We start from the raw sequence: 97672 nt of genomic DNA on the forward strand, positions 1-97672 counted from the left end.
AGGAAGACCAAAGGTCGGAGTTCATAAGGGATAAAAAAAAGAATTTAAAAATTTCTATTAGTAAGTTATCTCTAAATGAACGATATAAGAATACACTAGTAATTTCTGTTTATGACAAAAGATTTAATAAATATGATAGTTTTCTATTTTCTTTTACAGAAAGCAACACCCTATCAATTTGTAAAATTTCAACAGTTTTTCTTAATGATAATTTCGGACTAATTATGAGTCCTAAACTTGACTTTCCAGTTCTAAGACTTGAAGCTTATGAATTTCAAAGTGACCTAATAATAGTGAACACTCCAACATATATTGATGTTGGTTTAGTTTTTTTTAGTGATGAAGGACATCTCTGGAAGCTCAATCTAAACTGATCTAACAGTCCCAACAGTCGCCCTCTTATCGCGCAAGTCTTCCAGCGCGGGATTGAGAAGAAGTAGAGACTTGGGCGTGAATAGAGGAAGAAGGAGAATAGGATGAGATTGAATATGAGGGTTTAAGTCAAAAAGACTTAAACCATAAAAAAGGATTCTTTTAGCGAAGGGCTTAAGTGAAGGAGTGACATGGGCGGATAAAAGAAGGAAGGAAAGATGAAGAGCAAAGAAGTGAAATGAAATAGATGTTGAAAAAAGTCCAAGTCGAAAAGACTTGAACTATATACGGCTATCGCTTAAGTGTTTTTCACTTGAGCGTCAAATGACTGAGAACTAAAAAGAAATGAGCAGTAAATACAAATTTCATGACCCAAACAGCCTGTACTTCATCAGTACAGCAGTCGTCCACTGGGCGGATGTATTTACAAGGCGGGAGTATAAGGATATCGTGATCAATAGTTTGAAATATTGCATTGAGCATAAAGGCTTGGTTATCCATAGCTATGTGATCATGACAAATCATATTCATTTAATTATTAGCAGGAAAGAAGATGGTATGTCCTTCTCAGAGATCATGAGGGATTTTAAGAAGTTCACAGCTATGAACTTGATTAAAGCAATCAAAGACAATCCACAAGAGAGTAGAAAGGAATGGTTGTTGGATTTGTTTGCAAAAGCAGGTCAGACTAATGGCAATAATACAATGTATCAGCTGTGGCAGCAGGACAATCACCCGATAGAATTGGAAGGGGATTGGATTGATGAAAAGCTAGCTTATATCCATGATAATCCAGTGAAAGAAGGATGGGTGACAGAGCCTGAATATTATTGGTATTCGAGTGCACGGAATTATGCAGGGTCGGATGCTCCATTAAAAATAGAATCAATATATGATGGAGTTGAGATTTGAGTTTAGAAGCACAAGTGGAAAACACTTGCGCCATACAATAAATAAAAAATTAAGAAATAATACGAGTAAAAGAAAAACCTAATCATGAGAAAGTTACTCACACTAATCACACTTTGTATCACTGTTTCAGTAGGAGCTCAGGTATTACCTTCACCAGATGCCGCCGCTATGATCAAAGGAATTAACTCACCTGTCAACCTTTATAATGGAACAGTATCTGTCAGCATCCCATTATATGAAGCTTCAGCAAATAATGGAGCGAAAGTTCCGGTGGCATTAACATATAACGGAGGCGGGGGAATCCGAGTTGCGGAGGTGGCCGGAGTAGCAGGCCTTGGATGGAACCTTCAGGCTGGAGGCGCAATCACCAGAGTGATGCGAAGTGAACCTGATGATCAAGCCAAATATGCGACCAACCTTAATTATAAGAACGTAAAGGAATATTTGGATAATGATAAAAGTTATGATTTCGAAAAAGACCTTTTCTACTTTTCATATCCCGGAGGAAATGGGAGGTTCGTGTTCTCAGGAGATATTTTTGGAGAGGCTCATGCTTACAGTGATAGCTACAACGACTGTATAGCGAATTGCAATACCATTAATTGTTTTGCAGATTGCGCTGACCTGATGGAATTGGCTTATCAAAGTACCCCTAATTGGTATTCAGAAAGTATAATAACATTGCCCTCCTCAGATTTGAATATCAAGTTTTACTACAATGGTAAATTGAATTCGTATTTTGTAATCACGGATAATTTTGGTACCAAATATTACTTTGGTCAGACCAGTAGCTCACGAGAAGTAACCACCACCAACGTTAAAGACAATAAGGATAATAAGGAATATAAAGATGAGAATGAGCGAAAATTTATTTCCACCTGGAAACTCAATCGAATCGAATATGCCAACCAGCCTCCGAGTGAGGATATCCGGTTTACGTATGTTTCAAGCACTATTACCGATGAGCAGGAAAATACGGTTGTACCTTTAGTTGAAAAGAATTTTTATTATCAGTGTATGAAAAACTGTACCTCCGATAGCGATTGCAATGAATGTGAGGTCTTTAATAATTTTACAGGGAGCGAACCTAATAATCCTAACGTAGGATACTGTCATTATGTTGATTGCTCTGGAATGCTTCCGGGTGCCATAGCGACAGCATTCCATCACATATTCAAGAATGTAACCAGCACCTTTAAGTCGACGATTACAACTAAATACCTAACCGCTATTCGTTTTCCAAAGGGCAGGATTGACCTGTTGTATAACGACTATCGAAACGATCTTTCAAACGGTAAGAGTTTAAAGAGAGTCAACCTGGTTGATCACAAGGGTAGGCTGGTGAGCAGTACCGAATTGTATACTACTTATTTTAGTTCATATAATTCATACTTTAAGGGAGGAAAAAACACCTCTTGCTACACAGAAAAATGTAAACGTTTAAAACTCGAATCGATCATAAAGGACGGTGCTTTGTTGTATGAATTTGATTATTCGAATGGCAAGCATGATCCAAGTGCTTCTTTTGATCCCTTTGAGTTACCTCCAAGAGATTCATATTATACGGATCATTGGGGATACTATAATGGAGGTACGCATCAGGGCGAACTGTATGTATGGCATCCTAAGAATGGTAATGTAGCAGGCATGGAGAAATATGCTACGAATGCAGCAAAAGCGAATATCTTGACCAAGATCACCTTTCCAACGGGAGGATATCGAACATTTTCTTACCAAAAGCATGATATTCACGGAGGTATCAGAATCGACCGGATAAGGGATTTTGATTCAGATGGGGTTAAAGTATCTGATGTCAATTACGATTACTTCAATGAAAATACTTCTCCGGAAGTATCTTACGTAGAAGACGCCATAATCAAGAAGAAGCAAGATGGAAATGAGTATAGAGGAGATCCGTACCCTCATTTATTCAGTAACTCTAAAACATTCACTTTTGATTTAAATGGTCCAACCAATGGATATGGACGAGTAGAAGAGATTAATGAACTTACAAATGCAAAGACAGTACACTATTTTAAAGACCTGGATGACAGGCCTCAGGTTTACGCAACTAAAACACTATATGGAATAGATACTGAGCATAAATCTGCCGGCTATGATCATTCGGTGACTTTTGATATTTATGCTTTTCCATATGTAACGAATACGCTGGAGTTTTTTGATAGGGGGGTTGAAAAGATGACTATTGCTTATGATGAAAGTGGAAAGAAAATAAAGGAAGTTGAAAATTTTTACAGACATGAAGAAGGGTTTGACTTTTCCATTACCAATAGAAGCCTTCATATGCGAAATTGGGATCAGGATGTAAACTGGCTTGGAAAGCAAACCAGTATGCTTTATAAATACATTGTATCTGAGTATCAGATTAAGTCTAGAAATGTTTTTTTAGATCGCTCGGTCAGCAGGGAATATGACGATAACGAATTGTTAATTGCTGAATACACCACCAGTTATGAATATTCAGGTTCGTATCAATCACTACCAGTGAAGGTGACAACAGAGAAAACAGCAGGTGCCGGACCCGCCTATAATTCGTTCAGAAAAACCTATTATCCCTTCTCTATTACCTCCGCTCACAGCTGGTATTCGGGTAATCGAGATCTTCTAACCGATTTAAAAAACATTCATGCTATTGCCACACCTGTGGCCGAATTGCAAGAAGTAGATCTTCCTGATGATGGGAAATCATGGTTAACATCAGGAATGTCATATACTACCTTTCAGGATGTCAATAACATGATCTTACCAAGGGAACGTCATTCTTTGATGTTGGATAGGCCAAAGGATTTGAACATCAATACGCAAGGAGTTTTTGAAAAAACCTCTGAGGTGATTTACAATGATCAAGGGCTTGTAGCTTCTAAAATTGGACATGATGGTATTATTACAGCGTATACTTACGATGAGGCTGGTTATGTAGATACTGTCATGGTCGATCCTGGTGTGGAGTCTATGAAGCGGATGACTACCTACACTTATTATCCTTTAATTGGACTTAAGTCCGTAACAAGCCCCAATGGAAGGAAGGTGACATATACCTATGATGACCGCAACCGATTACTTATGACCAAAGATGATGAGGGTAATATTCTAAAAAGGTATCGCTACAATTATGCAGGAGAGCACAACAGCTTAAATGCTTATTTGTCTGTATCTGATGGGTATAACAGAACCTGTTCCGTGTTGAATTTCACAGTCACAGGAGCCAACGATTCATACGGAAAGTCCAAATACACCTGGAATTTTGGAGATGCTGGCAATAGTGAAACGTGTGGTGGCAAGTTAGACCTTGAAGGAGAACCAATAGAAGGTGGAATCACGCCATCAGAGACAACCTCAGGAAATTCATCTTCATTCGAGTCCTTCAGTAATCACGCCACTCATGTGTTTACTGAACCAGGCGACTATACAGTCACGGTGCGTGTATTCAATCCGGAGGTAGGCAAGGAAAAGGTACTGACCAGACAGATTTCTATTTATGATCTTTATGCAAATGCGAAAATTAACGGGACGGACAAAGTTGAATATTGCACCAGTTCTGGTGGCGGTACCGGTTTTGAGGATGCTTATGCAACTGGTGGGGTCGAGCAACAAGAAATAGCGACATTAGATGGAGATGGTGGCTCAGGAGACTATCCTAATACATACTTCAGAGTAGGTTTTGAAAATCAGGGGGCAAGGTGTCAGGATTCAGGCTACAGCTATGGAGCATTATTCTATAGGGATCACAATACTGGAAGTTGGAAAAGCTTTGGAGAAAATGGAGTAGGTTCCTTACCGGAAGATGCCTTCTATTATTCTTCCAGTCCTTACAACATAGACATCAAAGGCGAAATTTCTGATAATTGTTCCAATTTTAATAAAACCGCCTACCATACACTCACAGTAAATCCATGCAATTATGGTTCTGGTGGTACTGGTGGCGGTGGCACAGGCGGTGGTGGAACCGGAGGTGGAGACGGTGGGCCTATATTGCCGGATGATCCAGATGGAGATACTACAGTCGAACTTACAGATGGTAATTGATGAACGAATGTAAGAAGCAGTGGAGAAGTATGTTGTAGGGATCATCATCGTTTTACTTTCAACTTTCAATTTATCTGCCCAGATCAAATTCGATGTGAACGTCTCTGACAAGCACCTTAGGAAAGTGGAGCGATCCAAGGATGCTCGTTCCAAACTGAAGGCATACAAAAAAGCGTATTCCAAGGATAGTATAAAGGCTGCAAAAAAGGCTTGGAGAACGTTCAAGCGAAACAACAAAGACAGTCTCAAAGCGGCTGGCAAATGGAAGGAAGTAAAGGCCCATCAGAAGGAGCTGATATTGGGCGATTGCCAACTCAAAGAGCCTAAGAAACTTGTCGTTGACTATACCAACTTCGAGCCTCCAAAAGACTCGGTTGATTGGGCCTTGCAGGAGCTTTCGAGGCGTGGGGAGTTTGAGCAGGTGCAAAAAATCTATGAAGCGTACGGGCAATACGATTCGGCCTACCTGGATCAGTTTCATCCAGACTCGATGAAGATCGATGAGCATACCCTGACCGAGCGATTTGAAATGAAAGAGCGTCTCAAGCCGTATATTCCTGAAGAAATGCGGCATGAAAGTGATTTCAAGGTAGCCGAACAAATGAAACACGGTGCAGTAGATGAGTTTGGTAATATCAAACACATCGACCGATCCGGTGTTACCGAATTCTTTAAGAATATCTCACCGGAAGAATTCACCAAATCTCAGCTGTCTCTGAATGCAGCTAAAGAAAAATATGCAGTGATTCCGGACTTGAGTAAGGAAGATGAGGGGATCAAACGAAAATCGCTGAAAGGCTCTCCACTAAAAGAAAAGATCTTTTTAAATGGGAATGTAACTATCCAATCCACGGCTCCTGTCATCCTGGATATGAACATCCAGCTAGGATACAAATGGAACAAATTGCTTTCCACCGGTCTGGGACTGATGCTTCGCGAGCAGTTGAACAATAGGGATTCTACGTCCCTGACAGGTGATGCGCATGGGTTTAGCCTCTTTGCCAATTATGATATTGCTAAGGGATTTTTTCTTTACTCCGAGTATCAGCTGGTGAAGAACAAGTCCTTGTTTCAGGAATCAGTGCTTCCTTCCAGCTGGCAATATGCCGCTTTGGCGGGTGTGGGCAGACGTTTCAACATCTCCAGAAAGGTTAGCCTGAGTGTTTCTATTCTCTATGATTTCAATTATAAAAACAACACCCTTAATCAGCGTCCGCTGACACCCAGGATTGGGTATCAGATGTACTTTTAGTAGGCTAGCTTCAAAAGTATCTAAAACCATCATTCTCATCTCCTTATTGTCAACTTTGAGCTGGAATGCATGAGCAGATTCGATGATCATGTATAATAATGACCTGAATGCGCGTCCTTGGGTATTTAGGCTGGGGGTAAGGTTTACCAAAGAATCATGGTAAGGTCACCGAATTGATTTATCGCGAATAAGAAAGTAGCCTATTAAAAGACTTTCACTAAATTGTAATAGAGATTTGTTTCACCTCCTACATAAGCAAGCCAAATGAATAACCCCGAACTCAGAGAGCGACTTTTTACTGAAGGCATCATGACTTTTGGTAGTCTTGATGAATTTGAAAAATGGCTTGATACGCAAGTGAGGGAACTTAATTATAAGAAACCCAAAGATCTGCTGGATACGGATGCGAATACGCAGCGGGTGATTGATTTGCTAAGTAAGATGCGGGAGAGTTCATAGGCTATTTACTAAAATACCCTTTCCACTTCTCCACCAATGCATCAGACGCATCATATAACGGTGGTTTTACCGTTCGTTTACAAATACCAATAGCTTCTAAACCTGCTTTTAGCGAGCTGGGGTTACCTTCCTCAGCCAATAGTGTATACACTACTTTCAAGTCATCATTTAGCTTGCTTGCAGTGATATAATCACCATTTAATGTCGTATTGACCATGGTGGTGTATTCCGATGGCATCAGGTTGCCAATCACCGATATCACACCTTCGCCACCCATTTTGATGATATCATAAGCCAGGCCATCGTCCCCGGAAAGTAACATAAATCCATCAGGTCTGTTGGCTGCAATCTCTTTACATTGATCCAGGTCACCGGAAGCCTCTTTCATCGCTATAATGTTTGGATGTTTCGCCAGTTCCAATGTGGTGGCTGCCTTCATGTTGGAGGCTGTTCTGGACGGTACATTGTACAGAATGATGGGGTGGGGGAATTCATCCGCCAGCATAGTATAGTGTCGTATGATTCCTTGCTGAGAAGGTTTGTTGTAGTAAGGGCTGGCAGAAAGGATACCTGCTAGCTCATAGCCTTTCAGGTCTTTTGATTTCTCAATCAGGTCAAAGGTGTTGTTGCCACCCAGGCCAAAAACGACCGGCTTGCTGCCCTTCAAATGATCCAGAACAAACTGCAGGATCTCCAGCTTCTCCTTCCATGAGAAAACGGGTGATTCACCAGTAGTTCCCTGCACGACGATGTAGTCAGCTTTACCATCTACAATATAGTTCAGTAGTTTCCCCAGTGAAGGATAATCAACGGTATAATCTGCCTTCATGGGTGTGGCCAATGCCACACCGGTTCCTCTCAGTTCTGCTTTCATTGTAAGCAAAGGTAAGGAGGAGAGTAGATAGTTTTTATCTCTTCATTGAAAGTATTCCCGTTCGTGTGAGGATATTGCCCTTAGCAAAGGAGGGTGTGTAGGGAGAGTGGGTTTGGAGTGGGTTGTGTTCACTAACAACCCCTTAATCAGGTTGTTGGGTTGAGTTCCTTTAAATCATCTTCAGATACCTCACCATGCTGGCAATCGCTTTGGGTTTGTTGTCATCCATTTTGAGGGATAGCTGTAGCAATTCGTTGTATTGCTCCGTTTCAAAGCCCACCTTGCAGACAGCCTTGCTTAGTGCCAGTACGTATTTATAGTTGGGGTTTTCTGAGGTGTCTAGCGAAAGGAGGAAATCGAAGGGTTGTTTGATGAAGAAATCGAGGTGGTCTTTTTTCACTGTGCCGGTGGGGGATATGTCCTTCTTGCAGAAGACCAGCTTATCCTCAGCTGGTTTATCCGAAAAGCCCATTTTGGCTATGTCCTTTCCATCATTTTTAAGCAGCTCTTCCAGCTTATCAATGGATTCGGGTTTGAACTCACTGGTGTTGTAGAGCACACCAATTCGTGATGATTCAGCATACGTGCAATGTTCCTTATCGGCAACCGTCGGCTTGCCTTTGTGCTTAAGGAAGAGGTTTTTAATCATGCGTGTAAAAGTTCTCTAAATGAAGACTCGTCCAGGATGGTTATACCCAACGAATCTGCTTTTTCCTTTTTGGCGGGTCCCATGTTGGCACCTGCCACCAGGTAGTTGGTTTTAGAAGAAATGCTGCTGGCAACCTTTCCTCCGTGTTGCTTGATCAGGTTTTTCAACTCATCTCTCCCGAATGTTTCAAAAACACCTGATACGACAAATGTAAGACCTTTCAGTTGATCACCAACTCCTTCCTGCTGCTCGATTTCAAAGGATAACCCGGCTTCTTTTAATCGCTGAATCATCGCTTTACTTTCATCATCCCGGAAATAATCCACCACACTCTCTGCAATCCGCTCTCCAATCTCATGTACTCCTACAATTTCATCAAAGGATGCATTCATTAGACGATCGATCGACTCAAAATGTTGAGCCAGCTTTTCGGCAACTGTCTTACCAACATACCTGATTCCGAGTCCAAAAAGTACACGTTCAAACGGAATCTCCTTCGACTTTTGAATGGACTCGATGATGTTGTTGGCAGACTTTTCTTTGATCGATCGTTTGGTGGTTTCACCTGTTTCCTCATCCACCTCTTCAAACTGCAGGTTGTTGATGTCGTCAAACGTAAGTGCGTAAAGACCACTGAGGTCGTTGATCAGTCCCTTACTTAAAAATCCTGCGATGGTTCTGGGTCCGAGGGATTCTATATCCATTGCATTACGGCTAATGAAATGCTCGATGCGTCCTTGAACTTGAGGCGGACAGCTTGTCTTATTCGGACAGTAATGTTGGGCTTCTCCTTCTTTCCTGATAAGGTCAGTACTACATTCAGGACACCTCTGGATGTAGCTGATCTTTTCAACATCGGGCAAGCGGCTTTTCAGGTTGACACTGGTGATCTTCGGGATGATTTCTCCGCCTTTTTCCACGTTCACACTATCACCGATCCGAACATCCAGCCGTTCAATTTCGTTGGCGTTATGCAGGGAGGCTCGCTTTACAGTGGTGCCTGCAAGCAGTACCGGTTCCAGCTCTGCTACCGGCGTAATGGCTCCCGTTCGGCCTACCTGGTATGTGATGTTATTGAGCTTAGTTACGGCAGATTCTGCTTTAAACTTGTAGGAGATTGCCCAACGTGGGTTCTTGGCGGTGAATCCCAGCTCAGACTGCTGAGCGATGCTATTGACCTTGATCACGATCCCGTCAGTTTCTACTTCCAGTTTGTGTCGTTCCTGATCCCAGTGATTGATATATTCAAAAACCTCATCAATGGTGGTACATTTCTTATACGTCTGTGACACATTGAAGCCACATGTCTCAAGAAACTTCAAGGATGCTTCGTGGGTATCGAACGTATTTGCATCGTCCAGGTAGGAGTAGAGGTAGCAGTCCAGCTTACGGTCGGCTACAGTTTTCGAGTCCTGCATCTTCAGAGACCCGGAGGTGGTATTCCTTGCGTTTGCATAGAGAGTGAGGGCACTTTTGCCTTCTGCTTCGCGTTGCTCGTTCTCCTTTTTTACGTTTTCGTTTAGCTCAATAAACTGTTGTTTAGGCATAAACACCTCGCCGCGCACTTCAAAGGATGTCGGGTTTCCTTTGCCCCGGATCTTTAGCGGGATCGATCGAATGGTTTTTACATTGGTGGTGATATCATCACCTTTGGTGCCATCGCCTCGAGTGATGCCTTGCGTGAGAATACTGTTTTCATACCGCAGACTGATGGCTACCCCGTCAAACTTGAGTTCGCAGATGTATTCGTAATCATCCGTGCCAAGTCCTCTTTTCACCCTGCCATCAAAATCTTCCAGTTCTTCTTTAGAGTAGGTATTACCTAAAGACAGCATCGGGTACCTGTGCTCCACCGTTTCGAATTCTTTGGTGATGTCTCCGCCCACCCGGCTGGTGGGTGAGTGAGACAGCTTTAGCTCAGGAAAGTCTTGTTCCAGCTTTTCAAGCTCTTTCAGCTTCTGATCAAATTCATAATCGGATATCTCCGGTTTTGCTTCCTGATAATAGAGGTAATTGTGGTGGTTTAACTCCTCTGTGAGTGCTTCAATTTTCTTTTTGGCTTCCTCTGCTTTCATCGAAAACAAATCTATTTCATTCGTTTAGATTATCTATGATTTTTCGTTGTTCAAGAGTATTTACACTTCTATTTTGGAAATCAGATCAGCAAATAATTGGAAAGGAGAGAACATATATTATCGGCAGCATACGCCCATTTTTCAACCAAAGGATACCATGGAACTACACTGATCGATATTGCTAACTCACTCAAAATGAGTAATAAAACTATATATTTCAGATTTCGATATAAAAAGGAGCTGTTTGCAAACTCTGAAATCCTTTTTGTTTGACAAGCCATACAACTATCCTCAGGTGAAACTTGAGAAGGAGTTCCATGTATTTTTGTGCAAACAATTGAGGAGCTTTTTCAGTGGGCTGCTCTCGAAAGAAGGAACCATTCAGTTTGATGAACTTTTTGACCAACGTGCTCATTTAGTTAAGGCTTATGCCTGATTGAAAACTATCTTTGCCTCATGCCTAATTTCAAGGACCACCTGAGTTCTCTATCTATTTTTTCAAAAGTCTCTGGAGCTGCACAATCAATTGGAGTTGATGTGTATGTAGTTGGAGGGTATGTTCGTGACTTAATTCTTAAGCGCCCTTCTAAAGATGTAGATTTTGTGTGCATGGGTAGCGGAATAGCATTGGCGAAAGCTGTTACTCAATCGCTTGGCGAGGATGCCAGTTTATCGACCTTTAAAAGTTTTGGTACTGCAGCTATTCATCATAATGGCTTTGAGTATGAGTTTGTGGGTGCCCGAAAAGAGTCCTATCGAAGCGACTCGAGAAATCCTATAGTGGAAGACGGCACACTGGAAGATGACCAGAACCGTAGGGATTTTTCCATCAATGCAATGGCCATCAGCCTGAATGAAGCTAACTATGGTGAACTCCTTGACCCATTTAATGGGATGGAGGATCTTCGAAATATGCTAATTAGAACACCCTTGGAGCCGGGCATTACATTTTCTGACGATCCATTGAGAATGCTTAGAGCCATCCGGTTTGCGACTCAGCTGCAATTTGATATAGAACCAGACACTTTTCAGGGGATCATTGATCATGTAGATCGTATTTCAATTATATCACAGGAACGAATCACGGATGAACTGAACAAAATAATACTGACTAAAAAGCCCTCATACGGATTTCAACTACTGTTTCACAGTGGGTTGCTAAAGTTGATTTTCCCAGAAATGGCAAATCTTCAGGGTGTTGAGAAAATCAACGGGAAGGGACATAAAGACAACTTCTATCATACCATCCAGGTATTGGATAATATCTGTGAAATGACAGATGATTTATGGCTGAGATGGGCAGCTATCCTGCATGATATTGCTAAACCGGCTACTCAAAGGTTCAATGAGAAGGTAGGCTGGACATTTCACGGACATGAAGATTTGGGTGCTAAATGGGTTCCAAAAATCTTTAAGAAACTGAAACTTCCACTGGATGATCGGATGAAGTATGTGCAGAAGCTTGTTCGACTTCACCTGAGACCCATTGCTCTGGTAAATGATCGTGTTACTGACTCTGCTGTTCGAAGAATGGTCTTTGAAGCAGGAGAGGATGTGGGTGATTTAATGACATTATGTAAAGCAGACGTTACCTCAAAAAATCCAGAGCGAGTAAAAAAATACAGAGGTAATTTCAAGAAGGTAGAGAACAAGATTCGTGAGGTAGAGGATAGAGATCGCATCATGAACTTTCATCCGCCGGTATCAGGGGAACAAATTATTGAAGTGTTTGACATCAAACCATCCAAAGTGATCGGCGATATCAAGAACGAAATCAAAGATGCTATCCTGGATGGAAGAATTAAAAATGATGAGAAAGAGGCTTTTGATTTAATGTTAAAAATTGGTAAAAAACACGGGCTTACAGCCAAGGATAAATACATTTCAGGCTCCAACGACAAATAACTATGTTTGCACGCTGTTAGATTAATAATGAATATGAAAAAAATACTTTTTTTACTTGGTGTTATAACAATTGGATTCGCAAATGCTCAGAGCCAGGAGATGGCTCCAGGTGATTCTATTCCGTGGGAACTTAGAAAGCAGTCTTTTATATACAATACTGCAAAGATGTTTAACGACCCGGTAGTAGCCAGAACTGCTCTGTACAGCTTATTAGCGGAGAACCCTGGTAATGTGGCGCTCTATGATTCGCTGGCGTTGCTTTATCTTCAGTACAATCAGAATGCCTCTGCAGCATTGGTCGCACAGCAAGCATTAAAGATTAATCCTCAGGATCAGTTTGCAATGGAAGTTGCTGGAACAGGGTTTGACAATTTAGGTGCTAAAGACCGAGCTTTAAATAACTATGAGAAACTTTATCTGGCTAATGGCGATATCAATACGCTGTATAAGGTTGCCTTTCTACAGTTTGAACTTGACAGGTATGCCGAATCAAACACTTCACTGGATATTATTATCGGTGATCCACAATCAGATGAGCGTTCGATCAGATTTCCAACAACAGATAAAAGAGGTCAGGACGTGAAATTAAAAGTGGCAGCTCACAGAGTAAAAGCAATGATCCTAGAAGATAAAGGAGACATTGAGGGAGCTAAAGCAAAATATCTGGAAGTACTTGAAATGCATCCTGGATTTCAAATTGTGCAGCAGCAGCTTAGAGAGATGACAAAACCTAAAACAGACGGGGAGTAAGTTCTTACTCCTCTGCTTTGTTTTTTAAGGATTCCAGCCAGTTTAGAAGCTCATCGTATACTTTCTGGTGTGTTTGTGTCAACACCACCATCGTGCCTTGAAAGGAAGCACTTACAGTAGCTATAGTTTGTTGTTCGTCCGACTCTAGTGACCAAACATAAATGCGTTTAACCATTCTGGCCTTGCTGGTCCAGGAGAATGTATGCGGCTTTTTGAAGGCTTGTATTTGTGAGGTTCCGTGTGCGCGCCCTTGTACCCATTGGAAGGTAGCGCCCTCAACAACCTCACCATCGACAGTCACTTTCTTTACATCACTTATCCAGTTGGGCCAGTCTTTTAAGTTCACAAGAATATCCCACACTTTATTGATGTCTGCATTGATGATGGTGGAATGAGAGTCTTTAATACTGGCGTTCTCATTAATCTGACCTTTCTGAGCAAGTGCGTTGAGCTTTTTCATTTAAGGATTATTCTGGGCTTATGTAGCTAAGTTATTCAACTTCCGAAATTTCATTGTCATTTTTCTTATCCTTATTTATCAGGCCGGATGTCATTACAAGGCTTGTAACAATAATTACAAAAAGCAGAATACCGGATTTGAAGTCTTCAAATTCAAATTCCTCTGGAATAGAGTAAAATAAAAGCAATGTAATAAGACCTCTTGGTCCAATTGTGATAGCCCGTCTAAGGTTTGCATGCTTGTAAGGTAAAAAGGATATAAACCTGCTGATATAAATGACAGCTATTATTGCTGCACTTATGATGGCAACCCTAATATCCAATAATGTTGACAATGCAATCGAAAATCCGAAAATGACAAAAAAGAATGTCCTTACTACAAATGCCGACTCAATGGTAATCATGAGGAATGTTTCCCGGATACTTTCAATGGCCAACGGGCGAAGATATTTTTTAAGCCTGCCTACAAAAAACAATTTGTAATTGTTAAGGATAAGCCCAAATACCAAAATAATGAGGAGAGAAGAGAGGTGCATAAGTTTCCCGATGCTAAATAGAAGGAAAAGAACACCAATCATCAGGAACAGTTTGACCTTCGTCTCCATGTTTTGGAAAATGTAGATTAGTACGTATGAGAGGATAACTGAAGTAACAATGGTGATCACCAAACTGAAAGTAAAATCGCCCAAGACAATTACATTACTTGTTGGCTGTGCCAATTCTATCAAAAAGTAAAAGATCATAATTCCCAGAATATCTGAGAAGGTGCTCTCATAGATATGAAATTCTTCGTCCTCCTCTCCAAGATTCACAACAGATGGGATAACGATTGCGCTGCTGATAATTGATAAAGGTGTAGCATAAACAAGCGCAGTGGACCATTCCATATTCTTAAACGAAAATATGAGAATTGCTGCAATGCCAAACATACAGATTAGTAACCCTGCCAAAGCAATTACGAAGGACTTGGTAATAAGCCTGAATTTCTCCTGTGCGATCTTCAGCTCAAGAGCAGCCTCCAATACGATCAGGATCAATCCAAGAGTGCCAAGAACTTCCAGTATTTTGATTCTATTGAAAATATCAAGTATGGTTTCTTTTTCTACACCAAGAAGGCCAATAAACTCTCTGCCTACGACACCCAGAAAAATCAGTAGTAAAACAGATGGAATATTGGATTTCTCAGAGATGCGGTTAAATAGATACGAGAGGATGATAATTATTGAAGAAGCGATGATGATGTAGTACTCCATTTCTTGTAATTAGGTGACTAAATTAACAATTCAATTCTTGTGAATGGAAATAGGAACTAAATGATTCACTAAGAAGTTAAATTTGCTAATCATATTTTTTAAGGCATGGAAAAAGCTACATTTGGATCAGGTTGTTTTTGGTGTACTGAAGCAATGTTTCAGAGGCTAAAAGGGGTTCATAATGTGAAATCAGGATACGCTGGTGGATCCACAAAAAATCCTACTTACAAAGAAGTCTGCTCTGGGAAAACTGGACACGCAGAGGTGATACAGTTCGAATATGATTCCAGTGTAATTTCATATGATGAGTTGCTTGAAGTTTTTTGGAAGACGCACGATCCTACCACATTAAACAGGCAGGGAAATGATGTTGGTACGCAATACCGATCTGTGGTTTTTTATCATAATGAAAGACAGAAGGAATTGGCTGAAGCTTATAAATTAAAGCTCAATGAATCAAACATCTGGCCAAGTCCAATAGTCACTGAAATTGCTCCATTAAATGCCTTTTACCCAGCTGAGGTAGATCATGATAATTACTATAATGAAAATAGCAATCAGCCTTACTGTGCCTTTGTAGTAGCTCCTAAGGTGGAAAAGTTTAAAAAAGTATTCTCAGAGAAGCTATCTTAGTTATAATGCTTACTGAGATGATGCACATGCAGCCGTATTTTGTCAACTCGTGATGTGACATGATGCACGTACTTGAAAAGTTCAGTTTCTAATAAGTAAACCTGACCATCATAAGAATTGTAGCCTACGTCGTTAGCAGTTACCTCAGCATTTTTTTCAATTTCACGCATCGCTTTGCATTCATCACTCATAAAGGAGATAAAACTTTGCGTATCGTACTCCTCTTCAAATTTCTTGATGTCTTTTAGTGTCTTTTTTATTTCTTTGTCACTAGTTGTTCGGGAGAGCTTCAGTAATACATCATAAAGGACTGAGTCATAATGGTGGATTTCATTCAAAAGAGTAAGTATTCTATCCCTATATTGCTCATCCAGGCACAACTGCTGCAATCCTTCGTAAGATGAGAGTTTGTCAGCCTCAAGATCCCAATCGTAAGTAATCTGATCTATCTTTTCATCTAAGCGCTCCTCTTCCTGGGCAAACCCACATATCGCAAACAATAAAAAGGCGCTAAAAAAAATGGTTTTCATAATTTTATGCTCTAGATAACCGGTTAAATCAAAATTCGATCCAAAAAGATTGAATGACGCTAAGATATGTATTAGTCGCTATTCGATTTCTACGTATAAAGCCGGATTTTTGGATTGCTGTTTAATCATACCTAATTATTACTACGATGAATAAAACATTATATTTTTTATTTGTACTATTCGCTTGTTCTATGTCAGGCCAACATACTTCAGAGGTGATTAGTGCCGAGAAATTAATTGAATTAAGAGCCGAAGGAGTAAAAGTTATTGACATACGAACCAAGAGAGAATATGACCTGGGACATATTCCTGGGGTCATTCATGTAGATTTTTTAGAAGATGGGTTTTTGGAGAGAATGAAAAATGAGGGTACCTCAGTGCCTATTATCATCCATTGTGCCAGTGGAGGAAGAAGTGCAAAAGCCGCTAAAATGTTAAAAGAAGCTGGTTTTGAGCGCGTTTATGATTACTCAGGTGGTTTTAAAGAGTGGTCCTCGAAAGGTTTTGAAATAGAGAAGTAGTGAGATGTCCATCAGGTAAACGAGCGTTCGATAGTGTAGCTTTGGCTGAGGAAGCTCTCATTCAGCATCACATCAGGAATGATTATAAAAAGGGTGAGGGACCAATTAATGTTTACGAATGTAGGGAGTGTGGAAACTGGCACTTTACATCCAAAGGCATTAAGCATGAGCTATTTAATGATCAGGAAATCTTAAAAAGAATTGAGTCAGAGAGAAGAGCGTTTCTTTGGGAGCAAAGACTTAGATAAAAAAGAACCGCTCCGTTGGGCCGAAGCGGTCCGGATCCAACGTATTTATTATGAGAAGATTAATAATTAGTGATGAATCCTGACGCAAATAGAACGAATTTTATTGAAATAGTTATATTATTTTACATTAACGGTTAATAAATATTATCTAAACATGAATCAAGATCAAGTTATTCAACGACTTAAAGAGGGGAATGAGCGATTCGTTTCCAATAAAATGAACGGTGAACTACAGAATGATGACAGACGGTCAGAATTGGTAGGAGGCCAGTCTCCATGGGCGATTGTACTCAGCTGTGCTGATAGTCGTGTTGTTCCAGAATTGGCTTTTGATACGGGACTTGGCGAGCTGTTCGTGCTTCGGGTAGCAGGAAATATTGCTAATACAGATACAATAGCAAGTATTGAATATGCTGTTGCACACCTGGGAACAGAGGTAATAGTGGTTATGGGACATGAAAGCTGTGGAGCTGTAGGAGCTGCTCTTGCAGGTGGAGACAATGGATACAACCTGAATCACCTTTTAGCTCAAATTGAACCAGCCAAGGCACAAGCTGGTAGCGATGATGTGAATACAGTGGTGAAAAAGAATGCTGAATTATCAGCCAAAGATTTATACGACAGGTCATCAATTATTAAGGGTGCTGTTGATGGTGGTAAACTAAAAATTGTTTCTGCTTTTTATAATTTGGGAAGCGGAAAGGTTGATTTATTGTAAAAAAAGCACAATAATAACATGAAGTCCACTCTGAAAGGGGTGGACTTTTTTAGTTCTCACCTTGTCTTAGCTGATTGAGGTCTCTTACCAGTGAGTTAATTCGCTGCATATCACCTATTAAGTCGTCGAGATGGGTTCTTTCTACATCCACTTTCGCCTTTACCTGAAAGCTTGAACTGATTTCTTTCTCTACAATAAGAATTGTATCAATGGTTTTTGAAAGCTGCTTAATCAGGTTCTTGGTGTGATAGAGACGTTGATAGAAGTCGGTAAGCATTCGGTTATGCTTTACATAATAATCAAGTGGGGGCGCTTTATCATTAATGCTTGCTAAAAGCAATTCAAAATCACCTGTCGATTGTTTATCAATTTGCTCAAGCTTAGGCAAGTAGACATCATTAATATATGCTTTCAATGCGGTGAGGGATTCGATTAACAATGACTCTGAGGAAAGAACATGTGACTGTACTTTCTTTTTTTTCGTTGGGGTCATCTGATTGACCTTGCTTGGCAAGATTCCACTCACAACTCCACCTAGCCCAAAAAGTCCTCCGATGGTTTCTGTAGTTCCTTTCAAGGCCCTGTAGATATTGAAACCATTAGGTATGAGTAAATAATACTCTTGAATGTACTCGTCCATATCCTTAAGGTGACGAGCTATTTCTTCTGGTACCTGCATTGATTCCTCATAAGCATTTACCGATTTAATTATGGTCGCGATGCGTAATGAGTCCGATCGGTGAAGTGAACTTTCCAGGTTTCTGGCTTCTAAATCCAGGTTAGCTACACGAACATTTAACTCTCTGTAGAATCTAGGATAGGTAGCCACTGCCTCAAAGTAGTTGTGAGACATTTTCAGCTGACTTTTACTTAAAGGGGCACATGAAGCAAAGAATAGACAGACAACAATCAGAATGCGCAAATATTTCATGCGTTAAAGCTCATCATAATATTGAAAAAATGCGATTGTAGTAAGAAAACTTTCAAGTAGACTGGCGTTGTTTTATCTTTGAATTTCAATTAAACCAAAGCATCAAGAAGTTATCTTCTTACCTAAAGACCAAAAAAGCGCATTTAATAAATCCGAACGCCTCCGAAAAGAAAGGAGTGGTCTGTGATACTGGATATAGCAATTTTTGCTATCTACATTGTTTTGGTTTTCCTTGTAGGTCTCTACTTCTACAGAAAGAATAAAACCAGTGATGATTATTATGTAGCCGGGAGGAATGTATCTAGCTGGCATATTGGACTTTCCGTTGTAGCTACAGATGTAGGGGGAGGTTTTTCCATAGGATTAGGCGGGCTAGGATTTACCATGGGCCTTTCAGGTTCCTGGCTTCTATTCACAGGCTTAATCGGAGCGTGGATGGCAGCCGTTCTTTTGATTCCAAAAGTCTATCAGCTGCCAGGTATTCAGAAAATGACCACCCTACCTCAGATATTTGAGCATTTTTATGGAAAGCAGGTAGCAATTTTAGCAGGTATTATCACTACCGTGGGGTATTTAGGCTTCACTAGTTCGCAAATCATTGCCGGCGCAAAGCTGGCGACCGGAACATTTGAGGGCTTTTCTTTCAATCATGCCGTGCTTTTAATGGGGATCGTCGCAGTAGGTTACACCATTCTTGGCGGACTCAAAGCAGTAATCTACACCGATACGGTTCAATGGATTATACTGATGGCTGGTTTACTTTTTGCAGGGATTCCGTTTGCGTACGATGCAATAGGAGGATGGTCGGCTGTAAATTCGATCGTGAACAAAGATTACCTCACATTGACAAACCTTACGTGGAAAGATTTAGTTAATTGGGCAATCACGATAATACCTATATGGTTTGTGGGAATGACACTATACCAGCGGATTTTTGCAAGCCGTGGTGAAAAGCAAGCCAAGAAGGCTTGGTTCATCGCAGGTTTGTTTGAATGGCCGCTCATGGCTTTCTTAGGTGTGATTTTGGGGCTTTTTGGTCGGGTAGCTTATGAGCAGGGAATCTTTGAAGTTGTAGGCTATGCAGCATCTGCTGATATGGATTCTGAGCTAGGTTTACCTGTGTTGTTGCGAACGGTATTGCCTCATGGGTTGATGGGGTTGGTTTTAGCCGCCTATTTCTCAGCGGTCATGTCCACGGCGGATAGTTGCCTAATGGCATCTTCCGGTTCGTTTTTAACCGATATCCTTCGATTCAAGGACAAGGGACTGGAGGAGATGGACCGTAAGTCATTAAGATCCTCTCAGGGAGCAACATTGGTATTGGGTGTAATTGCATTAGTCATTGCACTGTCGCTGGAAAATGTGCTGGAGGCGATGTTATTTTCATATGCCTTCATGGTCTCCGGTTTGTTCGTACCGATCATCGGTGCTTTTTACTGGAAGAAAGCAACAAAATTAGGTGCATTTGTTGCCATGCTTTTGGGTGGATTAGTTACAACTACGCTTACATTATTGGAAATTCAATGGTTTGGACTTGATCCGAACCTTTATGGAATAATTAGTGCCGCAATTGTGTTTATTGGTATAGGATTAGTAAAAAACAACATAGAAAAATGAATATAACTTTTAAGAAATATTTTCCTGCCCAGACTGTGGGCCTTTATGAAAAAGAGGAAGTTGTCAGCTTCCTGCATCGTTATTTAGATGAGTTTGGTGATCCCAAAGAGGATATCAGAAAATGTATTGAATATGCGTTAAATGCAGGCAAGCACCCTGGAGGGCTGATTTTGACAGCCTGGGATGGCGATACGATGGTGGGAGCTACAATTATCAATAAAACAGGAATGGCAGGATACATACCCGAAAACATCCTGGTTTACATTGCTACACACTCAGACTATAGAGGAAAAGGGATAGGTGGCCAGCTGATAGAGCGAGCGTTTAAGGAAACAGAAGGTGATATAGCTCTTCATGTGGAGCCTGAAAACCCTGCCAAACACCTGTATGAGAAATTAGGATTTACGAATAAATACCTTGAAATGCGATGGAAGAGACCGCAATAAACGATCTCATAGCTTTTAGAAAAGAGCTGCATCAGCATCCGGAAGTATCACAAAAAGAAATAGAAACACAGAGACGAATCATTCATTTTCTGAATGAGTCAGGGATAGAAGGTAAACCGATTGGTGGGACTGGTGTGTTTGTGATATTCGATAGTGGGAGAGAAGGGAAGACCATAATGCTTCGTTCCGATCATGATGCATTACCTATTCAGGAGATTAATGATTTTGAACATAAATCATTGATCGATGGGGTTTCTCATAAGTGTGGACATGATGGACATACCGCTATTATGTGCGGTGTTGCAAAGTACTTCAAAGAAAACCCGATCCCTACAGGGAAGTTGATACTGATGTTTCAACCAGCAGAAGAAAACGGAGAAGGAGCTAAGGCAGTCCTTGCGGATAATCAGTTTGATTTTGAGCCTGACCTGGTTTTTGCGTTGCACAATCTGCCAGGCTATCCATTACATCAGGTGGTGATAAAGGATAAGAATTTTACCACTGCAGCTAAGAGTATCATTATCAAGCTTTCCGGGAAAACCTCTCATGCTGCAGAGCCTGAGTTAGGTATTAACCCCGCAAAGGCAATTGCGGAACTAGTTGATATGTTTGAGGAAGAAAGCCAACCGGATTTAAACCGCGATGATTTTGCACTGGGATCCCCTGTTCATATTAATATGGGTGAAAAATCCTATGGTATCACTGCCGGGTATGGCGAAGTTCACTATACACTCAGAACATGGAATGGACGTATGATGAAAGATTTTGCGGATAGGGTTGTACGAAAAACAGAAGACATTGCTAAAACTCACCAATTGAAGCTGGACATTAGTTGGACCGAAGAATTTGACTCCAACAACAATCATCCTGCACCCATGAAGGTGATACGTGAGGCAATCGAAGCAAATAAATATAATTCCTTTGAACGCGAAAGACCGTTTAAGTGGGGGGAGGATTTTGGGCTTTTTACGCAGAAGTTTCCTGGTGCCATGTTTGGGATAGGTTCAGGGAAAGATTGTCCAGCACTACACAATCCGGATTATGATTTCCCTGACGAGATCATTGATACAGGAATAAATATGTTCACCACTATTGTTGATAAAGCGATTAATGGATAGTACTTCATACATTGAGCTAAGCAAGGAGGCTTACGAAAACAACCTTCAATTCCTTCGATTACTAATTAAAGAGGGAACAAGAATTTCCTCTGTGGTGAAGGGAAATGCTTATGGTCATGGGATAGCTGACTTTGTGCCGATGGCTGAAGAAATGGGAATTGATCATTTCTCGGTTTATAGTGCTGATGAGGCTGCAGAAGTATTTAAGGCCATTAAAAAAGATAGTACCGAGTTGATGATCATGGGCCATATAGCAAATGAGGATTTGAAATGGGCCATATCGAATGAAATTTCATTTTTCGTTTTCGAGTTTGACCGTGTAAGAGCAGCTGCTGAAACAGCGCAAATTTTGAACAAGAAAGCACGTATTCACATCGAGCTGGAAACGGGCATGAATCGGACAGGGTTTGACGAAGAAGAGGTCAATAGGCTCATTCCAGTCTTACTGGAGTATGAAGATAATCTGATCATTGAGGGGATATGCACCCATTATGCCGGGGCTGAGAGTATCGCAAATTATTTGCGCGTGCAGGATCAGAAGAAAAACTTCAATCAATTGGCTCAATTGTTGGTTGATAATGGTATCGAACCTAAAACCCGTCATACCTGTTGTTCAGCTGCTTCTATTCGACTTCCAGAAATGCATGAAGATATGGTACGAATTGGAATTCTTCAGTATGGTTTTTGGCCAAGTAGGGAGATATTCATTGAATACCTGAAAGGAAAGAAGGATAAAGTAGAGCCCTTAAGGCGGCTGATTACTTGGAAAAGCTCCATTATGAGTGTTAAGCACATAGAAATGGGAGAATTCGTAGGGTATGGCACTACCTATCTGGCTCAACGTGACATGAAGATTGCCACAGTACCGATTGGCTATTCACATGGTTTCAGCAGATCACTAAGCAATACAGGTCGTGTTTTGATTAATGGATTCCGTGTTCCGGTCATCGGCATGGTGAATATGAACAATCTTGCAGTAGATGTATCGGAAATTGATGAAATAAGAAAAGGAGACGAAGTAACTTTAATTGGTAAAAGTGGGGATGTAGAAATAAGTGTAGCATCGTTTGGAGAACTTAGTGATCAGTTGAATTATGAATTGTTGACACGATTACCAACTAAAATCCCACGAATAATCAAAGACTAATGGCATACATTGAATTATATAAGGATAAGCTAAAGAAGAACTACCAGTTTCTGGACGAACTTTTTAAAGAGAATGACATTGAATGGGCTGTTGTCTCAAAGCTGCTCTGTGGCAATGAAAAATACTTAAAGGAGGTCATTGATCTTGGCGCAAAAGAGATTTGTGATTCCAGAATTAGTAATCTGGAGGCCATTAAAAAAATTGATCCAAGCGTTCAGACGGTTTACATAAAACCACCTGCAAAGCGTAGTATTCCACGCCTTGTGAAGTATGCTGATGCAAGCTTCAACACGGAATACAAAACCATTAAATGGATTTCAGATGAAGCGGTGAAACAAAACAAGAAGCATAAGGTCATCATTATGATCGAGCTGGGAGATTTGAGAGAGGGTGTGATGGGAGATCATCTGATGGATTTTTATGAATCTGTTTTTAATCTTCCAAACATCGAAGTAACAGGAATTGGAGCAAATCTCAACTGTTTGTATGGGGTGATGCCATCTGAAGATAAACTTGTACAACTATCTCTATATGAGCAACTTATTGAGGCTAAGTTCAATAGAAAAATCCCATGGGTTACTGGAGGGACTTCTGTTGTGATTCCATTGCTCTTCAGAAAGCAGGTACCTGACGGAATTAATCATTTTAGAATCGGTGAAACCTTGTTTTTTGGACTTGATTTATTCACCCAGAAGGTGGTTCCGGGAATGGAAGGCGATGTGTTCAAACTTCATTCAGAGATAATTGAGATTACCGAAAAGCCTAAGATTCCAATTGGCTATATGGAAGCTAATCCATCCGGGGAGACTTTCGAAATCAATGAAGATGATTATGGCAAAACATCCTACAGAGCTATCCTTGATATTGGACTCTTAGACGTTTCAGAGGACTTTCTGATTCCTGATGATGATTCTATAGAGATAACGGGTGCCAGCTCGGATATGTTGATTGTAGATTTGGGTGAATCGAGTGAGAAATACAAGGTAGGGGATCTGGTATCTTTCAAATTGAAGTACATGGGAGCGTTGGGAATTTTCAATTCAGATTATATAGAAAAAAGGGTAGTCTGAAAATACATCGATACTTCCTACTTTTGCGCTAAACCTAATCGAAATGTCTGCAGATTTTCAGCGAAAAAAATTGGGATACTTCTTCCGTATCCTGGACCTTAATAGCAACGGATGCCTCCAAATGGATGATTTCACTGAAATGGTGGAAAAGGTTCGTGTGACATTGGGGTATGAACCAGGGAGCAAAGAGCATAAACGGATTACTGATAAAGCTGTTAAACTTTTTAATACGTTGGTAAAGGATATTAAGCCGGCTAGTTTCAATCAGGTTACTGAAAACGAATGGGTTGAATTCTTTCTGAAAGAGGTTATACACTCAGGTGATGAAGATTCACTAGATGACTACAAGGAATTGATCTTCAACTTCATGTTTGACTTCTTTGATAAGAACAGGGACGGATTTATTTCAAAAAAGGAATACGAAGACTTCTACGACATTTTTGGGATCGATCGGTCTTACTGTGATAAGGCTTTCCTTCTTTTAGACAATACTCAGAACAACAAACTCTCACGATACGACCTGATGAATGCCGTTGAGGATTTTTTTACCTCTAGTGATCCAACATTGCCAGGCAACTGGATTTTTGGTAACTGGGAATCTGAGCCCCATGCGGAGCTGTAAGTTTATAGCTTATCTAAAAGATTTTCATCCACCAGGTTAGGTAATGTCACTTTCAATTCAGGAGTGCGTTCCATTTCTCTTTTGATAGCGAATATTGCCTCATCATTTCGGGCCCAGCTTCTTCTTGCGATTCCATTATTCACATCATAGAAAAGCATGGATTTCAACCTTCTGTCCGCTTCTTCGGTTCCATCCAGGAGCATGCCAAAGCCCCCGTTGATTACTTCACCCCAGCCAACTCCACCACCGTTGTGAATTGATACCCAGGTTGCTCCGCGGAAACTGTCTCCAATTACATTCTGTATAGCCATATCAGCCGTGTATCGGCTACCATCATAGATGTTGCTCGTTTCTCTATAAGGTGAATCAGTGCCACTTACGTCATGGTGATCTCTGCCTAAAACAATAGGAGCAGAGATGTCTCCCTTTTTGATTGCGTCATTAAAAGCTTCCGCAATTTTTGATCGTCCTTCTGCATCTGCGTATAGGATTCTTGCCTGAGACCCAACCACGAGTCGGTTACTTTCTGCCTCTTCAATCCACCGGATGTTGTCTTGCATTTGCTGTTGAACCTCAGCAGGAGAGTTTGACTTGATTTCTCTCATTACTTTAAGTGCAATCTGATCTGATTTTCTTAGATCTTCTGCTTTGCCTGAAGTGCACACCCATCGGAACGGACCGAATCCGTAATCAAAGCACATCGGGCCGAGGATGTCTTGAACATAAGATGGATACTTAAAATCAATTCCATTTTCAGCCATAACATCGCCACCAGCTCTAGATGCTTCCAGTAAGAATGCATTGCCATAGTCAAAGAAGTATGTGCCTCTTGCTGCATGTTTATTTACCGATGAAGCATGTCTTCTAAGCGATTCTTGCACTTTTTCCTTGAATTTAGAGGGGTTGTTACGGATCAGGTCATTGGATTCATCAAAACTTAATCCCACCGGATAGTAACCGCCCGACCATGGATTGTGAAGAGACGTCTGATCTGAACCCAACTCAACGGTAATTTCTTCATCATAAAATCGTTCCCAGACATCCACCACATTCCCAACAAATGCGACGGAAACGACTTCCTCCTTTTCCTTTGCTTCTTTGACCCTAGCGACTAGTGAGGCAATATCTTCAATGATTTCATCGACCCATCCCTGCTCATGACGCTTGTGAGCTGCACTCGGATTCACTTCGGCACAAACTGTGATACAACCTGCGATGTTTCCAGCCTTCGGTTGAGCACCACTCATTCCTCCAAGCCCGGCGGTCAGAAAGATTTTTCCTGCAGGTGATACACCCGACCCCAGTTTCTTGCGGAAGGCGTTCATCACGGTAATAGTGGTACCATGAACAATCCCTTGTGGTCCAATGTACATGTAGGACCCAGCGGTCATTTGGCCATATTGTGTTACTCCCAGCGCATTGAATCGTTCCCAGTCATCGGGTTGTGAATAGTTAGGGATCATCATGCCATTAGTAACAACCACTCTTGGAGCATCTTTATGTGAGGGGAAGAGGCCCATCGGATGTCCGGAATACATATGGAGGGTTTGCTCATCTGACATGGTGGCGAGATACTGCATGGTAAGGAGGTATTGAGCCCAGTTTTGGAAAACGGCACCATTTCCGCCATAAGTGATCAGTTCTTCAGGGTGTTGAGCTACAGCTGGATCCAGGTTATTCTGGATCATCAACATGATGGCAGCTGCTTGCCTGGATTTGGCAGGGTATTCCTCGATTGGGCGAGCATACATGTCGTATTCAGGCATAAAACGATACATGTAGATTCTACCAAAATCATTTAGCTCTTCAGCAAATTCAGGAGCTAACTCTGCGTGCCACTCTTTAGGGAAGTACCGAAGAGCGTTTTTTATGGCCAGCTTCTTATCCTCAGCTGTAAGAATATCCTTTCGTTTTGGAGCCCGATTAACACCTTCTTTCAATGATTTTTTAACCGGAAGCTTTTCAGGAATGCCTTGTAATATTTGTTCTTGAAATGTCATATCTAATTTCTTTTAACCGCTAAGTGGACTGAGGTTATTACGGAGTTCTCAGAGGGATCTCTGATTTCACTGCTGTAAATAATTAAAAACTATCAAAGTCACTACTAAAGTCTGTATCCAACGAGATTCCCTCTGCATCAGCCGTTTCCCATGCAACTCTGACTAGCTCTTTATTCTTTACCATCTCAATAGCAGTCTCCATCACTTCATTCATTACACTATCTTCAGTGATATGATCAATTTTGCTTCGTACATGTTCGTGAATTGCGGCCATGATTTTGCTCGACTTTAATGGTCGATGAAAATCTAATGCTTGTGCCGCACAGAATATTTCAACACCAATGATCTTTTCAACATTTTCAACAACGCGCAATGTTTTACGGCCAGCAATGGAGCCCATGCTTACATGATCTTCCTGCCCTAATGAAGTGGGGATGCTATCAGCACTCGCCGGGAAGCACAAGCCTTTGTTTTCACTGGCAAGCGCAGCAGTAGTGTATTGTGGAATCATAAATCCGGAGTTGGTCCCGGTTTCCTTTAATAGCAGCTTCGGTACACCCGGTGTATCGCCCTCTAGCGATAAATAAATTCTTCGATCTGATATGTTACCGACTTCTGCGGCAGCCAGACAAGCATAATCAATAGGAAGGGCCATTGGCTGACCATGAAAGTTTCCACCACTGATGGTATGATCCCTATTGAAGACAATCGGGTTATCTGTCACAGAGTTGATTTCTACTTCCAGCATTTCTTTCACGTGCAGCCAGGCATTGCGTGATGCTCCATGTACCTGGGGCATGCATCGAAGTGAATATGGATCCTGAACTCGAGCACAGTTAGCATGAGAATGAACAACTTCTGATCCATCTAAGAGTTTGCTGATGAATGCCGCCACATGTCTTGTGCCCTTGTATGCCCGAACTTCATGCAACTCTGGCGAGAATGGCTTAACGGAAGCGAGTAATCCTTCCACCATCATCGCACCGGAGATATCAGCATGTGCTAGTACATTTTGAAGCCTCTCCACGATGGAAACTGCGTGAGCAGCAATGAACTGAGTACCATTGATCAATCCTAAGCCTTCTTTTGCTCCAAGCTGGATAGGTGCCAGATTAGCTTTCTGCATCCATTCACCTGTTTGTAAAAACTGCCCCTCAACTTTTACCTTGCCCAGTCCAATAAGCGGAAGAAAAAGGTGGGAGAGAGGAGCCAGGTCTCCAGAAGCACCTACCGATCCCTGTTCAGGAACGAGTGGAATGATATCATTATCTATATGATAAATGATTCGATCTATGGTTTCTTCCCGAACACCGGAAAACCCTTTGGCTAAAGCATGAACCTTAAGAATCATCATCAGTTTGGCAAGCTCATCTTTGATTGGATCGCCCAAACCTACGGCGTGACTCATGAGTAGGTTTTTCTGTAAAGTGCTGGTTTCTTCTTTAGAAATTTGTGTTGTGCAAAGGGGGCCAAAACCTGTATTGATACCATATACGGCCTTATCGCCATTTGCAATGGCTTTTACCTCATCAGCACTTTGCTGGATTTTTTTTCGCGTATTTTCTGTTAGAATTCCTTTCGTAATTCCCCTGGAAATAGATAAAGCAATCCCTGCAGTTAGGTGATCCTCTCCGTATTGAAAAACTGAAGTTTCTCTAGCCATATATAAAGATTGTTATGGCAACAAAATTAAGAATTGGTGATAGACTAATTTCTCTTTTCCGGAAATTCCTTTGTAGAGGTATTCCTAAAATTTTTTCATTAGTAGAATACCCTATTTCAGGCTGAAGTGATCCAATGTCATTATTCAGCACATACGATAAATCCAATTGAAACTGGATGGATTAGTATTGAAGAGATAAGATAATTATTAAATAAGCGGAAAACTCATTAAAAAACCGGATGGCTACTAACCCACCCGGCGTGTTAAACCTATATCCTAATGCATTGGGCACTTGTATGAAGAAGTTCTCAACCAATAGGATATATAAAAAAACGCCAAATTAAGAATATGGTTTTGAGTTTTTTTTCAAAAGCCGTATAATATTAGATTAAATCTAAAAGTATGTCGCCTGTGCTACACGAAAGGTATTGGCATGTGCTTCGATAATATCTCTGATATCCTCTGAGTATCCACCTCCCATGGATGCAACCATAGGGAGGTTATTTTTCTTTGCAGCTTCAATCACCAGCTGATCTCTTTCCTTACACCCTTCAGTGGTTAAACCCAATCGACCTAGTTTGTCTGTTTCTAAGATATCAACACCGGATTGGTAAAAGATAAAATCAGGTTCCACTTTATCTAGTAACATGTTAAGGTTTCTATCCAGGCTAGATAAGTAGGTTTTATCACCTGTGCCATCTTTTAGAGGGATATCTAAATCAGACTGCTCTTTTTGCAATGGATAATTATGTTCTCCATGCATACTGAAAGTGAATACCCGAGACTCATTTTTAAAAATTTCTGCTGTTCCATTACCCTGGTGCACGTCCAGATCTACCACTAAAATTTGCTTTGCTTTTTGGTGATCTAGTAGGTATTTGGAGGCAATTGCAATATCATTTAATAAGCAGAAACCTTCAGCTCTATCAGAAAAAGCATGATGCGTGCCACCTGCAATGTTCATTGCTATACCGTACTGTAGTGCATACTCAGCACACTGAATGGTGCCAGCATTTATAGTGATTTCTCTTTTTACGAGTTGTTCTGTTATTGGAAAACCACTTCGTCGTTCCTCCTGTCTAGTAAAATCCACTTTCTGAAGCTTAGCCCAGTATGTTGGCTTATGTACGGATATTATTTCGCTTTCCGTAAGCTGCCTTGGTTCAAAAATATTTTGCTCTTCAATGGTTCCCTCATGCAGTAACTGACTCGGTAATAAGTCATACTTCTCCATAGGGAAACGATGACCTGCAGGAAGTGGATGTTTGTATATAGACGACCAGGCTATTTTGAGCATGAACTGATAACCTTATTTAAAGTGACTATGTTTCGGAAATGTTATTGGCTTAAATACTCAAATTAATACTTTCAATTGAACGAGGTAAGTCTACTGCCAAATTATTAATATTTTAATATTAAATATGACTTAATCAATGAATCGAAAATAGTTTGAACCTTCAGTCAAATATAGCTTTATACTGTTATTGATGTTATCTAAAGACAACCTAACAATTATATCTACATCAAGGAAGAATGTCCATTCTTCTCAGCATTATTTGAATTATAAATACATAAAACAATATGGCTAAATGTTTCGCATTGATGGGGTGGAGTCTTCCCGTTATAGAAAGTATGCAAAAGACCGGAAAACCGTTTGTAGTCGTTTCTTTCCCTGATTTCGAACCTTATGCTAAAGAACATAATATTCCTTTTGTTCCTTATCAATTAAATGAATGGAGTGACACCTCTAATTCACTGGACTTGCACGAAAAGTTGAAAGCATATGATGTGGATGTGGCAGTTCCTCTGTTTGAAGAAACAGTGGAGTGGGCCGGAGCACTCAATTCGATCTATCGTGATGATCCAAGAGTGCTAAACAGGGCGTTTTTGTTCAGAAATAAAGCGATGATGAAACGTAAAGCACTGATTGGAGGATTGCGCGTTGGTTTATTTGAAGAGGTGCATAATAAAGAAGGTGTAAAAGCTTTCATGAAGCGTTTAAATGAAGCTAACCTGCAGTTAGATGGAGAAGAGGATAGCTGGGTTCATATTAAACCGTTTGCATCTGCTGGCACGGTAGGTCATCGCCTGCTGAAATCAATGGACCAAGTAGATGAAGAATGTGAGGATAGTGATTTTCCATGTCTAGCAGAAAGTCACCTTCCTGGCCGGGAGTTTTCTTGCGAAGCGTTCGTTCATGGGGGTGAAATTAAATTTTTAAACATCACTGAGTATGTGAAACTAGGGTATTCGAACTTTATACCTGAGGGGCATTATCTTGAATCGAAAAGAGACTTGATTCACAAGCACGTACAAAAACTTGTAGACATATTTGGCATTGAGTATGGAATGGTGCATCCTGAATGGTTCCTCACTGAAAATGATGAGTTGAATTTTGGTGAAACAGCATGCAGAATTCCAGGCGGTCATATCCTCGAACTATGTGGTAAATCTTATGAGTTTGATGCTCTTGCAGCTTTTGTGCAGATTCATGATCCAAGTCTGACTGAAGAAGAATTAGCAGAGATATTGCCGGACCCTGATGAAAAACCGAAAAACTATCATGGTAATGTGATGATCTATCCACACAAGAAGCAGTTTTCGAAGCTAGAGATTCCGGAAGAACTTAATAACGAACCTTACTTTGTGGATCACACGTTGGTGCCTCCTTTGAGTACGCAAAAGATCATCGATGACCGTGAAGGGTTTGGGAACCACTTTGGAACGATCAACTTTAAAGGAGAGGATCCGGACCGTATGACAGAACTATTAAAATATTATCAAAAAGTAGATTTCTACGTTTAAAAAGAGGTTAGAGCCCACATTAATGGAAATTGCCGAAAACAAACTTTTTCAAAACTTTGAAAATAGTTTTGAAGATTTCAAAACGGCTTCAGAGCTAACCAAAAAAGACAAGGCTGCTAAACTGGCCAGCCAGATAGACATTCTTGCTTTATCACGTGATGGATTAACTTATCTATGTGAGAAGAGCGCAGAATTAGATCGTCTTGGTTTTTTTTCCGGGACTTCATGGGATAATCCAAAAAAGCTGATCCCAACATTGGTAAGAGGGACTTTACAAGCTGGTCATCCTACCTCCAGTTTTGAATTATTATCTGAGCTAAGAATTCTGGGAATTGCCAATGGAGTTCCTTCTGACAAAATCACACGGGAAGAGGCTAAATCGCTTCTTGAGGAAATTCTTGTGCACAATATGGAATTTGCCTTAAACGACCTATCCGAGGAAACCAGGTCGATTATGAGTGATCGTGAAATAAAAAAGGCTACAAACCTCTTCGGATATTTAATGTCAGAAATCAGCCTGGAGGGGATATATGAAAAACTATCGGAGGAAATAGAAATAATCTGTAGTCAGCGTCCCGTTGAGACCAGAAAGGCTCGAGAATTGATTAGACTCATAGATCAGCGATTTGATACTTCCGGCAAGTCAGAAATTGACGTTTCCACAAGTAAGTTTATCAATGCCATACAGGCCCCCACAAAGAATTGCAAAGCGCATTCATCAATAAATGACTATCGGTCATTTATCAAGCATGCTGATGAGCGATCTTTAAAGCTGGAAGCTAAAGAAATGGGGCTGTCAATGGGAGAGACCGGGCTGGTAAGTGAGTATCACGCCATACTGTTATTGTATTTGGTCGATCACTTTCCTGATTTAGTTCCCTCATTGCTATTCCTAAATGAAAGAGGGAAAGCAGAATGGCAAAAATTTCAGGAACTAATAACATCGCTCATTAAGGAGGTGATTTCTCCGGAAAATTATCAATGCATCTATGGGCTTAGTTGGTTATTAGGACGGAATTTGTTGTCGAGAAGACCTGTGCGTGCTGGTTTTGAAAATTTAAGAAGAGCTAAAATAAACCCACAGGTTGAAAAGCGAATTCTAAAATCAATCGAGAAACCTCATCCTTCAGTGACTGCTCTGCAGTATCTCTTAGGAGGAACGCTAAAGGTTCTAGGTCAGCCGTTAGGAATTGGTCAGGGGAATAACCCAACATGTCAGTCTGCACGAGGAATCAGTATGTGGAGCCAACATGCGCCGGCTAAGCTTATTGACATGATTATCACAGTCGCAACTCAGAATAACCTGATTATGCGATTTGAGAACCATGACCTGGAATCAATCAAGCTTGGTAAAGGGCTGGTAGAAAAGCTTGATTATAATCTGGACGTTGTTTCAGCGATCCTTGTACCACATTTGGATCGTATTTACAACGAGATGATGCGTAGGTCTATGGGGCGAACCGACGATCCTCACAAATGGGTAAATCCCGCGATGTATGGCCACTGGATTCCTGTTGGATTTGCCTCGTGTTACGATTATCTCACAAACTCTATACTCGATTATACAGGCTTTATTCGCATTTTCTATGCGGCTTTCCATCCCCAATTTAATGACGGTCGTGAGGTTGTTTATCCAATACCTATTGGCATATTCATTACGAGTAATCACGGAGATATGCTAGGTTTTCATGCAGTCTCGTTACTTCGCGTCGATCAGGATCCATCCGGTTTGTTTAGGGCGTATTTTCTCAATCCAAACAATGAAGGACGTCAGGACTGGGGCCAAGACATCAAACCATCTGTTCATGGAAACGGAGAGAAACCAGGTGAGTCATCTTTACCATTTCATGAATTTGCAGCCCGTATATATGCATTTCATTACAATCAATTGGAGGCCAATGCCCATTTACATCTGGTAGATGAAAACGAAATCAGCAAAGTAAGGAAGCTGGCAGAGGAAAGTTGGGGAAAATCATATATCTGGAATGAACAAACCAAACTATGGTAAGACACTCATCACGTATCGAGCTTAGTCAATCATCGTTGACTGGTAATATCAATTTCATCAGGAAGAAAGTTGGAAAAGATATAAGAATATCGTCTGTTGTGAAAGCTAACGCCTACGGTCATGGAATCCATCAATTTGTGAAAATGGCAGAGAAAGCTGGTGTTAATCACTTTGCAACCGCGTCTGCTTTCGAGGCTGAAGAGGTGCTGGAAGCCAAATCTAAAAATAGTGATGTGATGATCATGGGTATCCTTTATGATGAAGATATTCCATGGGCCATCGAGCATGGCATTGAATTTTACGTTTTTAACTATGAGCGGCTGCCTAAGGTACTCAATGTTGCAAAAGAGATTGGTAAACAAGCAAAGGTTCATTTGGAGGTAGAAACCGGAGCAAACCGTACAGGCCTTCCGGAAAAGGAGTTTTTGGATAGTTTATCCTTTGTAAAAAAGCACAAAAGACACATCGCGTTTAATGGCCTCTGTACGCATTTTGGTGGAGCCGAAAGCTTATCTAATCAGTTCAAAATTGATCGGCAGCATAAGAAGTACAAGGAGTTTTTAAGGGTATGTAAGAAAAAGAGCTTCATGCCAGAGATCAGACATATAGCCTGTTCTGCTGCTGCTTTAGCATATCCTGATACGGTATATGATATGGTCAGAATAGGAGTAGCGCAATATGGATTTTGGCCAAGTCCCGACATTTATTTCATGCATTTGCAAGAGACAGGAAAAACATCAAATAGCTCATTGAAGCGCTTGTTTACCTGGAAAACGGATGTAATGGACATTCGTGACGTTTCAGCAGGAGAGTTCATTGGGTATGGGACAGCCTATCAGGCAACCCAGGATATGAAAGTGGCAGTGATGCCATTGGGCTATTCAAATGGCTATCCTCGAGCTCAGTCTAATAGGGGGCATGTGCTTATTAAAGGAAAGAAAGCTCCGATTGTTGGACTTATTAATATGAACCTCTTTATGGTAGATATTTCTCACATTGAGGGAGTAGATGTAGGTGATGAAGTTGTTTTGGTAGGAAGACAAAAAAATAACACAATAAACATCAGTTCTTTTACCCAGGTGACCCAACTACTGAATAATGAAATGTTGAGCAGACTGCCAGCTGCAATACCCAGAAAAATTGTGAAATGAGAAGGTTTAGCAAAGAAGAGAAGAAGTTGTTAAAATCCTTAATTAAATCTGAAAAGGAATCTTTCGGATTAATGGATTTCATCGAGTTTAACTTTCCAGGTGGAAGGTTCGAAATCAGCACTTTTCAGCAAGCCATTAGTCTGCAGGTTTTGGACGAGGAACTGCCCCGGGTGATGAATCAGCTTGTGAATAGGCTAAATCTTATCAAGCAATTGGAGAAAGCAGGCTTCTTAAGCCTATGGACCCAGCTACCCATTAAAGACAACACACAATCGTGTGGAACTGCGTCCGACTCTGCGAAGACTGTATTTGTGCCAGACATCAGTATTGCTTCAGAGCTTTTAAAATATGGTAATTACCAGATGAGCTTTCACAGTTCATTGGTTGAATGGTCAAAAAGAAATTTCAGAATAAATACGATACCTACAGGGCTCAAATACACCATATATGCTTTGCTGATTGCGTTTGGAGTAGATCTCCTTTATCAATTTCAAATCATCGGGAAAAACATTCAATCCGATCAACGAACAATTGTTGATAACCACAAGGAAGTGCTTGAAAATCAAAAGCTCAATAAACAGATCATAGATTCGATACAGTCTCAAGGCAATGACTTGGTTTATTTGACGAATCGAATCTCTACGAATACAGAAAACATGAAAGATGTAGAGTTGTTAATAGACCAACAATGGACATCAATCAATAGCATTCAAGCCCAAATTAATTCATTGGAGGACCAGTTGATTGCTAACAATAAACTGATAAGCAAAACAGATAGTCTTATTAATCTAACCATTGAAAATGAGTAAATCTCAAGACACTATCGTCATTAAATATGGTGGAAATGCCATGGTCAATGAATCGCTCAAGCAATCCATTTTAAGCAAGATTGCTTCACTTCATCAAGACCGTCATCGAATCGTTCTGGTACACGGAGGTGGACCGTTTATCAATGCGATTCTGGATAAGGTTCAAATTCAGTCTGAATTTGTAGATGGTCATAGAAAGACCACACCAGAGGCAATGAAGTACATCGAGATGGCTCTGAAAGGTGAGGTGAATACAAGTCTTGTTGGTCGGATGAATGCCTTAGGAGCCAAAGCTGTGGGGCTTTCAGGCAAAGATGGTGGAATGATTACAACGAAAAAACGGTTTCATTATGAAGGAGGGAGACAAATTGATCTCGGACAGGTGGCTGATGTTGCATCGGTTCAGCCAGAAATTTTAATTGACCTGCTAGACAAAAATTACATCCCTATTGTCGCTTGTGTTTCTGCAGATAAGCATGGGGTTTCCTTCAATATCAATGCAGACATGATGGCAGGTGCGATTGCCGGAGCATTGAATGCTGATTACCTGGTTTTGACTGATGTGGATGGAATCAGAAAAGAAAAAGATGACCCTACATCGCTTATTCCTGAAATATCAATTGGTCAGATTCCTGAAATGATGAAAAGCGTAATTGTTGGAGGTATGATACCCAAAATTGAGTCATGTCAAATAGCCATTGAGGCCGGATCAAAAAGAGCGAGAATCATAAACGGTACAAAACCTGAGCAATTAATTGAGGCAATAAACACAACGAATCAGATAGGTACTACGATCACAAAATAATTATGAGTTTAAGTACGGAGGAGTTACATCGATTAGATAAAGAATATTATTTACCAACCTTTAAAAGGTACCCGCTGGCTTTCAAAAAGGGAAAAGGATCCAGGTTGTGGGACATGGAAGGCATTGAATACATTGATGCACTGGCCGGGATCGCTGTGAATAATGTAGGTCACGCCCATCCCAAAGTAGTCAAGGCCATTCAGAACCAAGCAGAAAACCTTATCCATATATCTAATTTCTACCTTTCAGAACCACAAATGGTTCTCGCTAAGAAACTTGCGGATCTTTCGGGTTTAAAGCGTGTGTTTTTTGGAAATAGTGGTGCAGAGGCGGCAGAAGGCGCAATCAAAATCGCCCGGAAATATGCCAGCAAGAATGGAAGAGGAGGAACGATCATCAGTATGAAAAATGCCTTCCATGGAAGGACAATGGCGACCCTGGCTGCAACAGGTAAAAAAGCTATGATGAATGGATTTGATCCAATTCCTGAGGGTTTTTGCCACATTCCTTTTAATGATATCAACCTGGTGAAGGAAAAAGTAAATCAGGATACGGCCGCAATCATGCTGGAACCCATTCAGGGAGAAGGTGGGATCATTCCGGCTGAAAGGGATTTTCTAAAGGAGCTACGAAACTTTTGTGATGAAGAAGGTATCGCTTTGGTTTTTGATGAAGTGCAGTGTGGAATCGGCCGTACAGGCAAAATGTTTGCATTTGAGCATTATGGAGTAAAACCAGACATAATGACCCTTGCTAAGGGACTTGGTGGCGGCTTCCCAATTGGGGCGGTTTTGGCAAGCGAAAAAGTAGGTGGAGCCATCGATTGGGGTGATCATGGAACAACCTTTGGAGGTAACCCATTGGGATGTGCAGCCGCATTAGCAACCTTGGAGGCTATAGAGGAAGAAAATTTGATGGACGCTGCAACCGAAAATGGTCAATGGTTTAGGGAAAAGGTCATAAAAGCCTCTACAGAATATCCTGAAATCGAAGGAATACGTGGAGAAGGGTTAATGCTGGGAGTTGTGCTTTCTGTGGAGTCTAAGCCGATTGTTGCCACCATGATGAAACACAAGGTATTGGCAAATGCAACAGCAGAAAATGTGGTTCGGATAGTGCCACCTTTGAACATTTCACGGGAGGATCTTCAAGTAGTTTTTGATATACTATTAAAATCAATCGAGGAGAACAGAAAATGAGTAAGTATAAAGTTGGAATAGTAGGAGCCACAGGATACACTGGGTCTGAGCTGGTGCGTATTCTCATCCATCATCCATCAGTTGAGATTTCAGTCATTACAGCTGATTCAAGGAAGGGGGAGCGATTTGTTGATGTTCACCCACAGTTTCAGGGCATTTTCGATGCACCTCTTGTGGGAATTGACGAAATCCAAAAGCATGATTTAGATATTGTATTTCTCGCCTTACCACATGGGGTATCCATGGATTTTGTTAAAGATCACCTGGATGAGGATTTCAAAATTATTGACCTCTCCGGGGATTTCAGACTATCCTCTCCTGATGTATATGAAGCCTGGTACAAGAATGACCATAAATTCCCTAAGGGATTTGAGTCTGCTGTGTTTGGTCTTCCTGAGCTCTTCCGTTCAGCCATCCGTTCAGCCAAGTTGGTGGCTAATCCGGGGTGTTTTCCTACCTCAGCAATTTTAGCGTTGGCACCTCTTTTGAAAGAAGGACTCGTTGATAAAAAACATTTAATTGTCGATTCTAAAACAGGAGTGACCGGTGCAGGAAATAAAGCAAAACCTAATACTCATTTTCCTGTTGTCAATGACAATTTCACAGCATATGGAGTAAAAAAGCATCGTCATACGATAGAAATTCAGGAAGTGATCAATGCTTATTCTGGAGAAGATTCCTCCGTACTTTTTACACCTCATTTGTTACCGGTGGACAGAGGCATTCTCTCTACCACCTACTCAAAACCAACACAAGAGGTCTCTGAAGAATTAATCCATAAAATTTTCAAAGAATACTATGATGATGAGCCGTTTGTACGACTTGTTAGTCAGTTGCCATCACTGAAACAGGTGAGGGGAACTAACCTTGCAGATTTGTTTGTGACATTTGATGAACGCACGAATACAATTATCACTGTATCTGTCATAGATAATCTGGTTAAAGGAGCAGCAGGTCAGGCTGTTCAAAATATGAATTTGATGCTGGGACTGAATGAAGATGAGGGTCTGGCAATTGTTCCATTACAACCTTAAAATGTCTTTCAATTATTGATATGATCAGAAACATTACTAACGTTAGAGGTATCAAGTGCTGGGGTGCACATACCGGAGTAAAATCCATGCGACGGGATCTTGCTATCATGTATTCCGAAGTTCCTGCTAAAGTCTCTGCTACTTTCACCCAGAATTTAGTTTGTGCTGCACCTGTGAAGCTTTCACAAAAACACCTCAAAGAAACCGGTGGCATTGCGAGAGCCATTGTCGTTAATTCAGGAAATGCGAATGCAGTGACAGGAAAGCAAGGTGAGGAAGGAGCCCTTGCAATGGCCAAAGCGACCGCAGAAGAGCTCAATATAGATGTAAATCAGGTGCTGGTTTCATCTACAGGAATTATTGGAAAAGAGTTTCCAACGGATGAGGTGGTACAAGGAATCAAAGAGAATGTCAAAAACCTTTCTGAAAATTCAAGAGCTGGATCATTTGCCGCGAATGCGATTTTGACCACAGATACCTTCGCGAAAGAGGGGTATGTGGAATTCGAAATTGACGGAAATACGATCAATATAGCAGGTATAGCAAAGGGTTCTGGAATGATTCATCCAAATATGGCAACCATGCTGGCCTTTACCTTTACAGATATAAATATTGATCAAAAGCTTTTGGACAAAGCCTTCAAGGAAGCTGTAAATGATTCTTTCAATATGATTACCGTGGATGGGGATACTTCCACTAATGACATGGCTTCCATTATGACGACAGGGTTGGCGGATAACGAGTTAATAACCTCTGCCAGCGACCCGAATTATAAGCTTTTCAAAGACAAGCTGAATGAATTGATGGTCTACCTGGCTAAGCTCATCATCTCTGACGGGGAAGGTGCCTCAAAATTTATTGAATACAGGCTTTCAGGAGCTAAAAATAAGAAAGACGCCAGACATATGGTGAGGGTCGTTTCCGATTCTTCATTGGTAAAGACCGCCATGTTTGGCAGAGACCCTAACTGGGGGAGGGTATTAGCAGCAATGGGCAGATCAGGTGTAAAGTTTAACACTGAGAAAGTGGATTTATACTTGGGTAACGAACAGGAATCGGTGCAAATGCTTGAGCAAGGAAAACCACTTGAATTTGATATGAACCTGGTCAAGCGTATCCTCAAAAAGTCTGAAATTATTATTGAAATGAAGTTGAGAGAAGGAAAAGCTTCAGCCGTTGGATGGGGGACAGACCTATCTACGGACTATGTCATGTTTAATTCAATGTATACAACTTAATCAAGGCCAACGACTTTTGGTTTGCCTACGATCGGACTTTTAAAGAACTGCGGAGCAGATAATGATACTTTAAAGTAAAAAAACTTACCCTCAGTGGGTGCATTGGGGAGAAGGGAAATACGAAATTCGAACGTGTCGAAAACCAAACTTTCATTTCTGATTCGAATGCCTCCGCCCATAGTATAATAGGTCTTTGAATAAGGGTCAAAGTTACGTGTCTCTCTCACATGGCCAACACCCAGGTGACCATAGGTAGCAAATCTGAAACCATAGAAATACCAGGGTTGAAAAACAACATATTCAGAGGTAAGCGTAAAGAGTCTGTTTCCGGATATCTGATTACCCTCAATTGAGCTAATTCGATTTTCTCCTTGCAAGGATTGTGCAATGGGGATGGAAAGATCATCCCCATTGAAGTAGTGGAAACGAGTGAATATCCTCGAGTAGGCAGCACCAAGATCGAAAAGGGGAGTAAAGTGTCTCCCATCAAGCTGAAATACCCGATTGGTTTTCTTATTGTTCATTTGAAAATACCCCGATTCCAGATTAACAAGAAAGTATCCGGCTCTCTTATTGTAGGTAGAGTAGATGGTGCGGATTCCACGGTAATCCCGTTCACCAAACTCAGTCCAGTCTCGTCCAAAAATCACCGAGTAAATAAATCCTACAGGTACATCTTCAGTAATATTAAATGAAAGTATATTTCTGGTTTTCAGGAAGTTAACTTTACTATAGGAAAGTGCCCCCACGAGGAAGTGGTGATCATGATAAATGGTGTTGCTATCGGTCTGGACAGTAGGTCTTTCTGAGAAGTTATCATGCTGTAACCGGACAGCACCACTTATATTTTTCCTGTTTCCAAGTAAAAATGAACGAGCCCCCCAAAGGTCATAGCTCTTCCGGTCGATTTGAAAATCTTCTTCGTAAATGGAATCTGCAAATACAAGGTTTGTAATTGGTTCTACATGCTCGATGGTGGCTTCACCGTAATATTTTGTTTCCGGGGAAATGAAATTTCGTTCAAAAGTCAGTCCCTTGCTTTTGCCAAGATAGTTATCAGAAAAATAGACCGTGCCATCAATGAATGTGTTCTCAATATTTCTTACTGTATAATGCGCATCATATCCATGCATTGGTAACTCTTCGCCATGCCGTAAATACCCTACACCGAACTCATTACCCGTACCAAGAATGTTTTGATTGGTAAAACCTAATCTAAGTGCATCGTTATTGTCTAGAGATGCGTCTACAGACCAGGGAAATCGATCTTTGACGATGACGGTTGCTTCTACTGTATTAAGGTCACGCGGGTTAACCTTCAATATGATTTTGGAATCCTCAATGTATTTCAGCGAGCGTATGATTCGCTCTGTATCAGCTATTTCGTATGCATTCACTTGATCGCCTATTTCGAAAAGCAGATGTTTGAAGATAACCTCTTTTTTGGTGTCCTTGTGGAGCTTGTTACTTAGCTTTCCAATACTGGACCTTGCTTTAAGCGTGGTGTCGTTGACAGACCCTCCAAACAAATCGACCGGAATGTATTTGATGGATGTAATGGTTTTTCCTTCAAAGGCTTCAAAATAAGATTCACTTCGTACCGGATCTCTGTTCTTGACTCCATTTTCTGGTGGTTTGTTGGTAATCAAAAGATTGTATAGCTCTTTGGTGATTTTATTTCTTTGTGCTACGGAATAAACCGAATCATAAAACCCATCTGACAACACATATTTGTTGTCATAAACTTGATACTCTGTGCCTTTTGGTAGCAAAATGGTCGTATCATTCCTGGCAACAACCAATGAGTCGGCCACAACCAGAATCTGGTTTTGCTTTAAGTGTATAGTGGCATTTTTTTGTGCAAATGCATATGGAGCGTAGCTGCACAATAACCCAATCAAAATTCCTCTTACTTTCCTTACCACTTACATTCTGAATTTCAACTGACAAGTATATAAAGGCAATTGTTAATAGTGATCAATAATTAAAGTTTGATGGTAAAAAGACAAGTTGTGCAACTAAAAGGGGCGCTAGTTTACAATAATCTCCTCACATACTTTGGTCACTGTGGAGCAGCCATGCACCTCTGCCTCTACACATACTACGTAATCACCAGGATTGAATTGATATTCCAGGCGATCATCTCCATCAGCCATTTCTTCTTCAAAAAAGATCAGGTCCTGGTTTTGATAAATAGCCCATGAATATTCAATCTCATCCTGCTTTTCAAAAGTTGCCGTGAATTCATAGGTGTCTGCTGTAATTTCTTCAATAATGAATGATAGAGTAGGACAAGGGTCTACAACCTCCAGTATCTCACAGTATTGTGTCCCTGCAAAACAGTCGAATGCTTCTGATTGTGCTTTCATACAGATTTCATAGGTGCCTGGCTCAAAGGTTCGATCTAGTATAAAATCACCATTCACCCCTATACCATCTTCTTCTATTTTGACTCCATCCACGTACCAACCAAATTGCTCCAGTTGATCTATTTCGGGAAAATCAGCTTCAAAAACATATCGGGTATCACCGGCCCAGTCAGTTGTGAAAAACAAGCTTGGACACGTTTTGCACATGTCAAATATTTCGTATAGTTCAAAGTCATTGGAAAGAGGGAAAATCTGATTCTTTGAGTAGCTGTAAACCTCGAGTGGGTAAACGAATATGGGTTGTTTGTCGAATCCCTGCCGGGCTTCAAAGTCAAAATAATCCTGAAGTGTATCGATTGGAACAGTACCGCTATCCAAGGCGATCATCTCAATCGGATACACAAAATCAAAGCACTGTGTGAAGTATTTGTCAAACTCATCACGAAGCGTGGCAAGTTCACACTCTTCTAGTAATTCAAGTAGATCAGATTCGTTGTTGATTATTTTTATTACATCTCCTTTAGTTGCCATAATAGGAAACGCAACAGCATTAACATGTAACCCGGCATTCATGTTGTTAGCAACTTCAGAAAGTCCCTGAAAACTTTCTACAGTGATGGTGAGATCGTTGTTATAGCGAAATTCAACAGGGTAGAATAGCTCGATACAACTTTGATTAGTAGTGAGGTTTGATTTTTCAACCGCTCTTAGCATTGAAATGATGGCGGTGCTTTCTGAGAATTGAGTAGTGTCTGGTTCAACAGGAAAATCTATTTCATCATCATTAATACACCCATTCAAAAGCAGGATCAGACTCAAAAGACCGATTTGAAAAAGGCCTTTTATCACAATCCAAAAAATCAACTGCTTATTCACGGGTTTACTCACTGATGACTTCAAAATTAAGTGGTTAAATAGTAAAAAAAGAAACCGCCCGGTTTCCCGGGCAGGTTTCCAATCGACTAACCTGAAAAATTATGGAAGCGAGTAAATGTTACAAACTTGAGCTTCCGTACAACCTCCGTCTTGTATCAGACAGATTTCATATTCCACGCCTTCTTCAAACGACCAGCTAAACTGGTGATCGTCCTGACTGCCGGCTTCACGAACTTCTGATCCCTGAAAGTCATCATTGATGTACACTTTCCAGATGTATGTTACATCATCACGTCCATCAAAATCAGCAGTAAACGTATAGGTGTCCGTTCCAGTATTTAGGTCAGCAGTGTAGGATAGGTCCTTACATTCTTCACCTTCGATCACAATTTCTTCACAGTACTCAATGTCGTCACAGCCTTCCTGGCTTAGTACCAGGCAAATGTTGTATGTGCCAGGGTTAAACTGCCAGATCAGCTTATGATCTGTGTCAACACTATCCGGGTGTTCACGCTCTACTAAATCATCATTTACATACCAGTCATAAGCAACATGTTCCTTACCTTCAAAACTTGCAAAGAAGTAATAGGTGTATGGGTTGTCTTCCTCTGCTACAAATGATACTTCTTGAGGACAAAACTGATCTACTACAATCTCTTTGCAATATTCAACTGCTCCACAATCATCGCTTTCCGCTTTGATACATATTGTATGAGTGCCGGCCGCAAAGTCCCATTCCAGATAATTGGTACGGTCATCATTGAGTGGTTCTTCTTTTACCATGTCACCGTTCACATACCAGGTATATTCAATATTATCTCTGCCATCAAACTCAGCAAAAAATTTGTACTCATAGTCACTTTGCTTGTCTGAGGAAAAGGCTAATCCAATACATTCTTCTTTGTTTGGATCTTCTATGACAAATTCTACACATCCCTCAATTCGCTGATCACACGATTCTGATTCTGCGTTAATACATACTTTGTATTCTCCCGGCTCAAACTGCAAATCAAATGCAGTAGTATCAAGCTCGCCCGAATCAAATGATTCAATGAGCTGCCCATTGACGAAGAGATCAAAAGCTATGTCTTCTAAACCTGTTGCAAATACATGAGCGGTCATGTTTGCACTATCAATTTCAACGTCCAGATTTACACCAGGACAGGGATTTTCATCTGAATTACACGCGCTCATTAACAAGGCGGTAAGAATTACTGTGGCAATGCCATACGATTTTAATAATCTCATGGTTTTTTCGTTTTTAGTTTCAACTTTTTTGTAACAGGGAGTTTCCCTTGTTTGTGGTTGAAACGTGGCGCACCCTTGGAGACCCTACCCCCTGAACAAAAAATAGGTAAGGTTGAGAGGTTTGAGATCATAGAAAAAACGGATAGTTTTAAAATCAATAATGTCCGAACAAAAAGATTCTTTATGTGACGAGGCACAGTTTGATGCCTTTTATGGTGAACATGCTAGATCACTGCGAAATTTCATTTATTACAAGTTTGGGGATGCTGAGCAGTCAGACGATGTGGTGCAGGAATCATTTATCCGGTTGTGGAAAAATTGTGCCAAGGTCACGATGGAAACTGCTAAAGGCTTTCTCTATAAGATAGCTATAAATCTGAGCACCTCTCTCAAGAGGTCCGAAAAAGTACGATTGAATTATAGACAGCAAGTGGTAAAACCGGAAACCAACCAGGAGTCGCCCGAGTATGTAATGCTGGAAAAGGAATTTATGGATAAGCTGTCTGAAGCTATCTCTTCATTACCGGATAAGCAGCGAGAAGTATTTCTGATGAATAGAGTGGAAAAGAAGACGTATAAAGAGATCGCTGAATTATCGGGAGTATCTGTGAAAGCTATTGAAAAATCAATGCATAAGGCGCTGTTGAAGCTCCGTGCAAAAATTGGTGATGTGTAGGGGTAGGGTAAATAAACAGTTGATGCGTTAGTGAATTAGGAGAAAATATTATGAGCAGCAATTTTAATGATGATCGATTCTTAGCCAGGTGGCTCAATAATGAGCTAACCTCTGAAGAGCTATCTGAATTCCAGAATAGCGATGACTATGCTGTATATAAGAAGATCATAGCTGGAAGCGAGAATATTGAATCACCTACATTCGATGACCATGCACTTTTATCACGCATAAGGTCACAACAAAGTGGAAAACTGATTATTACGAAGCGAAAGGTAAACTACCTGCGATATGCAGCAGCAGCTGTATTACTACTAGCGATGAGCTTTGTTTTTTATACCATGCTTGTACCTGATATTACAACTATCAAGACGCAGATTGGTGAGAAGCGGACCATCAATTTACCCGATGGTTCAGAGGTGGTCTTAAATGCTAACTCCTCGTTGGCTTATTCGGAAGATGATTGGAAAGAAAACATCCGAACTGTGAAGCTTGTAGGGGAGGCGTTATTTAAAGTTCAGAAGGGAAATACATTCACAGTTCAGTCGAATACAGGTTTAGTTACCGTGCTGGGCACTCAGTTTACCGTTCGCGATGTAGCTGATTTTTATGAAGTTAAATGCTTTGAAGGCAGTGTAGAAGTAGTAAGTGGGGAAGAGCAGGAGATTCTTAAACCTAAGCGATCTGTAAGGAGGGTAGGGAATAAACGCATGTTACTTCGATCAATAAAGGGATCTTCTCCGGAATGGTTGATAGGAAAAACAACTTTTGAAAGTGTTCCGGTGAGCCAGGTGCTTGCTGCGCTGAAAAATCAATATGATATCCGTATTGAAAGTGGAGGTCTTGATCAAGGTTTGATCTACTCAGGTACATTTCCACACGATGATTTGGAACTAGCTGTAAAGGTCGTTTTTACTTCTTTGGATATAGATTACGAACTTAAGGACGGCAATGTAGTAGTTGTTGCTGCAAAGTAAGTATATGAAGCACTACCGATCGCTAATCATTCTGTGGTTGCTTTCCAGTGCTGTGTGGGCACAGGAGGACACGATTACGTCCGGCAGTCTAAAGGACTATCTCTCATTTATTTCTGAACAATATGATGTGGAATTCTCCTATTTGGATCATGTTATTGTAGATAAATCGGTCCAATTTGATTCCACAAAGGAGAAGTCTTTGTCAGAATTGTTGGTAAATCTTCAGAATGTAACACGTCTTCGTTTTGAGCAAGTCAAAGAGGGATACATTGTGGTGAGGCCTTACACCTCTTCAGAAATGGTTCGATTATGCGGGTTTATCACAGATCACTCCAACCAACCACTGATCGGGGCTACTGTTAGCTATTCTGCAAATGATGGAGTATTTACAGATGAAAATGGGTACTTCCAATTTGACTCAATTCCCTATGGTGCAAGGTTGACCATCCGCTCCATCGGTTTTCTTACCAAATCCCTGAATGTAAAAGATCTCTCTTTCGAGACTTGTAACAAGTTTAAAATGGGAGAATCTGTGAGTGTGCTGAAGGAGGTTGTGATCAGTGACTATCTGGCAGCCGGCATTCATAAAAATCGAAATAATGTAACAATCAATCCGGATGAGCTGAAGACACTCTCAGGTCTGGTGGAGCCGGATATCCTTCAAAGTATCCAGCAATCTCCGGGAGTAAATAGCCCATATGAAACCGCAGCTGGCATTCATGTGAGGGGAGGTCTTCCGGACCAGAATCTTGTGCTTTGGAATGGCATCAAAACATACAATCAAGGGCATTTCTTTGGGATGATTTCTGCCTTTAACCCATACATTACTGATAAGGTTCGATTCATTAAAAGCGGTACCAGTGCGAGGTATGGGGATCGTGTTTCTTCAGTCATAGATATTTCAACCGGGCAAAATCTGGTGAATGAAATCTCCGGGGGGGCGGGAACCAATATGCTCTATGCCGATGGGTTTCTGAATGTTCCGGTCATTCAGAATAGGTTGTCACTCCAATTTTCTGCCCGACGATCTTTTACAGATTTTCTTGAAACATTCACCTATAACCAGATGGCTGACAGGGTGTTTCAAAACACCAAGATCAGCGAGAGTCTGTCTAACGATAGTCAATCCAGTAATCGCTTCTTTTTCAATGACTTTACGTCAAAGTTGCTCTGGAAGGTAGATGGTCATAACAAATTGTCAATCAATACTTTATACAATCGAAATGATCTGAATTTTCGATCTGAAAACGAAGACACCAATCAGTCCTTCAACGATAAGCTTTTGAATGCCAACGAAGGGTTTGCTGTTGATTGGAGGCATGAGAGTAAGGGTCATTTTGGCTTCAATGTAGATGCTAATTATGCGAAGTATATACTCAGATACGAATTCATTGTGGATGATGCTGATACCACCTCCGGGTCGTCTAAAAAGAATCTGGTAAAAGAGTTTGGGACTCGTCTTAACGGCAACTACCAATGGAGTGACGAGCATCATATCCACTTTGGATATCATTTCTCTAACAACCGTACACAATATGCATACGAGACTTCAGGAAGTTCTTTCAATCTCATTTTAGATGCAGACAACACAACAATCAATACGCATTCCTTTTTTGCGGAATATGAATACGAAGGGTCCAACATCTATGTCTATCCTGGGGTCAGAGTAAATTACTATCGTGAGTTGGGAGAGACATTTGTTGAACCTCGACTTTATGTCGAAAAGCCGATATCAGACCATGTGGCTGTCTCAGCCTCAGGGGAATACCGCACGCAGATTGCCAGTCAGATTAAAGAATCCGTAGTTAGTGATCTTTCATTGGAGAATAAGGTATGGGCACTTGCTTCCAACGATAGGTTTCCTGTAATCCGAAGCTATCAGTTTACGTTTGGGTCTACTTATGAAAAAATGGGATGGCTGATTGACCTGGAAGGGTACCGCAAACAGTTAATGGATGTGACTACCCTGACTTTTGGTTATCTGAATTCCCGGGATAATCAGTTCAGGAGAGGGGATAGCAAGGTATTTGGAAGTGACCTCTTCATTAAAAAACAATGGATCAACTATGAAGCATGGGCCAGCTATTCATACGTTCGAACGGAGAATACGTTTACTGGACTAAACAATGACGAATCCTTCCCTGGGAGTTGGAGCATTGAACATACTGTAAGGCTTACAAACAATTACAATTTGGGCAAATGGAATTTTTCGTTGGGATGGATGTGGCATTCAGGCAAGTCTTATACGGAGGTAATTGAGGAAAACTCCAATGGACCTGTTTCGATCGTGTATGGAGAACTCAATGCGAATAATTTGCCTTTTTATCATCGGCTGGATGGTTCTGTGCTTTATGAATTTTCCTCGCGAAAAAATGAGCGTATCCGCTATCGCCTTGGCCTATCAGTCATAAATCTGTATAACCGAAGAAATTTATTAAACAGAGAATTCCGAACGACTCCCTCGTTAAATAATGAGTTGATAGATACGAAGGTATACTCGCTGGGTATCACACCCAATCTCGTTTTTCGAGTCTTTTTTTAGTTAAAGCGGCCAGTTTCGAACCAGCATGACAATTCCACAAATAACCATCATCCATATAACCAGTAATCGAAATTGTTTGCTTTTCATTTTCTTTAAATAACCCTTACCGATGATGGTTCCCAAAGTAGCACCAAGGCCAAGCGTTATTCCAAGAATCCAATTCTCAGCACTCAGCAGGCCAAAAAATGTATAACTGCCGATCTGAGCGACTCCCTGGAAAAAGGTGTTGGCTGTCTTTGTAGCAATAAGCGCTTCTTTATCCAACCCGGCATTGAGATAAAAGGGATTTAAAACCGGACCCAAAGCACCTATCATGGTGCCCAAACAAGATACGATTAGACCCAGAGGAATAAAATACCATTCCTTGAAAGAGAAGGAGCGCTTAATTTTTCCTAACCGAAATTGAAAGATGGTGCTGATGAGAAATAAACCAACGAAAACCTGAAGAAATGAAAGGTTTGCTTGCTTGAAAAACCAGGATCCTACCCAAGCGCCTGTGATTGCTGCCGGAGCATAAAAAAGACAAAGCCTCCAGTGTATATGCTTCCAAAAGATTATCAATCGAGCGGGCCTGCCAAGGAAGGTGCCAAGGTTCAGCACTGGTGCAGTACTGCCTACACCTATGTACCAGTTTAGGAAGGGAACCAGTACAAGAGCTCCACCGCCACCGGAAACAGTTGATAAAACAAAAGCAAGCGTGCCTGCTACAAATAAGCCTATGAGAATTACAAAATCAACATCAGGAAGCCATTCCAGTAGCGCACCCATATCTAATAAGCCTGATCAACATTTTGTTTATTCGAAATCATCTTTTGAAATCAGCTTGTGTTCAAATAGCGCAGACATCACTAGCTCAGTCATCTCACTCTTGAAACTAAACTCGCCTCTGATATCTGAAACATAGGCTTTTAGTCTCATTTTAAGGTACGATTTTCGGTCTTTCACTTCATTGAAAAAAAGGACAGTAATCGGTTTGTTTAAATACACTTGTTTCGCCACCTGTGCAGCCTGAATAGCAATGGTTCTAACTTTCATGGTGTCTACATCAACAGGCAAGTAAATCTCTGCGACTACCTGACAGTTGGCCTCTCCAGCATTACTGTTGGAAACTGAACTATTCATGATTTCACTGTTTGGGATGGAAACCAGGGAATCATCCGGTGTGACGATCCTTGTGGATCTCAAACCAATATTGACCACTTCACCGTAAAAATCACCGACTTCTATTTTGTCCCCAACCACAAAAGGACGATCAAAGAGAATAACGATACCACCAAAAATATTCTTTAAAATATCCTGTGCAGCAAATCCGACTGCCACACCAATGGATGCACTCAATGTGACAATAGCAGCGGCTGGTGGACGAAAAATGCCAGCTATGATTATGGTAATGAGAATAACCCATGAAAGGATTCTAATAATTGGTACAAATCCCTTTAATGTGATCCGATACGTTGTACTCCGCTCTGCAATCAATTCCAGAATTTTGGTGATAATTCGAATCACAAAATATCCGATAACCAGAAAGATGATCGACCATATGATCTTCGAAACAGAAAAAATCTCCGAAAGGTTAGGAGCGTCTTCTTTGACCTGCTTTAATCCATTTCCCTTAGCAACGTTGGCAAGAGAGTCGATCTGTTGGCATACACCTGCTAGCGAAAGAAACAGTCCATAAATGATTAAACTGATCTTTTTCATTACAATAGGTTTTTGGATTTTAGTAAAGTGATTACGCTACGATAAATCAGCGGATTAACCATATAATTATCGTGTTTTTTGAGTAAAATACCGTCTTCATATAAGCTAGCTAAAATCATGTGACTGCTGTGCTTTTGCATTCTGGCAAGGTTAGCAAATTGATCCACTTTCAGTCCATCATGTAATACAAGCAGGTGGAGAGAGGTGATTTTATCCATAGAAAGTGCATTCAAAAAGGTGAAATCAGGTTTCTTGAATTGACTGATTACGATACTTTCACTGGTAACCTCTTCGGTAGAAAGCAACCAAAACATTAATGCCATGCTAATATTACTTGAGGAAAATTCAATCAGACTTTTAAAAAACTCCTTTCTTAGTAGTTCTTGTTGGTCTCGTTCATTCAACTTGTTGAATTTTTTTGATTGCAAATGGGATTCAGAGGGTTTAAAGCTCAGCTTATACCCACTTATCCTGTTTCTTTTTTGAATGAGCTCTTCGATTTCTCCTTCGGAGGGTTCTCTTAATTTTATTTCGAACCTAAAAGCCTCATCGAATTGAATGGTTTTTTTAAAATACCCCCAACTATACAAGTTGCAGGTCACCACCCAAAGGATATTCTTTGAAGTATTTTGGATAAGCTTGGAGAGATCTATGAGGCTATCAAAACCTCCGATTTTGCGGAAATACATTCCCTGCAAGTCTTCTATGATAATGACCTTTTTAACGCCTTCATTTAATTTATCTGATATCATTTCTAAACTCACCGGTTCATCAGGTGAAACATCAACGATTTCTGCCAAGAACCTATACAGGGATTGGGTCCCGTCTGAAGAACGTGCTGAAAATCGATTGCACCGATAATTAAAAATACCCATTTGTTCGAAGTGGTTAACGAAGGAGGTGAGTCCACTCCACTTTTCTCCAACAATAGCAATAGATGCACGTTTGTCATTAGCCCAATATTGATAAGCCTCCTTTAATTCCTCAAGCTCTTTTTCTCTCCCAACGTACAATTCTTTATCTGTTACTGGAGTTATTTGATAAAGGTTTCTGTAAATGATCGGTAATGATCGGACCACATTTTCCGTGTCAATCAGAAAGTTTGAAACCTCTATGTTTACATCTTCCTCATTATCCAGGGATAGGGACCTGGTGATCTTATCCTTGATGTGAATGATGATGCCAAGCTTATCTTTAAGGTAAGCTTTTAATAATTGATATTTCGTAAGGATTTTGGCTCGTACTTCCTCCTTGTATTCTTCCGTGGATTGAATCGCTTTGGCTCGTACAATCCGCATCCGTATTTCTCGAACATTTTCTGTCTTGGTTAAGTCTTCCAAAGAATCGATGAAGTTTTCTACTGCTTGGACCACTTGTTCATTTGCATATTCAATGGCCTGTCTGATAGCATTGCGTACGTCATCAACTCGTGCGGCTGATCGCTCCATACTTTCTCTGGCAATGCTTTTTGCTGATTGGATATCGTTATTAAGCTCCCCTTCGTCCAATGCGGTGGATAAACCATAGATGATCATATGATCCAAATCCTGGGCGGTTAGCAGGTTTTCATTCAGTTTGCCTACCAACTCTGCCTTTACAGCATTCAGTTTGTCGCTCAACGCTGGAGCGGTTTCGAATGCAATGAGATCATAAGGAGAGATGTCAGTAATATCTTCAGAGTCTATTGGTGAAAGGTAATCTGTAACCGCTTTGGTGATCTTACGCTCCTTCGTTAATTGTTCCATGTGGCTTTTGGTACTGGCCTCCAACCTGGAAATACCATTGATCAGACTCTTGTTACTAAGTTTTTCTAAGAGAGAGGGGATCAGTTCCTTATCCAGTGACTTTTGAGAAACATAAATTTGCTTTTTTAATATGCTCGGTAAGTTGTCTTCGTTCCGCTCTATCAAATTTAACGTTTCATTGATAAGCTTTTCTATAGCATCTAGTTCATTGCCAACATATTCAGAGATATTCAAGGACTGGGTGTCAAGATAAGTTTTTAAATCAGATTTCGACTGAAACATTAACGTTTGGAGGGTTAAGTCAGATCGCCACGATTCTAGAAAAACATTGAATGTATTGACCCACCCCTCATCAGCCTCCCTCCAGCTTTTATCGAGTTCCTTGAATCGCTTTTCTACTTTTATGCTCTGATATCGGGAGGTCAATAATTCTATCGTGCCAGCTTTATCCAGGGCTTGATCTAGTTCTGCAAATGCCAGATTTAAATCGTCCTTCATTTGCTTTTTAAACGATCGCTTAAGGGATGAAAGGTCCTTTTTTAACTGAGAGGAAGTTTTATCTGAAATGCTGGTGGCATCCGATAAGTTTGACTCTTTCTGATAAAGGTCAATACATGCTTGCATGATCGCCTTATTGAAAGGCTCCAGAATGTATTGAAGCTTGGGGATAAATTGATTGATAAGGTGTTCTCGAATAGCCCCATGAACTGGTACGTGATGCTTCCAATAGGTCGATTTTTTTCCCATTAATCGCTTCGGAAGCTGGGAAAATGACCAGAATAACCATTTAAAGGGCTTGGCAATTTTCAAAACAATCCCATCACCCGGTTGAATTTTAAATCTTTCAGGTTTTTGCTGGAGGTGCTGTGATGTGGGAAGCTGCTCTAACTCTTCATAAAAACTCACTAAGAATGCATCAGCTAGCGAACTAAAGCTTTCCGGTTCATAGGTCTCCCATAACTCTTCTGTGAAAGCTAGCAGCTCCTGTTTGCACTTTATTATATCATCTGGGTTATCTGATTGCTTACTGTTGAGTAATGCAATTTTTTCCTCTAGTTCTTGGAATTCAATGAGTTCTCGCTTGAATAATCGATCAAAGGTCGAAAATAGTTTATTCAATACCAGCTTCTCATAAACTTCCTTAAAGGCGTTCAATTTTTTGTACATGAGGTTAGATTCAATGTCATGAAGATAAGAATGATTCAGAACTTTTCGTGATGTTAAGACTGTGTTATTGGTAAAAAGTCACTATCCAAACAGTTGAATTTGCATGATTCCAGCAGTTCAAATTGAATCCAAAGAGTGGCTAATTGAATTCCGGAATCCAACAACTTCCGGTTTAGCTAGTTGAATGGCTACACTAATCTGTTGATCATGAATTATTTAGAAATTATCCTGAAGCTGATTGTAGGTTTGAGCATCCTGAATGTTTGGCTGGTAAGAGCCAGGAATACTACACCCTTTAGAGGTGGGTCTGCATCCAATATCAAAGAAGAATTTGAGGTCTATGGTTTACCGTCGTGGTTTATGGTTGCAGTAGGAACAATCAAAGTATTGTTGTCTATTGGGTTGATCGCATCGATTTGGTATCCAAGCCTTGAAATGATTGCTTCTCTTGGGATCGCATTGCTAATGGCAGGAGCAGTCTCTATGCACATCAAAGTAGGAGATCCTATAAAAAAAGCTTTGCCTGCTTCATTGTTTCTGGTTTTATCAGTAATCATTTATTTAATATAATTGGAAAGGTAAAAGCCGTAAAACAAATATCCGTTTATAATCATGAATAAGAAGGAGGGAAGGGATTCTTCTATGCCATCTTTAATGTTTAAGCGTACGGCAAACCCCAATAGCATCAGTAAGCTTAATCCTACGGTTCCAATCATTCCAAGAAAGGGGAGGCGGAATCCAATCAAAATACCAATGCTTCCGAGTAATTGAAGAACGCCAGTCAGTATCCGCTGCTGATTGGTCAGTCCAAATCGCTTGAATTCGAGGTGCATTTTTCTGGAAAAAAGGCAACTAAGGCCATAATAGAAAAAGGCCAGTGATGTGAAAGAAGCTAACACAAAGTTGAAACTCATAGTATCTCAACATGTGATTAAATAGATGGTTTTAATTTTCTAAGACTCAACTGTCGTATTGCTCCTTTCCTTGAGATAATGTTTCATTCTTGCGTGCATGGCGTCACCAAAGAGACTGATGCCCGCATTAAAAACGATCAGGGCGCCTGTGCCATACCAAATCCATTCATTGCCTGCGTTTTCTGCATGTTTGATGAAAGCAGCCTCTATTGCAAAACATAAACCTGCTCCCGTTAATATGACGCTAACAGGTCCCAAGATCATCCATTTTTGAAAGTGTGTCATACCTTAATGTTTTTAAGAGTTAATCATTAAACACAGCCATTGTTTGAAATGCATAGATGATTTTCCCTTTTCTCATTAGTTTTATCGCATGGCCGATTCTAACCAACCTATCATCCCTAAGTGGCTTTCTGAACTTCAGCAACGAAGCTGGGAGCCGGAAATACTCTTGTCCGGTATCGTGCTTTATGGAATGTTTAAAGTACCTGACCTATTAGACGATTTTCTGGTTTACTTCAAGCTCAACATTTTTGGTAACTCGCAGGATATTGATAATCTGGTAGCATTATCCAAGATGGGTATCTACTGGCTGATTTCTGGGTTGATCCTCCACTTAGTCTGCCGCGGAATCTGGATAGGAATGGTCGGGTTAAGCTACACGTTTCCCGATGGCATTAGAAACGAAAGATTGAGGTACAAAGGGAAGTTCGAAGAGAAAGTGAAAAAAGCACCCTCTTTTGAGCAGATTGTGATCCGTCTTGAAAAAATTAGCAGCTCGCTTTTCAGCATTTCATTCATGCTATTCATGAGTTTGATTGGGGGCTATTTTTACTTCCTGATCCTTGTCATTATACCTTTTACTATCCTTTATGTTTCGTTCGACTTAGGCTTCTCTGGACCTTTGTTTGATACGTTTCAGATATACGTATTAGTGATCGTTGGTATTGCATTGATTGCCCTACTAGACTTTTTGAGCCTTGGGTACCTGAGAAGGTTTGGTTGGTTTGTTAAAGTGTACTGGCCAATACATCGTGTGATCAGCACACTTACACTTTCACGGTTCTACAGACCCATCTATTACGGGGTGGTTTCTAACTTCAATAAATGGGTGTTTTTTGTCTTTCTGTTAGTATTTACCATAGTGAGTATTTTTGGTGCCGGTACGATTACAGACACTACATACCCGGGAGATTCTTATTCAAACCTTGAACTTTGGGGAAGTGATCAAGGGTATACGGCATTCAGCGGCTATTACGATGATCAAAACCAGGATGTTTTTTCGTATCGGGCTCACATTCCTTCTGATATTATCACAGGTGATGTATTAAGACTTTTTGTGGTTGCAAACATTTCTTCTGAGGACAATATGCTGGAATTCATGCCACTAGATTCATTGAAAGAAGTGTATCCTGATACCACCAATGCGGCTTTGGAGTTAATGATTATAAAAGGCTTTTATGACATTGAGATCGATGATAAACCTGTAAATATTGACAGGTGGTTTTATCACTATAAGACCCAAACTAAGCAAAGGGGGTATTTAACTTACATTGACATTAGTGATTTGAGCGAAGGAAGTCATCACATTGAAGTGCAGGGTCCTAAAGATCAATATAACCGCCCTTTTGCTCACATTCCTTTTTATCGTGATGTTACATTGGATCCTTTGGTCAAACCTGCCACTACTGAAGAAAAGAATAGTGATGCTGACTTTCAGCCCAAACCTTTTGGCATACGGGAATAAAAAAAGCAAGATCGGGGATGACCTTGCCTTATAATCATAGTATTAAATGTTTATCACGCTTTTGAAGCTTTTGATAACGGTATTGTCACATCTTTTTTAAGATACTGCATGGAAATATATGAAAAGAGAAATCCTGATGCCATCGCTTCGATGAAGAGAACCATGCCAGCAGTTAATGGGTTTAAAAATTCCTTTTGCGGATTGTCAGCAACAATTGCAGCTAAAAAAATTGGATCAAAATAAATATAAAAACCGACAAACACGGCAAACGTTGCTGCGGTGACCAATCCCGTAAAAAATCCTGCAGCAATACCTGTTAGGTAATTAAATTCTAATTTAAATGTGCGGTCTCTAAATCTTTTGATCGATAAAAAAACACCGGCAAACATGATCACCGCGTTGAATGTTCTTAATTCAGTAACCTCCGCCAGCCCTAAAATCTTCATTAAAAAAAAGAACGCAATTAGTCCTGCGGTTGTCTTGAGACCATACTTAATAACATGTATTTCTTCCTTTCCCATGAGATTTTAACAATGAAGAGCATTTATAGTTTTGAAAATATCTGATTTTACCAATGTGCGCCTACAAAATGGAAGACGCTGTTTTTTAGTTGACATCTGTCAACTTGCTATTCATATCCCGTAGTGCCTGGTCCAGTTCAACTGCAGATTTCTGTAAGTTTTCATTAATAAAATCCAGGTTTTTGGTGTCGCCAGGTTCATATAAATCTACAAGCCCTAGGATTCGGGCGAGAGGTGCCCTTACAATATGCGAGTGAGTGGAAAGATAATCCTTGAGTTGTTGGTTTTTTTGTTTGAGTTCTTCTGTTCGCTTCTGGACTAGTGCTTCCAGGTTATTGTTCATGGCGATGATCTCCTCATTAGCCCACCTTAATTCCTCTGCTTGTAGCTCTATTTGCTGATTGAGCTTGTGGAGAGCATCATTAGCTTTTCTTTTACGGCTAAAATTCTGATAGATGAGGTAAGTAAGCAAGATCATCACCCCCAAGCCAGCTATTAGCGTATTCCTGGTCCATATGGCATTCGTCAATATCTTCTCATTTTCAAGCGCTATTTTGCGCCGCTCCATCTCTTCCTGCATGCGTTGTTGCTCAAACGCATCTTGTGCTTCTTTAAATGCAATCCGTCTGGTCACATCCATATTGATCAATGAATCATTCAGCGCCTTATATGTTTGAAAAAAACCAAGGGATTTTTTATATTGATTAGATTCTTCATAAAGTTCAGCCAGATTTTTAGCTGCATCTCTTTTCTCTGCCCTTAGGCCAGCTTCATTAGCCTCCTTGTATGCCTGGTTAAAATAGTACTCCGCTTTTGCAGATTTATTCAGTTTTCGATACATCTTGCCCAGGTCAATGTAGGTGAGGCTAAGCACATATTGATCCCTGAATTGTCTTGCTAATTTTTCTGTGAATAGCAGGTATTTGAAAGCAGAATCTGGTTCATTTAGCTGCATATATACACTACCTATATTGTAAGTTGCATAGAAAGCATTATCTGGTCGGTGTAAATCATTGGCGCGGGTGAGAGATCTTCTCAAATAGTTGAGAGCCAAATCATAGTTTTCTTTCTGCTTGTGAATGTACCCTATGTTATTTAACAAAACCCCTTCTCTGGAAATGTTATTAAGTTCTAAATATAGCTGCGCCGATTGTTCATAATAGGATAATGCCTGCTCCGTATCACCTATGAAATTGTAGACCCTACCGATATTATTAAATACTTTAGCCTGACGGTTCTTTTCGTTTAATTGTTTATAGATTTTTAAAGCATGTAAGAATTCCTGAAGGGCAGTGTAATACTCTCCAAGTGAGGTGTGGCCGATTCCTCGATTTAGAACAGCATCGGCCTCTCCAAGTGGATAGCTCATCGAGCGGGATAGTTGCTCAGCCTGGTCAGATAGTAGGATAGTACTGTCGGGGTTACTGTTTCTTAAAGTATAACCCAATTCATTCATTGCCTCAATTTTCCGAATCATGTCCGGAGATGTTTTAATGACATTAATCAGGTCACTCATATTATCTTGCATTGCAGATAAAGCAGTTGCATAAAAATATAAAGTGAGCGATATGATATCTCTTGTTTTCAGCAAGTTAAAGAAGACGATTGATCAATAAATTAACAAAAAATGAAGACGCGAGCAATTTGAAAAACAATTAATCGGAGCGGGTGAGGGTCAGGTATTCATCCATCGCCACCATTTACCAAGCAAGGTTTTAGGCTCTTTTTTACTCGTTACGGGTAGCGGTTCCTGGGTTGGTTCTTGCTTTAATTTAACCACCTCTTTCTTTTGCTTGAGGTTTTCGGCTTTCCTGAGTTTTTCCCTATAGTGTTTAGCCTTAAGTTCCTTTAAACGACGGGCTTCCTGTTCTTTACGTCGTTTTTCCTGGCGAGCCTCGTAGGCCTCTTGCTTTCGCTTGGCTTTTAGTCTTCGTTTTTCCCTTTCTTCCTCACTTAACTGTGGCCGTCGGTTTCGCTCTGGTTTTTTCTTTTGGTCCTCCTGCTCAGCCTTTTTCTTAGGTTCAGGTAATTCTACCTTACCTAATACCTTTAAACCGGGAAGCTCTTTTTTAGGAGCTTTGATGAGCTTTACTTTTTCTAAATCAGCATTTGATTCTTCGTTTTCCAATAATTCAAGCAGCTTATCAGTTTGAATTACCTCATCATCCTTTGGTCTGAGTTGCTCCTGTGTTTCTTCTTCAAAAGTCACAGATGTTTCATGTACCTTATTCGGTTCTGAAGGGGCGGCCAGTTCTCCGTCAACGGAGGCAATATCTTGCTCGGGACTCATTGGTTCGGTAGATGATTCATCCCGATATTGCTCTGGCTCTTTTTCTTCTATTTGTTTCTGTGGTTTCACCACCGGATCATCTGGATATAGATCGAAGTGCTTGAAGATTTGTGTTTCAATCGTATCGTACAGCTTGGCATTGGCATGAAATTTCTCTCCCGTTTCTTCTCTCAGGTAATCAATGATTTCCTGCACGGGAATGTCATATTTGCGAGCTAGCTGTCCGAGTCTCATTGAAATGTCTGTTTCTGTCGCAAAACTAAAATTTATCCCCATGTGCAACATGTTAAAAATCAATTAATTGTTGTACTTTAATTACATGAAGCCGCTAACCTGTATCTCCATTGATGATAATCCACTCTTCTCACGAAAATTAGAGGCTTTTACAGAAGGGCTTGATTGGATTTCCATCATTGATTCATACGATAATCCCATTCAGGGAGCTACTGCCATCGTAAATCAAAACCCGGATGTGGTTTTACTGGATATAGAGATGCCATTCGTGGACGGAGAATATCTGGTGGATTGGATCAAGCCCAGACTGGAAGCCATGGAAAAACAACCACGAATCATTGTTATATCCTCTGTTTCAGAACCACCGGAGGAGCTGATTGCAAACACTGCAGGCTTTATCAACAAGTCTTCGGTATCTGACCCTGAAACACTTGAAGCTAACCTTAGGGAGATTTTAGGTTGATTTAACGGGTAAATTTATCGTGAAAGTGGTACCGTTACTTTTTTCACTAGTTACTTCCAGCTTACCTTTGTTCAGTTTGGTAAACTCATTCACCAGCTGAAGCCCTAATCCAATTCCCTTTTCACCTTTGGTGCCATAGGTGCTAGACTTCTCAGTGAGAATGAACAGGTTATCGATTTGCTCCTGATTCATCCCTACACCTGAGTCTTGTACACTTACAGAAACTAGCTCTCCTTTCGGTTTGGCTGTAATATTAATGGTCCCGTTTTCAGGAGTAAACTTCAGTGCATTGTGGATCAGGTTACGAAAGATCGTTACGGTGCTGTTCAAGTCTACATAGGCAGTGATTTTTGGGTCAATGGTGGCTTTCAACGTTATGCCCTTGCTTTTGGCGATTGGTTCAAAGATGCCAAGCAAATCAGTGATCATCGTTTCAATGGACACAGCCTCCGGTTTGTATGGTATCTGACTAAGTTCTGAAGAAGCCCAGTTAAGCAGGTTATCCAGCAGTTTGGAAAGGTGATCGGTTGCCTGATCTACTTCATGCATCATCTTCTCCAGTTCTTCATATTTGGCTTGCTGTAGGTAGAGCGAGATGATCTGACTTATGCCCTGAAAGGAACTTACAGGTCCTCTCAAATCATGCGAGATGATGGCGAAAAACCGGTCTTTCAACCTTTTCTGTGCCTTGATCTCCCGGAGGTAAATTTTCAGCGTGTCATTTTCCCGTAAAGTCTCCGCATTCTCCCTCAATTGCAGAATGTGCTTGATCGTCTTAACCATCGTGATCTCCAGGTCCTTAAAGTCGATGGGTTTGGTGATGAAATCAAAGGCGCCCAGGTTCATAGCTGTACGGATGTTTTCCATATCACCATAGGCCGAAACAATAACTGTCTTCAGGAAGTAGTTTCTTTCATTCAATTTAGATAACAAGGTGAGGCCATCCATCTCAGGCATATTGATATCAGTGAGCACCAGGTCAACTTCAAAATCTTCGAGTACATCGAGGGCATGTCGTCCGTTTTCCGCAAAGTAGAATTCATATTCCTTATTGCGGATGTTCTTGCGAAACTTTTGCTTGACCAGTGCTTCTAAATCCGGCTCGTCATCTACTACCAAAATTTTGGTCATACGTTAAGGGATTTAATTTTTTCTTTCAGCAGACTGAAGTCTAGCGGTTTGGTGAGAAAATCATTGGCACCTAGCTTCTGAGCAGCATTCTTATTGTCCTCATCGCCATAGGCAGAGATCATCATAACCACTGGAGGTGGGGGAGTGGATGACTTTTGAATTTTATCCAATAGCTCCAATCCACTCATGCCCGGCATATTGATGTCTGACAGTATGAGTTTGTCTCGAAAACCATCAGATTCCAAATAGGCAAGTGCCTCTTCACCGGAACTCACAAATTTCATTTCCAGTTCATTGGTTTTGATTTCTTTTCTAAAACGTTGTTGAAACAAAGGTTCAACATCCAGTTCATCGTCTACTACTAAAATCTTCATGGTGGCTAGTTGGTTATAGGTAATTTAAATATAAATGACGTTCCTTTGCCTTCTTCACTTTCGACTTCTAGTGTTCCCCCGTGTCCCTTCGTGATAATCTCATAACTCATACTCAAACCTAGTCCAGTGCCCTCACCGGCAGGCTTGGTGGTGAAAAAGGGTTGGAATATTTTATCCCGTACATGATCCGGAATTCCTGGTCCATTGTCGGAGACAGTGATTTGAATACCCCCGGCACCTGAAGGGGTGTCGTCCCACATGGTTTTTACAGTAACTTGAGGTTGGTAATCAAATTCCCCTTGAGGGGGTTGGATGATGAGTTCACGACTCCTCTCTGAAACCGCCTGAAAAGCATTATTGATCAAATTCAGCAAGACTCTTCCAATATCCTGAGGTATCACATTGATCTTGGGTATCGAGGGGTCTAAATCTGTCTTAAACTCTGCGTTAAAGGACTTGTCTTTGGCCCGTAAGCCATGGTAAGCGAGACGCAAGTACTCATCTGCTAACTGATTGATATCAGTAAACTCCTTTTCACCATTGCCACTGCGGGAATGCTGAAGCATGCTTTTCACAATCTCTTCAGCTCGTTTGCCATGATAGGCAATCTTCGTTTCATTACCGAGAAGATCATTGAGGTTAGCCTGAACTTCCTCCTGGTCATTTTTAGCAACTGCATCCTTCAATTCCTCAATGAGCTCTTTATTGAGCTCAGAGAAATTATTGACAAAGTTGAGGGGGTTCTGAATCTCATGCGCGATCCCGGCAGTCAGCTCTCCAAGGGAGGCCATTTTCTCCGCATGGATCAGCTGGGCTTGTGTATTTTGAAGGTCTTGATAGGCTTTTTCTATTTTCTGTGCTTGTGTTAACTGCTGATCTTTTATACGTTCATGTTCTTTTCGGATGGTGCGGTTTTTTTGATACCTGTGTATCAGAAATATTCCACCAGAGAAGACAATGAAGTAGACCAAATAAGCGGCATTAGTTGCCCAAAAAGGAGGTAAAATGGTTATAGCAATAAAGTCACCTTTCTCATTCCAAATGCCATCGGCATTGGAACCTTTTACATGAAAAGTATATTTGCCGGGAGATAGGTTTGTGTATGAAGCGCTTCTTGTAAAAGAAGGGATGCTCCATTCCTTATCATATCCTTTCAGTTTCCATGAATATTGATTGTCTTCCGGTCGCAGATAATGCAGCGCCACAAAGTTGAAGGACAAATCTTTTTGCCAGTGTGATAGGGTTATTTCGTCTGTGTAATCAACCGCGTTAGTAAATATTTCACCATCTGGTGCAGCGTACACACTATCCATGATGGACATGGCAGTGATCCAGACCCTGGGAGGGGTGGTGTTCTTTTCAAACAATTTTTTGGGATCTATTCGATTGAGTCCATTCAATCCACCTATCCAAATTTCATCGGTGCTGCTTTTGAATGTGTTAAAGTTCCTATTTGGTTTTTGTAATCCGTGCGTCTCAGTAAAATTTGTAAAGGTTTCTGTTTTTGGATTAAAAATGGAAAGTCCCCGATAGGTTGGATAATATAAATTACCATACAGATCTTTTTCAATCTCCTGGAATAATGATAAGTAATCATTATGAAGTAGGCCCTCTTCCTCACCATACGTTTTAATAGCACCTGATTCTGGATTGACACGCATTAAGCCACCACCACTATAGGTGGCAGCCCAAAAATTATTGTGCTCATCAACCGTCCAGCCAGAAAATGAACCTTGACTAACCCTGATAAATGCACCGTCTTTGAATTTGTGCAAACCTCCGTCTGTTCCAATCCAAATTTGGTTGAGCTTGTCTTCTGCTATGAATCCAATTTCATTACTTATCAGTGATTTGTCATCATTTGCAATTCTTTTAAAGATAGTGATGCTGTCTGTGGGATTTATGACAATAAGCCCATGATCGTTATCTCCGAAATCCCCTAACCAGGTATTACCCTTGGTATCATGTAATATACAGATAGCACTAAAGGATGTGTCAATCCTATTTGAGTAATCTTCTATGATAGCACCATTGTAATCAAGTACAAATATTCCTGATGAAGTAGTAACCCAAATCTTGTCATCATTTAACGATATCTGGATTACTGACTTATTAGTTAAGAACGTTTCGAAAGATTTTGTAACGGGATCAAATCTACCAATGCCACAGTCCTTATCTATCGTGCCAATCGCGAACCAGAAATTTCCGGAATGATCAACTATTTCATTCCAAAGGAAGGATTGTGCCATTGGCAATTGGTAAGTAGTGAAATCATTTGTTGTGGGATTGAACTTTGAAAGTCCACTTAAAATGGAAGAAATCCATATGTTGTTCTGATGGTCCTCGATAATGAAATTAATGGTATCGGACGGGAGTTGATTTTCTGTTTTGCCTCCGTTGTATAGTTGTATCCGTCTAACCACCTCTTTATACAAATTTGGCCGGGTACCCAACCATTTAATGCCGGAAAAGTCTTTCACGAAGGTCTGAAATATAGTGTAATTAGTTTCAATGTAGGGATTGCTATCCATGTTGAATTGGTTATTGAAGAATGTGAAAGAACCGGTCTCATAAATGTATTGTGCATAAGAGTTCTGTTTAAATCCCTCTACCGGGTGACTAATGATGAAGTAGATACCTAAAGAGTCCTGATAGAGCGGAATAATCGCAATGGCATTACGTTCTTCGTTTGGGTTGTTAAAGATGTTTTGACCATACTCATAGAATTCGGTTTGACCGGATTCTAGATCAATTCGAGTTAGGTTGTTTCCTGAGCTGTACCAAATATTTTCCCTGAAGTCAAAAAAATACCTAAATGACTTGGTAATTGAAGTGTCTGATTTTACATCATAGGACCTAACCACCTGATTACTTTCAGGGTCTATTAAAAAAACCTGCTGATAATTACCTGTGGCTAACAAGCCATTAAATGATCTGATCCCGTAGATTTTTTCCTTCCTGCCCAGCCCGGGTATGGTGTCTCCGGATTTCATAATTGGGTCGAATGCATTCGATTCAGGATTGAACTTCTTTAATTCATAATCTCTTCGATTGAATAGCCAGATGGAGCTATCATTCACGTTTTCTGCAAAAGATAGATTCAGCAAATAATCATTTATACGAAATGTATATTGTCTTTCCGGATAATGGTGAAACTGATTGGTTTTCTGATTATATCGACAGATAACTCCGGAATCAAGCTCATTGGAGTAGCTGTAAAACCAGACATTCTTATTTAAGTCTTCAATCAATACAGAATTTTCAGGGAAAGGAATTTTTGATGAGTCCGGGTGGTAGAGGAAATTTGTAAATGCTCGATTGACTGGGTCATATACAGAAAGTCCTGAATTTTTTAAAACCCCACTTAACCATAGCTTTCCATCTTTCGTTTTTATTGCAGTTATGTTTCCCACTTGCAGGTCGTCTTTATGATTTACGCCATATACTTCAAAGTCATAGCCATCAAATTTCACAAGTCCATTTTGAGTAGCTATCCACATGAAGCCTTGATCATCTTGAATGATGCTCTGCACATACTCCTCGGGCAATCCTTCTTTTACCCCATATTCTTTAAAAGGAATTTGATTTTTTTGACAGAAAGCGGTCAGTGAGATAAAATAGAGAACCCAGGTAAGTTGGTGGAGCATGGTTGGTGATAGATTGGTTGCATAAGCTACTACATTTTGACGTTATTTGCTAGGTAAGACTGCCTTGCATGGATTAAATTATGCTAAAGGGAGCTTTATGATGAAAGAAGATCCTTTTCCTTTTTCACTTTCCATCTCAATGGTGCCGCCATGTCCCGTCGTGATTATTTCATGACTCATTGACAAACCCAGCCCCGTTCCTTGTCCGTTTGGTTTCGTTGTGAAAAAGGGCTGAAAGATTTTACCACGGACTTGATCCGGGATCCCAATGCCATTGTCGGTGACGGTGATTTGGATGGTTTCCGCAAGTTTTTTGGTAGCGACTATGACAAGTGGAATGTCACGCTGAGGCTCTCGAAGTGTGACTTGATTTGCCTCCTCGTCTAACCCTTCGACAAGCTCAGGATGACTCGGATTTTGAGAAACCGCCTGAAAAGCATTGTTGATCAGGTTGAGCAATACCCGCCCAATATCCTGCGGGATTACATTGATCTTGGGTAGGGAAGGGTCTAAGTCTGCTTTAAAGTCCGCATTGAAAGACTTGTCCTTCGCACGCAAGCCATGATAGGCGAGACGCAGGTATTCATCAGCTAACTGGTTGATATCAGTAAGCTCCTTTTCTCCATTGCCACTGCGTGAGTGCTGAAGCATGCTCTTTACGATTTCTTCTGCACGCCTTCCGTGATGATTTATTTTGGATTCATTTGCTTTTAGATCATTGTAAACGGCTTCTATTTCTGCTTGATCATTTGTACTGATTGCTTTCTTCAGATCATCCAATAATTCATTATTCAGATCTGAGAAATTATTGACGAAGTTTAGTGGGTTTTGAATCTCATGTGCAATACCTGCAGTAAGCTCACCCAGAGATGCCATCTTTTCAGAGTGGATGAGTTGATTTTGAGTGGACTTCAGATCTTCCAAGGACTGATTGAGTGCTGACGTTCTTTCGTTTACTTGTTGCTCGAGTAGAATATTCTGATTTGCCAGAATCTCCCTCTTTTCTTCATTGGCTTTAATCACCTTCTGACTTTTCTCATAGACCTCTTTAAGTGTCTCGTTTAATCTTACAGACACATAGCCAATAAGAAACAGCGGCAACACAAGGTTTGCCAAGCTAATAATTGGCTTATCATACTCATTGTAAAAGTCAAGCAGGTATTTGTGTATACTGATATATTGCAAGGTGGCGAGGGTGGAAGCAATCACTCCGGTCACAACCATCCATTGTGCTCCTGTGATGGATTTCCAATGCTTATATAGCAAATTTCCATAATAGGCCAGCATTGCTGTAAAAGCAATGCCAAAAGGGACAGAGATGGAAAAAAGATGAGCAGGTGTATTGGATATCAATAGCGTGATGAAAATGACTACAGACCATTTAGATATACGCTTGAGTAACATCCATTCCAGAATGAATAAACCAAAAATGGTTGTAATGGCCTGCAGGTTAATCAACAAAAGGAACCGTATCTTTTCTGTGAAGTAACCGATATCAAAGAATGAATTGAAATATATAGCAACGGAGGTAAGCATAACAAAGGTGACCAGCCAGGCAATTAGCCTGAATATTTTTTGATCTTTATTTAAGAAATACAAATACCAGAATAGCAAGCAGAGCAGGGTGCTAAAACCAATGCTTAGTGTCCCAAAAATGTAGGCCGTTTTGACCGATCGATCCAGATAATTCAAATATCCGGGCCCGGTTATGGCAATAAAATTTTTGAGATTTGCAGGCTTTAATCGCAGCTCGCGTTGTTGCAGAAGTGATTCATAGTCTACAAAGTGAATGGCCAGAAGGTATTCTCTATTTGCTTGGAGAGCTACAGGAATCGGCTTCTTCAATATGGGATTATAAGCCTCATAGGGATTGCCTGTATCTCCGAATGAATGAAATAACTTACCATCTATGTAGATGTCAGTAGCTGCCCAAAGATCTCTGCCAATTGCAAGGGGCATTCCATCAAACGAATCGTCTAGTTTGATTTTAATTCTGAACCATCCCTCTAGTCTTCCAGTAGCATCTTCCATTTCAGCAGTAAGCTGCACAGGTTTGAATGTTTGCCAGCTTGATACATCTATATTTGGTCGAGACCATTCATGGTTATTTCCCTGTTTAAATATCCATCCGTCTAAAGTTGCCAAAGACAATCGTTGATGGGATTTAAACATCGAGGTATCCAACTTTACCACTTGTTTCTGAGCCAATAATGGCTGACAGAAGTTCAGAAACAGAGCCAATAATATCAGGAATAATCTATGATGCATGGATTGGCAGTCGTATGGTAAATGTTGTTCCCTTGCCAACCACGCTATCAAGCGCAATTGTGCCACCGTGTCCTTTAGAAATGATGTCATGGCTGAGCGATAAGCCAAGTCCAGTACCTGTTCCGGTTGCTTTGGTAGTAAAAAATGGCTGGAATATTTTGTCTTTGATTTTGTCAGGAATGCCGGCACCATTGTCTTTGACCTGAATTTTGATGTGGTCCTCTTCCTTTTGGGTGACAACCTCTACTGTGGGCTTGTACGATGGATCTTTCTTACTTTGTTCCGCAGTTGCATGAAAGGCATTGTTAATCAGGTTTAAAAAAACCCTTCCAATGTCCTGAGAGAGCACTTCAATTTTCGGAAGGTTCTCATCAAGAGTGCACTTAAATTCGGCATTGAACGACTTGTCCTTTGCTCGTAGACCATGGTAGGAGAGGCGAAGAAATTCATCTGCTAAAACATTGATGTCCGTAAGCTCTTTCTTGCCATCACCTCCTCTGGAGTGCTGAAGCATGCCTTTGACAATACCTTCTGCTCGTTTTCCATGATGGATGATTTTCTCTTCATTCTCCTTTAGATCCTTCAGTATTTCAGCGGCCTCCTTAGCATCACCCGATTTTAGTGCTTCTTCTAGCTCTTCAATTAATTCAGCATTTAGGTCTGAAAAGTTGTTCACGAAATTTAGCGGATTCTGAATTTCATGGGCGATCCCTGCGGTTAGCTCACCCAAAGATGCCATTTTCTCCGCATGGATCAATTGGCTTTGTGTAGAGCGAAGTTCCCCCAAAGCATCTTCGGCCATTCGCTTGGCTTTTTCCAACTGCACAAAATCTTCGTATCGGGTGTAAGCGATGGAAAACGTATCTGCAACATCTTGTAATAAATCCAGATTGTTCTCATTCAGAAACTCCTCTGTTCCTATGTATAGCATCCCTTGCTTGAAGGGAACAAACTGTAGACATAGTCTTTCAGGTGGGGCGGAGGAATGTTGGTACATATTGGGGCTCTCCACCAACCCTTGCTTCGCTAGCCCCACAGACCATTCAATGAATTCTTCTTTGCTCCACTCTTCCCGGAATATCTCTTGCCGGATCCAGTGATTACTGGCTGATTGTGTAATCTCACTATTATCAAAATCCAAGGTTAGTACCGCTATCGACTCACCGAGGGGGGTTGAAAGGTACATGTTAATCTTGCGGGCCTGTTCATCCATAATAAAAACCCCACACCTGAAAAATGAGATTCCAAGTGCACTTAGCTCCATCCAAATAAAAGGAGTCAGTTTTTCCAAATCATTTTGAGTTCTCATCGAGGAAATTTCCGCACGAATACGGTCTAATGAAGCTTGTTTACGTGCTTCTTTTGCTTGCTCAGCGGCTTTTTGCAGATCGTCAAAACGCTGATAGGCCAGATCAAACGTTCGAGCCATTTTGATGACGATTAGCTCTGTGTCCTCATCGGGTTCCGTCATCATGTCGAGGGTGAGTAAGCCGCTGGAAAAGCTACCAAAGGGGTTCCATTGTGTTTTGAGCTTGTTGTTTTCAATCGCTCTTTTCAGACTTTGATAATTCTCTTCATCTACCAATTTCCATTCTTCCAGCTCCTTTTTGTTTTTCTCCAGGTCGTACTCTATTACAAAGTATTCTTCGCCTTGCTTCCACTTGCGCCAGAATTCCCCCAGCATGTTGAAATCCCGTGGATCATAAGTGGATTTATGATCACGGGTATAGCCCATATTGCCGGGATCGGAGATGTCCCACATGGTCACAATGTCATTTTCATCAATCAGAATAAATGCAGCACCCGTGATGCCTTCAATGCCAAGCACCGTGATCTCTTTGATGAGCGTCTGTGTTACTTTGACCAGGTCACTGGGTTTATGCATGGCCATGGCTTCAGATCGTACACGCTCCACTGCTGCTTCAATCTGTGCTTCACGTGCCTGATGTTCCGCTTGTTTCAGGTCTTCAAAGCGCCTGTATGCCAAGTCAAATGCACTGGCAAACCTTCTCAGCGTTTCAATTCCTTCTTTTGGTGGCTCAGGGATGTTGCCCGGCAAACTGTAACCAATTTCACCATGCGTGGTACGGGCCATGATAAAGGTGAGCCCACCAAGATTTCGTACGTCTTCCAGACTGGGGGCATTCGGATCCAGCCGCTCGAAATCACCCATAGAAATCATCTTATCGACATATGTCACTGCTGTGTCGGCATCCATGGGGAAGACTAACGTAGGCTCTTGTCCTTTTTCCCATTTGTCTACCAGTGGGATGTCACCATGGATATGTCGGGGTAGTTTCATCACCATGCCAATGCGCGCACCATCACCGGCGGTCATGGCTTTTTCGTATCTATCAGGCAGCCACCTCATGTGCCAGAAGTAATGCGCTTCGTGTCCCAGTGCTACAAATTCTTTTCGCATAGTCACCACGATATCCTGAAGATCTTTTGATTCCTTCATGGCAGTGGCCTGGGCTCTGATGCGTTCTAATGCAGCCTCAACCTGAGCTTCCAGGGTTTGCTCTTCAGCTTTTTTAAGATCCAGGAAGCGGTTGTATGATTGCTCAAAAACCTTCCCAATTCTCAGCAAAATATCGATTTGCTCTTTGGAGTAGAATAGTCCTTTGTAATTGGATATAACCAGAAAAATATTTGACATGAGCGTAAAGGTTCTGGCATGTGGACGTTTTGCCATTTGATCCCAGATATCTTGATCAATAAATCTTAGGTTGTCACATTTGGCGATGTGCCTAATCCACTTTTCATGTTGCTTCGGAGTTAAACAATCCTCAAAAAAATCAAGGTTTTTCGCTTGAGCCTGCTCGTACCGGTCAAATACGGGATGTTTGATTCGGGGCACTTCGATAAAAACCGCTTCTTTCCAACCGCTCATTGAAATCCAAAAGCGATAGGACTCCTTCTGATTCAGCTGGCCAAAACTTACACTTCCATACTTAAAACCCAATGCGGTTAATTGTTCAGACATCACCTTGATAACATCTAAAAGCCCTTCACTGCTTTGCATGGCCATTGACGCTGCTCTGACTCGTTCTAATGCTGCCTCTACTTCGAGCTCTCTTTCGAGAGCTTCTATTTTGGTTAATAAAACCTGATCTTTTTTTGAGGAAACGTTCGACTTTGGTGCTTTGGGTGAAGGCATACTGTTGGCGGAACACAAGGTTCTTTTTTAGGATTAGCTAGGCAGTGTAAACCCTTAATTTACCAGAGTTTAAGGAATGAAACAAGTGCATGATTTACTCTGAATCAAATCAAAGAATATATTGGCGGCAAACAAGCTATTAAAATTAACTGATAAACTAAGATGTTTTCAGTAGGATGAGTCATCTTGAGTTTATCGAAGGATCGGGCTAAGCAGAGGGTTGTTACCAACTCACCCCGGCCCCCCTCTATTATTAGAGAGGGGCGTGGTTCGCCGTTACGGCGATCGGGAGGTGTTAATAATCAATTGTAGTAGGCTTAATCAAACCTCTACAACCCCAAACCTCCACTTATCACAAAATCCATTCTACCTTCTATACGGATGAGTATATTTATCATCTTGATTTAAACCTAACCCTTATACTAATGAAGAGATTACAACTTATTCCAGTGTTACTATTCGCATTTGTTTCGTATGCTCAGGAAAGCATTGATGCGGAAGCCATTGAAAAAATTAAAAAAGAAGGGCTTGAAAACTCACAAGTAGAGCAAATTGCCTTTGAACTGATAGATAAAGCTGGGCCAAGACTTTCCAATTCTCCTGGATACGATCGGGCTGCTTCCTATGCGATCAATCAGCTAACTGAGTGGGGTTTGGAAAACGCGCAGAAGGAGGCCTGGGGCGAGTTTGGTCGCGGATGGGAAGTTAATAAAAGCTACATCGCGATGACCAAACCATATTATATGCCATTCATTGCAGTACCGGAAGCATGGACAGAAAGTACAGATGGTGAAGTTTCAGGTGAAGTACTTTTCGTAGAGATTAATAATGAAGAAGATTTTGAGAAGTACAGGGGAAAGTTAAAAGGGGCGATTGTAGCATTTAAGCCAAGAGGAGATCAGTCACCCACTTTTGAGGCTGATGCGTTACGATATACTGAAGAAGACCTGGATGAAATGACTGAGCCGCGTACAGAAAGAAGGCAATGGACAGAAGATGAAATAGCTGCCTTTCGTAAGCGAAGGGCTTTTGGCACCACATTGAATACATTTCTTAAAGATGAAGGGGTTGCATTGATTATTAAAGGAGTGAGGGGCAGACACGGTACACTTTTTACCAGCAGCCCGAGGAGCTACGATAAAGATACACCAGCGGGTGTTTGTGAATTGGAGACAGCTCCGGAGCACGTCAATCTTATGGCGCGTCTTGTTGAGAATGGAGTATCAGTAGAAGTGGAAGCAGAGGTAAAAACTACGTTTAAAACGGACGATCTTACAGGATATAATGTAGTGGCAGAGATACCCGGTTCTGATCCTGATTTAAAGGATGAAATAGTAATGTTAGGTGGACATTTAGATTCCTGGCATGGTGGTACAGGGGCTACCGATAATGGAGCAGGATGCATCGTGATGATGGAAGCAGTTCGTATTCTTCAAGAAGCTGGTCTTCAACCAAAACGAACGGTACGCATTGCCTTATGGGGTGGGGAGGAACAAGGAATTTTTGGGTCTCGCAACTATGTGAAAAACCACTTTGGTGATGCTGAAACGATGGCGCTAAAACCAGAACACAGCAAAATATCCGCTTATTATAACATCGACAATGGTACAGGAAGAATCCGGGGCATCTATTTGCAGGGCAATGAAGAAGTAGGTCCCATTTTCAAGGATTGGTTTGGCTCATATGATGACATCATGGAAAATACCACCATTACGGTAAGAAATACCGGAGGAACGGACCATTTAGGGTTTGATGCAATCGGCATACCAGGTTTTCAATTTATTCAGGATCCGGTGGAGTATTGGTCTCGGACTCACCATACCAATATGGATACGTACGAGCGCCTGGTGATCGATGATTTGAAACAGATTGCAACCATCGTTGCTGGATTTGTATACAACACAGCCATGCGAGATGAGATGCTGCCGAGGGAGGAGTTGGAGGTGGTAGAGTCGGATTAGTAGCTTTTACTTTTTGTAGCCCTACTTAAGTGCTAATCTTTGAAAATGATTCTTACATTCAGGTGTGAGGTGAGGATAGACCTTAACTAAGTGTGGGTGCGTCTGATTTAAGTGCCCACCAAACATATCATTCCCAACAACAGGCTCATGATGTTTACTTCATTGAATAATCTCGATGGCCACATCATCTAACCACACAGTTCCTGGGTCCCTGAGGTAGACTCCATAAGTAATACTTGCCGCCTCCTCAGGAACTTTTGTCTCTACTTCATAAATACTCCAATCAGAAGTTTCTATTCTTATACTATCCAGGCTGTCAAATATGGGAGGTAATCCCTGATGAGCACTTTCCAGTACATCCGGATCAATGGAGAGCCGGAGAAAGGCAAAGCCTGGAGCTTGTACGTCCGATCGGCATGCTGCTTTTATGCGAATTGTTTTGCCTATGTATGGTGAAGCATCAATCCTCTGTGTTAGGTTGGGGGTGATCTCACCGTACGAAAGGCCCGCAGGCCGATGAACCATGGCTGCATTGTTCCCGCGGTAAGGGTTTCGGTCTGTGACTAATAACTTTACACCCAGGCGTTGAAATTTAGACCATACCAACCATCCTTCAGGTAATTCACCCGCAGGGTTGTCCTCAAAATCCAAATTAGCTGGAGTTTTTAATTTTTTGTCCAGCATCCAGATGTTATCATAATCAGCATCGTTGATAGCGTTTACAGCAGCGGTTGAGTCCAGGTAAACAAGTACATCATAAGCCTCTGCCGGTACATATGACCAAAAATAGTCTTCGGGCTTCATTTCATTGTATCCGCCTCCAGAATGTCTGGTTGACCGCTTCGTATAAAACCAATCGCGGATTGGACCTGTTTGTGGTAACTGCTGCATATCTACCATGGCTAGGGAATGTTTAGCTGAAGCTAAGGCGTGCTCCAAGGTGCCTGTTGGTGCCTGACCAACGGTAAAGGTGTGCATGCCCCTGGATGGCATATTTGCATCAATGGCATTAAAAGATCCTTTATTAAAAAACAGTCCAAATATTTTTAACTGGTCGCCATACCTTTTTCTAAGGTAATAACCATGCATATTGGTTTCACCCTTTGGGGCAGCATTTGATACATGGCAATTATGCGCCCAGACAATAGCTTTTGATGTCGCTCCTTCCCGGTCGAGGCTCCATTTGATATTTTCAGCCTGACCCATCTCCCTCAGATCCAGGAAATTTTCACCTTCATTGAAACATGCATCGATCCAAATTTCAACCTGCCTCGCATGTTGGCGTGCCCATGCCCATTGCCTTTCGCTTGTTAAGGAAATGTATTTTTGCTTGTTTTTTTGGAACGCTTTCATGACGCGCTTTATCTCCAATAAGCTCGCCTGATCATATTCTTCAGGGATAAAAGGTCTTCGGCCCAACCCAATGGGATCGGAAAACTGGATTTCCAGGATGGACAACTCGGGTTTAATGGATAGCCATAGCTCAGGATCTACTTCTCTTAAGTATTCTAACATGACTCGTGCTGCCCGCTCGGGATCCTGGATATCAAAACCGTAAAATTTGACTTTTCTCTCATGATTTGAATCTGCATTATAGGCTCGCATCCACTCAAGCAAGGCAAGGATTTCTTTTGTATCCCAGGTCCAAAAATAAATGCCGGCCAGGGCCTTTATTGGGTCTCCAATACCATCGATCACGTATCGATTTATATCATAGGCCTCACCAAAGGGACATTCAAGAGCAAAGATGTTGAAGCCATGCTCCTTAACCAGGTATTCAATAATTCGGTGTTTGAGTTGGAATACTTCCCGATTGCCATGGGTAGGCTCCCCCAAAGAAACGATCCGCGAATCACCAATCATTTTCGATAATGGTTCAAGATCTTCAAATCCGCTACCGGGGAGTACCGTTTTGAGGGGAATGGCATGATCGGCGATCCAATGGTTTACTTTCTTTTCGGTAGAATCCTCTACGCAAGAGGTTAAAAGTAGAAGAAGCAAGCAAAAGGTTTTTTTTAAGGGTTTCATGTATTGCAGTGTATATGCTTCATGAAATCCAATTATGGGGGTACTGGTCATTCCATGAGCTTCATTTCGGTGTTAAGCGGAATAAGATAGGCATAATAGCTACCAGTTGAAAATCTTATTGCCGGGATGTGATTGGATCAAGCCTCACGGAGAGGGGATGCGCAAATAGGATGTAGCTTTTTTTCAGTTATCAGAGGTAATTAACCAGTGAGCATTACTTCCCGATACAAAACTTAGAAAAGATGTTCTCCAGCAGATCATCGGTCGTTACCTCTCCGGTGATCTCACCGAGATGGAAGAGGGCAGATCGTATGTCTTGAGCCACCAGGTCATTACTCATTTGCATGTTGATACCTTCAATCACCCGGTTGAGTGCCTCATTGGTTTGCTGCAAGCTCTGAAGGTGTCGGGCGTTGGTAACTATCACATCGCTGGAGCTTTTAGTTTCCTGAACAAACTCCTTCAGTCGAACTTTCAGGTCGTCTAAATGGGTCTTGCTTTTTGCAGAGATAAACACCGGGCTTTCTTCTGCAATCGCATCCATCAGCTCCTGCTGTGCTTCGTCTTCCTTATTGCCAACGACAAGGTATGGTACCTCTGACTGTTTTAGGCCCTTTAATTGCTCTTCAATATCATGAATGGTATCGTTCGCCAGATCAATCATATAGATCACCAGGCTGGCTTGTTTCATCTTCTCCAGCGTACGTCTCACACCTATGCTTTCCACCTGATCTTCCGTTTCTCTAATACCCGCAGTGTCAATGAAGCGGAACGCAATTCCATCAATGTAAATTTGATCTTCAATGAAGTCTCTTGTGGTGCCAGCCACATCAGAAACGATTGCTTTTTCTTCGTTGAGCAACGCATTCAATAGGGTGGACTTTCCTGCATTTGGTTTTCCTGCGATAACTGTGGGGATACCGTTTTTAATGGCATTTCCGTATTCAAAGCTGGCGATCAGCGATTGGATCAGGGTTTGGATCTTATCGATAAGGTCTATCAATCCCTGCCGGTCGGCAAACTCCACATCTTCCTCTGCAAAGTCCAATTCCAGTTCAATCATAGAGGCAAAGTGTACCAGCTGTTCGCGTAAGTTCTTGATCTCATCACTGAAACCACCCCGCATCTGCTTCATGGCCGTCTGTTGCATGCTGGCATTCTCAGATGCTATTAGGTCAGCTACTGCCTCTGCCTGTGCCAGATCAAAGCGACCATTTAAAAATGCTTTCTGTGTGAACTCTCCGGGTTTTGCAAGTCGGGCGCCTTTCTTCACCAGTAGGTTCAGGATCTTTTGTAGGATGTATTGCGAGCCGTGGCTGGAGATCTCAATCACATCTTCTTTGGTGTAGGAGTGAGGCCCTTTGAAGATCGATACAAGCACCTCATCGATAATGGTGTTTTCATCATCTCGTATGGTTCCCAAGTGGATGGTATGAGAGGCAACTTTGGTCAAGTCTTTTCCTCGAAATAGCCCGTTTACTATCTCAATGGTATCGGATCCGGATACGCGTATAATACCCAAAGCACCTTGTCCGGGAGGGGTGGCTAACGCTGTAATGGTGTCATTGATGTGAGACATGGGTGCAAAAGTATAGGAGAAATGGAGATGTTTTTCTTTACTTTCTTCCTTAATGAAGAAAGTGTCTATCACTGCATCATCTATCCCTCTCTAAGCTAGAGAGGGGCTGAGGTGAGTTTGTAATTCAGGAGGCTCTTCATTTTACCTTGATGCAAAAACGAATCGGAACGGCTTTCCGCCAAAAGATCATGTCAAATCGAAGATTCACGAGGGATAGGAGGGTATGGTGTGTGTATGTAAAATCAATCCAAATGACTTGTTCTATAAGATTCCCAAGTCTCGCTTGTTCCTCGCTCGCAAGGGAATAGGGGGTAGTTCATGGTTTAAACTGTAGAAAAAGCCCTCAAAGGCAACATTGCTGTTCTTAACACTTACGCGAATTCTGTATCCTTCGATTCTACAATTATGATAGTTTTACTCATTTCATTTGCAAATAGGAAATAAATAATTATATATTTGTTTTGTAAATAGGAAATAAATAGGACTAATATGAAACTCGGAGCTTTTGAGGAATTGGTATTATTGGCAGTAGGGGTGCTCGGTGAAGATGCCTATGGCGTTACCATCAAGGAGATCCTGAAAGAGAAAACCAAGAAGAATCCAAGTATTGGAGCATTGCATTCAGCATTGTATCGCTTGGAGGAGAAAGGTTATTTAGAGGCTTCTGAAGGAGGAGCTACCAGCGAGCGGGGAGGGAGGCGGAAGAAATACTATCGTCTTACTAATCATGGAATAAAAGTATTGGAAGAAGCGAACGAGCTGCGGATGGCCTTCTCAAGAGAAGTGCCGGGACTAAATCTGAATACCAGCTCATGAGCACACAACCCAATCCACCAAAGCTTGCCGGAAAGATCCTTCAATGGTTTTGTTCGGAAGAGGTATTAGAGTTTCTTCAGGGAGACCTGGAAGAACTGTATTACCTCCGGTTAAAGCGGAATGGAAGATTCAAAGCTGCCCTTCATTATTTTCTGGATGTATTCAGTGCAGTACGTCCATTTGCATTCAAACAATCAAGGTCAAACTCAAATATTGCTATGTTAAAAAACTTCTACTTCACTTCAGTAAGGAATTTCGCAAGGAATAAGCGCTATTTCCTTACCAATCTCACAGGACTAACCATCGGTCTAACCAGTTTTGTGCTTATTGCCTTCTATATTATAAATGAGCTCAGTTACGATCGTTTTCATACAAAGTATGAACAGATCTATCGGGTGAGTAACGTCGCGGTGATAAATGGCAAGCAGAACAGGGAAGCACCTGCAAGTGCACCACTAGCTGCAGTGGCGTTGAATGATTATGCCGCTGTTAAAAGTGCGGTGAGAATCGTTCAAAGTGATCCAGTCTTGCTGGAAGAAGGTGATCGTAAATTCATAGAAGATGGTCTTTTTTATGTAGACCCTTCCTTTTTTGAGCTTTTCGATTTCAACTTAATCGATGGAAAGTCGAAGGAGGTCTTTAAGCATCCTCGATCACTTGTTCTTACTACATCTTATGCTGAAAAATTCTTTGGAGACCAGCGAGCGGTAGGCAAGCAAATCCAGCTTGATACAGATTCGTCATTCTATATCATTACTGGAATAGTCGCAGACCCGCCTCCCAATTCACACATTCAGTTTGATATGTTGGCTTCCCTTAATTCACTTCCTGATGTAGACAAAGGCAATAACTGGATTGGAAATGGAGCACACACGTATTTATTGCTTAATGAAGCAACTGATGTCAAAGATTTGGAAGAAAGCATGCGTGACATCTTTTACAATCATATGGCTCCTCAGATTGAATACTATACAGGGCAAACCATCGGTGAGTGGGAGGCTTCCGGAAACTGGGTAGGGTATGAGCTCATGTCGATGAAAGACATTCATCTTAAATCCGATTTCACAAAGGAGCTAACACCTATTGGAAACCTATCCTACCTATACATTTATGCCGTCATTGGTTTCATCATTCTCTTTATTGCCATCTTCAACTATGTGAACATGGCTACTGCACAATCAGCTACTCGAGCTAGAGAGGTAGGCATTCGAAAGGTGATGGGCTCCAGCTGGTCACTGCTGGTAAAGCAGTTTATCTTTGAATCTGTTCTATTAGCACTTTCAGCCGGGATATTAGCAGCCTTTCTATCCTATACACTACAGCCATCATTTGAATGGATGTTACAAAAAGAATTGGCATTCGGCATCCTCTCCAGTTTTTGGGGACCTATAGCGCTTATCATCTTTGCCACACTTGTAGGAATTCTGTCTGGTAGTTATCCAGCATTTGTACTTTCCAGATTTCATCCGATTTGGGCCATGAAGAACACCTTGTCACCAGTAGGTACCTCAGGTTGGCTTAGAAATGGGCTCGTGGTAATCCAGTTTGCTGCTTCCATTGTGATCATTATAGTAACACTGGTTGTTTACAATCAGATCGATTACATGCTTACCAAGAATCTGGGCTTTGATAAAGAGCAGGTAATGGTGATTAGACGTCCGGATGCCCTACAGAATCATCTGGAGACGTTTGAAAATGAATTGATTGCAATGAGCAATGTCCAGCAGGTGTCACACACCAAAACCCTGCCTGGAAAGGGGTATGATATTCGATCATATCGCCCTAAGGATAAAGGTGAAACGTTTTTGTTTCCAAATAATCTGGTAGATCAGAACTATCATCAGGTGATGAATATTGAAATGGTTGCTGGACGTTTCTTTTCTGAGGAACATAAACAGACAGACGTCCATGCAGTGGTAATCAATGAAGCAGCAGCGAAGGCTTTAGGATATGATGATCCTGTAGGCCAGAAGCTCACTTCTCCATGGCATATGGATGAGTTAATAACGATCATTGGTGTAGTAAAAGACTATTATGTTGAATCATTGCACCAGCCCATTATGCCGATATCACTAGAGCTTCTCACTGATGATGCCCCGCAGTATATCAGCGTTCGGTTGAAAAGTGATCAGGATGTAAGAAAGACCATCGAGCAAATCGATGTGTTGTGGGCTGGCTATACGAATGATCATCCATTTCAGTACTTCTTTATGGATGAGGAATACGAAAAACTGTATCAAAACGAGGCAGCCACGGCACAGATCTTTCTGGTTTTGGCATCATTATCAATTCTCATTGCATGCTTAGGATTGGTTGGTCTCATCTCATTCAATATCTCAACCCGTAGAAAGGAGGTGGGTATTCGTAAAGTGTTGGGAGCCAATACAACTACACTAGTCTGGTTACTGTCTAACAGCATGGTGCGTACCACGCTTATAGGAACATTGATTTCATGGCCTGTGGCATACGTTGCTACCGATTACTGGCTTCAGAATTTCGCTGAACGGACAACAATTAATGCGTGGAGTTTCGTTCTGGCCACCGTGATTGTTTTTTTAATTGGTGGATTAGCTATCAGCTTTCAGACGATTAGAGCTTCACTTACCAACCCGGTGGAGAGTTTGAAGCAGGAGTGATTATCAGTCACTAATGTCATGCTCTTTGATACAGGCTTTTAAAATATATTTTTAATTTAAGTGTAACCATTTGGTTTCTTTTTAGTATACTTGTAACCGAAAGGTTTCATATTATGCGACGAGATGTATTTCAGGCGGTAGCAGATCCAACCCGGAGAGGGATATTAGATATCCTTTCTGAACAACCACAAAATGTAAATGAGTTGGCAGATAATTTTCAAATGAGCAGGCCAGCTGTTTCAAAACATTTGAGAATACTCAAAGAATGTGGATTAGTGTCTACTAAGAAGAAGGGCAGGGAGCGCTATTGTCATGCCAACCTTGACAAACTAGGAGAGATCGCATTGTGGGTGCATCAGTATCGTCGATTCTGGAATACACGCCTGGATAAACTGGAAGCCTTGCTAAAAGAAGAAGACAACAAATAACTAATTACTACCATGGATAAATACGGAAAACTAATCGAAGATCACACCTTACAATTTGAGCGATTGCTGCCAGGCCCCATCGATCGGGTATGGGAATACCTCACCGATGGAGATAAAAGAGCCCTATGGTTTGCTGGTGGACCCATGGATACGGTAGCAGGCGGGAAGGTGGAATATCAATTCAATCATGACCTCTTGTCGCCTGAAGAAGAAGAGATTCCTGAAAAGTACAAAGATCTGGAGGGAGGGATGACTTCTATTGCTGACGTTCTCACCTATGATAAACCACGCTTACTCGTGATTGGCTGGGAAGGGGGTGAAGTTACTTTCAAACTAGAAGAACTGGGAGGTCAGGTTAAACTCACCTTGACACACTCAAACCTAAAAACAGATCGAGATGCACGAATTGGGACATTCGCGGGATGGCACACCCATTTGGATATTCTGACCGACCGTTTAAGTGAGAAGAACCCTAAAGCCTTTTGGAAGGCTCATTCAGCTATGGAAGAAGAGTATGAGAAGAGGGTAGATTCTTAGCACATGAATAGAATGAGATTGCTTGCCGTACCTCCCCGCAATGGCGTAAATAAAATTATAACGTCATCGAGAGTATAGCGAAGCGATCTCGTAATCAGATGCAAATTCTCTACTGAGTCTTCCTTGAAGCAGAATAAAACCAAATTCCAAACACCAGCAAGAATCCGCCTGCGATAGCTATTGCAACAGATGATTCAATCAGGAATATGATTAAAGCAGCAGATGCTATCAATCGCACGTATTCGATTGGGATCCAATTTCTTCTATTCTCCATAAGGATACCCATCTGAGCAATGGACCATATGATGAATCCAGCCATAGCCAGTTTTATCTCTAAAGAAAAGTTGGATTGAGTGAATAGAAATAAAGAAGTAAAACCAAGGACCAGTATGAACTGAACGAACACATATCGGATCATGGGCATGTGCGGATGCACGTCAAACTTCCGATAGGTTTTCTTGTCCACCTCTGGTGCTATCTGGTAGCCACCTAATTCAATTGGCTGCCAACCGGGTTTGTAGAAGAGCACTTTAATCTTATTCAAGAAGCCTGGAGTTGCTTTCACCTGGTTAGTCATATCTACGATAGGAAGGATATTGGCCCAAACCGGATTCCAGGTATTTGTAGGCTTAGTCACTCCATAGGTTGGCTTTTCTTCTTCTTGTTGAAAGGTACCAAACATGCGATCCCAGATCATCAATGTTCCGGCATGATTCTTATCTATGTATTTGGGGTTTCTTCCATGATGTACGCGATGGTGCGAAGGGGTATTAAAAACGTACTCAAACCACCTCGGAAGCTTGTCAATAGCCTCAGTATGAATCCAGAATTGATAAATAAGGTTTATTCCTTTTACTGTAAGAAATGCATAAGTATTAAAACCAAGTAGCGCCAGTGGTAAGTAGAAAACCATGGCAAATGCACCTCCAAAAGAAGCCTGTCGAAGTGCTACAGATAAGTTGTAATCCTCACTTTGATGATGGACTACATGGGCCGTATTCCATAGAAAATTGATCTCATGACTGGCGCGATGAAACCAATAATACATTAAATCCACTAACAGAAACAACAGAATATAACTCCACCAGACATTAGGGATGGAAGCTAACGACCAATACTCGTATACGTACTGATACATGGCTATCGACAACACACCCCAGAGCGCATTTGTTACCTGAGAGGAAATTCCACAGCTGATGTTAGAAATTGCATCATTTGTTCGATATACTTTCACCTTTTTTACCAGCTGGTAGATAAGCTCAAGCCCGATGAGGGTGAAGTAGAGAGGGATGGAAAGAATAACCGGGTTGAAGTCCATATCCAAAATTAATGATATGGCATAACAATTCTTTCCTGCGCTGCTTAGATTTGCGGTTATGATAAAAGCGATCAAAGTTCTCAATCGAATCTCAGTTCTATTATTTGCAGCGATTTTCCTTTTGGTCTATGCCTACCTCCCTATATCTGTTGATTTGGGAATAGAAGGAATAAATCAGCTTCACAAGCAGAACTTCTTCTATTATTTTTTCGGCGCTTTTATGATCATCAATATCCTGCTTAGAGTGACCACCAATCTTGGAACAAGAAGCTTGAGTGAAGAACTATCTTCTTGGATCAGGTCCATTGTTTTTATCGTCAATTTCTACCTAACCACCATGGTAGGATTCATAGGTGTTCTTAATAATACGAATCACATCAACCCAGAGAGCTACGCATATTTATCTTATCTGGGACCAACTCTTTTAGTGATTTGGGTAATTGGCTTGATTTTTTTGTTAATAACAAATAAGTAGCAAGATACTCAATATCAGCTTATTAAATTGACTTATTTCAAGTAAGACTACCTGATAATGTTAGGTTGTTACGTGTAAGTATTGGATTTTTATAATTACTTTGGATTAGTGAATATTAAATCATATTTAACGATTTTACTGCATGGCTGAAGCGATTTATACTGAGGATAGCATCAAATCACTGGATTGGAAGGAACACATCCGACTGAGACCTGGGATGTATATAGGTAAGCTGGGTGACGGAAGTTCACCGGATGACGGCATCTATGTATTGGTGAAGGAGATCATCGATAATAGTATTGATGAGCATATGATGGGGCATGGTCGAACCATTGAAGTGAAGGTGACCGATCATCGGGTAGCGGTACGTGATTACGGAAGAGGAATACCGCTTGGCAAAGTGGTTGATTGTGTGAGTAAGATCAACACCGGAGGTAAGTACGATTCCGGAGCATTTCAGAAATCAGTTGGATTGAATGGTGTGGGTACCAAAGCTGTAAACGCCTTGTCCAATTACTTCAAGGTACAGAGTTATCGGGATGGTGAAACCAAGGTTGCGGAATTCGAAAGAGGAGAGGTCACAAACGACTCGAAGGTTCAGAAAGCTGAAGGTCGCAATGGTACACAAATCATATTTGAACCGGACGATACTGTATTCAAAAATTACCATTTCATTCCGGAGTACCTGGACAATTTGATGTGGAACTACGCCTATCTAAACTCCGGGTTGACCATCGTTCTGAATGGTAAAAAATACCACTCAGAAAATGGACTGAAAGACTTGCTCACCAGGAAGGCTGATGTTGAAAACATTCGTTATCCGATCATCCATTTGAAAGGCGAAGACATTGAGGTGGCGCTCACCCATGCCAATCAATACGGAGAAGAATATTACTCGTTCGTCAACGGACAATACACCACTCAGGGAGGTACACACTTAGCAGCTTTCAGAGAGGCCATTGTTAAAACCGTCAGAGAATTTTATGGAAAGACGTTTGATGCTTCAGATGTGCGATCTGCCATTATTGGAGCCATAGCTGTAAGGGTGCAGGAGCCGGTCTTTGAAAGCCAGACCAAGACGAAGCTTGGTTCACAAAGTGTTGGGCCAGATGGACCTACCATGCGGACATTTGTCAATGATTTTGTTAAAACCGAATTAGATAACTTCTTACATCGTAATTCGGATACTGCAGATGCACTATTGAAACGTATCCAGCAATCTGAGCGGGAGCGTAAAGAGATTGCAGGAATCAAGAAGTTGGCCAACGAACGAGCCAAGAAGGCAAACCTGCACAATAAGAAACTACGAGACTGCAGAATCCACTTCAACGATAAGAAAGGCGATGATACCATCAAGGATGAAACCATGATCTTCATCACAGAGGGGGATTCCGCCAGTGGATCCATTACCAAATCACGGAATGTCCAAACACAGGCAGTGTTTTCGCTGCGTGGTAAGCCGTTCAACTGCTTTGGTCATACCAAGAAGGTGGTGTACGAAAATGAGGAATTTAACCTGCTTCAGCATGCATTGAATATAGAGGATGGCTTGGAAGGGTTACGCTATCGTAAGATTGTAATCGCCACGGATGCCGATGTGGATGGCATGCACATTCGATTGTTGCTATTGACTTACTTCCTGCAGTTTTTCCCTGAGCTGGTAAGAAACAATCACATTTTCATTCTGGATACACCATTGTTCCGTGTAAGGAATAAGAAAGAAACGATCTACTGCTATTCAGAAGAGGAGCGAAGAAATGCCATTGCGAAGCTTGGAAGCAAACCAGAGATAACCCGTTTCAAGGGATTAGGGGAGATCAGCCCTGGTGAGTTTGCCGCCTTTATTGGCGATGATATTCGATTAGATCCGGTGATACTTCAAAAGGACACCAGTATTCATGATTTACTGACCTTCTACATGGGTAAGAATACTCCTGATCGTCAGCAGTTCATCATAGACAAGCTAAGGGTAGAGAAAGATCTGATTGCTGAAGTGGAGAAAGATGTGGAAGCTGCCTGATGGAACGGTCTAAGTCACTAACAACACGTGCTTTCCTTATCTACAAGATTACAATAGTAGGTTTCCTGTGCTTGTTCTTTGGGTTTTATGTAATTACACATATTCAAAGAGGAGGATGGTTTGGGTATATAATCGGTTTTGGATACCCAATTTTTCTAATGGCTTACTGGTATCCGTCCTTCCTGAAACGTATGAGATCTATGAAGGAAGTTGCCTATGATTCAGAAAATCTATATGTGAAAGAGGGTGACTATGAGATCCAAATTCCATATCACCTTGTGAAGGATGTTGAAATAGTAAGTCTGGACGGTCTATACAAATTTAAACTTTACCATCATGACCAGTTTGGAGATGAGGTAGTATGCAAACCATCTATTTGGTATCCTTTTAATTATAAACGGATAGACGCTGAGTTGAACCGAATACGCTCATATGTGCGAAAGGCGCATCGTGAGTATAAAGAACAAATTGGGTCAGATTGTTCATTACCAAGTAATTGATTGTAATAATTATGCAAAAAATGATTTTTTGTAAAAAAAATACAATAAATTAGATCTTGCGTTATGGAAGCAAAAAAGCGATTCATATTAATGGCGGATGTAGTAGATAGTCATGAAAAGGACGGAAAGTTACTCATGGCTGACTTTCAGATGCTTGTGAGCTATACGAATAAGATCTACAGTGAATCGATAGAGTCGCCACTAACCATAACACTTGGGGATGAATTTCAGGGGATTGTTGCCTCTGCTACGGTTGGTATAGACATCATTTTGGCGATGGAGGAGTACATTTTGGAAGAAGAATTTGACTTCAAGTTGAGGTATGTACTTTATGAGGGTCTGGTGGAAACGCCCGTCAATCCGGATAAAGCCTATGAGATGCTGGGATCAGGATTGACCAACGCTCGTAAAAGGCTTAATGAAATGAAGAAGGACACTGCTCGCTTTTATGTTTCTACCAAATCATCCACAGTGATCAATAAGATGATGAAAGTAACTCAGCATTTCATTGATAGCTGGCACCCAAAAGACCGCAGTACCGTATCAGGATTTTTGCAGGGACATGATTATAAAGCATTGGCTAAGATTCATCAGAAAGACGAATCAACCTTATGGCGGAGAAGAAAAAGTTTAGCCATTGATGAATACCTAATGTGCAAAGATTTACTCCATCATCTGATTAATGGATAAGCACATAATCCATATCGCTATTTATGTGGTAGGAGAGCTTGGTGCTCTGCTGACCTTCTTTCTGATTACGAAGATGTTTCGGCGAAACCTCACGCTGAGTAGCGTATTGCGAGGAGCACTGGAACGGGCTTTTTTATTCATCATTTTGCTTGCGGATTTACCTCAGGGATTGGCTTTCTTTGGAGCGTTAAAAATCGCCACTCGCTTGAAGGACGATGATAAGATATCAAACGACTATTTCCTAACTGGGAATTTAGTATCAGTTTTAATAGTAATTGGTTATTACCTAACAAGTCAATATTGTTTCTAAATGGGAGAAGAACACGAAAACGAGGAAGAGATTCATGATGTAATTCCAATTTCCGGAATGTATGAAAACTGGTTCCTGGATTATGCTTCATACGTAATCCTGGAACGAGCAGTGCCGGCCATCAATGATGGTTTGAAGCCGGTACAACGGAGGATTCTACATGCCATGAAGGAGATGGATGATGGACGATACAATAAGGTCGCGAACATCATCGGTAGTGCTATGCAGTATCACCCACATGGAGATGCATCCATTGGAGACGCCATTGTGAACCTGGGGCAGAAAGATCTACTCATTGACACGCAGGGAAACTGGGGTGACGTACGCACGGGTGATTCTGCTGCTGCGCCTCGATACATCGAGGCTCGCCTTTCAAAGTTTGCCTTGGAGGTACTTTTCAATCCACAAACTACCGAATGGCAGCTTTCCTACGATGGACGTAAAAAAGAGCCGGTTACCTTCCCAGTCAAATTTCCTTTACTGCTTGCTCAGGGAGTAGAAGGGATTGCTGTTGGATTGTCTACCAAGATGCTTCCTCACAACTTCTGTGAGATCCTGGAAGGGTGCATTGCCACACTGAAAGGCAAGAAAGTCAAATTACTTCCTGATTTTCAGACTGGAGGTAAGATTGATGTTACAGACTACAATGATGGAAAGCGTGGGGGCAAAGTTCGCGTACGAGCCACCATCGAGGAAAGAGATAGCAAGACACTTGTAATCAAAGACATTCCGTACGGAACTACCACCACTTCGCTCATTGAATCGATAGTTAAGGCGAACGACAAGGGCAAGATCAAAGTGAAGCAGGTAATTGATAACACTGCAAAGGATATTGAGATCCTGGTGAATCTTGCTCCGGGCACTTCTCCTGATATCACCATGGATGCCCTATATGCATTCACTGATTGTGAGGTGTCCATCTCACCTAATGCCTGCGTGATCATTAATGACAAGCCTCATTTCATTGGTATCAGTGAAATTCTGAAGCAATCGGTAGATCAGACAGTTGACTTGTTGCGACAAGAATTGGAGATTGAGAAGGCTGAATTGAAAGAAAAGATATTCTTCAGTGATCTTTTGAAGATTTTCATCAATGAGGGGATGTACAAAAATCCGGAATATGAAAACTCAGGCGATTTGCAGAAGTGCTATGAGGTTCTTAACACTCTGTTTACACCATTCTTTGATCAGTTCTATCGTGAGATTACCAATGAGGACTACAAGAAGCTTATTGATAAGCCGCTGAGTAGCATAACCCGATTTGATACCAGCAAGGTAGAAGCTCAGATCCGGGAGTTACAAGAGAAGATCGAAAAGGTAGATTACAGCCTGGATAACCTCACTGAATTTGCAATTGAGTATTATCAGAACTTGCTGGATAAATACGGTAAGGGGCGTGAGCGTAAGACAGAAATCACCAACTTCGATACGATTAATGTAACAGTGGTAGCTGCAAACAACGCCAAGTTGTACGTAAATCGTAAGGATGGTTTCATTGGGTATGGATTGAAGAAGGATGAGTTTGTTTGCGATTGCTCAGATATCGATGATATTATTTCCTTCACCAAGGATGGCAAGTGTGTGGTGACCAAAATCCAGGACAAGGTCTTTGTGGGTAAAGACATCCTGTATACAGGCGTTTTTAAGAAGAATGACGAGCGTATGGTCTACAACATGGCCTATGTGGATAGCAAGTCAGGAAACACCTATGTGAAGCGATTCCAGGTGCTATCTGTAACGAGGGATCGTGAATATGATCTGACCAAGAAGAACAAAGGCTCCAAGGTGCATTACTTCACGGCCAATCCTAATGGTGAGGCGGAGATCGTAACAGTGTCATTGACTCAGGCAAGTAAAGCTAGAAAGAAGGTATTTGATTTTGATTTTGCTGAGCTTGAGATCAAAGGAAGGGGTGCCGGAGGTAATATCCTTACCAAATACCCTGTGAGAAAGATTGTACTGAAGGAGGAAGGAAGATCAACATTAGGCGGAGTAGATATCTGGTATGATCCTACGGTAGGAAGATTGAACAGGGAGGAGCGTGGTGAATTGCTGGGCAATTTCATGTCAGAGGATCAAATTGTAGCCTTCTACAAAGACGGCACCTATGAGACCACTTCTTTTGAGTTGACCAACCACTATGACTTTAACAGCCTGATGGGTATTTACAAATTGGATCAGGATGCATCGTTCAATGCCATCCATTACGATGGAGAATCCAAAACCTACTTTGTGAAGCGATTCATTATCGAGACCAATACACCTAACAAGAAGTTCTCGTTTGTAACTGAAGCAAGAAGTTCGAAACTCGTATTTATCTCCAAAGGCATTGATTCGGATGTAGAGGTTACCTACAAGGATGGTCGTAAGCATGAGAAAAAGAAACTGGACCTCATGAATTTAATAGACATTAAAGGGTGGAGAGCGATTGGCAATAAGCTACCTGTTCAGAACGTGATCTCTGTTAGTTTGATTAAAGAGGAGAAGCCAAAGGAAAGCACAATTGACCTTGATGAGATTAAGAACACCATAAAAAGTGAGGTAGAGGAAGAGGAGAATCAGCTTGGCTTGTTTGGCGAAAAGAAAGAGTAATGGACCATCAGCAGGCCATCGATATTCTGAAGGAGTTTGTTTCGGAAAATAAGCAAACACATGTTGAGCGTGTATTAGAAAAACGAACCAGACATATCACGCTGGTCTTTGAGGATATCGATAAGCCACACAATGTGAGCGCGGTGCTGAGAACTGCTGAGTGCATGGGCATTCAGGATTTGCATTTCATTAAAAACAAGAACAGTTATTCGGTAAACCCCGGAATTACGCAGGGTGCAGCTAAGTGGGTGACCTTGCATCACCATACAAAAGCAACTAATAACGTAGATGCTTGCTATGATCATTTAAAGGCGTCAGGCTATCAAATTTATGCCACATCCCTTCACGAGACCTCACGATCGATTGAAGACATAGATCCTTTCAGAAAAACAGCTATTGTTTTTGGTACAGAGGCCGACGGAATTAGTGAAGAGGCAGGGGAAAAGGCGGACGGGTTTGTTCATATACCAATGCAAGGGTTCACCGAAAGCTTTAATCTTTCCGTTAGTGCAGCCATCTGTCTAACTGTTTTAAAAGCTAAGTTGAAAGATTGGCCAACACTGAATGAGAATGAAAAGCTGGTTTTACGCTCAGAGTGGTATCGCAAAATTGTGCGGGAAGCTGATTTGATACTGAAAACGAAAGGAGTGGAAATATGAGAATAACACCGCAAAAACTTCTCCGCCTGGGAATTTGGACATCAATCACACTATTTCTTTTTGTTCTCGGTACCAATATTTGGGTCGTGCAATCCACAAAGAACTTGATTTATGATCCACTGAGAGTACCTAAAAATAAGGTAGCCTTAGTTCTTGGAACAAGTAAAAGAACTTCTGAAGGGAAACCCAATCGATTTTTTATGGAACGAATGGAGACTGCAGCAAGTCTTCATCTGGATAGTAAGATCAAGCACATACTCGTGAGTGGGGACAACCGAACAAGGTATTACAATGAACCAAGAGATATGCTGCATGCATTGGGTGACTTAAATATCCCTGAGGAAGATGTGTCACTGGATTTTGCAGGGCTGAGAACACTGGATTCTGTTATAAGATGTAAAGAAGTGTTTGGACAAAATGAAGTGACAATTGTTACTCAGGAGTTTCATTGCTACCGTTCGTTGTTCATAGCCAGGTATTTTGATATGGATGCAGTAGCAGTTTCTGCTGATGATGGAGGACCGGTTGGGAATACACTGGCTTTAAGGGAAGTGCTGGCACGAACAATCGCCGTACTCGACCTTTACGTATTGCAAAGGAAGCCAAAGTACCTTGGAGAAAAGGTGACGCTCCCAATCACTGATTAAATCATCTCCCCACCCAGTCTCTTAGCTGTTTTAAAGCATCTTCACACTGATCGTGGATGTCGGTGAGGATTTCTTCTGTTGCTTTCTCGGGGTGGTATTGGATATCCTCTAATGTTTCGGCACATGGCAAGGATATCATTTTTGCTGATGGCTTTAGCTGGTGAGCTGATTTTGAGAGCTGGTCCATATTACCACTTGCCAACTCCTCTCTCATTTTACGTACCAGGGATACATAGGTGCTTTCAAATGTTTCTATAAACTCATCTTTGAAGTCTTCGTCATCCTCGCTGAGTACTTCTAAATAGGTGAAATCGATTTTAACCATAGTTTGCTTAATCCTGACTTTAAAACTAACATGTAATCAAAACATCTAGGTAAAAAACATAACCAAATTTTAGTGGGTGTGTCAACAATAGAGGAGAAATAATTTTGTATTTTCGAGCCGAAAATTTGAAATATACAAAAAGGAATGATCCCAGAATTTGAACCACTACGAGAAGACGAGATACAGGTATTACTAAAGGCCCCTGTATATGTAGCAATTTTAATTGCAGGAGCTGATGGTAAAATTGATAAATCAGAGAGAAGAGAGGCTATTGATGTTGCACGAACAAAGCAGAGTAGATCACGTGAGCAATTATCAGCATACTACAAGCTTGTGGGCGAAAAATTTGAGGAAAACTTTAATGTGTTGGTCGATGAACTTCCTTCAGGAACGGAAGCACGAATATCTGCCATTACAACTGAACTGAGAAAGCTGAATTTCATTCTACAAAAAGTGGACAAGAATTTCGCGATCAAACTTATTGCGAGTCTGAAAGACCTTGCTAAGAAGATTGCAGAAGCATCAGGAGGAGTGCTTGGCTATTTATCCGTAAGCTATGAAGAGGCAAGACTAATGGAGTTGAAGATGCTGAAAGAAATAGAATAGTAGCTGCTATTATCAATCAAGAAACCAAACCCTGACTTCTTCAAGATCAGGGTTTTTTTTATTTTACCCTATGCCTAAATCAGGAATAGTCCCTCCGCTTCGATTGTGCTTCTTTATGTGGCTGGTTTTTACGATTGAATTTTATTCAAGAATTGACTTTGGATATTTAGGCATTTATCCCAGAGAGATATCTGGACTTATCGGTGTTGCGATGGCTCCATTACTCCATGGCAACTTCAACCATCTGGCCTCCAATACCATTCCATTACTTGTTTTGGGAGGTAGTTTATACTTTTTCTATCCAAGAATAGCTCCACGGGTATTTCTACATGCCTATTTCTTCACCAATATTCTTGTCTGGATCTTTGGAAGACCTTTTTACCATATCGGAGCAAGTGGACTGATCTACGCATTAGCTTCTTTTCTGGTATTTTTTGGTTTATTCAAACGGAATTTTAAATCTGTAATTATCAGCGCCTTCATGATTTTCTTGTATGGAGGTTTGGCCTATGGACTTTTTAGTTTTGACGAACGTATTTCCTGGGAATCCCATCTCATGGGAGCGGTAGTAGGATTAGCCAGTGCATTCACCTTTTCCAAATCAAAGAGAATCAATTACTAAAAATATTAGTAATTTTAATTCATGAATTATTTAAAAGGTAAGGGTTCGCAGATTAACGTTCCAAATAAGTTTTCAGATTATTTTATCTCAACTGAATCAGCAGAAGGCCTAGATGAAGAATTATTAACTGAAAGACCAAGGACTCAGGTATTTAAAGAGACCCCTAAAAAGATCATTTCTACGAATAAGAGTCCTGACATTGGGTTGTCAGCATCAGTGAATCCCTATCAGGGATGTGAACATGGGTGTGTGTATTGCTATGCAAGGAACTCTCATGAGTATTGGGGTTTTAGTGCAGGATTAGATTTTGAGACAAAAATCATCGTAAAACCGGAAGCACCTAAGTTGTTGGAGCAGGAATTCCTGAAACCGTCATATAAGCCTAAAACAATCATGTTAAGCGGTAATACAGATTGTTATCAGCCCATCGAACGAAAGTTTGAACTGACTCGGAAATTATTGGAGATTTTCAATAAATATCAGCACCCGGTGGGCATCATCACTAAAAATGCTTTGGTGACAAGAGATATTGACATTCTCAGCGAACTTGCCAAAAACAATTTGGTTCAGGTTATTTTTTCAATCACTTCCCTGGATGAAAAACTCCGCCAAAAACTTGAGCCAAGAACTGCAAGTGCTAAAAAGAAGCTCATAGCGATGGAAACGCTAGCTCAAAGTAATATACCAGTTGGTGTGATGAATGCACCCATAATCCCTGGTCTTAATCACCATGAGATTCCCGATATTTTAAGAAACTCAGCCAACGCGGGTGCCAGCTTTGCCAGCTATACAGTTGTAAGGTTAAATGGACAGATTGGAAAGATCTTTTATGATTGGCTCCAAAAGAATTTACCGGATCGGGTGGCAAAGGTATGGCATCAAATTCAGGATTTGCATGGTGGTAATGTAAACGATACAACGTTTGGCAGGCGGATTAAAGGGCATGGGAAGATATCGGGTATAATAAGCAAGCTGTTTGAAGTGAGTAAGCGAAAGTATTTTGGTGAAAAGTGCTTTACGCAGCTTGAAACTTCCCATTTCAGAAGGGGAGGTGCATACAGTTTGTTTTAATAAAAAAGTCCCGACAATACTGCCGGGAACTCTCTCTTCATACTTATCCAGGTTTGGACAGTTTTCTTAGTCACTCAAATGGATGCTCATGAACCATGCGCTACCAGCAAGAGCCAAATCCTTAAGGAAATTGGATGTGGCAGCCTGGCCTCCTTCCATAAATCCGGGAAGATGTATTAGAACAGCAAATAGTGTTAGCATCAACCCTAAAAGCTGGGTGGCCAATTTGGCTTTTTTCCCGATTATAATTGCAACGGCAGCTAATATTAAGGCAACACCTGTTAAGTATACAAATACTACGGGAGCGGGTAAAAAATCAGGCACCATGCCCTGCATTTCATTGGCACCCATTAAGTGAAATATTCCGAACATTGCCATTGGTCCGGCATACATGAGTTTTCCTAAAAATCCTAAGCTTTTCATTTGGTTGAGTTAAAGGTTGAGAAAGATGTTAATCCACCCTGAAGATAGGTTTTTTGATAGCCAATTACAAAACGGAAAACCTTACAAGCTGCGGATCAAAGACTTCAGCTCATTAACAACTTTTGCCGGCATCTGGTACCAAAGCCCATCACCAAAGTTAACGCTTCCATCCTTAGGCTTTTTAGTATGCTTTAATGAATCAAAATCCAGGCTATAAATTGATTTGATTAACTCTCTACCCAAATGCCAGTTCTCCATTGCTTTATTATTTACTTCGAGCTCCCTCTTTGAAAACTCCCAACTCAAATCAAGCTTCTCATTATTAACATGGCATGTTATTATCAGCGGCATTTCTATATTAGCCTGCTCCAGTATGGCTTGTAAAATTTCCTGAAAAATAAGATTGGTGTGAGAAATGTCTCTTGGGAATCCGAGTGCTCGGCCGTTTAAATCAATATGCACATAGATTTCAGCATCGGGATCTGAACTCATGTCAAGTTTGGTTAATCCCTCAATGTCATGTTTCCATTTTTGATTGAGCTTCCCAACCCAGTGAAAATCATCATCTCGAGTAAAACCTTCCGCTCTGAGTTCATCATCAGACACCTTATCTCGATCCAGGTATTCCAAATCCAGCTTTGTGCTCATGTCAGCAATATCAGCAGAAAGAACCGCTGCATAGGCAAAAGGGGGAGGGAGTTGTTGGGTTTGATATGATATGGTGATTTTCATAATGTCGATTCGAAGTGCTCCTGAGTTTTCTTTCTATCAATTTTGTTGTTGGCAGTTTTGAATATCTTTTGATTAAAAAAGACCTCTTTAGGTTGGTGGTATTTCTGCAGGTCGGAAAAATCAAGCGTTTGATAATCCCCTTCAATCAGCAAAACCAGTTTGCTACCAAGTGTATCATCGGGTAAAGAAGCAGCAATAAACGCTTGCTTAATTTGGTTATCTAGACGTGCTTCAATCATTTCCGGATTTATTTTGATCCCTCCGGAGTTGATGACAAAATCCGCTCTACCGAGCCACTTAAAAGTCTTGTCAGATTGAATATCTACAAGATCGTTTGTTTCTAACCATTTGTTGTCGGTTACGTACCCTTTGATTTTTAACGTTCCCTTTTCGGTGATGTCTACCACCACATCCCCAACAGTGGTGAAGACTTCTTCTGAAAGTTTTCTCAGGGCAATGTGGGAAACAGTTTCTGTCATACCATATGTGGAATAGACATTTGTATTTAATGCCGTTTTGTCCACCGGCATTGGAGCTCCACCAATAAGAATATTCTTAAACCTGGTCAGATCATTTTTACTAAGATTTCTGTATTGCATGGGCACCATGGAGGTAAGATCATAGATTCGATCCTTATTCAGGGCACTCATTACATTGGAAGACGGCTCTATTATTGTGAGATCGTGATCGAAAATAAGTGCCCTATATATCACCATGGCACCACCTATATGTGATGGATTAATGCATAGGAGAGAGTTACGTATTTCATTATTTGGATCAATAAATGACAATGTTGATTTGGCACTAGTTTCAATTTTATCCCTACTAATTATGATTTTCTTGGGTCTTCCTGTTGAACCTGAGGTATTATGAGTAAATTTTTGTTGACCGGAATGCCACCTTCGAATTAATTCCAACACAATATTTTCGCTCTCGTTATATTTTCCTGTTGGAAGATCATCTATTAGAATTTCTTCTAACTTTAGAACAAAATTTTTAGAGGATACAATCACTGCAATTGGAAAACGAAAAGGTTATAGTAAATCGTTTGATCAACAAAGATAAGAGGGCTTTCGAACTCGTGTTTAATCAATACTATTCAATAATGGTTTTGTATGCTTCTCGCTTTATGGATACTAAAGAAGAGGCAGAAGAAATCGTACAGGATGTCTTTGTTAAATTTTGGGAAAAATGCGATTCATTATCCGAAGATTCATCAATAAAAAGCTATCTATATAGGTCTGTTCATAATTCATGCTTGAATACCATAAAGCATGAAAAAGTAAAAGATGGCTATAGGCAATATGTCATTCAGATGATGGAATCCTCCTATCAAAACGATTTCGATATCGAAGATCCAGAGCTTATAAGAAATCGAATCAATGAGGAAATTGAAAAGCTTCCACCCAGATGTTCGGAAATATTCAAGTTAAGTCGCTTTGAGGGGCTGAAGTACCAGGAAATCGCAGATCATTTGGAAATATCTGTAAAAACAGTAGAGGTACAAATGGGAAAAGCATTGAAGGTATTGCGAGAAACCTTACAAGATTTAAAAAAAGTCATTAGGGATGCGAGCTAGCATATTCAGTCTTGCATTTTGTGTGTTAGCAATATCAGCAAACGCTCAAAAGCGTAATAATGACCTGATAAATGGCTCATTTGAGAATGTCCCTTTGGAAGTAGTTTTTGATAGTTTAAGTGCTCAGACAAGTTATTTTTTCAGCTATAATTCAGAACTTCTACCTAAGGGAAGTTTGTACACTATTATAGCGGATAATACACCTATTGATCAATTTCTATCTCAGCTTTTGGTTGGTACCGGGCTTAATTATTCATTCTTTAAAGATCAAATAATTTTGAACTATGCTCCTCGCGAGCAGGTGGTTAAACGGAAAAAGAATTTCTTTTCAATTTCAGGAACCGTATATGATGAATCAGGTAAGCCTCTTCATGATGCAAACGTTTTTCTTGATGGAACAACTATTGGGGTCTCCAGTGATTTAGATGGGAATTTTAAACTAGAATCAATTCCGCCTGGATTTTATGATCTTGTTTTTTCATACGTAGGGTATGAAAATGCAGTCTATCAAATTGCTGAGTATAACGGTGGAGCAAGAATACAGAATCATCGTATGGAATTAAATCTGGGTCAACTAGAAGAGGTTGAGGTTGTATCCAATAGAATAAAGAGAGATCAAAATAGTTGGCAGAGCTATTACAGTATTTTTAAGGAAGAGTTGTTAGGTCAAACTGATAATGCGGCATTATGTGTAATTGAGAATCCAGAGGTTTTAAATTTTACTTTTGATAATGTCTCCAATACGCTTCACGCTTATTCACAGTACCCAATTCAGATAAGGAATGATGCGCTAGGTTATAGAATTAGTTATTTTTTGGAGTCATTTAAAAAGCAAGAGGATAATTTAAGATTTAGAGGAAAAATACGTTTTAGAAATTTAGACCCGCAAAATGGTAGGGAGCATAAGTTATGGAGGCGAAACAGAAAACTAGGTTATGAAGGGTCTTTCAATCATTTTAAAAGAGCCTTATTGAATAATGAATTGAGAAAAGAAGGGTTTCGAATTTTTCACATAAAGAACCTGCAAAAATTTGAACTAAATAAGTCTGAGGAATTAAGCGCTTCAGATATCATCATATTTAAGGGTGATCACTATGAATTGGACTTTAAAAACTATTTAGTAGTTACGTATAGAAAGGAAAAAGAGAGCATAACCTTTCTCAATAAGAGTGAATCAGTCCCTATCCTTTATGGACATTTGATCAATGATGAGGGAATATTAATCAAGAATCCAGGTAATCAACTTTCTATCCTTCGTTTATTAAAACGATCAGTTCGATTAGATTTGACAGGTGAAGTGATAGACAGATTTGGTATGACGACATATGGATATTGGTCATGGGAGCGTACCGCTGATTTAGTACCTATAAATTATGATCCTAGATATGATAATTTGTAGAAAGTTTTTAGGGGGAGATGACCTGTAAATTGTTAACAACCAGACGATAAGAAAAGAATGGAAGAAGTACTAGCAAAATATTTTACGGGAGAAGCTACCAATGACGAAATAGCAATGGTGGAAAGTTGGAGGTCGGAATCAGAAACAAACGCAAAAGCATTTTTAGGTGCAAAAAATGTTTGGTCTGCTACACAGGCCGAACTCACCCCGCCAAAGCATGTTTTAGATGAAATTTTGAAGGAACCTCAAGCTAAACAAGTTCCTTTTATGATGAGAAATTGGGTTAAATATGCAAGCGCTGCGGTTTTAATTCTTGCTATCTCATTACTATTTATACTTAATCAAAATTCAGGAGAGGTAAACTTCACAAATCAAAAGCTAAGCGATGGTAGTAAAGTTTCTCTTCACGAAAACTCAACTCTTGAGATAATTAATATTGATCAAGATGCGAGAGAAGTCAGAGTTTCGGGAAAAGCATATTTCGATGTGGAGCGAGATGAGTCTCGGCCATTCATCATTCATACTGAATATGCTAAAGTACAGGTATTGGGTACATCGTTCTTGGTAAAATCCGATGACACTTCAACTGAAGTATGTGTTGAATCAGGTCTTGTGGAAATTTCGAAAATTAAAGAAAGCAAAGATGCTGTCTCCGTAAAGCTTGCTGAAGGTGAGATGGGACTAGTTTCCATAAACAACAAAGGCATAATCAAACGAAACAATAACGATCTGAACTACCTGGCCTGGAAGACGAAGGTTATTACATTCGAAGAAAGCACCATGGCGGAAGTTGAGTCGGTTATAGAAGATGTATACGGTATAGAAGTTAAGTTTGAGAATCAGGACTTTCGAAACTGTAAACTCACTGCCAAGCTCAATAAGAAAAAAGCCAAAGATGCTATCGAAATTATAGCCCGAACTTTTGGGGTTGAATATGAATTCTCAAAAGGAAAAGCGATACTCAAAGGAAAGGGGTGCTAAGCACCCCTTTGTTTATTTTTAGATTCTTATTTCGGTCAAGGAATCCACTTGATGTCATTGAAGTTTGGTTTTCTTTTTTCAAGGAATGCGTTCCTTCCTTCCTTCGCTTCATCGGTCATGTAAGCTAATCTGGTAGCTTCTCCGGCAAATACCTGTTGACCTACCATTCCATCATCGGTGAGATTGAAAGCAAACTTGAGCATTTTGATTGAAGTAGGGGACTTGGCTAAAATTTCCCGTGCCCATTGATAGGCTTCATCTTCCAACTTTTCATGAGGGATAACCGCATTCACCATCCCCATCTCAAATGCCTCCTGAGCGGAATAATTTCTACCCAAAAAGAAGATTTCTCGAGCACGTTTCTGACCGACCATCTTAGCCAGATACGCAGATCCATATCCACCATCAAAGCTCGTTACATCTGCATCGGTTTGTTTAAAGATGGCATGTTCCTTACTCGCAAGCGTCAGGTCGCACACGGTATGCAGACTATGTCCTCCGCCAACAGCCCATCCTGGTACGACAGCAATCACAACCTTAGGCATGAATCGAATCAATCGTTGTACTTCAAGGATGTTCAGTCGAGGCATACCATCTTCATCTACATAGCCCTGATGTCCTCTGGCATTCTGATCGCCACCACTACAAAAAGCCCAGCCACCATCTTTAGGTGACGGACCTTCACCACTTAAAAGCACCACGCCAATATTCACATCTTCCCTGGCATCAAGAAAAGCTTTGTACAGTTCAGCGACCGTTTTCGGACGGAACGCATTGCGAACTTCCGGTCTGTTGAATGCGATTCTGGCTACTTTGCCACATTTTTTATAGGTAATGTCTTCAAACCCCTCTGCAACTTTCCAGTCAATTGTTGATTCGCTCATGTATACGTTTCTTTAATTCTTTATAGGTCTTTTGATTGGTCTCCGGATTTGTAAATACCTCTAAAACCTTTGCTGATTTTGAAGGTTCGTAGAGTCTTGTTAACTGCTCCTTCAGTGACTCTTTGTCACCTGCTTTGAGATACTCAAATCCGTTTTCAGCACAAATATATTCTGCTGTTCGGTTATGCCTGGTCTCAAAGTATTCTTCGAGTTCAGGTAGCCTGGCTGGGCCATCGATCAATCGGAAAATTCCGCCCCCTTGATTGTTGAGTACGATTATCCGGAGATTGGGCAGCTTATAGTTATGAAAGAAGGCATTACGATCGTATTGAAAAGCCAGATCACCGGTTATCAATACGTTCATCTGATCAGAAATCAGGCTTGTTCCCACCGTGGTAGAAGTACAACCGTCGATTCCACTTGTGCCTCGGTTTGCATAAATCTTAATATTATTTTTTACTCCAAATAAATCAGCATAACGAACTGG

The 97672-nt window shown here is 41.0% G+C and carries 85 protein-coding genes and 1 pseudogene (1 of these 86 running past the window's edge); 51 read left to right on the forward strand and 35 right to left on the reverse strand.

The genetic code is table 11. The annotated features are described in order from the left end of the window. The 5 genes from ACXAH9_RS15530 to ACXAH9_RS15550 all read left to right on the forward strand — a co-directional run. Window positions 1-374, forward strand: partial view of a hypothetical protein gene (locus ACXAH9_RS15530; RefSeq protein ID WP_474895772.1) — the 3' portion only. It extends 277 nt beyond the left edge of the window; the window shows 374 of its 651 coding nt (coding positions 278-651); its start codon lies off the left edge, out of view; it ends in the stop codon at window positions 372-374. A 343-nt stretch (window positions 375-717) separates the two neighbouring features. Then, window positions 718-1284: an REP-associated tyrosine transposase gene (locus tag ACXAH9_RS15535; RefSeq protein ID WP_474895773.1), complete on the forward strand. Its 567-nt coding sequence runs from the start codon at window positions 718-720 to the stop codon at window positions 1282-1284. Window positions 1285-1368: 84 nt separating this feature from the next. Continuing rightward, window positions 1369-5331, forward strand: coding sequence for a PKD domain-containing protein (locus ACXAH9_RS15540; protein WP_474895774.1), 3963 nt, complete (start codon window positions 1369-1371; stop codon window positions 5329-5331). 19 nt (window positions 5332-5350) lie between these two features. Further along, complete coding sequence (locus tag ACXAH9_RS15545) at window positions 5351-6583, forward strand: hypothetical protein (RefSeq protein ID WP_474895775.1); 1233 nt, start codon at window positions 5351-5353, stop codon at window positions 6581-6583. 264 nt (window positions 6584-6847) lie between these two features. Then, on the forward strand, window positions 6848-7042 hold the full coding sequence (locus tag ACXAH9_RS15550) for an antitoxin Xre/MbcA/ParS toxin-binding domain-containing protein (protein ID WP_474895776.1): 195 nt from the start codon (window positions 6848-6850) through the stop codon (window positions 7040-7042). A gap of 1 nt (window position 7043) precedes the next feature. Here the strand turns inward: ACXAH9_RS15550 and dapA are convergent, their stop codons facing one another. The 3 genes from dapA to ligA form a co-directional block, all read right to left on the reverse strand. Beyond that, complete coding sequence (gene dapA / locus ACXAH9_RS15555) at window positions 7044-7916, reverse strand: 4-hydroxy-tetrahydrodipicolinate synthase (protein WP_474895777.1); 873 nt, start codon at window positions 7914-7916, stop codon at window positions 7044-7046. A gap of 169 nt (window positions 7917-8085) precedes the next feature. Then, window positions 8086-8565, reverse strand: coding sequence for a DUF6913 domain-containing protein (locus tag ACXAH9_RS15560; RefSeq protein ID WP_474895778.1), 480 nt, complete (start codon window positions 8563-8565; stop codon window positions 8086-8088). Further along, the gene (ligA, locus tag ACXAH9_RS15565) at window positions 8562-10640 is read right to left on the reverse strand and encodes an NAD-dependent DNA ligase LigA (protein WP_474895779.1); all 2079 of its coding nucleotides are present in this window, start codon (window positions 10638-10640) and stop codon (window positions 8562-8564) included. Before ligA ends, ACXAH9_RS15560 begins: the two co-directional genes overlap by 4 nt. Before the next feature lie 96 nt (window positions 10641-10736). Here ligA and ACXAH9_RS15570 point away from each other — a divergent pair, with 96 nt between their 5' ends. From ACXAH9_RS15570 to ACXAH9_RS15580, 3 genes are all read left to right on the forward strand, one after another. Next, the gene (locus ACXAH9_RS15570) at window positions 10737-10913 is read left to right on the forward strand and encodes a TetR/AcrR family transcriptional regulator (protein WP_474895780.1); all 177 of its coding nucleotides are present in this window, start codon (window positions 10737-10739) and stop codon (window positions 10911-10913) included. 183 nt (window positions 10914-11096) lie between these two features. Then, the gene (locus ACXAH9_RS15575) at window positions 11097-12545 is read left to right on the forward strand and encodes a CCA tRNA nucleotidyltransferase (protein ID WP_474895781.1); all 1449 of its coding nucleotides are present in this window, start codon (window positions 11097-11099) and stop codon (window positions 12543-12545) included. A 33-nt stretch (window positions 12546-12578) separates the two neighbouring features. After that, window positions 12579-13295, forward strand: coding sequence for a tetratricopeptide repeat protein (locus ACXAH9_RS15580; protein WP_474895782.1), 717 nt, complete (start codon window positions 12579-12581; stop codon window positions 13293-13295). 4 nt (window positions 13296-13299) lie between these two features. On the opposite strand, the gene ACXAH9_RS15585 is transcribed toward ACXAH9_RS15580, so the two are convergent. Next, window positions 13300-13755: an SRPBCC family protein gene (locus tag ACXAH9_RS15585; RefSeq protein ID WP_474895783.1), complete on the reverse strand. Its 456-nt coding sequence runs from the start codon at window positions 13753-13755 to the stop codon at window positions 13300-13302. A gap of 31 nt (window positions 13756-13786) precedes the next feature. Beyond that, window positions 13787-15007 (reverse strand): cation:proton antiporter domain-containing protein, encoded by a 1221-nt coding sequence (locus ACXAH9_RS15590; protein WP_474895784.1) that lies wholly within the window; start codon window positions 15005-15007, stop codon window positions 13787-13789. Window positions 15008-15112: 105 nt separating this feature from the next. Here ACXAH9_RS15590 and msrA point away from each other — a divergent pair, with 105 nt between their 5' ends. Beyond that, window positions 15113-15640: a peptide-methionine (S)-S-oxide reductase MsrA gene (gene msrA / locus ACXAH9_RS15595; RefSeq protein ID WP_474895785.1), complete on the forward strand. Its 528-nt coding sequence runs from the start codon at window positions 15113-15115 to the stop codon at window positions 15638-15640. Here the strand turns inward: msrA and ACXAH9_RS15600 are convergent. Continuing rightward, complete coding sequence (locus ACXAH9_RS15600) at window positions 15637-16170, reverse strand: hypothetical protein (RefSeq protein ID WP_474895786.1); 534 nt, start codon at window positions 16168-16170, stop codon at window positions 15637-15639. The two genes, msrA and ACXAH9_RS15600, sit on opposite strands and share 4 nt — an antisense overlap. A 146-nt stretch (window positions 16171-16316) precedes the next feature. Here ACXAH9_RS15600 and ACXAH9_RS15605 point away from each other — a divergent pair, with 146 nt between their 5' ends. The 3 genes from ACXAH9_RS15605 to ACXAH9_RS15615 all read left to right on the forward strand — a co-directional run bounded on the left by ACXAH9_RS15605 (window position 16317) and on the right by ACXAH9_RS15615 (window position 17657). After that, on the forward strand, window positions 16317-16691 hold the full coding sequence (locus tag ACXAH9_RS15605) for a rhodanese-like domain-containing protein (protein WP_474895787.1): 375 nt from the start codon (window positions 16317-16319) through the stop codon (window positions 16689-16691). Further along, window positions 16691-16939: a hypothetical protein gene (locus ACXAH9_RS15610; protein ID WP_474895788.1), complete on the forward strand. Its 249-nt coding sequence runs from the start codon at window positions 16691-16693 to the stop codon at window positions 16937-16939. The genes ACXAH9_RS15605 and ACXAH9_RS15610 overlap by 1 nt, the downstream gene beginning before the upstream one ends. 154 nt (window positions 16940-17093) lie before the next feature. Then, window positions 17094-17657: a carbonic anhydrase gene (locus ACXAH9_RS15615; RefSeq protein ID WP_474895789.1), complete on the forward strand. Its 564-nt coding sequence runs from the start codon at window positions 17094-17096 to the stop codon at window positions 17655-17657. A gap of 49 nt (window positions 17658-17706) precedes the next feature. Here ACXAH9_RS15615 and ACXAH9_RS15620 read toward each other — a convergent pair whose 3' ends face one another. Next, the gene (locus ACXAH9_RS15620) at window positions 17707-18510 is read right to left on the reverse strand and encodes a hypothetical protein (protein ID WP_474895790.1); all 804 of its coding nucleotides are present in this window, start codon (window positions 18508-18510) and stop codon (window positions 17707-17709) included. Between the two features lie 261 nt (window positions 18511-18771). Here ACXAH9_RS15620 and ACXAH9_RS15625 point away from each other — a divergent pair, with 261 nt between their 5' ends. Genes ACXAH9_RS15625 through ACXAH9_RS15650 form a run of 6 tightly spaced genes read left to right on the forward strand, consistent with a single transcriptional unit; the run spans window position 18772 to window position 24608 of the window. Next, window positions 18772-20205 (forward strand): sodium:solute symporter family protein, encoded by a 1434-nt coding sequence (locus tag ACXAH9_RS15625; RefSeq protein WP_474895791.1) that lies wholly within the window; start codon window positions 18772-18774, stop codon window positions 20203-20205. Then, complete coding sequence (locus ACXAH9_RS15630; protein WP_349566665.1) at window positions 20202-20651, forward strand: GNAT family N-acetyltransferase; 450 nt, start codon at window positions 20202-20204, stop codon at window positions 20649-20651. Before ACXAH9_RS15625 ends, ACXAH9_RS15630 begins: the two co-directional genes overlap by 4 nt. Continuing rightward, window positions 20633-21769: an amidohydrolase gene (locus ACXAH9_RS15635; RefSeq protein WP_474895792.1), complete on the forward strand. Its 1137-nt coding sequence runs from the start codon at window positions 20633-20635 to the stop codon at window positions 21767-21769. Before ACXAH9_RS15630 ends, ACXAH9_RS15635 begins: the two co-directional genes overlap by 19 nt. Then, window positions 21762-22916: an alanine racemase gene (gene alr / locus ACXAH9_RS15640; protein WP_474895793.1), complete on the forward strand. Its 1155-nt coding sequence runs from the start codon at window positions 21762-21764 to the stop codon at window positions 22914-22916. The genes ACXAH9_RS15635 and alr (ACXAH9_RS15640) overlap by 8 nt, the downstream gene beginning before the upstream one ends. Then, window positions 22916-23986 (forward strand): alanine racemase, encoded by a 1071-nt coding sequence (locus ACXAH9_RS15645; protein WP_474895794.1) that lies wholly within the window; start codon window positions 22916-22918, stop codon window positions 23984-23986. The genes alr (ACXAH9_RS15640) and ACXAH9_RS15645 overlap by 1 nt, the downstream gene beginning before the upstream one ends. Before the next feature lie 43 nt (window positions 23987-24029). Continuing rightward, window positions 24030-24608 carry an EF-hand domain-containing protein gene (locus ACXAH9_RS15650; RefSeq protein ID WP_474895795.1) on the forward strand — a complete coding sequence of 193 codons (579 nt, stop codon included), beginning with the start codon at window positions 24030-24032 and terminating at the stop codon, window positions 24606-24608. 2 nt (window positions 24609-24610) lie between these two features. Here ACXAH9_RS15650 and ACXAH9_RS15655 read toward each other — a convergent pair whose 3' ends face one another. From ACXAH9_RS15655 to ACXAH9_RS15665, 3 genes are all read right to left on the reverse strand, one after another. Next, complete coding sequence (locus ACXAH9_RS15655; protein ID WP_474895796.1) at window positions 24611-26608, reverse strand: urocanate hydratase; 1998 nt, start codon at window positions 26606-26608, stop codon at window positions 24611-24613. A gap of 82 nt (window positions 26609-26690) precedes the next feature. Continuing rightward, on the reverse strand, window positions 26691-28271 hold the full coding sequence (gene hutH, locus ACXAH9_RS15660; RefSeq protein WP_474895797.1) for a histidine ammonia-lyase: 1581 nt from the start codon (window positions 28269-28271) through the stop codon (window positions 26691-26693). 394 nt (window positions 28272-28665) lie between these two features. After that, the gene (locus ACXAH9_RS15665) at window positions 28666-29568 is read right to left on the reverse strand and encodes a histone deacetylase family protein (protein ID WP_474895798.1); all 903 of its coding nucleotides are present in this window, start codon (window positions 29566-29568) and stop codon (window positions 28666-28668) included. Window positions 29569-29852: 284 nt separating this feature from the next. Here ACXAH9_RS15665 and ACXAH9_RS15670 point away from each other — a divergent pair, with 284 nt between their 5' ends. Genes ACXAH9_RS15670 through argJ form a run of 8 tightly spaced genes read left to right on the forward strand, consistent with a single transcriptional unit; the run spans window position 29853 to window position 39320 of the window. Beyond that, on the forward strand, window positions 29853-31076 hold the full coding sequence (locus ACXAH9_RS15670) for an ATP-grasp domain-containing protein (protein WP_474895799.1): 1224 nt from the start codon (window positions 29853-29855) through the stop codon (window positions 31074-31076). A gap of 22 nt (window positions 31077-31098) precedes the next feature. Continuing rightward, window positions 31099-33084, forward strand: coding sequence for a hypothetical protein (locus ACXAH9_RS15675; RefSeq protein ID WP_474895800.1), 1986 nt, complete (start codon window positions 31099-31101; stop codon window positions 33082-33084). Next, complete coding sequence (gene alr, locus ACXAH9_RS15680; protein WP_474895801.1) at window positions 33078-34235, forward strand: alanine racemase; 1158 nt, start codon at window positions 33078-33080, stop codon at window positions 34233-34235. The genes ACXAH9_RS15675 and alr (ACXAH9_RS15680) overlap by 7 nt, the downstream gene beginning before the upstream one ends. Then, window positions 34232-35044 (forward strand): hypothetical protein, encoded by an 813-nt coding sequence (locus tag ACXAH9_RS15685; RefSeq protein ID WP_474895802.1) that lies wholly within the window; start codon window positions 34232-34234, stop codon window positions 35042-35044. Before alr (ACXAH9_RS15680) ends, ACXAH9_RS15685 begins: the two co-directional genes overlap by 4 nt. Then, a complete protein-coding gene (gene argB / locus ACXAH9_RS15690; protein ID WP_474895803.1) occupies window positions 35037-35849 on the forward strand; it encodes an acetylglutamate kinase in 813 nt (270 codons plus the stop codon). The genes ACXAH9_RS15685 and argB overlap by 8 nt, the downstream gene beginning before the upstream one ends. Window positions 35850-35851: 2 nt before the next feature. Next, window positions 35852-37048, forward strand: a complete 1197-nt coding sequence (locus tag ACXAH9_RS15695) for an acetylornithine/succinylornithine family transaminase (RefSeq protein ID WP_474895804.1) — start codon at window positions 35852-35854, stop codon at window positions 37046-37048. Then, entirely contained in the window at window positions 37045-38082 is a 1038-nt protein-coding gene (gene argC, locus ACXAH9_RS15700; protein ID WP_474895805.1) for an N-acetyl-gamma-glutamyl-phosphate reductase, read from the forward strand. Before ACXAH9_RS15695 ends, argC begins: the two co-directional genes overlap by 4 nt. Window positions 38083-38102: 20 nt before the next feature. Continuing rightward, the gene (gene argJ / locus ACXAH9_RS15705) at window positions 38103-39320 is read left to right on the forward strand and encodes a bifunctional glutamate N-acetyltransferase/amino-acid acetyltransferase ArgJ (protein ID WP_474895806.1); all 1218 of its coding nucleotides are present in this window, start codon (window positions 38103-38105) and stop codon (window positions 39318-39320) included. Here argJ and ACXAH9_RS15710 read toward each other — a convergent pair. The 3 genes from ACXAH9_RS15710 to ACXAH9_RS15720 form a co-directional block, all read right to left on the reverse strand. After that, on the reverse strand, window positions 39317-41245 hold the full coding sequence (locus tag ACXAH9_RS15710) for a hypothetical protein (RefSeq protein WP_474895807.1): 1929 nt from the start codon (window positions 41243-41245) through the stop codon (window positions 39317-39319). The genes argJ and ACXAH9_RS15710 overlap by 4 nt on opposite strands. A gap of 105 nt (window positions 41246-41350) precedes the next feature. Further along, window positions 41351-42589, reverse strand: coding sequence for a hypothetical protein (locus ACXAH9_RS15715; protein ID WP_474895808.1), 1239 nt, complete (start codon window positions 42587-42589; stop codon window positions 41351-41353). A 75-nt stretch (window positions 42590-42664) separates the two neighbouring features. Continuing rightward, a complete protein-coding gene (locus ACXAH9_RS15720; RefSeq protein ID WP_474895809.1) occupies window positions 42665-43813 on the reverse strand; it encodes a hypothetical protein in 1149 nt (382 codons plus the stop codon). A gap of 160 nt (window positions 43814-43973) precedes the next feature. On the opposite strand from ACXAH9_RS15720, the gene ACXAH9_RS15725 reads away from it, so the two are divergent. Genes ACXAH9_RS15725 through ACXAH9_RS15735 form a run of 3 tightly spaced genes read left to right on the forward strand, consistent with a single transcriptional unit; the run spans window position 43974 to window position 48005 of the window. Further along, complete coding sequence (locus ACXAH9_RS15725) at window positions 43974-44489, forward strand: RNA polymerase sigma factor (protein WP_474895810.1); 516 nt, start codon at window positions 43974-43976, stop codon at window positions 44487-44489. Window positions 44490-44539: 50 nt separating this feature from the next. Then, window positions 44540-45463 carry a FecR family protein gene (locus tag ACXAH9_RS15730; protein WP_474895811.1) on the forward strand — a complete coding sequence of 308 codons (924 nt, stop codon included), beginning with the start codon at window positions 44540-44542 and terminating at the stop codon, window positions 45461-45463. A 4-nt stretch (window positions 45464-45467) separates the two neighbouring features. Then, window positions 45468-48005, forward strand: a complete 2538-nt coding sequence (locus ACXAH9_RS15735) for a TonB-dependent receptor (protein ID WP_474895812.1) — start codon at window positions 45468-45470, stop codon at window positions 48003-48005. Here the strand turns inward: ACXAH9_RS15735 and ACXAH9_RS15740 are convergent, their stop codons facing one another. Genes ACXAH9_RS15740 through ACXAH9_RS15750 form a run of 3 tightly spaced genes read right to left on the reverse strand, consistent with a single transcriptional unit; the run spans window position 48006 to window position 52618 of the window. Next, a complete protein-coding gene (locus ACXAH9_RS15740; RefSeq protein WP_474895813.1) occupies window positions 48006-48773 on the reverse strand; it encodes a sulfite exporter TauE/SafE family protein in 768 nt (255 codons plus the stop codon). A gap of 27 nt (window positions 48774-48800) precedes the next feature. Next, window positions 48801-49706: a mechanosensitive ion channel family protein gene (locus ACXAH9_RS15745; RefSeq protein WP_474895814.1), complete on the reverse strand. Its 906-nt coding sequence runs from the start codon at window positions 49704-49706 to the stop codon at window positions 48801-48803. Further along, window positions 49706-52618: a hypothetical protein gene (locus ACXAH9_RS15750; RefSeq protein WP_474895815.1), complete on the reverse strand. Its 2913-nt coding sequence runs from the start codon at window positions 52616-52618 to the stop codon at window positions 49706-49708. Before ACXAH9_RS15750 ends, ACXAH9_RS15745 begins: the two co-directional genes overlap by 1 nt. 207 nt (window positions 52619-52825) lie before the next feature. Here ACXAH9_RS15750 and ACXAH9_RS15755 point away from each other — a divergent pair, with 207 nt between their 5' ends. Continuing rightward, the gene (locus ACXAH9_RS15755) at window positions 52826-53188 is read left to right on the forward strand and encodes a DoxX family protein (protein WP_474895816.1); all 363 of its coding nucleotides are present in this window, start codon (window positions 52826-52828) and stop codon (window positions 53186-53188) included. Here the strand turns inward: ACXAH9_RS15755 and ACXAH9_RS15760 are convergent. Together ACXAH9_RS15760 and ACXAH9_RS15765 are read right to left on the reverse strand one after the other, a co-directional pair. Next, window positions 53176-53532, reverse strand: a complete 357-nt coding sequence (locus ACXAH9_RS15760) for a DoxX family protein (protein WP_474895817.1) — start codon at window positions 53530-53532, stop codon at window positions 53176-53178. The two genes, ACXAH9_RS15755 and ACXAH9_RS15760, sit on opposite strands and share 13 nt — an antisense overlap. 39 nt (window positions 53533-53571) lie before the next feature. Next, window positions 53572-53817, reverse strand: a complete 246-nt coding sequence (locus ACXAH9_RS15765; protein WP_474895818.1) for a hypothetical protein — start codon at window positions 53815-53817, stop codon at window positions 53572-53574. Window positions 53818-53905: 88 nt separating this feature from the next. On the opposite strand from ACXAH9_RS15765, the gene ACXAH9_RS15770 reads away from it, so the two are divergent. Next, window positions 53906-55279, forward strand: coding sequence for a hypothetical protein (locus ACXAH9_RS15770; protein WP_474895819.1), 1374 nt, complete (start codon window positions 53906-53908; stop codon window positions 55277-55279). 53 nt (window positions 55280-55332) lie between these two features. Here the strand turns inward: ACXAH9_RS15770 and ACXAH9_RS15775 are convergent, their stop codons facing one another. The 3 genes from ACXAH9_RS15775 to ACXAH9_RS15785 all read right to left on the reverse strand — a co-directional run bounded on the left by ACXAH9_RS15775 (window position 55333) and on the right by ACXAH9_RS15785 (window position 58366). Next, a complete protein-coding gene (locus tag ACXAH9_RS15775) occupies window positions 55333-55800 on the reverse strand; it encodes a hypothetical protein (RefSeq protein ID WP_474895820.1) in 468 nt (155 codons plus the stop codon). An 85-nt stretch (window positions 55801-55885) separates the two neighbouring features. Further along, the gene (locus ACXAH9_RS15780; RefSeq protein WP_474895821.1) at window positions 55886-57316 is read right to left on the reverse strand and encodes a tetratricopeptide repeat protein; all 1431 of its coding nucleotides are present in this window, start codon (window positions 57314-57316) and stop codon (window positions 55886-55888) included. Between the two features lie 159 nt (window positions 57317-57475). Further along, a complete protein-coding gene (locus ACXAH9_RS15785) occupies window positions 57476-58366 on the reverse strand; it encodes a hypothetical protein (RefSeq protein WP_474895822.1) in 891 nt (296 codons plus the stop codon). A 43-nt stretch (window positions 58367-58409) separates the two neighbouring features. On the opposite strand from ACXAH9_RS15785, the gene ACXAH9_RS15790 reads away from it, so the two are divergent. Further along, a complete protein-coding gene (locus tag ACXAH9_RS15790) occupies window positions 58410-58787 on the forward strand; it encodes a response regulator (protein WP_474895823.1) in 378 nt (125 codons plus the stop codon). Here the strand turns inward: ACXAH9_RS15790 and ACXAH9_RS15795 are convergent. The 5 genes from ACXAH9_RS15795 to ACXAH9_RS15815 all read right to left on the reverse strand — a co-directional run bounded on the left by ACXAH9_RS15795 (window position 58779) and on the right by ACXAH9_RS15815 (window position 69367). Further along, window positions 58779-59918 (reverse strand): sensor histidine kinase, encoded by a 1140-nt coding sequence (locus ACXAH9_RS15795; RefSeq protein WP_474895824.1) that lies wholly within the window; start codon window positions 59916-59918, stop codon window positions 58779-58781. The two genes, ACXAH9_RS15790 and ACXAH9_RS15795, sit on opposite strands and share 9 nt — an antisense overlap. Next, window positions 59915-60292, reverse strand: a complete 378-nt coding sequence (locus tag ACXAH9_RS15800) for a response regulator (protein WP_474895825.1) — start codon at window positions 60290-60292, stop codon at window positions 59915-59917. Before ACXAH9_RS15800 ends, ACXAH9_RS15795 begins: the two co-directional genes overlap by 4 nt. Before the next feature lie 5 nt (window positions 60293-60297). Next, window positions 60298-63939 (reverse strand): sensor histidine kinase, encoded by a 3642-nt coding sequence (locus ACXAH9_RS15805; protein ID WP_474895826.1) that lies wholly within the window; start codon window positions 63937-63939, stop codon window positions 60298-60300. 78 nt (window positions 63940-64017) lie between these two features. Beyond that, a complete protein-coding gene (locus tag ACXAH9_RS15810; protein WP_474895827.1) occupies window positions 64018-66207 on the reverse strand; it encodes a sensor histidine kinase in 2190 nt (729 codons plus the stop codon). Continuing rightward, a complete protein-coding gene (locus ACXAH9_RS15815; RefSeq protein WP_474895828.1) occupies window positions 66197-69367 on the reverse strand; it encodes a sensor histidine kinase in 3171 nt (1056 codons plus the stop codon). Before ACXAH9_RS15815 ends, ACXAH9_RS15810 begins: the two co-directional genes overlap by 11 nt. A gap of 425 nt (window positions 69368-69792) precedes the next feature. On the opposite strand from ACXAH9_RS15815, the gene ACXAH9_RS15820 reads away from it, so the two are divergent. Beyond that, the gene (locus ACXAH9_RS15820) at window positions 69793-71328 is read left to right on the forward strand and encodes a M20/M25/M40 family metallo-hydrolase (protein WP_474895829.1); all 1536 of its coding nucleotides are present in this window, start codon (window positions 69793-69795) and stop codon (window positions 71326-71328) included. A 159-nt stretch (window positions 71329-71487) separates the two neighbouring features. Here the strand turns inward: ACXAH9_RS15820 and ACXAH9_RS15825 are convergent, their stop codons facing one another. Together ACXAH9_RS15825 and mnmE are read right to left on the reverse strand one after the other, a co-directional pair. Further along, complete coding sequence (locus ACXAH9_RS15825) at window positions 71488-73329, reverse strand: erythromycin esterase family protein (RefSeq protein ID WP_474895830.1); 1842 nt, start codon at window positions 73327-73329, stop codon at window positions 71488-71490. A gap of 241 nt (window positions 73330-73570) precedes the next feature. Continuing rightward, window positions 73571-74935 (reverse strand): tRNA uridine-5-carboxymethylaminomethyl(34) synthesis GTPase MnmE, encoded by a 1365-nt coding sequence (mnmE, locus tag ACXAH9_RS15830; RefSeq protein ID WP_474895831.1) that lies wholly within the window; start codon window positions 74933-74935, stop codon window positions 73571-73573. 489 nt (window positions 74936-75424) lie between these two features. Between mnmE and ACXAH9_RS15835 the strand changes: the two genes are divergently transcribed. From ACXAH9_RS15835 to ACXAH9_RS15850, 4 genes are all read left to right on the forward strand, one after another. Continuing rightward, a complete protein-coding gene (locus tag ACXAH9_RS15835) occupies window positions 75425-75751 on the forward strand; it encodes a PadR family transcriptional regulator (protein ID WP_474895832.1) in 327 nt (108 codons plus the stop codon). Continuing rightward, window positions 75748-78387: an ABC transporter permease gene (locus ACXAH9_RS15840; RefSeq protein WP_474895833.1), complete on the forward strand. Its 2640-nt coding sequence runs from the start codon at window positions 75748-75750 to the stop codon at window positions 78385-78387. The genes ACXAH9_RS15835 and ACXAH9_RS15840 overlap by 4 nt, the downstream gene beginning before the upstream one ends. 113 nt (window positions 78388-78500) lie before the next feature. Continuing rightward, window positions 78501-78815 (forward strand): ArsR/SmtB family transcription factor, encoded by a 315-nt coding sequence (locus tag ACXAH9_RS15845; protein WP_474895834.1) that lies wholly within the window; start codon window positions 78501-78503, stop codon window positions 78813-78815. A gap of 12 nt (window positions 78816-78827) precedes the next feature. Further along, window positions 78828-79352 carry an SRPBCC family protein gene (locus ACXAH9_RS15850; RefSeq protein WP_474895835.1) on the forward strand — a complete coding sequence of 175 codons (525 nt, stop codon included), beginning with the start codon at window positions 78828-78830 and terminating at the stop codon, window positions 79350-79352. Window positions 79353-79461: 109 nt separating this feature from the next. On the opposite strand, the gene ACXAH9_RS15855 is transcribed toward ACXAH9_RS15850, so the two are convergent. Next, the gene (locus ACXAH9_RS15855) at window positions 79462-80670 is read right to left on the reverse strand and encodes a sterol desaturase family protein (protein ID WP_474895836.1); all 1209 of its coding nucleotides are present in this window, start codon (window positions 80668-80670) and stop codon (window positions 79462-79464) included. Window positions 80671-80728: 58 nt separating this feature from the next. On the opposite strand from ACXAH9_RS15855, the gene ACXAH9_RS15860 reads away from it, so the two are divergent. From ACXAH9_RS15860 to ACXAH9_RS15895, 8 genes are all read left to right on the forward strand, one after another. After that, the gene (locus ACXAH9_RS15860) at window positions 80729-81145 is read left to right on the forward strand and encodes a hypothetical protein (RefSeq protein WP_474895837.1); all 417 of its coding nucleotides are present in this window, start codon (window positions 80729-80731) and stop codon (window positions 81143-81145) included. A 142-nt stretch (window positions 81146-81287) separates the two neighbouring features. Continuing rightward, the gene (locus tag ACXAH9_RS15865) at window positions 81288-83165 is read left to right on the forward strand and encodes a DNA topoisomerase IV subunit B (RefSeq protein WP_474895838.1); all 1878 of its coding nucleotides are present in this window, start codon (window positions 81288-81290) and stop codon (window positions 83163-83165) included. Next, window positions 83165-83665 carry a hypothetical protein gene (locus ACXAH9_RS15870; RefSeq protein ID WP_474895839.1) on the forward strand — a complete coding sequence of 167 codons (501 nt, stop codon included), beginning with the start codon at window positions 83165-83167 and terminating at the stop codon, window positions 83663-83665. The genes ACXAH9_RS15865 and ACXAH9_RS15870 overlap by 1 nt, the downstream gene beginning before the upstream one ends. Window positions 83666-83728: 63 nt before the next feature. Beyond that, the gene (locus tag ACXAH9_RS15875; RefSeq protein WP_474895840.1) at window positions 83729-84355 is read left to right on the forward strand and encodes a SatD family protein; all 627 of its coding nucleotides are present in this window, start codon (window positions 83729-83731) and stop codon (window positions 84353-84355) included. Continuing rightward, window positions 84348-84665, forward strand: coding sequence for a hypothetical protein (locus ACXAH9_RS15880; RefSeq protein WP_474895841.1), 318 nt, complete (start codon window positions 84348-84350; stop codon window positions 84663-84665). Before ACXAH9_RS15875 ends, ACXAH9_RS15880 begins: the two co-directional genes overlap by 8 nt. Then, complete coding sequence (locus ACXAH9_RS15885) at window positions 84666-87257, forward strand: DNA gyrase/topoisomerase IV subunit A (RefSeq protein WP_474895842.1); 2592 nt, start codon at window positions 84666-84668, stop codon at window positions 87255-87257. Next, window positions 87257-87916 (forward strand): TrmH family RNA methyltransferase, encoded by a 660-nt coding sequence (locus ACXAH9_RS15890; RefSeq protein ID WP_474895843.1) that lies wholly within the window; start codon window positions 87257-87259, stop codon window positions 87914-87916. The genes ACXAH9_RS15885 and ACXAH9_RS15890 overlap by 1 nt, the downstream gene beginning before the upstream one ends. Continuing rightward, entirely contained in the window at window positions 87913-88563 is a 651-nt protein-coding gene (locus ACXAH9_RS15895) for a SanA/YdcF family protein (protein WP_474895844.1), read from the forward strand. The genes ACXAH9_RS15890 and ACXAH9_RS15895 overlap by 4 nt, the downstream gene beginning before the upstream one ends. Before the next feature lies 1 nt (window position 88564). On the opposite strand, the gene ACXAH9_RS15900 is transcribed toward ACXAH9_RS15895, so the two are convergent. Further along, the gene (locus tag ACXAH9_RS15900) at window positions 88565-88888 is read right to left on the reverse strand and encodes an Hpt domain-containing protein (RefSeq protein WP_349566809.1); all 324 of its coding nucleotides are present in this window, start codon (window positions 88886-88888) and stop codon (window positions 88565-88567) included. A 144-nt stretch (window positions 88889-89032) separates the two neighbouring features. Between ACXAH9_RS15900 and ACXAH9_RS15905 the strand changes: the two genes are divergently transcribed. From ACXAH9_RS15905 to ACXAH9_RS15915, 3 genes are all read left to right on the forward strand, one after another. Then, window positions 89033-89494, forward strand: coding sequence for a hypothetical protein (locus ACXAH9_RS15905; RefSeq protein WP_474895845.1), 462 nt, complete (start codon window positions 89033-89035; stop codon window positions 89492-89494). Window positions 89495-89564: 70 nt separating this feature from the next. Further along, the gene (locus tag ACXAH9_RS15910) at window positions 89565-90116 is read left to right on the forward strand and encodes a rhomboid family intramembrane serine protease (protein ID WP_474895846.1); all 552 of its coding nucleotides are present in this window, start codon (window positions 89565-89567) and stop codon (window positions 90114-90116) included. Between the two features lie 21 nt (window positions 90117-90137). Then, window positions 90138-91187 carry a PA0069 family radical SAM protein gene (locus tag ACXAH9_RS15915; protein ID WP_474895847.1) on the forward strand — a complete coding sequence of 350 codons (1050 nt, stop codon included), beginning with the start codon at window positions 90138-90140 and terminating at the stop codon, window positions 91185-91187. A 66-nt stretch (window positions 91188-91253) separates the two neighbouring features. Here the strand turns inward: ACXAH9_RS15915 and ACXAH9_RS15920 are convergent, their stop codons facing one another. From ACXAH9_RS15920 to ACXAH9_RS15930, 3 genes are all read right to left on the reverse strand, one after another. Next, window positions 91254-91610, reverse strand: coding sequence for a DoxX family protein (locus tag ACXAH9_RS15920; protein ID WP_474895848.1), 357 nt, complete (start codon window positions 91608-91610; stop codon window positions 91254-91256). 81 nt (window positions 91611-91691) lie between these two features. After that, entirely contained in the window at window positions 91692-92342 is a 651-nt protein-coding gene (locus ACXAH9_RS15925; RefSeq protein WP_474895849.1) for a hypothetical protein, read from the reverse strand. Beyond that, window positions 92339-93355 carry an AMP-binding protein gene (locus ACXAH9_RS15930; protein ID WP_474895850.1) on the reverse strand — a complete coding sequence of 339 codons (1017 nt, stop codon included), beginning with the start codon at window positions 93353-93355 and terminating at the stop codon, window positions 92339-92341. Before ACXAH9_RS15930 ends, ACXAH9_RS15925 begins: the two co-directional genes overlap by 4 nt. 35 nt (window positions 93356-93390) lie before the next feature. Here ACXAH9_RS15930 and ACXAH9_RS15935 point away from each other — a divergent pair, with 35 nt between their 5' ends. Genes ACXAH9_RS15935 through ACXAH9_RS15945 form a run of 3 tightly spaced genes read left to right on the forward strand, consistent with a single transcriptional unit; the run spans window position 93391 to window position 96301 of the window. Further along, on the forward strand, window positions 93391-93921 hold the full coding sequence (locus tag ACXAH9_RS15935; protein WP_474895855.1) for an RNA polymerase sigma-70 factor: 531 nt from the start codon (window positions 93391-93393) through the stop codon (window positions 93919-93921). Then, window positions 93911-95320, forward strand: a complete 1410-nt coding sequence (locus tag ACXAH9_RS15940) for a carboxypeptidase-like regulatory domain-containing protein (RefSeq protein ID WP_474895851.1) — start codon at window positions 93911-93913, stop codon at window positions 95318-95320. The genes ACXAH9_RS15935 and ACXAH9_RS15940 overlap by 11 nt, the downstream gene beginning before the upstream one ends. Window positions 95321-95377: 57 nt before the next feature. Next, the gene (locus ACXAH9_RS15945) at window positions 95378-96301 is read left to right on the forward strand and encodes a FecR family protein (RefSeq protein WP_474895852.1); all 924 of its coding nucleotides are present in this window, start codon (window positions 95378-95380) and stop codon (window positions 96299-96301) included. A 35-nt stretch (window positions 96302-96336) separates the two neighbouring features. On the opposite strand, the gene ACXAH9_RS15950 is transcribed toward ACXAH9_RS15945, so the two are convergent. Beyond that, the gene (locus ACXAH9_RS15950; RefSeq protein ID WP_474895853.1) at window positions 96337-97185 is read right to left on the reverse strand and encodes a 1,4-dihydroxy-2-naphthoyl-CoA synthase; all 849 of its coding nucleotides are present in this window, start codon (window positions 97183-97185) and stop codon (window positions 96337-96339) included. Further along, window positions 97166-97672 (reverse strand): annotated as a pseudogene (locus tag ACXAH9_RS15955) (2-succinyl-5-enolpyruvyl-6-hydroxy-3-cyclohexene-1-carboxylic-acid synthase); the annotation flags it as partial. The gene ACXAH9_RS15950 and the pseudogene ACXAH9_RS15955, both read right to left, overlap by 20 nt.

The organism is Ekhidna sp. ABH4_415 (assembly GCF_056161305.1).

Excerpts from the sequence above, each read along its gene's own strand:
- ACXAH9_RS15535 (WP_474895773.1), top strand. The coding sequence starts at position 718 with ATGAGCAGTAAATACAAATTTCATGACCCAAACAGCCTGTACTTCATC.
- ACXAH9_RS15540 (WP_474895774.1), top strand. The coding sequence starts at position 1,369 with ATGAGAAAGTTACTCACACTAATCACACTTTGTATCACTGTTTCAGTA.
- ACXAH9_RS15550 (WP_474895776.1), top strand. The coding sequence starts at position 6,848 with ATGAATAACCCCGAACTCAGAGAGCGACTTTTTACTGAAGGCATCATG.
- dapA (WP_474895777.1), bottom strand. The coding sequence starts at position 7,916 with ATGAAAGCAGAACTGAGAGGAACCGGTGTGGCATTGGCCACACCCATG.
- ACXAH9_RS15560 (WP_474895778.1), bottom strand. The coding sequence starts at position 8,565 with ATGATTAAAAACCTCTTCCTTAAGCACAAAGGCAAGCCGACGGTTGCC.
- ligA (WP_474895779.1), bottom strand. The coding sequence starts at position 10,640 with ATGAAAGCAGAGGAAGCCAAAAAGAAAATTGAAGCACTCACAGAGGAG.
- ACXAH9_RS15575 (WP_474895781.1), top strand. The coding sequence starts at position 11,097 with ATGCCTAATTTCAAGGACCACCTGAGTTCTCTATCTATTTTTTCAAAA.
- ACXAH9_RS15580 (WP_474895782.1), top strand. The coding sequence starts at position 12,579 with ATGAAAAAAATACTTTTTTTACTTGGTGTTATAACAATTGGATTCGCA.
- ACXAH9_RS15585 (WP_474895783.1), bottom strand. The coding sequence starts at position 13,755 with ATGAAAAAGCTCAACGCACTTGCTCAGAAAGGTCAGATTAATGAGAAC.
- ACXAH9_RS15590 (WP_474895784.1), bottom strand. The coding sequence starts at position 15,007 with ATGGAGTACTACATCATCATCGCTTCTTCAATAATTATCATCCTCTCG.
- msrA (WP_474895785.1), top strand. The coding sequence starts at position 15,113 with ATGGAAAAAGCTACATTTGGATCAGGTTGTTTTTGGTGTACTGAAGCA.
- ACXAH9_RS15600 (WP_474895786.1), bottom strand. The coding sequence starts at position 16,170 with ATGAAAACCATTTTTTTTAGCGCCTTTTTATTGTTTGCGATATGTGGG.
- ACXAH9_RS15605 (WP_474895787.1), top strand. The coding sequence starts at position 16,317 with ATGAATAAAACATTATATTTTTTATTTGTACTATTCGCTTGTTCTATG.
- ACXAH9_RS15615 (WP_474895789.1), top strand. The coding sequence starts at position 17,094 with ATGAATCAAGATCAAGTTATTCAACGACTTAAAGAGGGGAATGAGCGA.
- ACXAH9_RS15620 (WP_474895790.1), bottom strand. The coding sequence starts at position 18,510 with ATGTCTCACAACTACTTTGAGGCAGTGGCTACCTATCCTAGATTCTAC.
- ACXAH9_RS15630 (WP_349566665.1), top strand. The coding sequence starts at position 20,202 with ATGAATATAACTTTTAAGAAATATTTTCCTGCCCAGACTGTGGGCCTT.
- ACXAH9_RS15635 (WP_474895792.1), top strand. The coding sequence starts at position 20,633 with ATGGAAGAGACCGCAATAAACGATCTCATAGCTTTTAGAAAAGAGCTG.
- alr (WP_474895793.1), top strand. The coding sequence starts at position 21,762 with ATGGATAGTACTTCATACATTGAGCTAAGCAAGGAGGCTTACGAAAAC.
- ACXAH9_RS15645 (WP_474895794.1), top strand. The coding sequence starts at position 22,916 with ATGGCATACATTGAATTATATAAGGATAAGCTAAAGAAGAACTACCAG.
- ACXAH9_RS15650 (WP_474895795.1), top strand. The coding sequence starts at position 24,030 with ATGTCTGCAGATTTTCAGCGAAAAAAATTGGGATACTTCTTCCGTATC.
- ACXAH9_RS15655 (WP_474895796.1), bottom strand. The coding sequence starts at position 26,608 with ATGACATTTCAAGAACAAATATTACAAGGCATTCCTGAAAAGCTTCCG.
- hutH (WP_474895797.1), bottom strand. The coding sequence starts at position 28,271 with ATGGCTAGAGAAACTTCAGTTTTTCAATACGGAGAGGATCACCTAACT.
- ACXAH9_RS15665 (WP_474895798.1), bottom strand. The coding sequence starts at position 29,568 with ATGCTCAAAATAGCCTGGTCGTCTATATACAAACATCCACTTCCTGCA.
- ACXAH9_RS15670 (WP_474895799.1), top strand. The coding sequence starts at position 29,853 with ATGGCTAAATGTTTCGCATTGATGGGGTGGAGTCTTCCCGTTATAGAA.
- ACXAH9_RS15675 (WP_474895800.1), top strand. The coding sequence starts at position 31,099 with ATGGAAATTGCCGAAAACAAACTTTTTCAAAACTTTGAAAATAGTTTT.
- alr (WP_474895801.1), top strand. The coding sequence starts at position 33,078 with ATGGTAAGACACTCATCACGTATCGAGCTTAGTCAATCATCGTTGACT.
- ACXAH9_RS15685 (WP_474895802.1), top strand. The coding sequence starts at position 34,232 with ATGAGAAGGTTTAGCAAAGAAGAGAAGAAGTTGTTAAAATCCTTAATT.
- argB (WP_474895803.1), top strand. The coding sequence starts at position 35,037 with ATGAGTAAATCTCAAGACACTATCGTCATTAAATATGGTGGAAATGCC.
- ACXAH9_RS15695 (WP_474895804.1), top strand. The coding sequence starts at position 35,852 with ATGAGTTTAAGTACGGAGGAGTTACATCGATTAGATAAAGAATATTAT.
- argC (WP_474895805.1), top strand. The coding sequence starts at position 37,045 with ATGAGTAAGTATAAAGTTGGAATAGTAGGAGCCACAGGATACACTGGG.
- argJ (WP_474895806.1), top strand. The coding sequence starts at position 38,103 with ATGATCAGAAACATTACTAACGTTAGAGGTATCAAGTGCTGGGGTGCA.
- ACXAH9_RS15720 (WP_474895809.1), bottom strand. The coding sequence starts at position 43,813 with ATGAGATTATTAAAATCGTATGGCATTGCCACAGTAATTCTTACCGCC.
- ACXAH9_RS15725 (WP_474895810.1), top strand. The coding sequence starts at position 43,974 with ATGTCCGAACAAAAAGATTCTTTATGTGACGAGGCACAGTTTGATGCC.
- ACXAH9_RS15730 (WP_474895811.1), top strand. The coding sequence starts at position 44,540 with ATGAGCAGCAATTTTAATGATGATCGATTCTTAGCCAGGTGGCTCAAT.
- ACXAH9_RS15735 (WP_474895812.1), top strand. The coding sequence starts at position 45,468 with ATGAAGCACTACCGATCGCTAATCATTCTGTGGTTGCTTTCCAGTGCT.
- ACXAH9_RS15740 (WP_474895813.1), bottom strand. The coding sequence starts at position 48,773 with ATGGGTGCGCTACTGGAATGGCTTCCTGATGTTGATTTTGTAATTCTC.
- ACXAH9_RS15745 (WP_474895814.1), bottom strand. The coding sequence starts at position 49,706 with ATGAAAAAGATCAGTTTAATCATTTATGGACTGTTTCTTTCGCTAGCA.
- ACXAH9_RS15750 (WP_474895815.1), bottom strand. The coding sequence starts at position 52,618 with ATGTACAAAAAATTGAACGCCTTTAAGGAAGTTTATGAGAAGCTGGTA.
- ACXAH9_RS15755 (WP_474895816.1), top strand. The coding sequence starts at position 52,826 with ATGAATTATTTAGAAATTATCCTGAAGCTGATTGTAGGTTTGAGCATC.
- ACXAH9_RS15760 (WP_474895817.1), bottom strand. The coding sequence starts at position 53,532 with ATGAGTTTCAACTTTGTGTTAGCTTCTTTCACATCACTGGCCTTTTTC.
- ACXAH9_RS15765 (WP_474895818.1), bottom strand. The coding sequence starts at position 53,817 with ATGACACACTTTCAAAAATGGATGATCTTGGGACCTGTTAGCGTCATA.
- ACXAH9_RS15770 (WP_474895819.1), top strand. The coding sequence starts at position 53,906 with ATGGCCGATTCTAACCAACCTATCATCCCTAAGTGGCTTTCTGAACTT.
- ACXAH9_RS15775 (WP_474895820.1), bottom strand. The coding sequence starts at position 55,800 with ATGGGAAAGGAAGAAATACATGTTATTAAGTATGGTCTCAAGACAACC.
- ACXAH9_RS15780 (WP_474895821.1), bottom strand. The coding sequence starts at position 57,316 with ATGAGTGACCTGATTAATGTCATTAAAACATCTCCGGACATGATTCGG.
- ACXAH9_RS15785 (WP_474895822.1), bottom strand. The coding sequence starts at position 58,366 with ATGGGGATAAATTTTAGTTTTGCGACAGAAACAGACATTTCAATGAGA.
- ACXAH9_RS15790 (WP_474895823.1), top strand. The coding sequence starts at position 58,410 with ATGAAGCCGCTAACCTGTATCTCCATTGATGATAATCCACTCTTCTCA.
- ACXAH9_RS15795 (WP_474895824.1), bottom strand. The coding sequence starts at position 59,918 with ATGACCAAAATTTTGGTAGTAGATGACGAGCCGGATTTAGAAGCACTG.
- ACXAH9_RS15800 (WP_474895825.1), bottom strand. The coding sequence starts at position 60,292 with ATGAAGATTTTAGTAGTAGACGATGAACTGGATGTTGAACCTTTGTTT.
- ACXAH9_RS15805 (WP_474895826.1), bottom strand. The coding sequence starts at position 63,939 with ATGCTCCACCAACTTACCTGGGTTCTCTATTTTATCTCACTGACCGCT.
- ACXAH9_RS15810 (WP_474895827.1), bottom strand. The coding sequence starts at position 66,207 with ATGCATCATAGATTATTCCTGATATTATTGGCTCTGTTTCTGAACTTC.
- ACXAH9_RS15815 (WP_474895828.1), bottom strand. The coding sequence starts at position 69,367 with ATGCCTTCACCCAAAGCACCAAAGTCGAACGTTTCCTCAAAAAAAGAT.
- ACXAH9_RS15820 (WP_474895829.1), top strand. The coding sequence starts at position 69,793 with ATGAAGAGATTACAACTTATTCCAGTGTTACTATTCGCATTTGTTTCG.
- mnmE (WP_474895831.1), bottom strand. The coding sequence starts at position 74,935 with ATGTCTCACATCAATGACACCATTACAGCGTTAGCCACCCCTCCCGGA.
- ACXAH9_RS15835 (WP_474895832.1), top strand. The coding sequence starts at position 75,425 with ATGAAACTCGGAGCTTTTGAGGAATTGGTATTATTGGCAGTAGGGGTG.
- ACXAH9_RS15840 (WP_474895833.1), top strand. The coding sequence starts at position 75,748 with ATGAGCACACAACCCAATCCACCAAAGCTTGCCGGAAAGATCCTTCAA.
- ACXAH9_RS15845 (WP_474895834.1), top strand. The coding sequence starts at position 78,501 with ATGCGACGAGATGTATTTCAGGCGGTAGCAGATCCAACCCGGAGAGGG.
- ACXAH9_RS15850 (WP_474895835.1), top strand. The coding sequence starts at position 78,828 with ATGGATAAATACGGAAAACTAATCGAAGATCACACCTTACAATTTGAG.
- ACXAH9_RS15855 (WP_474895836.1), bottom strand. The coding sequence starts at position 80,670 with ATGGACTTCAACCCGGTTATTCTTTCCATCCCTCTCTACTTCACCCTC.
- ACXAH9_RS15860 (WP_474895837.1), top strand. The coding sequence starts at position 80,729 with ATGATAAAAGCGATCAAAGTTCTCAATCGAATCTCAGTTCTATTATTT.
- ACXAH9_RS15865 (WP_474895838.1), top strand. The coding sequence starts at position 81,288 with ATGGCTGAAGCGATTTATACTGAGGATAGCATCAAATCACTGGATTGG.
- ACXAH9_RS15870 (WP_474895839.1), top strand. The coding sequence starts at position 83,165 with ATGGAACGGTCTAAGTCACTAACAACACGTGCTTTCCTTATCTACAAG.
- ACXAH9_RS15875 (WP_474895840.1), top strand. The coding sequence starts at position 83,729 with ATGGAAGCAAAAAAGCGATTCATATTAATGGCGGATGTAGTAGATAGT.
- ACXAH9_RS15880 (WP_474895841.1), top strand. The coding sequence starts at position 84,348 with ATGGATAAGCACATAATCCATATCGCTATTTATGTGGTAGGAGAGCTT.
- ACXAH9_RS15885 (WP_474895842.1), top strand. The coding sequence starts at position 84,666 with ATGGGAGAAGAACACGAAAACGAGGAAGAGATTCATGATGTAATTCCA.
- ACXAH9_RS15890 (WP_474895843.1), top strand. The coding sequence starts at position 87,257 with ATGGACCATCAGCAGGCCATCGATATTCTGAAGGAGTTTGTTTCGGAA.
- ACXAH9_RS15895 (WP_474895844.1), top strand. The coding sequence starts at position 87,913 with ATGAGAATAACACCGCAAAAACTTCTCCGCCTGGGAATTTGGACATCA.
- ACXAH9_RS15900 (WP_349566809.1), bottom strand. The coding sequence starts at position 88,888 with ATGGTTAAAATCGATTTCACCTATTTAGAAGTACTCAGCGAGGATGAC.
- ACXAH9_RS15905 (WP_474895845.1), top strand. The coding sequence starts at position 89,033 with ATGATCCCAGAATTTGAACCACTACGAGAAGACGAGATACAGGTATTA.
- ACXAH9_RS15910 (WP_474895846.1), top strand. The coding sequence starts at position 89,565 with ATGCCTAAATCAGGAATAGTCCCTCCGCTTCGATTGTGCTTCTTTATG.
- ACXAH9_RS15915 (WP_474895847.1), top strand. The coding sequence starts at position 90,138 with ATGAATTATTTAAAAGGTAAGGGTTCGCAGATTAACGTTCCAAATAAG.
- ACXAH9_RS15920 (WP_474895848.1), bottom strand. The coding sequence starts at position 91,610 with ATGAAAAGCTTAGGATTTTTAGGAAAACTCATGTATGCCGGACCAATG.
- ACXAH9_RS15925 (WP_474895849.1), bottom strand. The coding sequence starts at position 92,342 with ATGAAAATCACCATATCATATCAAACCCAACAACTCCCTCCCCCTTTT.
- ACXAH9_RS15940 (WP_474895851.1), top strand. The coding sequence starts at position 93,911 with ATGCGAGCTAGCATATTCAGTCTTGCATTTTGTGTGTTAGCAATATCA.
- ACXAH9_RS15945 (WP_474895852.1), top strand. The coding sequence starts at position 95,378 with ATGGAAGAAGTACTAGCAAAATATTTTACGGGAGAAGCTACCAATGAC.
- ACXAH9_RS15950 (WP_474895853.1), bottom strand. The coding sequence starts at position 97,185 with ATGAGCGAATCAACAATTGACTGGAAAGTTGCAGAGGGGTTTGAAGAC.